The sequence below is a fragment of the Rhizobium sp. OAE497 genome (assembly GCF_040546565.1).
Lineage (GTDB): Bacteria > Pseudomonadota > Alphaproteobacteria > Rhizobiales > Rhizobiaceae > Rhizobium.
The window spans coordinates 116,738-227,383 of sequence record NZ_JBEPOA010000001.1 but is presented as its reverse complement, the minus strand read 5'-3'; the positions used below and the strand labels follow the sequence as shown (position 1 = coordinate 227,383).

Annotated in this window: 115 protein-coding genes, 2 tRNA genes, 1 pseudogene and 1 riboswitch (2 of these 119 only partly in view); of the genes and pseudogenes, 51 read left to right on the top strand and 67 right to left on the bottom strand. The window is 60.3% G+C overall.

What is annotated here, in order from left to right; all coding sequences use genetic code 11:
- The 9 genes from pheS to infC form a co-directional block, all read right to left on the bottom strand.
- Positions 1–113 carry the start of a phenylalanine--tRNA ligase subunit alpha gene (gene pheS, locus ABIE40_RS01145; protein ID WP_199625969.1) on the bottom strand. Its footprint begins 970 nt before the window's first position, so 113 of the gene's 1,083 nt are visible here — the first part of the coding sequence; the start codon lies at positions 111–113; the stop codon falls past the left edge of the window.
- Between the two features lie 29 nt (positions 114–142).
- The gene (locus tag ABIE40_RS01140; RefSeq protein WP_354540946.1) at positions 143–961 is read right to left on the bottom strand and encodes a BUD32 family EKC/KEOPS complex subunit; all 819 of its coding nucleotides are present in this window, start codon (positions 959–961) and stop codon (positions 143–145) included.
- A 99-nt stretch (positions 962–1,060) separates the two neighbouring features.
- Positions 1,061–1,465, bottom strand: coding sequence for a 50S ribosomal protein L20 (rplT, locus tag ABIE40_RS01135; protein ID WP_112713953.1), 405 nt, complete (start codon positions 1,463–1,465; stop codon positions 1,061–1,063).
- Positions 1,466–1,505: 40 nt separating this feature from the next.
- Entirely contained in the window at positions 1,506–1,709 is a 204-nt protein-coding gene (gene rpmI, locus ABIE40_RS01130) for a 50S ribosomal protein L35 (RefSeq protein ID WP_056816455.1), read from the bottom strand.
- A gap of 197 nt (positions 1,710–1,906) precedes the next feature.
- Positions 1,907–3,298 (bottom strand): ATP-binding protein, encoded by a 1,392-nt coding sequence (locus ABIE40_RS01125; RefSeq protein WP_199625968.1) that lies wholly within the window; start codon positions 3,296–3,298, stop codon positions 1,907–1,909.
- Positions 3,295–3,960, bottom strand: a complete 666-nt coding sequence (locus tag ABIE40_RS01120) for a response regulator transcription factor (protein WP_199625967.1) — start codon at positions 3,958–3,960, stop codon at positions 3,295–3,297. Before ABIE40_RS01120 ends, ABIE40_RS01125 begins: the two co-directional genes overlap by 4 nt.
- A 3-nt stretch (positions 3,961–3,963) precedes the next feature.
- Positions 3,964–4,494 (bottom strand): PepSY domain-containing protein, encoded by a 531-nt coding sequence (locus tag ABIE40_RS01115; protein WP_199625966.1) that lies wholly within the window; start codon positions 4,492–4,494, stop codon positions 3,964–3,966.
- A 147-nt stretch (positions 4,495–4,641) separates the two neighbouring features.
- Positions 4,642–5,208 (bottom strand): hypothetical protein, encoded by a 567-nt coding sequence (locus tag ABIE40_RS01110; protein ID WP_199625965.1) that lies wholly within the window; start codon positions 5,206–5,208, stop codon positions 4,642–4,644.
- 154 nt (positions 5,209–5,362) lie between these two features.
- Complete coding sequence (infC, locus tag ABIE40_RS01105) at positions 5,363–5,899, bottom strand: translation initiation factor IF-3 (protein WP_112714396.1); 537 nt, start codon at positions 5,897–5,899, stop codon at positions 5,363–5,365.
- A 170-nt stretch (positions 5,900–6,069) separates the two neighbouring features.
- Here infC and ABIE40_RS01100 point away from each other — a divergent pair, with 170 nt between their 5' ends.
- Together ABIE40_RS01100 and ABIE40_RS01095 are read left to right on the top strand one after the other, a co-directional pair.
- Complete coding sequence (locus tag ABIE40_RS01100; RefSeq protein WP_199625964.1) at positions 6,070–6,873, top strand: alpha/beta hydrolase; 804 nt, start codon at positions 6,070–6,072, stop codon at positions 6,871–6,873.
- Between the two features lie 182 nt (positions 6,874–7,055).
- On the top strand, positions 7,056–7,655 hold the full coding sequence (locus ABIE40_RS01095) for a transglutaminase-like cysteine peptidase (protein WP_112713965.1): 600 nt from the start codon (positions 7,056–7,058) through the stop codon (positions 7,653–7,655).
- 65 nt (positions 7,656–7,720) lie between these two features.
- Here the strand turns inward: ABIE40_RS01095 and mbfA are convergent, their stop codons facing one another.
- Positions 7,721–8,704, bottom strand: coding sequence for an iron exporter MbfA (mbfA, locus tag ABIE40_RS01090; protein ID WP_112713967.1), 984 nt, complete (start codon positions 8,702–8,704; stop codon positions 7,721–7,723).
- A gap of 178 nt (positions 8,705–8,882) precedes the next feature.
- On the opposite strand from mbfA, the gene ABIE40_RS01085 reads away from it, so the two are divergent.
- Complete coding sequence (locus ABIE40_RS01085) at positions 8,883–9,350, top strand: group III truncated hemoglobin (protein ID WP_112713969.1); 468 nt, start codon at positions 8,883–8,885, stop codon at positions 9,348–9,350.
- On the opposite strand, the gene ABIE40_RS01080 is transcribed toward ABIE40_RS01085, so the two are convergent.
- The 5 genes from ABIE40_RS01080 to ABIE40_RS01060 all read right to left on the bottom strand — a co-directional run bounded on the left by ABIE40_RS01080 (position 9,351) and on the right by ABIE40_RS01060 (position 13,102).
- Complete coding sequence (locus ABIE40_RS01080; protein ID WP_130279304.1) at positions 9,351–10,244, bottom strand: EamA family transporter; 894 nt, start codon at positions 10,242–10,244, stop codon at positions 9,351–9,353.
- Positions 10,245–10,335: 91 nt separating this feature from the next.
- Positions 10,336–10,890, bottom strand: a complete 555-nt coding sequence (recX, locus tag ABIE40_RS01075) for a recombination regulator RecX (protein WP_199625963.1) — start codon at positions 10,888–10,890, stop codon at positions 10,336–10,338.
- Positions 10,891–10,895: 5 nt separating this feature from the next.
- Positions 10,896–11,921: a histone deacetylase family protein gene (locus ABIE40_RS01070; protein ID WP_199625962.1), complete on the bottom strand. Its 1,026-nt coding sequence runs from the start codon at positions 11,919–11,921 to the stop codon at positions 10,896–10,898.
- 72 nt (positions 11,922–11,993) lie between these two features.
- Positions 11,994–12,515, bottom strand: a complete 522-nt coding sequence (locus tag ABIE40_RS01065; RefSeq protein WP_199625961.1) for a GNAT family N-acetyltransferase — start codon at positions 12,513–12,515, stop codon at positions 11,994–11,996.
- Positions 12,516–12,532: 17 nt separating this feature from the next.
- A complete protein-coding gene (locus ABIE40_RS01060; protein ID WP_199625960.1) occupies positions 12,533–13,102 on the bottom strand; it encodes a helix-turn-helix domain-containing protein in 570 nt (189 codons plus the stop codon).
- Between the two features lie 129 nt (positions 13,103–13,231).
- Between ABIE40_RS01060 and lepA the strand changes: the two genes are divergently transcribed.
- Positions 13,232–15,064, top strand: coding sequence for a translation elongation factor 4 (gene lepA / locus ABIE40_RS01055; RefSeq protein WP_112713981.1), 1,833 nt, complete (start codon positions 13,232–13,234; stop codon positions 15,062–15,064).
- A 134-nt stretch (positions 15,065–15,198) separates the two neighbouring features.
- The gene (locus ABIE40_RS01050) at positions 15,199–15,387 is read left to right on the top strand and encodes a type II toxin-antitoxin system CcdA family antitoxin (protein WP_199625959.1); all 189 of its coding nucleotides are present in this window, start codon (positions 15,199–15,201) and stop codon (positions 15,385–15,387) included.
- Here ABIE40_RS01050 and ABIE40_RS01045 read toward each other — a convergent pair.
- Genes ABIE40_RS01045 through ABIE40_RS01035 form a run of 3 tightly spaced genes read right to left on the bottom strand, consistent with a single transcriptional unit; the run spans position 15,384 to position 17,193 of the window.
- Entirely contained in the window at positions 15,384–15,842 is a 459-nt protein-coding gene (locus ABIE40_RS01045) for a GFA family protein (RefSeq protein WP_199625958.1), read from the bottom strand. The genes ABIE40_RS01050 and ABIE40_RS01045 overlap by 4 nt on opposite strands.
- Entirely contained in the window at positions 15,839–16,444 is a 606-nt protein-coding gene (locus ABIE40_RS01040; protein WP_199625957.1) for a sugar O-acetyltransferase, read from the bottom strand. Before ABIE40_RS01040 ends, ABIE40_RS01045 begins: the two co-directional genes overlap by 4 nt.
- A gap of 2 nt (positions 16,445–16,446) precedes the next feature.
- The gene (locus ABIE40_RS01035) at positions 16,447–17,193 is read right to left on the bottom strand and encodes a type 1 glutamine amidotransferase (protein ID WP_199625956.1); all 747 of its coding nucleotides are present in this window, start codon (positions 17,191–17,193) and stop codon (positions 16,447–16,449) included.
- Between the two features lie 119 nt (positions 17,194–17,312).
- Here ABIE40_RS01035 and ABIE40_RS01030 point away from each other — a divergent pair, with 119 nt between their 5' ends.
- Positions 17,313–17,606 (top strand): Rdx family protein, encoded by a 294-nt coding sequence (locus ABIE40_RS01030; protein WP_112713991.1) that lies wholly within the window; start codon positions 17,313–17,315, stop codon positions 17,604–17,606.
- 3 nt (positions 17,607–17,609) lie between these two features.
- Here the strand turns inward: ABIE40_RS01030 and ABIE40_RS01025 are convergent, their stop codons facing one another.
- Entirely contained in the window at positions 17,610–18,032 is a 423-nt protein-coding gene (locus ABIE40_RS01025) for a BA14K family protein (RefSeq protein WP_199625955.1), read from the bottom strand.
- A 193-nt stretch (positions 18,033–18,225) separates the two neighbouring features.
- Between ABIE40_RS01025 and ABIE40_RS01020 the strand changes: the two genes are divergently transcribed.
- Positions 18,226–18,312, top strand: a tRNA-Leu gene (locus ABIE40_RS01020).
- 66 nt (positions 18,313–18,378) lie between these two features.
- On the opposite strand, the gene ABIE40_RS01015 is transcribed toward ABIE40_RS01020, so the two are convergent.
- Together ABIE40_RS01015 and ABIE40_RS01010 are read right to left on the bottom strand one after the other, a co-directional pair.
- Complete coding sequence (locus tag ABIE40_RS01015) at positions 18,379–19,014, bottom strand: NrsF family protein (protein ID WP_199625954.1); 636 nt, start codon at positions 19,012–19,014, stop codon at positions 18,379–18,381.
- The gene (locus ABIE40_RS01010; RefSeq protein ID WP_199625953.1) at positions 19,001–19,567 is read right to left on the bottom strand and encodes a sigma-70 family RNA polymerase sigma factor; all 567 of its coding nucleotides are present in this window, start codon (positions 19,565–19,567) and stop codon (positions 19,001–19,003) included. The genes ABIE40_RS01015 and ABIE40_RS01010 overlap by 14 nt, the downstream gene beginning before the upstream one ends.
- A gap of 227 nt (positions 19,568–19,794) precedes the next feature.
- Here ABIE40_RS01010 and ABIE40_RS01005 point away from each other — a divergent pair, with 227 nt between their 5' ends.
- The 5 genes and pseudogenes from ABIE40_RS01005 (at position 19,795) to ABIE40_RS00985 (ending at position 22,572) form a co-directional block, all read left to right on the top strand.
- Positions 19,795–20,064 (top strand): BufA1 family periplasmic bufferin-type metallophore, encoded by a 270-nt coding sequence (locus ABIE40_RS01005; RefSeq protein ID WP_112713999.1) that lies wholly within the window; start codon positions 19,795–19,797, stop codon positions 20,062–20,064.
- Between the two features lie 44 nt (positions 20,065–20,108).
- Positions 20,109–20,384 (top strand): annotated as a pseudogene (locus ABIE40_RS01000) (BufA1 family periplasmic bufferin-type metallophore); the annotation flags it as partial.
- A gap of 76 nt (positions 20,385–20,460) precedes the next feature.
- Positions 20,461–21,315, top strand: a complete 855-nt coding sequence (gene bufB / locus ABIE40_RS00995) for an MNIO family bufferin maturase (protein WP_199625952.1) — start codon at positions 20,461–20,463, stop codon at positions 21,313–21,315.
- An 8-nt stretch (positions 21,316–21,323) separates the two neighbouring features.
- Positions 21,324–22,097: an HvfC/BufC family peptide modification chaperone gene (locus ABIE40_RS00990; RefSeq protein WP_199625951.1), complete on the top strand. Its 774-nt coding sequence runs from the start codon at positions 21,324–21,326 to the stop codon at positions 22,095–22,097.
- Positions 22,090–22,572: a DoxX family protein gene (locus ABIE40_RS00985; RefSeq protein ID WP_199625950.1), complete on the top strand. Its 483-nt coding sequence runs from the start codon at positions 22,090–22,092 to the stop codon at positions 22,570–22,572. The genes ABIE40_RS00990 and ABIE40_RS00985 overlap by 8 nt, the downstream gene beginning before the upstream one ends.
- Here the strand turns inward: ABIE40_RS00985 and ABIE40_RS00980 are convergent, their stop codons facing one another.
- Together ABIE40_RS00980 and ABIE40_RS00975 are read right to left on the bottom strand one after the other, a co-directional pair.
- Positions 22,573–22,905: a hypothetical protein gene (locus tag ABIE40_RS00980; RefSeq protein ID WP_199625949.1), complete on the bottom strand. Its 333-nt coding sequence runs from the start codon at positions 22,903–22,905 to the stop codon at positions 22,573–22,575.
- 65 nt (positions 22,906–22,970) lie between these two features.
- On the bottom strand, positions 22,971–24,575 hold the full coding sequence (locus ABIE40_RS00975) for a GumC family protein (protein WP_199625948.1): 1,605 nt from the start codon (positions 24,573–24,575) through the stop codon (positions 22,971–22,973).
- A 126-nt stretch (positions 24,576–24,701) separates the two neighbouring features.
- On the opposite strand from ABIE40_RS00975, the gene ABIE40_RS00970 reads away from it, so the two are divergent.
- From ABIE40_RS00970 to ABIE40_RS00925, 10 genes are all read left to right on the top strand, one after another.
- On the top strand, positions 24,702–25,760 hold the full coding sequence (locus tag ABIE40_RS00970) for a glycoside hydrolase family 5 protein (RefSeq protein WP_354540945.1): 1,059 nt from the start codon (positions 24,702–24,704) through the stop codon (positions 25,758–25,760).
- Between the two features lie 5 nt (positions 25,761–25,765).
- Positions 25,766–27,013 (top strand): hypothetical protein, encoded by a 1,248-nt coding sequence (locus ABIE40_RS00965; protein ID WP_199625946.1) that lies wholly within the window; start codon positions 25,766–25,768, stop codon positions 27,011–27,013.
- Between the two features lie 211 nt (positions 27,014–27,224).
- Complete coding sequence (gene purU, locus ABIE40_RS00960; RefSeq protein ID WP_130279324.1) at positions 27,225–28,109, top strand: formyltetrahydrofolate deformylase; 885 nt, start codon at positions 27,225–27,227, stop codon at positions 28,107–28,109.
- Between the two features lie 95 nt (positions 28,110–28,204).
- Complete coding sequence (locus ABIE40_RS00955; protein WP_199625945.1) at positions 28,205–31,132, top strand: aminotransferase; 2,928 nt, start codon at positions 28,205–28,207, stop codon at positions 31,130–31,132.
- 521 nt (positions 31,133–31,653) lie between these two features.
- Positions 31,654–31,848 (top strand): hypothetical protein, encoded by a 195-nt coding sequence (locus tag ABIE40_RS00950; protein ID WP_130279326.1) that lies wholly within the window; start codon positions 31,654–31,656, stop codon positions 31,846–31,848.
- A gap of 125 nt (positions 31,849–31,973) precedes the next feature.
- The gene (locus ABIE40_RS00945) at positions 31,974–32,942 is read left to right on the top strand and encodes a P1 family peptidase (protein WP_199625944.1); all 969 of its coding nucleotides are present in this window, start codon (positions 31,974–31,976) and stop codon (positions 32,940–32,942) included.
- Between the two features lie 56 nt (positions 32,943–32,998).
- Entirely contained in the window at positions 32,999–33,901 is a 903-nt protein-coding gene (locus ABIE40_RS00940) for a LysR substrate-binding domain-containing protein (protein WP_199625943.1), read from the top strand.
- Positions 33,902–34,004: 103 nt separating this feature from the next.
- Positions 34,005–35,519: an ABC transporter substrate-binding protein gene (locus ABIE40_RS00935; RefSeq protein WP_199625942.1), complete on the top strand. Its 1,515-nt coding sequence runs from the start codon at positions 34,005–34,007 to the stop codon at positions 35,517–35,519.
- 268 nt (positions 35,520–35,787) lie between these two features.
- Complete coding sequence (locus ABIE40_RS00930) at positions 35,788–36,738, top strand: ABC transporter permease (protein WP_199625941.1); 951 nt, start codon at positions 35,788–35,790, stop codon at positions 36,736–36,738.
- Entirely contained in the window at positions 36,738–37,589 is an 852-nt protein-coding gene (locus ABIE40_RS00925) for an ABC transporter permease (protein WP_199625940.1), read from the top strand. The genes ABIE40_RS00930 and ABIE40_RS00925 overlap by 1 nt, the downstream gene beginning before the upstream one ends.
- 3 nt (positions 37,590–37,592) lie before the next feature.
- Here ABIE40_RS00925 and ABIE40_RS00920 read toward each other — a convergent pair whose 3' ends face one another.
- The 3 genes from ABIE40_RS00920 to ABIE40_RS00910 form a co-directional block, all read right to left on the bottom strand.
- Positions 37,593–38,447, bottom strand: coding sequence for a C40 family peptidase (locus ABIE40_RS00920; RefSeq protein ID WP_199625939.1), 855 nt, complete (start codon positions 38,445–38,447; stop codon positions 37,593–37,595).
- A gap of 21 nt (positions 38,448–38,468) precedes the next feature.
- Entirely contained in the window at positions 38,469–38,819 is a 351-nt protein-coding gene (locus ABIE40_RS00915) for a MarR family transcriptional regulator (protein ID WP_199625938.1), read from the bottom strand.
- Between the two features lie 114 nt (positions 38,820–38,933).
- Entirely contained in the window at positions 38,934–40,322 is a 1,389-nt protein-coding gene (locus ABIE40_RS00910; protein WP_199625937.1) for a leucyl aminopeptidase family protein, read from the bottom strand.
- A 139-nt stretch (positions 40,323–40,461) separates the two neighbouring features.
- Between ABIE40_RS00910 and ABIE40_RS00905 the strand changes: the two genes are divergently transcribed.
- Complete coding sequence (locus ABIE40_RS00905) at positions 40,462–41,286, top strand: tetratricopeptide repeat protein (RefSeq protein ID WP_199625936.1); 825 nt, start codon at positions 40,462–40,464, stop codon at positions 41,284–41,286.
- A 12-nt stretch (positions 41,287–41,298) separates the two neighbouring features.
- Here the strand turns inward: ABIE40_RS00905 and ABIE40_RS00900 are convergent, their stop codons facing one another.
- The 10 genes from ABIE40_RS00900 to ABIE40_RS00855 form a co-directional block, all read right to left on the bottom strand.
- A complete protein-coding gene (locus ABIE40_RS00900; RefSeq protein ID WP_199625935.1) occupies positions 41,299–41,931 on the bottom strand; it encodes a LysE family translocator in 633 nt (210 codons plus the stop codon).
- A gap of 17 nt (positions 41,932–41,948) precedes the next feature.
- A riboswitch (ZMP/ZTP riboswitch) is annotated at positions 41,949–42,027 on the bottom strand.
- Between the two features lie 35 nt (positions 42,028–42,062).
- On the bottom strand, positions 42,063–43,049 hold the full coding sequence (locus ABIE40_RS00895) for a type II secretion system F family protein (RefSeq protein WP_199625934.1): 987 nt from the start codon (positions 43,047–43,049) through the stop codon (positions 42,063–42,065).
- 17 nt (positions 43,050–43,066) lie between these two features.
- Positions 43,067–44,074 (bottom strand): type II secretion system F family protein, encoded by a 1,008-nt coding sequence (locus ABIE40_RS00890; RefSeq protein WP_199626731.1) that lies wholly within the window; start codon positions 44,072–44,074, stop codon positions 43,067–43,069.
- Positions 44,074–45,552, bottom strand: a complete 1,479-nt coding sequence (locus tag ABIE40_RS00885; protein WP_199625933.1) for a TadA family conjugal transfer-associated ATPase — start codon at positions 45,550–45,552, stop codon at positions 44,074–44,076. Before ABIE40_RS00885 ends, ABIE40_RS00890 begins: the two co-directional genes overlap by 1 nt.
- 24 nt (positions 45,553–45,576) lie before the next feature.
- Positions 45,577–46,857 carry a CpaE/TadZ family protein gene (locus ABIE40_RS00880; protein WP_199625932.1) on the bottom strand — a complete coding sequence of 427 codons (1,281 nt, stop codon included), beginning with the start codon at positions 46,855–46,857 and terminating at the stop codon, positions 45,577–45,579.
- A 15-nt stretch (positions 46,858–46,872) separates the two neighbouring features.
- A complete protein-coding gene (locus ABIE40_RS00875) occupies positions 46,873–47,589 on the bottom strand; it encodes a CpaD family pilus assembly protein (RefSeq protein ID WP_199626729.1) in 717 nt (238 codons plus the stop codon).
- A 26-nt stretch (positions 47,590–47,615) separates the two neighbouring features.
- Positions 47,616–49,121 (bottom strand): type II and III secretion system protein family protein, encoded by a 1,506-nt coding sequence (locus ABIE40_RS00870; RefSeq protein ID WP_199625931.1) that lies wholly within the window; start codon positions 49,119–49,121, stop codon positions 47,616–47,618.
- 10 nt (positions 49,122–49,131) lie between these two features.
- On the bottom strand, positions 49,132–49,944 hold the full coding sequence (cpaB, locus tag ABIE40_RS00865) for a Flp pilus assembly protein CpaB (RefSeq protein ID WP_112714052.1): 813 nt from the start codon (positions 49,942–49,944) through the stop codon (positions 49,132–49,134).
- A gap of 110 nt (positions 49,945–50,054) precedes the next feature.
- Positions 50,055–50,567 carry an A24 family peptidase gene (locus ABIE40_RS00860; protein ID WP_199625930.1) on the bottom strand — a complete coding sequence of 171 codons (513 nt, stop codon included), beginning with the start codon at positions 50,565–50,567 and terminating at the stop codon, positions 50,055–50,057.
- A 77-nt stretch (positions 50,568–50,644) separates the two neighbouring features.
- Complete coding sequence (locus ABIE40_RS00855) at positions 50,645–50,836, bottom strand: Flp family type IVb pilin (protein WP_199625929.1); 192 nt, start codon at positions 50,834–50,836, stop codon at positions 50,645–50,647.
- Positions 50,837–51,237: 401 nt separating this feature from the next.
- Here ABIE40_RS00855 and ABIE40_RS00850 point away from each other — a divergent pair, with 401 nt between their 5' ends.
- From ABIE40_RS00850 to ABIE40_RS00820, 7 genes are all read left to right on the top strand, one after another.
- The gene (locus ABIE40_RS00850; RefSeq protein ID WP_199625928.1) at positions 51,238–51,651 is read left to right on the top strand and encodes a pilus assembly protein N-terminal domain-containing protein; all 414 of its coding nucleotides are present in this window, start codon (positions 51,238–51,240) and stop codon (positions 51,649–51,651) included.
- Positions 51,652–51,725: 74 nt separating this feature from the next.
- Positions 51,726–52,367, top strand: a complete 642-nt coding sequence (locus ABIE40_RS00845) for a TadE/TadG family type IV pilus assembly protein (protein ID WP_199625927.1) — start codon at positions 51,726–51,728, stop codon at positions 52,365–52,367.
- The gene (locus tag ABIE40_RS00840) at positions 52,367–52,948 is read left to right on the top strand and encodes a TadE/TadG family type IV pilus assembly protein (RefSeq protein WP_199625926.1); all 582 of its coding nucleotides are present in this window, start codon (positions 52,367–52,369) and stop codon (positions 52,946–52,948) included. Before ABIE40_RS00845 ends, ABIE40_RS00840 begins: the two co-directional genes overlap by 1 nt.
- 88 nt (positions 52,949–53,036) lie before the next feature.
- On the top strand, positions 53,037–54,257 hold the full coding sequence (locus tag ABIE40_RS00835) for a phosphopentomutase (protein WP_199626727.1): 1,221 nt from the start codon (positions 53,037–53,039) through the stop codon (positions 54,255–54,257).
- Complete coding sequence (locus ABIE40_RS00830) at positions 54,254–55,222, top strand: adenosine deaminase (protein WP_199625925.1); 969 nt, start codon at positions 54,254–54,256, stop codon at positions 55,220–55,222. Before ABIE40_RS00835 ends, ABIE40_RS00830 begins: the two co-directional genes overlap by 4 nt.
- A gap of 109 nt (positions 55,223–55,331) precedes the next feature.
- Entirely contained in the window at positions 55,332–55,961 is a 630-nt protein-coding gene (upp, locus tag ABIE40_RS00825) for a uracil phosphoribosyltransferase (protein ID WP_112714402.1), read from the top strand.
- Between the two features lie 126 nt (positions 55,962–56,087).
- Positions 56,088–56,660, top strand: coding sequence for a TIGR02281 family clan AA aspartic protease (locus ABIE40_RS00820; protein ID WP_112714064.1), 573 nt, complete (start codon positions 56,088–56,090; stop codon positions 56,658–56,660).
- 2 nt (positions 56,661–56,662) lie between these two features.
- On the opposite strand, the gene deoA is transcribed toward ABIE40_RS00820, so the two are convergent.
- From deoA to ABIE40_RS00775, 9 genes are all read right to left on the bottom strand, one after another.
- Positions 56,663–57,970: a thymidine phosphorylase gene (gene deoA / locus ABIE40_RS00815; RefSeq protein ID WP_199625924.1), complete on the bottom strand. Its 1,308-nt coding sequence runs from the start codon at positions 57,968–57,970 to the stop codon at positions 56,663–56,665.
- Between the two features lie 2 nt (positions 57,971–57,972).
- The gene (gene deoC, locus ABIE40_RS00810) at positions 57,973–58,749 is read right to left on the bottom strand and encodes a deoxyribose-phosphate aldolase (RefSeq protein ID WP_199625923.1); all 777 of its coding nucleotides are present in this window, start codon (positions 58,747–58,749) and stop codon (positions 57,973–57,975) included.
- Positions 58,742–59,551 carry a purine-nucleoside phosphorylase gene (locus ABIE40_RS00805; RefSeq protein WP_199625922.1) on the bottom strand — a complete coding sequence of 270 codons (810 nt, stop codon included), beginning with the start codon at positions 59,549–59,551 and terminating at the stop codon, positions 58,742–58,744. Before ABIE40_RS00805 ends, deoC begins: the two co-directional genes overlap by 8 nt.
- The gene (locus ABIE40_RS00800; RefSeq protein ID WP_037130908.1) at positions 59,548–59,937 is read right to left on the bottom strand and encodes a cytidine deaminase; all 390 of its coding nucleotides are present in this window, start codon (positions 59,935–59,937) and stop codon (positions 59,548–59,550) included. Before ABIE40_RS00800 ends, ABIE40_RS00805 begins: the two co-directional genes overlap by 4 nt.
- 3 nt (positions 59,938–59,940) lie before the next feature.
- Positions 59,941–60,912 (bottom strand): ABC transporter permease, encoded by a 972-nt coding sequence (locus ABIE40_RS00795; RefSeq protein ID WP_199625921.1) that lies wholly within the window; start codon positions 60,910–60,912, stop codon positions 59,941–59,943.
- Positions 60,913–60,921: 9 nt separating this feature from the next.
- Positions 60,922–62,025, bottom strand: a complete 1,104-nt coding sequence (locus tag ABIE40_RS00790) for an ABC transporter permease (protein ID WP_112714074.1) — start codon at positions 62,023–62,025, stop codon at positions 60,922–60,924.
- Positions 62,026–62,032: 7 nt separating this feature from the next.
- Complete coding sequence (locus ABIE40_RS00785) at positions 62,033–63,544, bottom strand: ABC transporter ATP-binding protein (RefSeq protein ID WP_112714076.1); 1,512 nt, start codon at positions 63,542–63,544, stop codon at positions 62,033–62,035.
- Between the two features lie 71 nt (positions 63,545–63,615).
- Entirely contained in the window at positions 63,616–64,608 is a 993-nt protein-coding gene (locus tag ABIE40_RS00780; protein WP_130279344.1) for a BMP family lipoprotein, read from the bottom strand.
- 236 nt (positions 64,609–64,844) lie between these two features.
- Complete coding sequence (locus ABIE40_RS00775; RefSeq protein ID WP_112714080.1) at positions 64,845–65,162, bottom strand: hypothetical protein; 318 nt, start codon at positions 65,160–65,162, stop codon at positions 64,845–64,847.
- Between the two features lie 226 nt (positions 65,163–65,388).
- On the opposite strand from ABIE40_RS00775, the gene ABIE40_RS00770 reads away from it, so the two are divergent.
- Positions 65,389–65,478: transfer RNA gene (locus ABIE40_RS00770), tRNA-Ser, on the top strand.
- Positions 65,479–65,651: 173 nt separating this feature from the next.
- Here the strand turns inward: ABIE40_RS00770 and ABIE40_RS00765 are convergent.
- From ABIE40_RS00765 to ABIE40_RS00750, 4 genes are all read right to left on the bottom strand, one after another.
- Positions 65,652–65,936, bottom strand: a complete 285-nt coding sequence (locus ABIE40_RS00765) for a pyocin activator PrtN family protein (protein WP_199625920.1) — start codon at positions 65,934–65,936, stop codon at positions 65,652–65,654.
- Positions 65,933–66,181: a hypothetical protein gene (locus tag ABIE40_RS00760; protein ID WP_199625919.1), complete on the bottom strand. Its 249-nt coding sequence runs from the start codon at positions 66,179–66,181 to the stop codon at positions 65,933–65,935. The genes ABIE40_RS00765 and ABIE40_RS00760 overlap by 4 nt, the downstream gene beginning before the upstream one ends.
- Positions 66,182–66,687: 506 nt before the next feature.
- The gene (locus ABIE40_RS00755; RefSeq protein ID WP_199625918.1) at positions 66,688–67,191 is read right to left on the bottom strand and encodes a virion core protein, T7 gp14 family; all 504 of its coding nucleotides are present in this window, start codon (positions 67,189–67,191) and stop codon (positions 66,688–66,690) included.
- Entirely contained in the window at positions 67,184–67,648 is a 465-nt protein-coding gene (locus ABIE40_RS00750) for a hypothetical protein (protein WP_199625917.1), read from the bottom strand. The genes ABIE40_RS00755 and ABIE40_RS00750 overlap by 8 nt, the downstream gene beginning before the upstream one ends.
- Positions 67,649–68,548: 900 nt before the next feature.
- Here ABIE40_RS00750 and ABIE40_RS00745 point away from each other — a divergent pair.
- Positions 68,549–69,673: a porin gene (locus tag ABIE40_RS00745; RefSeq protein ID WP_199630047.1), complete on the top strand. Its 1,125-nt coding sequence runs from the start codon at positions 68,549–68,551 to the stop codon at positions 69,671–69,673.
- Between the two features lie 106 nt (positions 69,674–69,779).
- Here the strand turns inward: ABIE40_RS00745 and ABIE40_RS00740 are convergent, their stop codons facing one another.
- The 3 genes from ABIE40_RS00740 to ABIE40_RS00730 all read right to left on the bottom strand — a co-directional run bounded on the left by ABIE40_RS00740 (position 69,780) and on the right by ABIE40_RS00730 (position 73,719).
- A complete protein-coding gene (locus ABIE40_RS00740) occupies positions 69,780–70,667 on the bottom strand; it encodes an alpha/beta fold hydrolase (protein WP_199630046.1) in 888 nt (295 codons plus the stop codon).
- A 314-nt stretch (positions 70,668–70,981) separates the two neighbouring features.
- Positions 70,982–72,658: a hypothetical protein gene (locus ABIE40_RS00735; protein WP_199629810.1), complete on the bottom strand. Its 1,677-nt coding sequence runs from the start codon at positions 72,656–72,658 to the stop codon at positions 70,982–70,984.
- Between the two features lie 503 nt (positions 72,659–73,161).
- Positions 73,162–73,719, bottom strand: coding sequence for a terminase small subunit (locus ABIE40_RS00730; RefSeq protein WP_199629811.1), 558 nt, complete (start codon positions 73,717–73,719; stop codon positions 73,162–73,164).
- Positions 73,720–74,286: 567 nt separating this feature from the next.
- Here ABIE40_RS00730 and ABIE40_RS00725 point away from each other — a divergent pair.
- From ABIE40_RS00725 to ABIE40_RS00695, 7 genes are read left to right on the top strand one after another with little or no spacing between them, the layout of a single operon-like run.
- Positions 74,287–75,906: a DNA cytosine methyltransferase gene (locus ABIE40_RS00725; protein WP_199629812.1), complete on the top strand. Its 1,620-nt coding sequence runs from the start codon at positions 74,287–74,289 to the stop codon at positions 75,904–75,906.
- Entirely contained in the window at positions 75,906–76,322 is a 417-nt protein-coding gene (locus tag ABIE40_RS00720; protein ID WP_199629813.1) for a very short patch repair endonuclease, read from the top strand. Before ABIE40_RS00725 ends, ABIE40_RS00720 begins: the two co-directional genes overlap by 1 nt.
- A gap of 1 nt (position 76,323) precedes the next feature.
- Entirely contained in the window at positions 76,324–77,802 is a 1,479-nt protein-coding gene (locus ABIE40_RS00715; RefSeq protein ID WP_199629814.1) for an ATP-binding protein, read from the top strand.
- On the top strand, positions 77,799–80,492 hold the full coding sequence (locus ABIE40_RS00710) for a Z1 domain-containing protein (protein WP_199629815.1): 2,694 nt from the start codon (positions 77,799–77,801) through the stop codon (positions 80,490–80,492). The genes ABIE40_RS00715 and ABIE40_RS00710 overlap by 4 nt, the downstream gene beginning before the upstream one ends.
- Positions 80,489–81,448: a PD-(D/E)XK motif protein gene (locus ABIE40_RS00705; RefSeq protein ID WP_199629816.1), complete on the top strand. Its 960-nt coding sequence runs from the start codon at positions 80,489–80,491 to the stop codon at positions 81,446–81,448. Before ABIE40_RS00710 ends, ABIE40_RS00705 begins: the two co-directional genes overlap by 4 nt.
- Positions 81,445–83,520, top strand: coding sequence for an AIPR family protein (locus ABIE40_RS00700; RefSeq protein ID WP_354540944.1), 2,076 nt, complete (start codon positions 81,445–81,447; stop codon positions 83,518–83,520). The genes ABIE40_RS00705 and ABIE40_RS00700 overlap by 4 nt, the downstream gene beginning before the upstream one ends.
- Positions 83,521–83,577: 57 nt before the next feature.
- Positions 83,578–83,838 (top strand): hypothetical protein, encoded by a 261-nt coding sequence (locus ABIE40_RS00695; protein WP_199629817.1) that lies wholly within the window; start codon positions 83,578–83,580, stop codon positions 83,836–83,838.
- Between the two features lie 400 nt (positions 83,839–84,238).
- On the opposite strand, the gene ABIE40_RS00690 is transcribed toward ABIE40_RS00695, so the two are convergent.
- From ABIE40_RS00690 to ABIE40_RS00670, 5 genes are all read right to left on the bottom strand, one after another.
- A complete protein-coding gene (locus tag ABIE40_RS00690) occupies positions 84,239–85,720 on the bottom strand; it encodes a DUF5906 domain-containing protein (RefSeq protein ID WP_199629818.1) in 1,482 nt (493 codons plus the stop codon).
- A 157-nt stretch (positions 85,721–85,877) separates the two neighbouring features.
- Entirely contained in the window at positions 85,878–86,549 is a 672-nt protein-coding gene (locus tag ABIE40_RS00685) for a hypothetical protein (RefSeq protein WP_199629819.1), read from the bottom strand.
- Between the two features lie 238 nt (positions 86,550–86,787).
- A complete protein-coding gene (locus ABIE40_RS00680) occupies positions 86,788–86,964 on the bottom strand; it encodes a helix-turn-helix transcriptional regulator (RefSeq protein WP_199629820.1) in 177 nt (58 codons plus the stop codon).
- A 254-nt stretch (positions 86,965–87,218) separates the two neighbouring features.
- A complete protein-coding gene (locus ABIE40_RS00675; protein ID WP_199629821.1) occupies positions 87,219–87,512 on the bottom strand; it encodes a helix-turn-helix transcriptional regulator in 294 nt (97 codons plus the stop codon).
- A 60-nt stretch (positions 87,513–87,572) separates the two neighbouring features.
- Complete coding sequence (locus tag ABIE40_RS00670) at positions 87,573–88,775, bottom strand: tyrosine-type recombinase/integrase (protein ID WP_199629822.1); 1,203 nt, start codon at positions 88,773–88,775, stop codon at positions 87,573–87,575.
- 348 nt (positions 88,776–89,123) lie between these two features.
- On the opposite strand from ABIE40_RS00670, the gene ABIE40_RS00665 reads away from it, so the two are divergent.
- On the top strand, positions 89,124–89,849 hold the full coding sequence (locus ABIE40_RS00665; protein ID WP_199629823.1) for a hypothetical protein: 726 nt from the start codon (positions 89,124–89,126) through the stop codon (positions 89,847–89,849).
- Here ABIE40_RS00665 and ABIE40_RS00660 read toward each other — a convergent pair whose 3' ends face one another.
- Both ABIE40_RS00660 and ABIE40_RS00655 read right to left on the bottom strand, forming a co-directional pair.
- Positions 89,850–91,091: a DUF763 domain-containing protein gene (locus ABIE40_RS00660; protein WP_199629824.1), complete on the bottom strand. Its 1,242-nt coding sequence runs from the start codon at positions 91,089–91,091 to the stop codon at positions 89,850–89,852.
- 105 nt (positions 91,092–91,196) lie between these two features.
- Positions 91,197–92,237 carry a glutamine synthetase beta-grasp domain-containing protein gene (locus ABIE40_RS00655; RefSeq protein WP_112714086.1) on the bottom strand — a complete coding sequence of 347 codons (1,041 nt, stop codon included), beginning with the start codon at positions 92,235–92,237 and terminating at the stop codon, positions 91,197–91,199.
- A gap of 391 nt (positions 92,238–92,628) precedes the next feature.
- Here ABIE40_RS00655 and ABIE40_RS00650 point away from each other — a divergent pair, with 391 nt between their 5' ends.
- A complete protein-coding gene (locus tag ABIE40_RS00650; protein WP_112714088.1) occupies positions 92,629–92,823 on the top strand; it encodes a DUF2735 domain-containing protein in 195 nt (64 codons plus the stop codon).
- Positions 92,824–92,828: 5 nt separating this feature from the next.
- Here the strand turns inward: ABIE40_RS00650 and pncB are convergent, their stop codons facing one another.
- The 7 genes from pncB to ABIE40_RS00615 form a co-directional block, all read right to left on the bottom strand.
- Positions 92,829–94,133 carry a nicotinate phosphoribosyltransferase gene (pncB, locus tag ABIE40_RS00645; RefSeq protein ID WP_112714090.1) on the bottom strand — a complete coding sequence of 435 codons (1,305 nt, stop codon included), beginning with the start codon at positions 94,131–94,133 and terminating at the stop codon, positions 92,829–92,831.
- Between the two features lie 157 nt (positions 94,134–94,290).
- Positions 94,291–94,656, bottom strand: a complete 366-nt coding sequence (locus ABIE40_RS00640) for a flagellar basal body-associated FliL family protein (RefSeq protein ID WP_130279346.1) — start codon at positions 94,654–94,656, stop codon at positions 94,291–94,293.
- Between the two features lie 95 nt (positions 94,657–94,751).
- Complete coding sequence (locus tag ABIE40_RS00635) at positions 94,752–95,711, bottom strand: 2-hydroxyacid dehydrogenase (RefSeq protein WP_199629825.1); 960 nt, start codon at positions 95,709–95,711, stop codon at positions 94,752–94,754.
- An 8-nt stretch (positions 95,712–95,719) separates the two neighbouring features.
- Entirely contained in the window at positions 95,720–97,357 is a 1,638-nt protein-coding gene (locus tag ABIE40_RS00630; RefSeq protein WP_199629826.1) for an ABC transporter ATP-binding protein, read from the bottom strand.
- Positions 97,354–98,502 carry an ABC transporter permease gene (locus ABIE40_RS00625; RefSeq protein WP_199629827.1) on the bottom strand — a complete coding sequence of 383 codons (1,149 nt, stop codon included), beginning with the start codon at positions 98,500–98,502 and terminating at the stop codon, positions 97,354–97,356. The genes ABIE40_RS00630 and ABIE40_RS00625 overlap by 4 nt, the downstream gene beginning before the upstream one ends.
- Positions 98,502–99,590, bottom strand: a complete 1,089-nt coding sequence (locus tag ABIE40_RS00620; RefSeq protein WP_130279349.1) for a microcin C ABC transporter permease YejB — start codon at positions 99,588–99,590, stop codon at positions 98,502–98,504. Before ABIE40_RS00620 ends, ABIE40_RS00625 begins: the two co-directional genes overlap by 1 nt.
- Positions 99,591–99,741: 151 nt before the next feature.
- Positions 99,742–101,577 (bottom strand): extracellular solute-binding protein, encoded by a 1,836-nt coding sequence (locus ABIE40_RS00615; protein ID WP_199629828.1) that lies wholly within the window; start codon positions 101,575–101,577, stop codon positions 99,742–99,744.
- A 118-nt stretch (positions 101,578–101,695) separates the two neighbouring features.
- On the opposite strand from ABIE40_RS00615, the gene ABIE40_RS00610 reads away from it, so the two are divergent.
- The 7 genes from ABIE40_RS00610 (at position 101,696) to ABIE40_RS00580 (ending at position 108,321) form a co-directional block, all read left to right on the top strand.
- Positions 101,696–102,268 (top strand): hydrolase, encoded by a 573-nt coding sequence (locus tag ABIE40_RS00610; RefSeq protein ID WP_199629829.1) that lies wholly within the window; start codon positions 101,696–101,698, stop codon positions 102,266–102,268.
- Between the two features lie 107 nt (positions 102,269–102,375).
- Positions 102,376–103,443, top strand: a complete 1,068-nt coding sequence (mepA, locus tag ABIE40_RS00605) for a penicillin-insensitive murein endopeptidase (RefSeq protein WP_199629830.1) — start codon at positions 102,376–102,378, stop codon at positions 103,441–103,443.
- 84 nt (positions 103,444–103,527) lie between these two features.
- A complete protein-coding gene (locus ABIE40_RS00600) occupies positions 103,528–103,908 on the top strand; it encodes a methylglyoxal synthase (RefSeq protein WP_112385066.1) in 381 nt (126 codons plus the stop codon).
- Between the two features lie 18 nt (positions 103,909–103,926).
- Positions 103,927–104,946: a glucokinase gene (locus ABIE40_RS00595; protein ID WP_199629831.1), complete on the top strand. Its 1,020-nt coding sequence runs from the start codon at positions 103,927–103,929 to the stop codon at positions 104,944–104,946.
- A 93-nt stretch (positions 104,947–105,039) separates the two neighbouring features.
- A complete protein-coding gene (locus tag ABIE40_RS00590; protein WP_199629832.1) occupies positions 105,040–106,821 on the top strand; it encodes an ABC transporter ATP-binding protein in 1,782 nt (593 codons plus the stop codon).
- Between the two features lie 18 nt (positions 106,822–106,839).
- A complete protein-coding gene (dapB, locus tag ABIE40_RS00585; protein WP_199629833.1) occupies positions 106,840–107,664 on the top strand; it encodes a 4-hydroxy-tetrahydrodipicolinate reductase in 825 nt (274 codons plus the stop codon).
- 21 nt (positions 107,665–107,685) lie between these two features.
- Complete coding sequence (locus ABIE40_RS00580) at positions 107,686–108,321, top strand: 2,3-bisphosphoglycerate-dependent phosphoglycerate mutase (RefSeq protein ID WP_199629834.1); 636 nt, start codon at positions 107,686–107,688, stop codon at positions 108,319–108,321.
- Between the two features lie 45 nt (positions 108,322–108,366).
- On the opposite strand, the gene phnF is transcribed toward ABIE40_RS00580, so the two are convergent.
- Positions 108,367–109,104: a phosphonate metabolism transcriptional regulator PhnF gene (gene phnF / locus ABIE40_RS00575; RefSeq protein ID WP_199629835.1), complete on the bottom strand. Its 738-nt coding sequence runs from the start codon at positions 109,102–109,104 to the stop codon at positions 108,367–108,369.
- A 100-nt stretch (positions 109,105–109,204) separates the two neighbouring features.
- On the opposite strand from phnF, the gene phnG reads away from it, so the two are divergent.
- The 3 genes in view from phnG to ABIE40_RS00560 are tightly spaced (at most 3 nt apart) and all read left to right on the top strand, a layout consistent with a single transcriptional unit that may run on beyond the window.
- On the top strand, positions 109,205–109,669 hold the full coding sequence (phnG, locus tag ABIE40_RS00570) for a phosphonate C-P lyase system protein PhnG (protein WP_199629836.1): 465 nt from the start codon (positions 109,205–109,207) through the stop codon (positions 109,667–109,669).
- Positions 109,669–110,277: a phosphonate C-P lyase system protein PhnH gene (phnH, locus tag ABIE40_RS00565; protein ID WP_199629837.1), complete on the top strand. Its 609-nt coding sequence runs from the start codon at positions 109,669–109,671 to the stop codon at positions 110,275–110,277. The genes phnG and phnH overlap by 1 nt, the downstream gene beginning before the upstream one ends.
- Positions 110,278–110,280: 3 nt before the next feature.
- Positions 110,281–110,646, top strand: partial view of a carbon-phosphorus lyase complex subunit gene (locus tag ABIE40_RS00560; protein WP_199629838.1) — the 5' portion only. Its footprint extends 741 nt past the window's final position; only the first 366 of its 1,107 coding nucleotides appear in the window; it begins with the start codon at positions 110,281–110,283; its stop codon lies beyond the right edge, outside the window.

Below are 110,646 nucleotides of genomic sequence, written 5' to 3'. Positions count from 1 at the left end.
ACGGAGCCCTTCTTGCCGAGCGCTGCAACGCGCACCGCTTCGATAGCAGGCTCGTCCGCGGCGGTGGCGACATCGGCCAGGAGTTGCTTTTCCAGAGTTTCGAGTTCGGTCATCTTTTCCTGCCTTGCGGGCGTCAATTGCTTCAGGAAGCGTGTTTCAAATAGCTGGTTGCCATGATGAACTGCCGCAGATCACTACCCATGTGAACGCGGCCAATCAACCGGGCTAACCATAAAAAGGCGCCCAGAAATCCAGTGAGTTTGCGCAACTCGGCAACGGCGGCGGCCGGAGCAGCAGCGGACCATGCCTCGAAGGCCCGATCATGGGTCTCCTTGCCGAGACGGGCGCGGCTGGCGAGCTGCAGAAAGAGCAACCAGATGTCGCGCGCCTGCGCCGTTGCGAGCGGCATGACGGTATCCGGCTCTTCCTCGAAATCGAGAAAACCGATGCGGCCATCCTTTATGAACATGTCGCGCGGGAATGGGCGGCCGTGACAGAGACCCTTCTGATGCAGGCGGCCAAGCTCCTCAGCACAAAGAACGAGAATCTGGTCGTGGGCTTCGGCCTCCTCGCGACCGAGCTGCCTTAGCTGCTGGCCGACAGTCAGGCCGACATCGCCGAGAACCACAGCCGAACCGGACGCATAGATGAGCGGCGCGGTCGGGACGTCGCTGGCTGCAAACTGCGCGCCGCGGCGCACCTCGCGCTCGGCCATCGCCTCGTCGGGAAGCGCAGGGGACGGGCGCAGGAACGGCGCACCGATCAGGTTGGCGATCATCCGCTGCAGCACGATCCAGCGCGAGGAGCGCTCCGTACCGTAGCGCTTGATCCAGACGGCGCCCTGCGAGAGTGGAACACGCTCGACCCTCGTCGAGCCAGACAGCAGGGCAGCGAGCAGAACTGGAATGTCCTCCTTACTCAGGCCGCTTCCGGCTTTCAGATTGTCGATGGCATCTGCCACGTTCCCGTGACTCCCGCTGTCAAAACCACAAATAAAAACCCGCGCCAGCTAGCCAGCGCGGGTTTGAAAACATCGAAACTGAGGTTCGATAGCGCCGGCTTACTTGACCGTCGCTTCAAACTCGTTCGTGGTACCGGCTTCCTTGAGGTACTCGAGGGCCTTTTTGGAGGCCTTGACGAGCGCGCCGAATGCTTCCGGCTCATGGATTGCCATGTCGGAGAGAACCTTACGGTCAACTTCGATGCCAGCCTTGTTCAGGCCGTCGATGAAGCGGCCGTAGGTCAGGCCGAATTCGCGGACAGCAGCGTTGATACGCTGGATCCAGAGCGCACGGAAGTTGCGCTTGTTGACCTTGCGGTCGCGGTAAGCGTACTGCTTGGCGCGATCAACGGCAGCCTTTGCGGTACGGATGGTGTTCTTGCGGCGGCCGTAAAAGCCCTTTGCTGCCTTCAGAACCTTCTTGTGCTTGGCATGGGCGGTAACGCCTCTTTTTACACGTGCCATTTCATGATCTCCTTAAATCTAAAGCGTTCGCGGAATAGTCTTAGAGACCGTTCGGCAGGTAGTTCTTCACGACCTTGCGGCCATCGGGTTCAGCCAGAACCATCGTGCCACGTGCATCGCGAATGAACTTGTTGCTACGCTTGATCATGCCATGGCGCTTGCCAGCAGCGGCAGCCTTGACCTTGCCAGTTGCGGTGATCTTGAACCGCTTCTTGGCAGCAGACTTCGTCTTCATCTTGGGCATTTTGCTACTCCGTTTCTGTCCTCCCTGCGTGTTTCAAAGAAACCCTCAAGCGATGCCCGGAAACCGGCCGTCGCAACAAGGTGCGGGAGCGTTTGTTGTTGATCTGCGGCACTGGTGACGAAACCTGTCCGCAAGCATTCGAAACTGCCACGGCATGCCCTGCCGGTCAGTTCGGACGCGCGCTTATACCCGCAGTGTCATGAAAGTGCAACGGGGCGGCCTGCGGAATCTTGCGCTTCGGTTGCTGGGGCCAAATTCTTCGGCGCAGGCAGGGCTAGCGCCACTTCCAAGCCGCCGAGATCAGACTGGGACAGGACGATCTTGCCGCCGTAGGCTTCGGCGATATCGCCCGATATGGCAAGGCCGAGGCCCGAGCCGGCATGGGCGTCATCGACGCTGACGCCGCGCTTCAGCATCATCGCATAGTTTTCGGGTGCGGCACCAGGGCCATCGTCGCCGACGCGGAGGATGATCGCTTCGCCCTCCTTTGCCGCGGAAACATCGATGCGCGAGCGGGCGAAGCGGACGGCATTGTCGAGAATATTGCCCATCGCCTCAGCCACATCCGCGGGGTCTGCCTCGATCGTCAGAGTGGGATCGATATCGACTTTCCAGCCGATCCCCTTACCGTCGGTAACCGGTGAAAGAACACTGACAAGCTTTCCTGAAATGCCGAGAAGCGAAGTCGTCGCCATCCGCTCGACGCCCATGCGCGCTGCTTGCAGCTGGCGGTCGGCGCGCTGGCGGACGAGCTCGATCTGCTGCAGGGCCGTGTCCCTCTTATCCTCGGGCAGGCTTTCCACGAGATGCGACAGCACCGTCAGTGGCGTCTTCAATCCATGCGCCAGGTCACTTGCCCGGGAGCGGGCGCGCTCCACGGCGGTTTCGCGTTCGGCAAGTAGCAGATTGATTTCGTTGACGAGCGGGCGGACCTCGCTCGGCCCCTCGGCGCCGATATGGGCGCTGCGGCCGGCGCGGATATTTGCGACTTCATTGCGCAGCCGCACCAGCGGCTTCAGGCCCATCAGACCTTGCAGGAAAGCGGCTGCGAGCAGCAGCAGACCGGTCGCGGCCAACATCAGCTGAAGCGGACGGTGATAATTCGAGAGCGAGCTCTCCATCTCGTCTTTCGAGAAGGCGGTATAGATGGTGAAGCTCTTGCGGGCATCGCCCTCGCCCACCGACATCGCCTTCACCGTCACCAGGATCGTCGCGCCATCCGGTCCCTCGGCTTCGTGGAAGCCGCAATAGAGATCCTTCGAAAGGCTGGCCTTGGTCAGTTCTTCGTCCCAGAGCGATCGCGATCTCAAGGGCGACGCACCGGGATCATCGGGCGTTATCTGCCAGTAGCGACCACCCGCCGGCGTCTGAAAGCGCGGATCGGAGGGCTCGCTCACCAATGAGAGCGCGCCGTTTTCGATCGCAAGGCGGGCGCCGAGCGCATCGGAAACCGCGGCCATCTCATTGGCATACTGGTCGGCCAGATAATCCTCGAAGAGATGGCCGAGCACGAACCAGACCAGCGCAAGGGCAACCGCTATGGCGACCAAGGCTCCGGCAGCGAGACGGAAACGCAGCGACTTCGTCATCGTGCTTTTCCCGGCAGGACGTAGCCGAAGCCGCGGCGCGTCTCTATGGCGTTGCTATCGGTCTTCTTGCGCAGCCGCGCCACCATCGCCTCCACGGCATTCTTGGCGGCATCGTCGTCGCGGCCCTGGACCTGGCTGGCGAGCTCGGCAGGGGTGAGCACGGCGCCCGGCCGGTCGATGAACAGCGAGACCATGCGATATTCGAGGGGGCTGAGATCAAGCTCGCGGCCATCGAAGGTGACGCGCCGGGCCAGTTCATCAAGCGTGAAGCGGTCCGCGGATTTGACCCGGGATTGCACGCGGCCGGCACGCCGCAACAGGGCGCGGAGACGCGCAAGCAGCTCCTCGCTGCGGAAAGGCTTGGGCAGATAATCGTCGGCTCCGGCATCGAAACCATCGACGCGCTCCATCCAGGAACCGCGAGCCGTCAGCACGAGAACCGGCGTTTCCACGCCATTCGCCCGCCAGCGCTTGAGGATCGACAGACCATCCATGCCGGGCAGACCGAGATCGAGCACGATCGCTGCATAGTCACCGGTTTCGCCCTGCTCCCATATTTCGGGGCCAGAGTCCAGCGTCTCGACGAGGTAACCCTCGCGGCCAAAGGTTTCAGCAAGATGGACAGCGATATTGGTGTCGTCTTCGGCAAGCAGGATTTTCATCGGTCACTTGTCCCCGATCACTTCGCCGCTGCGTGCATCGACGCGCAGCGTTCGGATAGTGCCTTTGCCGTCTCGAAGCTTCAGCTGGTAGACATCGCTGAACAGTGAGCGGCTGAGGCTGACATCGATGACGCGGCCATAGCGGCGGGCGTCGATCTTCTGCAGCAGCGACTTGAGGGGCAGGATGCGGCCCTCGCGAACGGCGTCGCGGGCGCGGTCATAATCGGACCGGCCAGAGCCGGAGCTGCCGCCACTACCGCTGCTTCCGCTGCCGCCGTGATCATCTCCGCCGCCGTCGTCATCGCCCCCGCCATGGCCGCTGTGATCATCGCCGCCATCATGACCGGAGCTGCCGGAGCCTGAATTCGAGCCCGAGCCGGAAGAGCCGCTCGATCCGCTGCTGCCAGAGCTGCCGCTGCCCGAACTGTCACTGCCGCCATCTTTCGCGGCTACCTCATAGGCAGGCGCAGAGGCCGCCAGGAGGACGGCGGCCGACAGCAAGAGAGCGGTCAATCTGCGGCGGGTGAAATACATTCTTGGTCCGGACCTCATGTACGGCTGATAAACTGAACGCTTCGCCCCTCCCGCACAAGGGCGCTTGTCGCCATCTGCAAACGGCTGATGCTCCGCCGGCAAGCGGCGGAGCATCGATCTTCCGGGGCGGGCGGAAGAACCAGGCATTTACGGCGTTGCCGCGGGCCTGATGGAGACATCCGTGATCGGGCCGGGATTGCGGATGGCATCGGAGCGATGCGGTTTCACTTCGACGGTCTGAACGCCGTGTTCGTTTTCGACCTCGACTTCCAGCCGGCGTCCCAGCTGGTCAACGGCGATCAGCGAGCCATTCAGCAGGCCCTGAAGGCTGGTTGCTGAGACGGAAAGGGTGACGCGGGGACGATCGCTGCGATCATTGTCGCGGCCACGACGGCCGTTGTCATCGGTGCCGGCGGCAGCCGACCGGCCGCCATGGCGGTCGCCACCATTGTCGTCGTCGCCGGAGTCATCGCTGCCACGGCCATGGCCGCTATTGCCGCCGCTGCTGTCGTGGCTGCTGCCGCCATGATCGTCTCCGCCGGAATCGTCGCCGCCGCCGCGGCCGGAACTGCCGCTGCCGCCATCATGGCCGCCGCGGGCGTAGGCGGCGGACGAGAGGAGCGAAGATCCGGCAGGCTGCAAGGCAGGCAAAGCAGCGGCCAGTGCCAGCGCCGCGGCTGACACCATCATGATCTTTTGAAGACGAAGGGCCATGATCGTTTCCTTTCCATCCGTGTTTCGATGGAAGGAGAATGGCATTGCGACGCTGACAGGGCGCTGAGCGCTTCTGTCAGCGTTCTGTCAGAAAGCCCCAAAAACACAAAAGCCGCCCTTGCGGACGGCTTCGATGCATCCTGATGGACCGCGCTCACTTGGGCGCGAGCACCATCATCATCTGGCGGCCTTCGAGCTTGGGCTCGGCTTCGACCTTGGCGAATTCGGTCGTGTCGGCCTTTACCTGCTGAAGCAGCTTCATGCCGAGTTCCTGGTGAGCCATCTCGCGGCCACGGAACTTCAGGGTCACCTTGACCTTGTCGCCTTCTTCGAAGAAGCGGCCCATCGCCTTCATCTTCACCTCATAGTCATGGGTGTCGATGTTCGGGCGCATCTTGATTTCTTTGACTTCGACGATCTTCTGCTTCTTGCGCGCCTCGGCGGCCTTCTTCTGGTTCGCGTATTTCAGCTTGCCCAGATCGAGGATCTTGCACACAGGCGGTTCGGCATTGGGGGAAATTTCCACCAGGTCGAGACCGGCTTCTTCAGCCATCTTCAGGGCCTGATCGGTGGGCACGATGCCCAGGTTCTGTCCTTCTGCGTCAATCAGCTGAACACGGGGTATGCGAATTTCCCGGTTCGAGCGCGGCCCTTCCTTAACGGGCGCGTCGGCTTTAAAGGGTCTGCGAATGGTCGTACTCTCCTCGAGTTGTTGAATGTTGCAGCTCGTACTCCCACGGGGGCACAAACGGGGTCTCGTTATCGCTGCAACGGAGTCAGTAGCACGCTTTAGCGGAAAAATCACCTGCTGTCAGCCTGTCAAGAATCTGTTTTATAGGCTCAAACGATAGGAGTTCCGCCATGTCCGAGATGCAAAACGCCCCCGACCCGCAGTTTCTCTCCGTCGGCGACGGCGATGCGAGCCGCCAGATTGCGTTCATCCTGCGTGAAGCAAGCCGCGCCGAAGGTGCTCCGACGCTCGTCTGGCTCTCCGGCTACCGTTCCGACATGAGCGGCACGAAGGCGATCGAACTCGACCGCCTGGCGGCCGAAATGGGCCTGGCCTGCCTGCGTCTCGACTATTCGGGGCACGGGCTTTCCGGCGGCGAATTCCGGGACGGCACGATCTCGCGCTGGCTTGAGGAGGCGCTGGCCGTCATCCATCATGCCAATCCGAAACGCATCATTGTCGTCGGTTCGTCGATGGGCGGCTGGATCGCCCTGCGGCTGGCGCAGGAACTCGGCAAGCATGCCAATGGACCGAAGCTCGACGGCATGGTGCTGATCGCCCCCGCCCCCGACTTCACCTCCGATCTGATCGAGCCGCACCTGACGAAGAAGGAACGGGCTTCGCTGGAAGAGCGTGGCTATTTCGAAGAAAAGTCGGAATACAGCCCCGAGCCCAATATCTATACGCGGGCGCTGATCGACGACGGGCGCGCCAACCAGGTGCTGACGGGGATCATCGAGACGGGATGCCCGGTGCATATCCTGCAGGGCATGAAGGACCCGGATGTGCCCTATGCGCATGCGATGAAACTGATCGAGCACCTGCCGTCCGACGACGTGGTGCTGACCTTCGTGCGCGATGGCGATCACCGCCTTTCGCGGCCGCAGGATATCGAGCGGATGCTCGCTGCAGTGACGGCGCTCGTCCGTCAATAGGTCCGTTCGAACGTTCTAATAGTATCTCCGGTTGAGAGAGCGCCGCGCAAGCCCGCCTTCTGTGGCATTTTAACCATGTCCGAGAGTTGTAATTCCCTACCAAGAAGTAACGATTGACTCCTGAGCCCCCTCCCCGTTAACTCTTTGTTAATAAATACAAGGGCGATGCAGGGAATACGGGCGTGCGTATCAAGGGTTACCTCGTGGCCATGATGGCCATGCTAGCGATGTCTTCGGCCGCCTTGCCGGCTTCGACTTCCAACCTGTCCATGGTGACGGGTGGAGCGACATCGCAGCCGATCGGTCATTACGATTTCTGTCAGATTCATCGCGACGAATGCGGCCCCAACCGCAATACGGCGACCATGCAGATGACGCCCGACCAGTGGACGCTGGTGCGCTCCGTCAACACGACCGTCAACACCACGATCAAGCCGATGACCGACAAGGAAATCTACGGCAAGGACGAGGTCTGGGCCTATCCGACGACAGCCGGCGACTGCGAAGACTATGCGCTGCTGAAGCGCCGCATCCTGATCCAGCGCGGCTTCTCGCCGGCAAACCTTCTGATGACTGTCGTGCGCAAGCCTGACGGCGAAGGCCATGCTGTGCTGACGTTGCGCACCACCGAAGGCGACTTCATCCTCGACAACCTGGCGACCAATGTGAAGCCGTGGTTCGACACCAACTATTCCTTCATCAAGCGCCAGTCGAGCTACAATGCCGGGCGCTGGGTCACCATCGAGAACGGCCGCGACGTTCTCGTCGGCGCCCTGCAGTAAGCAGACCGATTTCAGCAAAAAGGCCGGCATTTGCCGGCCTTTTTTCGTTTCACGGTTTAGTTCGTTCAGCCGTTGCCGATCAGGATGCCGGCGCCGAGCACGAGGCCGCCACCGACGACGACCTGGAAAGCGGCCCTCAGGAACGGCGTTTCCATATACTTGTTCTGGATGAAGGCGATTGCCCAGAGTTCGAAGAAGACGACGACGGCAGCGGTGATGGTCGCGGTCCAGAAATGCGGGATCAGATAAGGCAGCGCGTGGCCGAGACCGCCGAGCGCCGTCATGATGCCGCAGGCCAGGCCGCGCTTGATCGGCGAGCCGCGGCCGGAAATCTTGCCGTCGTCATGCGCCGCTTCGGTAAAGCCCATCGAGATACCGGCGCCGACGGAGGCCGAGAGACCGACCAGGAAGGTCTGCCAGGTATCCTGCGTCGCGAAGGCGGCTGCGAAGATTGGCGCCAGCGTCGAGACCGAGCCGTCCATCAGGCCGGCAAGACCGGGCTGCACATAGGTCAGCACGAACTGGCGGCGGGCACCCTCGTTTTCCTCTTCCTTGACGCTGTCGGGCGTGTGCTTGTCGCCGAGCATACGGGCGATGTCTTCGTGGCCCTGTTCGGCCAGCGCCAGATCGCCGAGAAGCTGGCGCGTCGAGGCATCCGATGTCTGCTTTGCCGCCTCGACGTAGAAGCGGTAGGCCTGCTCTTCCATCGCCTCGGTTTCCTGGCGCATGGCATCAAGTGTCAGGTTCTTGCGCAGCCAGTCGGGCTTGCGATCGTAGAAGCCCTGGACGTGCTCGCGGCGGATCAGCGGGATACGCTCGCCGAAACGCTGGCGGTGGATCTCGATCAACGACTTGCGATGGGTGCTCTCGACCTCGGCCATATCCTCGAAAACCTTGGCGCTGGCGGGAAATTGATCCTTCAACTGGTCGGCATAGGCGAGATAGATGCGGGCATCGTCTTCTTCCGAGGCGATGGCGAGGGCCAGAATTTCCTGTTCCGACAATGATTTAAAAGAACGCTTCTGCGATCTGAAAAGGCGCGCCAGCATGGCAATGCTCCATAACTTAGAATTATTCTAAATCTAAAGTGCTACGACCCACCGGTCAAGGCTGGAGGGGCGGGATTTGACAGATTGCCGCAACCGGGCCTTCCCTGCTTTAGTCTCGCGGTTGCAACGCCTATATGAAGGGCGCCGCAGATGCGGCAGAGCCGGGGTGGTTTCTGAGATGAGCAATGAATTGCAGGGCCGCGCTGCACATGTCGCGGCAATCCGCGAGCGCGCGGAAGCGGATATGAAGGCGATCGGTATCGACGAGGCCTTCGTCAGCAAGCTGGTCGATACGTTCTATGGCCGTGTTCTGGAGCATCCGGAACTCGGGCCGGTGTTCGACGCGCGGCTTTCCGGCCGCTGGCCGGAGCATATGGAAAAGATGAAGAGCTTCTGGTCCTCGGTCGCCTTCCGCAGCGGCGCTTACGGCGGAAAGCCTGTACAGGCGCATGTGGGCGTCGCCAACCTGACGCCGGAGCTCTTTCCGAAATGGCTGGCGCTGTTTTCCGCGACGCTCGACGATATCGCTCCGAACCCGGAGGCGAAGGCCTGGTTCATGGCGACGGCCGAGCGCATCGCGCGCAGCTTGACGCTGTCGCTGTTCTACAATCCGGCGATCGACGATCCGAGCCTGAAACGGGCCTGATCAGCTCTTGGCCGACATGAAGGTGGCGCCGGCACTTGCGGCAACGACGAGCGCCGTTCCCATCATCTGCAGCAGCGTCATCGGCTGCATCAGGATGATAAAGCCTGCCAAGGCGCCAATCGCCGGCTCAAGGCTCATCAGAATGCCGAAGGACGCCGTGGGCATGCGCCGCAGCGCGATCATTTCAAGCGTATAGGGCAGCAGCGGCACGAGGATGGCGAGGCCTGCCATCTCGATCAACCCGAAGCCGTCGAGCTTTGGCACGGCACCCATGAAACCGAACGGCGTTGCGACGACGGCGGCAACAAGGAGAGACATCGACAGTCCCTCCAGCCCCTTAAAGGCGGCGCCGACCTTTTTCGTCAGCAGGATATAGATCGCCCAGCCCGTTCCGGCCCCGGCGGCGAAGAGGACGCCGGGCAGGTTGCCCACCCAGCCCTCGCCGTCATAAGCCAGAAACAGAACGCCCGCGGCCGCAATGACCGGCCAGATCAGGCGGCGCGTCAGCCCGTAGCCGAAGGTTGCCACCGAGAGAGGCCCCAGAAAATCGATCGCCACGGCAAGGCCGAGCGGGATGCGCTGGATCGAGGCGAAAAAGGATATGGTCATCAGCGCCGTCGTCGTGCCGAGGACGAGCGCACTGATCCACTGTTCGCGGCTATATCTGAGAACCGGCGGACGGACGACCAGCGCGAGGATCAACGCCGCAAAGACGAGACGCAGCCAAGACGCACCGGCCGGGCCGTAGGCGGCGATTGCGGGCGCGGAAAGGGCTGCACCGAACTGGATCGACGACATGGAGAGCAGGCACATCAAAGCGCCCGATGCGACGCTTCCCGATGACGGAGCCGCCTCGCCGCCATTCACCACCGTATTGTCAGGCTGTGCGCCCATGATCCCTCTCCCGATTTGCGCCCTGCTTACGGCGATGGGGCGCGCGGAGCAAATTCAAACTTCTGATGGAAAGGGTCAGCGGACTTGATGGCTAGAGGTGGCGCCGTTCGTCCAGTGCTTCTTCGGCCTCTTCCCGCTGCATGGCGAAGATCCGCTTGCCCAGTTCGAAGCTGAAGCCGGCGCGGGCGAAGGCCGAGAGTTCCTTCGTCTGGCGCTTCTCGTCGAGCTCGCATTTGCGGAATGGCCCGAAGGCGCGTTTGCGGGCGAGAACCAGCGCTGCGTAGAAATCGTCGGCTTCGGCTACGGCCGCCGCCACCGTCGCCTTGGCGACGCCCTTCTGCGACAGTTTCTGGGCGATGGCGCGCTTCGACTTGCCGCTGCGCATGCCCGAGCGCGTTCCGATCTCGGCATAGGCGGTGTCGTCGATCGCCTTGTTGTCATAAGCGAACTTCACGGCGGAATCGGCGAGCGCCTTGACCTGCGCCTCGCTGATATCCTCGAACTTCTCTCGCGCCTTTCGGGCGATCGCGTCATAGAGCTGCTTTTCCGTATGCATGCGCCGTTCGAGCCGATAGATCGCCGAATTGCGCGCCCATGAAAACATGCGCGGCGTCGGAATATCGGATGCTGGCGTTTCCTCGTCCAAGCCGGCTAAGCCTCCAGGCCCTTCAGGACATTGGCGACGTTGAGGCCGATCTCGGGCACGCCATAGCCACCTTCCATGCAGGTCAGCACCGGAAGACCGGATGCGGCGATCATCGCGCCCATGCGGGTGAAATCATCGGAATTCAGCTTGAAGAAGGAAATCGGATCGCGCTCGAACGTATCGACACCGAGCGACACGACGATCGCCTCGGCGCCGAAAGCCTTGATGCGGGCGAGCGAATCCGAAAGAGCTGCCGCCCATTCGCTCCAGCCCGTTCCGCGCGGCAGCGGATAATTGGCATTGCTGCCCTCTCCGGCACCCTCGCCGGTTTCATCGGCATAGCCCCAGAAATACGGGAAGGCATCGGCCGGCTCGCCATGCAGCGAGGCGAAGAAGATGTCGCCGCGGCGGTAGGTGATATCCTGCGTGCCATTGCCATGATGGAAATCGACATCGAGGATCGCCACCTTCTTCGCGCCGAGATCAAGCAGGCGTTGAGCCGCGACCGCGGCGTTGTTGATGAAGCAATAGCCGCCGAAGAGATCGATACCGGCATGATGGCCGGGCGGGCGGCAGAGCGAAAAGGCAAAACGGTTTCCAGCATTCAGCCAGTCGGCGCCGGTGACCGCACATTGCATCGAGGCGACAGCCGCCTGGTATGTGCCGTCGGTAATGGCCGTTTCCGCAGCATTGGCATAATAGCCGAGCAGCGCGTCGATATCGTTGGGGATGCGGAGCGTGGAACGGCGAACCGGAAAGGATGTCGGGATCGCCTCGCCTGCTGCGCCCGTCGCCTTCCACATATCCCAGGCCCTCGACAGGAACTCGAGATAGCCGCGATCATGCACCTTCATCGCCGTTTCGAGACCATGGCGCTCCGGTGCCACGACATCGTTGAAGTCCGCGTCCTTCACGGCATCGAGAATCCACTCGGCGCGAAACGGCCCTTCGAAGGGCGTGACCAGCTGGCCGTTATGCAGTTCGGTCTTCGCATCGCGCAGCTTGTGATCTTCGGAATAGATGACGCGCATGGCGCACGCTCCTTTGTCTGACTGTCCGGATAAGGCGCGGCAAGGCGCCGATTCGTCAATGGCTTGAAAGGGTCAGGCGGCAAGCCGCTTGTAAAACAGCGTCGTGGCGCAGTAACCGCCATCAGGCCAGAGTGCGTAATCAGGAATGACGCCGGCGCGTTCCCAGCCGAGGCGGGGATAAATGGCTTCGGCATCGCTGCCGGTGGCGGTGTCGAGCACCAGCAGGTGCTTGCCGTGGCGGGCCGCTTCCTGTTCGATCGCCTCCATCAAGAGCCGCGCAATGCCCTTGCCGCGGGCGGAGCGGTGGACGAGCAGCTTCTTCAGGTCGCCGCGATGCGGTTGGTTGGGCATGGAGGCGAAGCCGACCTGGACGGTGCCGACCACGCGGCCGTCGATTTCAGCGATGGCGAGGAGATTGGCTCCGGCCTCGACGGACTCCACAACGCCCTGCCAATAGGGCAGCGCATCGGCCGCGCTATAGGGCTGCATGAAGCCGACGGAGGCACCACCTTCGACGCAATCGGCGAGCACCTCGCAGAGATCGGGAATGGCAGCGCGGGCCTCAGTGGCGTTCAAGATGCGGATGGCGGGCATGGTATTCTCCTGAGACATCATCGCGTGCTGCGGCTGAGCACGACGCAATAGCGGGCGGGCTTGCTGGTGGGATTGTGGAAGACGTGACCCTCGCCGACAGGCATGAAGAGGCAATCGCCAGCGAAGAGGTGGTGAACCTTCTCGCCCGCCGTCATCTCCATTTCGCCTTCGAACACCCAGATATGCTGGGTCATACCGTGGCTTGCAGCATGCGGCGGAAAGCTGACGCGGGCGCCGGGCGGAAACTCGACATCGACGATATCGACCTCCGAAGCGGTGCCGGGCGGCGAGACCGAGCGCCTGACATAACCGGTCTCAGGATCGCGCCAGACCTGCTGCTCGTGGCGGCGGGCGAGAGGCGAGGCATCGTCGTCCTGCCCGGCGAAGAAGGTCGAGAGCGACAGGCCAAGCGCAGCGCAGACACGCGCCAGCAGCGATGCAGTCGGGCTCGCCTCGGCGCGCTCGATGCGCGAGATCATCGCCCGGCTGACGCCGGAGCTGGTGGCGAGATCATCCAGCGTCAGCCCCTTTTCCAGCCGGAGCTTTCGGATCCTGACGCCGATGGCGGCTTCGAGTTCGTCTTCCATAAGATCCCCAAATTTCTACTATAAGAGAAATACAGGATCCTATGATGGAATCAAGAGGCATTCTGCGCCGCAACTTATCCTAAACAAAGTCCTGCTTTTCCCCTATGCGGCAGGGGAAGGCGCTGCTATATGGCGCCCATGAGCACCAATTCGACGACTCCGCTTTCCCATATCCGCAATTTCTCGATCGTGGCCCATATCGACCACGGCAAATCGACGCTTGCCGACCGCCTGATCCAGACGACGGGCGGACTTGCCGAGCGCGAGATGTCCGAGCAGGTTCTGGACAACATGGATATCGAGCGCGAGCGCGGCATCACCATCAAGGCCCAGACCGTGCGTCTGCACTACAAGGCCAAGGATGGCGAGACCTATATCCTGAACCTGATCGACACCCCCGGCCACGTCGACTTCGCCTATGAAGTCTCGCGCTCGCTGTCGGCCTGCGAAGGCTCGCTGCTCGTCGTCGACGCGTCGCAGGGCGTCGAAGCCCAGACGCTCGCCAACGTCTACCAGGCGATCGATAACAACCACGAGCTCGTCACCGTGCTCAACAAGATCGACCTTCCGGCGGCCGAGCCCGACCGCATCAAGGAACAGATCGAGGAAGTGATCGGCATCGACGCTTCGGAAGCCGTGCTGATTTCGGCCAAGACCGGCCTCGGCATTCCCGACGTTCTCGAAGCCATCGTCCAGAAGCTGCCGGCGCCGAAGAGCCCCGGAGGCGAGAAGGCGCCGCTGAAGGCGCTGCTGGTCGACAGCTGGTACGACACCTATCTCGGCGTCATGGTTCTCGTGCGCGTTATCGACGGCGTCCTGACCAAGGGCCAGACGATCCGCATGATGGGCACGGATGCCAAGTATCAGGTGGAACGCATCGGCGTGCTGACGCCGAAGATGGTCAATGTCGACAGCCTCGGCCCCGGCGAGATCGGCTTCATCACCGCCTCGATCAAGGAAGTGGCCGATACCCGCGTCGGCGACACGATCACCGAAGACAAGCGCCCGACCGCCGAAGCCCTGCCGGGCTTCAAGCCGGCCCAGCCGGTCGTCTTCTGCGGCCTTTTCCCGGTCGATGCGGCCGACTTCGAAGACCTGCGCGCAGCGATGGGCAAGCTTCGCCTCAACGACGCATCATTCTCCTTCGAAATGGAATCGTCCGCCGCTCTCGGCTTCGGTTTCCGCTGCGGCTTCCTCGGCCTGCTGCATCTCGAAATCATCCAAGAGCGCCTGGAGCGCGAATTCGATCTCGACCTGATCGCTACCGCACCGTCGGTCGTCTACAAGCTGACGATGACGGATGGTTCGGAGCGCGAGCTGCATAACCCGGCCGATATGCCCGACGTGGTGAAGATCGCGGAAATCCAGGAGCCGTGGATCAAGGCGACGATCATGACGCCTGACGATTATCTCGGCGGCATCCTGAAACTCTGCCAGGACCGCCGCGGCATCCAGACCGAGCTGACCTATGTCGGCACGCGCGCCATGGTGACCTACGAGCTGCCGCTCAACGAAGTCGTCTTCGACTTTTACGACCGCCTGAAGTCGATCTCCAAGGGCTACGCCTCGTTCGACTATCACCTCGAAGGCTACCGCGAAGGCAACCTCGTCAAGCTGTCGATCCTCGTCAACGGCGAGCCGGTCGATGCGCTTTCCATGCTCGTTCACCGCACCTCCGCCGAAAAGCGCGGCCGCGACATGTGCGAGCGGCTGAAGGACCTGATCCCGAAGCATATGTTCAAGATCCCGATCCAGGCCGCGATCGGCGGCAACGTCATTGCCCGCGAGACGATCTCGGCGCTGCGCAAGGACGTGACGGCCAAGTGCTACGGCGGCGACGCCACCCGCAAGCGCAAACTTCTGGAAAAGCAGAAGGAAGGCAAGAAGCGCATGCGCCAGTTCGGCAAGGTCGAAATCCCGCAGGAAGCGTTTATCGCAGCGCTCAAGATGGGCGACGAGTAATCAGCCGCTTTGGCTGGATGTGACAGGGGAGGCTCGCGCCTCCCTTTTTATTTCGCCACGTTGTGCTCGGTCAGCGATTGCGTCATAAATTCGTGGTCAGGCTAGATTGCGCCATTCTCTTTTCGAGTTGTGCCATGGCTACAGATAAGCACCCGGAAACGGACGGAGTAGCAATCCCAAGCCGCCCGACAAGCGATAATGCAACGCTTCCTCGTGAAGAACGAGAGCGGCTCTGGCTCACCGAAAATGCAGAGGCGATCGCGGAAGAGAATGCGTACGTCGAGACGTATGGACTGCCGCTGGCGCGCTACCGCACGTTCTAGATTTCCTGCGCCATATATTCCTTCACCAGCCCCTCATAGGCATCCATCTCAGGCAGCGCCGGATAGCTATGCCTGGCGCCAGTCTCGGCGAAGGCAAGCTTCTCGCTCGTCCAGGTCTCGATGAACGGGGTGAACCAGCCGAGATCGTCAAGCATGGTCGGGCGGACGTTGACGAACCAGTCCATGCCTTCGGGCTTGGTGAACATCCAGGTCATGCAGTTCGGGCAGAAATAGTGGTGGGCCTCCGGGCCGTGCAGGCCGCCGATGACGGGTTCGCCCTTGGTCACCTCGAAGCCTTCCGCAGGGATGGCGGCGCTCAGCGAATAGGCGCTCGATGACATTTTCTGGCAGCCTGTGCAGTGGCAGGCCATGGTCAGCAGCGGCTTGGCGCTGATCTTCAGCCGTACCTGGCCGCAACGGCAACCGCCCTCCCAGGGTAACGCGTTCTCGCTCATCCTATCCTCCTGTTATCTTCCTGATCTAGGCCGGCAAAGCGGCGCTTCCAGCGCCACCTGACCGGCCGGGCCGGGTTTCCGACGACGGTTGCGCCTGCCGCAACATCTTTCGTCACGACGGAGCCCGCACCGACAATGGCGCCGTCGCCGATCGTGACGCCGCCCAAAATGATCGCGCCGCCGCCGATCCAGACATCGCGGCCGATCGTCACCGGACGGGCGATCTCGATGCCCTGGCTGCGCAATTCGGCATCCCTGTGATGGTCGGCGCAATAGATCTGCACGCCGGGGCCAAGCATCGAGCGATCGCCGATGCTGACACGGCCGGAATCGAGAATGGTGCAGCCGGCATTGAGATAGACGCGCTCGCCTAGGCCGAGATTGATGCCATAGGAGCAGTGGAACGGCGCTTCGATGAAGGTGCTGGCGGCGACCTCGCGGAAGAGCGCCCTGAGTGCAGGCGCCATCATGCCGCGCTCATCCGGCGGCATCGTGTTGTGCTGATGCACGGCGCGCCGGGTCTTGACGCGCAGAGCATCGAGCTCGGCATCGAGGCAGCAATACCATTCGCCCGCCGCCATCTTTTCGGCTTCGCTCGCCATGCTCAGGCGCTCAGGCGGCTATCGGCAGCATCCTGCGCCTCAACAGACGGCCTGATCGTGCGCACGAAGGCGCGGGCGAGCGCCAGGCCGGCACGATCGGCATCGGCAGAATATCTGGCCGATGTCTGCGGGAAACGCTCATGCCAGCCGGGCTCGAGCACCTCGGCTAACTCGCGAAACTCGACATTCCAGCGATCGACAACCGACGAATCCGCCTCGAAATGAAACTGGGCGCCGTAGACGGCCCTGCCGATCCGGAAGCACTGGTTCGGGACCGCTTCCGTCGATGCCAGCCGCACGGAACCGGCGGGCAGCGTGAACGTGTCGGAATGCCACTCGAAAATCGGAAAAGCGTCTCCGAGATCCTCGAACAGGGGATCGGCCCGGCCTTCGCCGGTCACGTCGACAGGCTTCCAGCCGAATTCGCGGGTGCCGTTCAGGATGTTTTCTCCGCCATAGCCGCGCGCCAGAACCTGGCTGCCGAGGCAGATGCCGAGAACGGATTTTTCAGCGTCGCCGTAGCTTCGCATCAGGGCGGCAAGCGCCGGCAGGTAGGGATAGTCCGCGTCATCGACGGCGCTCTGTTCGCCGCCGAGCACGACGAGCGCATCATAGGCTTCCGGGCCGGCCGGCAGGGCGCCATCGCTCCACGGGCGGTACCAGTCGATCGCAGCGCCAGCCTCGGCAAGGGCAGTGCCCAGCGCGCCGATATGGGTGTTCGGCATGTTCTCGACGACGGCGACCCGCATCATTCTCTCCTCGATTCCATGGCCGAGTGTGACCATGCGGCGACCGGCTATGCAAGCGGCAAGATTGCGCGCTTCTGACGAAACTCCTAAACCGGAGCAAAGGCGAAAGGAAACTCCCCATGACCGAAAAGGCCCGCGTCACCATTCTCTACTGCACCCAGTGCAACTGGCTGCTGCGCGCCGGCTGGATGGCGCAGGAGCTGCTGCAGACCTTTACCGATAGCCTCGGCGAAGTGGCACTCATTCCCGGCACCGGCGGCAATTTCGAGATCCGCGTCAACGGCGACCTGATCTGGGAGCGCAAGCGCGACGGCGGGTTTCCGGGACCGAAGGAACTGAAGCAGCGCGTGCGCGACATCATCGAGCCCGGCCGCGATCTCGGCCATACCGACCGCGCCTCGCTGGAAAGCTGAGGTTCAGTCGAAGGGCGAATTGCAGGTGCGGTAGATGCCCTGATAGGTGACGAAGCGATCGGTTCTCGGATTATAGGTCCGGTACTGATTGCGGCACCACTCGACATGCATGCGCGGATCCTTGGCGGCGGGGCGCAAGGTGCGAATCGGCGGCGGATCATAGGTGAGCTGCGGACGCGCCTGCGTCCTCGGCTGATAATAGGTCGGCCCCCTCGCCGTCGGCGGCCGGTAATTCGGCTGCACATAGGCCGGGCGGTGCCATTGCCGCGGCCCGAAGCCGAAGCAGCCGCGATAATCGCAATAGGTCGACTGCGTATTGACGACCGGGCCTCGCCCCGACAGCTGACCGAATGCCGGCTCTGCCTTGGCAGCAAGCGGCATGAGGAGGGCGATGGCGGCGATCACGGCACTGCGCAAAGCGGACATGGATGATTCCTTTCCCATCACTTTTATATAGGCAACACGCGCTCCAAGAAAATCCAGGTGCCGAAAAACTGGCAATCAGTTCGCCGTGAATGCGGTTCTGCGGGGATCGTCACAATCTTTTTTGCCGACTGTCAGGAAAACTTCAAAAAGCCAGTTGACAGTCGGAGGCCACCCCCGTACATGGCTCTCCGTCGCCCAGATGGCGGAATTGGTAGACGCGCCAGCTTCAGGTGCTGGTACCCGAAAGGGTGTGGAGGTTCGAGTCCTCTTCTGGGCACCATTCCCATTGAAAATTAGCAGCTTAAGCCGGTACCAACGGCTTTTTCAGTCTGCTATTTTCTCCTCCTCACCACCGCAGATATCGTGATCCAATGATAGCGCCGAGTGCCGTTACGGCGGCGGTGGCGGTCGTGTACCAGGCCGCCAGGAAAAGCGGGCTGTCGTCGGGGCAATGCCAGGCGTAGAGCGCTGCGGCAAGGCCGGCCGAGGCGAGACCTGCGACGGCGCCGCCGAGGGTGGGGTTCTCAGGTGCGGCATTCTTCAGCGCCCATAGAAAGCCTGCGAGCGGGGCCAGTGACAATACCGGGATGAAGAAGACGCAGAAGGCGGCGTTGCGGCCAAGCAGCGCTGCGCGCCAGGCGTCTTCCGGAATGGCCGTCAGTTCCGTTGCGACGCCGGCGATCACCAGTGCCAGCGGCAGCAGCAGAGCCAGGGACGCAAGCTTCAAGGGAACGCCGGGGCGGCCGATGCGGAAGACGAGGCCGCAGGCGGTGACTGCGAGCGTCAGCGTGGTGACGATCTTGAAGAGCACGCGGGCGGTTTCGATTGCCGTTCCCATGTCGCGGCGGATGCCGATGGTGGAGAGCAGCAGAACCGCCGAGATGACGACGCCCGCCACGAGCGCGCGGCTGAGCAGCGGACCGAGGCGGGATCGCACCGGCGCATCGGCGGCAAGCATGCTGATCAGGTCATCCGTCTTCACGCGTCTCACTCCGGTATAGGGCCGCCAGCGCCTTCAGCGCCCGGTGCAGGGAAACACGCACCGCACCCTCTGTCATCTTCAGCCTCTCGGCCGTCTCGCGGATGCCCGCCCCCTCGATCGAAATCGAGCGGACGATATCGCGCTGCGGGTCTTTCAGCCGCTCCAGCATATGTTCGGCATCGAGCCGGTCGAGATTGCCCGCCTGCTCTTCCGCCTCAAGCGTTGCCATCACGTCGTCGATCGGCACGTCGATATGGCGGCCGCGGCGGCGCAGGCTGTCGATCAGCTTGTTGCGCACGATCGTCGACAGCCACGGGCCGATCGGGCGTGCCGGATCCCACGTGCCGCGCTTCAGATGCACTGCAAGCAGGACTTCCTGCACAACATCTTCCGCCTCGCTCGCCGGCGCGCCGAACTGATCGCAGCGGCGGCGCGCCATGGCGCGCAGGTGCGGTGTCACGGCGGAAAGGAAGCGATGATAGGCCTGCGTATCGCCATCCATGGCGCTGCGCATCCAGCCTGCCCATTCCTCTTCACGCGCCGAATGTTTCACCCGACATAATCCTCTACGGAGGGCCACACGTTTTTGTTACCGCCCGGGCAGAAATATTTCAGACAGGCCTCACACGCCTTTGTTTTCAGGCTTTTCGCTTGCCATCGCGTAAACGGCAAGGGCGCGTCCCGTAAAAAAATCGTGGGAGCCGTGTAACAACGGCTGCCACGCCTCCGTAGCCCTCAGTGCAAGCCAATCACGGCTCGCCATTCTACGGAGATGAAACAATGAAGAACAGCATCGTTACGCTCGCACTGGCAGGCTCCATCGCTTCGGCGCTCGCAACCATCGCAGCCCCCGCTGCCTCGGCCGCCGACAACAAGGAGAAGTGCTACGGCGTTGCCCTCAAGGGGCAGAACGATTGCGCCGCCGGCAAGCACGATTGCGCCGGCAAGTCGACCGTCAGCTACGACAAGATGTCCTTCAAGCTGGTCCCGGCCGGCACCTGCACGTCGATGAAGACGCCGAAGGGCCACGGCATGCTGACGCCGGCCTGATCGGCCCCACCGCCCCCAGAAACCAAGAGATACCGGAGAAGACCATGACCAAACTCCCCGCCACCGTCTTTGCAGCCTCGGTCGCCACCGCGCTGACGCTGATCGGCAGCGTCCAGACCGCCTCGGCCCAGGATGCCGCCAAGGAGAAGTGCTACGGCATCGCGCTCAAGGGGCAGAACGATTGCGCTGCCGGCCCCGGCACGACCTGCGCCGGCACGGCGAAGATCGACTACCAGAAGAACGCCTGGAAGCTCGTTCCGGCCGGAACCTGCACGTCGATGAAGACGCCCGATGGCACCGGCTCGCTGACGCAGGGCCCCGGCTCCGGCCTGATCCGATTGCAGACAGCAGGCGGCGCCGAAACGGCGCCGCCCACCCAACTTCAGGAGAGACAGGATGAAACCCTCCGCATTGCCCAGCCGTCCCGGCATCGGTTTCAAGCCCGAACATTTCGCCAGCATCATCGCAGCACCCCAGCCCCTCGGCTTCTTCGAAGTGCATGCCGAGAACTATATGGGCGCAGGCGGTCCGCCGCATGCGCAGCTCGGCAAGCTGCGCGAGGACTATGCATTGTCGATCCATGGCGTCGGCCTGTCGATCGGCTCGATGCAGCCGCTCGATCAGGAGCATCTGCAGCGGCTGAAGACCGTCTGCGATCGTTATGAGCCGGAGAGCTTTTCAGAGCATCTTGCCTGGTCGACGCATGACACGGTATTCCTCAACGACCTCCTGCCCCTGCCCTACACATCCGAAACGCTTTCGCGCGTTGCGGATCATATCGACCAGGTGCAGGACACGCTGAAGCGGCAGATGCTGCTCGAGAATCCGGCGACCTATGTTCTGTTCGAGGAGAGCACGCTCGAAGAGACCGAATTTCTGGCGGAGATCGTCAGGCAGACCGGATGCGGGCTGCTGCTCGACGTCAACAACGTCTTCGTCGCGTCCACCAATCACAACATGAACCCGCGCGACTATCTCTCCCGCTTCCCGGTGCAATGGGTGCGCGAGATCCATCTCAGCGGTCATTCGGAAACGACGGATGACGAAGGTGCGCCACTGTTGATCGATTCGCACGACACGCCGGTCAAGGACCCGGTGTGGGCGCTCTACGAAGAACTGATTGCCCGGACAGGGCCGATCGCCAGCCTGATCGAATGGGACAACGACGTGCCGGAATGGCCGGTCCTGCGCTCCGAAGCTGAGGCCGCGGGAGCGATCCTCGATCGCGCCGCGCGGCTGCGGGCGGCCTGAGGCGTGTCATGGCTACCATCACACAAGAGCAATTCGCGGCGGCGCTGCGGGACAGTTCGCTGCCGGTTCCCGAAGGGATCGCCGCCTGGAATGCGGCACGCCCGCTGCGGCGGTTCGGCGTCTATCGCAACAATGTCGTCTCGGGGCTGATCGGCGCCGTCGCATCCCGCTTTCCGGTTGCCGAGAAGATCGTCGGTGAAGAGTTCTTCGCCGGCATGGCCTACGAGTTTATCTGTCAGCATCCGCCGCGCTCGCCGCTACTGCTTTCCTATGGCGACGGCTTCGCCGATTTCGTCGAAGCTTTCGAGCCGGCACGGGAAATCGCCTATCTCGCCGATGTCATCCGGCTGGAGGCGGCGCGCGGCATGGCCTATCACGCGGCAGATGCGGCACCGCTCGCCGCCGATCGTCTGGCGCTGTTCGAAGAAGGGCAGCTTGCGTCACTGGTGTTCACGCCGCACCCGTCCGCATCGATCCTCCGCTCCGTCCATCCAACGGTGACCATATGGGCGATGAATGCCGGCGAGATGGCCTTTGCGCCGATCGACGACTGGCACGGCGAGGGCGCGCTCGTCGTCAGGCCGCAGATGATCGTCGAGGTACACCGGCTGCCACCCGGGGGTGCTGCATTTCTCGAAGCATTGTTCAGCGGCTCGACGCTTGCTGCCGCCGCGGGCGCGGCCTTTGCGGCGGCGCCGGATTTCGACCTTTCCGCCAATCTTGCCGGAGCGCTGCAAGCCGGCGCCTTTTCGGACCTTTTGACAGGAGATGACCATGAATGAGGATATGACGCTTGCCACGCCCTCGGGCCGCGGCCTTGCCTATCGGGTCCACAGCCTGATGACGGCTTTCGGGATGATCCCGCACGATCTGATCGCGACGGTCGCCCGGCTTTCGATTGCCGCAGTGTTCTGGCAGTCGGGGCAGACGAAGGTGGATGGCTGGCAGGTCACCGACAATGCCGTCTATCTGTTCCAGACCGAGTACAAGCTGCCCTTCGTCGATCCGTGGCTGGCGGCGCATCTGGCGGCCTTTGCCGAGCACTTCTTTCCGCTCTTGCTGGTCATCGGTCTCGCCAGCCGGCTTTCTGCGCTGGCGCTGCTCGGCATGACGCTGGTGATCGAGATCTTCGTCTATCCGGATGCATGGCCCACCCATGGCACATGGGCTGTCTGCTTTCTGGTAATCATCGCCGGCGGGCCGGGGCGGCTTTCACTCGATCATCTGATTGCGCGCTATTTTGCACGCAGCGCCTGATCAGCGCACCGGCTGATAGTGGCCACGCAGGGGAACCTGCGTGCCCTGGCTGATCTGGCCATCGCGATCGCAGACATAGACGATCGTCGGCATGCCGCCGGAACGGAAGATCCAGTCACCGTCGCGACGCACATGGCCGGTCTCGGTGTGGCAGGCATATTGCTCTTCGTCCTTCTTGTCAGGCTGCGCCTTGACGCCGGGAAGATCGGTATAGGGATAGAGCGGCTGAACATCGGCCTTGCCCGCGCGCGCCCAATCGGTCGCCGAGGCCTGCAGCGGCAGAATGGCCGCAAAGGCGAAGGCGGCAATCACGATCGACGGCAGGATGCGCATGTTCATTTCTCCCGGCATTGAGCCATGGAACCTGTCTTCTGATGTAGGATGAAGACGGGGCCGCATCAAGCGCGGCGGAAATATCCGCGGATGACAGGATGGGCGAAGAGTGCCGCCAGGATGGCAAGTGCTGCACCCAGCGCGAAACCGCCGAAAAGCCCGCCGATCAGGCCCGCGATCATCAGCGTCTTCTTGCCGGGACCATCCGGCTTTACCGGCGGCTCCGCCTGCGAGATCACGCGAATATTACTCTGCGGCAGGTTCTGTTCTTCGGCCGTCTGGCTGGAGCGCTTCAGCAGCGTCTCGTAGATGTTGCGAACGGCGGTCGCCTTGCGCTGCAGCTCGTTGAGCTCGACCTGCTTGTCGGAAGCTGTCGCCTGCAGCGCTTTCTGGATATTCAGTTCCTTGGAGACGGCGTCTTCCGCCTTCTTCGCCTGGTCGTACTCGGTCTTCGCCGAGGTCACCATGCGCTGCAGTTCGCCCTTGATCTCGTCCTGGATGCTCTGCAGCGAGGAGCGGGCGGCCTGGAGGCGCGGATGACGGGCACCCATCTGACTTTCTAGGCTGCCGACGATGGCCGCCTGCGTCGCATACTGCTGGCGCAGGCTGGCGAGAGCCGAATTGACGGAGGAAGCGCCGCTGTCGTTCGGGCCGCTGGCGACGATCGCTTCGAAGCTCATGTTCTGGGCGGCATCGGCGCGGGCCTTAGCCTGGATCGTCTTGTCCTGTGCCGTCACGAGCAGCGTATTGAGGGAGGCGAGGCGCTGGTCGGAGATCAGCTTGCCGTCGGTCTCCGACATGTCGTTGTCGGCGCGGAAGGTCTCGACCGCCTGTTCCGCATCCTGCACCTGCTTGCGCAGGTCGGTCAGGCGGGTGTCGAGCGTTGCGGTGGTGTTCTCGTAAAGACCGGTCGAGGCGCTGCTTTCCTCCTGCATGAAGGAGGCGACGACCTGGTTGGCCAGTCTGGCGGACTTTTCGGGGTCGTGGGTCACGGCTGTCAGCGACACGACATAGGTGCCGGTCTGGCGGGCGATGGTCAGCGACTTCTGCAGCGCGGTGATGACGGCCGCGTCATCGGTACGGCCGCCGTTGAAATCCGGGTCCTGATTGAGCTTCAGCGTATCGGCGACGCGCTTCAGGACGTTGCCGGAGGTCAGGATCTGCACCTGGCTGTCGATCATCGAGGAGATCATCTCCGGCGAGATCGTCGATTGCTGGGCGGCCGGATCAGCCAGGCCGATCTGCCGCGGATCGAAATAGAGGCTCGTCGTCGCCGTGAATTTCTGCGGCAGCATCGGCAGGACCGCCGCGCCGGCAACCGCGCCGAGGACGGCCAGACCGGCGATCATCAGCTTGCGGTTCCAGATCGCGAAGATCGCCGAGCGCACGTCAAGCAGCGGCTCGTCGGCTGTGATGACAGCAACTGGTGCGGCTTCGACCCGAGGGGCTGCGGCAACCGGTTCGGTCACGGGCGGCAGCGGCGGTGGGGCAGCGGGCTCTTCGTGGCGGATCTGCGGTTCGGGAGCGGGTGGTGGTGGCGGTGCCTTGGCAAAGTCGGACGGGCGCAGGACGGGGGAACGCGGGCGCGCGGCCTCAGGCGCGGTCTGCGCAGGCTCGTAGCTTCGCCAGCCCGGCAAGCGGCTTACCCTGTTCCTGTCGAATTGGCTCATCAGCGCTCTCGTCACCCGCCGGCAGAGTGCAGCGAGGGTAGGCGAATTTTAGAAATCCTTAGCTAACGGACCGTTAAGATGGAGGCACCGATATTAGCCGCCGCTGCTGAAACCACGGGAAAGCAATTGAGAGCCTCATCCTCCAAATGGCGCCGCCTGCTGACGATCGCCGCGACACTGCTGCCCTTGCAGGCGCATGCGGCCGGCGCTGCGGGACCCTGCCTTCGCGGCATCAACCTTTCCGGCGCCGAGTTCGGCGAGCCGGGCGGCACCGTCTTCAAGGACTATGCCTATCCTTCCGAGGAGACGATTGCCTATTTCCAGAAGAAGGGCATGAATACCGTTCGCCTGCCCTTCCAATGGGAACGGCTGCAGCCGGAGCTCGGGCAATCGCTGAACGAGGACGAGTTGCAGCGGCTGAAGGATACGGTCGCCCTGCTGCGCAAACACAAGATGACGATCATCCTCGATCCGCATAACTACGCCTATTACAAGAAGGTGCAGATCGGCACGGCGCCGGTGACGACGCTTGCCTTTGCGGATTTCTGGACGCGGCTTGCGGCCGAGTTCTCGGACCAGCCGGATGTCGTCTTTGGCCTGATGAACGAACCGCACGATATCTCGGCCAAGAAATGGCTGGAGGCGGCCAATACCGCGATCCGCGGCATCCGTGCCGTCGGCGCCAACAACTATATCCTCGTACCCGGCACGCGCTGGACCGGCGCGCATTCCTGGCAGAGCGGCGATGACGACGCCAACGGCACGGTCATGCTCGGCATCAAGGATGCCCGCAAGAATTTCGGCTACGAGGTTCACCAATATTTCGACAGCGATTACTCCGGCACCAAGGACGAATGCTCTGGCAACGACAAGGCCAAGCAGGCGATCCTCGATATGTCGGACTGGGCGCGGAAGAACGATACCAAGCTGCTGCTCGGCGAATTCGGCGTGTCGCAGGCACCCGAATGCGTCGCGGGCCTGAAAGACGTGCTCGGCGCGATGCAGGACAATGGCGACGTCTGGCTGGGCTGGACCTATTGGGTTGCCGGAGACTGGTGGCCGGAGACTGAACCGCTGAACGTCCAGCCGCATGACGGCAAGGACCGCAAGCAGCTGGCCGCGCTACAGGCCGCCGCCAAGGCACCGGCGCCCGACAAGACCGCCTGCCGGCTGATGGCGGAGTGACCGCTATGAGCGAGGCTGGCATTGCACCGAAGGAGCCGATCCAGTGGGGCATTCTTGCCGCTGGCGTGCTTGCGGTGACCTACAATGCCATTCTCGCCTTCATCAATCACAACATCATGCCGCTCTCGCCCGCCTATGTGGTGATGAGCGAAATGCTGATCCTCGCCTACAGCTTCGCCTTCATCCTGCGCAAAGGCATATTCGAAGAGGACCTTGCGCCGCTCGGCTATCTGCTGGCGACGATCCTGCTGACGGTCTACGTCATGGTGATCAACCGGTCCGGCTATATCGACCATCTGCGCAACATCCTGATCGTCTTCGCCTTCGTCGTCATGGGGCGCTGGACGAACGAACGGACCTTGAAGCTCGTGTTCAAGATCTGCTGCATCGCCGTGCTTTCGGTGCTGATCTGCGAGATCGTTTCGGTCACCGCCTATGTGGCCCTGTTCCATCCGGCCGAATATTTCGAGAATACGCGCGGCGTGCCGCGGGCGACCTATAGCGACCTAGGCCTGTTCCGCGGCGCGCTCGGCTTTCCTGACCGCTTCTCCTTCGGGATCATCGACCACCGTTCCTCCTCGATCTTCCTCGAACAGGTGTCGCTGGCGAATTTCTGCGGCGTGATGGTGATCTATCTCGTCAGTTTCTCCAACCGCTTGAGGCTTGGCGACCGGTTGATCTTCATCGCGACGGTTGTGCTGATCCTGCTCACCAACGACACGCGCACGATGCTGATCTTCAGCATCGTCTGCCTCGGCGGCTATGTCATCTATCCCTGGCTGCCGAAGATCCTCGATTTCCTGATGATGCCGGGGATCATCGCCATCGGCTTCATCATCCACGCCTTCAAGCCGAATGCCCACGACGACGATTTCGTCGGCCGTATCAGTGGTACGATCCGTAGCATCAACGCGATGGATATCCCGGCGACGCTCGGTCTCGAGCTCGAAAAGGGGCTGGGCTATGTCGATAGCGGCTATGTCTTCATCACCTACAGCGCGACGATCTTCGGTCTGATCCTGTTCTGGCTATTCGTGTCTTTCTTCCCGGCCGGCCAGACGCCTAACCAGAAGCGGCTCTGCCACTCGCTGTCACTCTTCATGTTCTTGAACCTGATGATCGGCTCGACCGCGATCTTCTCGATGAAGACGGCCGGGCTTGCCTGGCTGCTCGTCGGCTTCCTGAAGGTCAATGAGGGAAAGCAGCGCGCTGCATCTCCTATTTCCGTTCCGGTGGCTGCCGCAGCCCGGTAGCTGCGCGGCGGGGATATGCGACGGCGCAGGCGGAACGGACTTTCCCTAAGGCTAGCGTCATTTATATGAGCATCGACAGGATGCGGGGCCTTGCAAGCGCTTGATGGCTTCCCTTGCAAAATGTTGCACGAATGAAAGAGCCGCGGCCTGTTCGGCGGGCGGCGTTTGATCTAAGCAGCCTGCCGGCAAAGCCGTGAGAGGGAAGACGGACATGACCAATTATGTTTTGACTGTAACGTGCAAATCAACGCGCGGGATCGTGGCGGCAATTTCCAACTATCTTGCCGAGCAGGGCTGCAACATCGTCGACTCCAGCCAGTTCGACGACCTCGACACGGGCAAGTTCTTCACCCGCGTCAGCTTCATCTCAGAGGAGGGCGTGAAGCTGCCGGCACTCGTCGAAGGCTTCAAGCCGATCGCCGAGAAATTCGAGATGGACGCCGAGATCCATGACGGCCAGAGCCGCATGAAGGTGCTGCTGATGGTGTCGCGCTTCGGCCATTGTCTGAACGACCTGCTCTACCGCTGGAAGATCGGCGCGCTGCCGATCGACATCGTTGGCGTCGTCTCCAACCATTTCGAATACCAGAAGGTCGTCGTGAACCACGACATCCCCTTCCACCACATCAAGGTGACGAAGGAAAACAAGCCGCAGGCGGAAGGCCAGCTTCTCGATCTCGTCGAGCAGACCGGCACCGAGCTCATCGTGCTCGCCCGCTACATGCAGGTTCTCTCGGATGCGATGTGCCGGAAGATGTCTGGCAAGATCATCAACATTCACCACTCGTTCCTGCCGAGCTTCAAGGGCGCCAACCCCTACAAGCAGGCCTACGAGCGCGGCGTGAAGCTGATCGGCGCGACGGCGCATTACGTCACTGCCGATCTCGACGAAGGCCCGATCATCGAGCAGGACACCGCCCGCATCACCCACGCGCAGTCGGCAGACGACTATGTCTCGATCGGCCGCGATGTCGAAAGCCAGGTTCTGGCACGGGCGATCCACGCCCATATTCACCACCGCGTCTTCCTGAACGGCAACCGTACGGTGGTGTTCCCGGCGAGCCCGGGCTCCTATGCATCCGAACGTATGGGCTGATTGCGCCCGAAAGGCGTGTTGCCATACGCTTGCCCATAGCATGCATTCGATTATCTGCTTAGTGTGAATAATCGAATCATGCCCTGGGGGATGCGATGACCGATGAAGCGCTCACCGATCGTATGGAACTGCCGCGACCGGACGTGACACCGGAAGAAGCCTTAAGCATCCTGGAAACCCACTATGGCTTGTCGGGCACGATCAGCGAGCTCGGCAGTCAGCAGGATCGCAATTACCGGCTCGATACCGGCAACGGCCGCTTCGTCCTGAAGATCTGCCACATGGCCTACGAGACACTCGAGCTCGAGGCGCAGAACGCGGCGATCCACCATCTCAATACGATCGAAGGCGCGCCGCGCGTTCCGCATCTGCTGACGTCGACCGATGGGCAGGCGATCGTCGCCGTCACCGTACGCGACCAGACCTATCAGGTGCGTGTTCTCGAATATCTCGAAGGCGAAAGCCTGACGCATCGCAAGCATCTGCCGAAAAGCACGGTGGCAGCACTTGGCGCGCTCTGCGCCCGGCTGGCAAAGGCGCTGGCCGACTTCGAACATCCGGGCCTCGAGCGCAGCCTGCAATGGGACCTGCGCCGCGCCGGCCCCGTCGCCGTTCAACTGCTGTCGGCGATCACCGATAGTGCCGCCCGCGACCGTATAGCCAAGACGATGGTGCTGGCCGTGCGCCGCATCCAGCCACTTGCCTCGTCGCTTCGCGTTCAGGCCGTGCATCACGACGTCACCGACGACAATGTCGTCAGCCTGCCGGACGCGCATGGGCGGCTGACCCCGGATGGCGTCATCGATTTCGGCGACATCATCCGCGGCTGGCTGGTCGGCGATCTCGCGGTCACCTGTGCCTCGCTGCTGCATCATGCCGATGGCGATCCGCTCTATATCCTGCCGGCGATCAAGGCCTATCAGGAGACCTATCCGCTGACACCGGAAGAGCTGAAGGCGCTGTGGCCGCTGATCGTCGCCCGCGCCGTGATCCTGGTTGCTAGCGGCGAGCAGCAGATTTCGATCGATCCTGAGAACGATTACGCGCGCAACAATCTGGAGCATGAGCGCATCATCTTCGACACCGCGATGTCCGTGCCCTTCGAGCTCATGGAAGCGGCGATCCAGAAGATCGGCGGCATCGAGCAACCGCTACCGCAGAATTCGGGCTGGCAGGCGCTATTGCCCGAGATCAATACAGCCGACATCGCCTATCTCGATCTCGGCGTTCAGAGCCGCCATTTCGCCGGCGGCAACTGGCTGAATTCCGAGATGGACTGGCGCCTGCTTGCCCGCGTCGCCAATGACAGCGGCGTTGCCGCAACACGCTACGGCGAATACCGGCTGTCGCGCGCCAGCACGCTGAGCGCCAAGCCGCATTCGACCTTCGCTCTGCATAGCGACATCTGCCTTTCCGGCGGCAATCCAGTCGCCGCGCCTTTTGCCGGCCGCATCGATTTCAGGAACCATCATCTGGTGCTGATCGGCGACGGCATCAGCCTGCATCTCGACGGTATCGAACCATCGGTCGAGGATGGCACTGAGGTCGAGGCGGGCCAGACGATCGGCACGGTTTCCGGCGACAGCAATTCGCTCGGCGGGCTGCGAATCCAGCTTTGCACCATCAACGGCCTGGAGCCGCCGCTCTTTGCGACGGCACACGATGCCGACGCATGGTCGGCGATCTGCCCCTCGCCCTCGCTCCTGCTTGGCGACAACTGCAATGCCCCAAGGCCCGATACGGCGGCGCTGCTGACGCGGCGCAAGGCGCATTTCGCCAAGCCGCAGAAGAACTACTATGACGCTCCGCCGCAGATGGAACGCGGCTGGAAGGAGCATATGTACGATGTCGAGGGCCGCGCCTATCTCGACATGGTCAACAATGTCAGCATCCTCGGCCACGGCCATACCCAACTTGCCGATGCGATCGCCGACCAGTGGCTGAAGCTCAACACCAATTCGCGTTTCCATTATGGGGCGCTGGCCGAGTTTTCCGAACGGCTGGCGGCACTCGCCCCTGAGGGCCTCGACCGGGTGTTTCTGGTCAATAGCGGTTCCGAGGCCAATGACCTCGCACTGCGGCTGGCCTGGGCGCATAGCGGCGCTCACAACATGCTTTGCCTGCTTGAAGGCTATCATGGCTGGTCGGTGGCGAGCGACGCCGTCTCCACCTCGATCGCCGACAATCCGCAGGCGCTCTCGACCCGCCCAGCCTGGGTGCACCCTCTCTCGGCGCCGAACACCTATCGCGGCGAATTCCGCGGCTCCGAAAGCGCCAGCGACTATCTGGCCGGTGCCATTCCCGTACTGCAGGCGATCGACAATAGCGGCCAGGGACTGGCCGGCGTGATCGCCGAGCCGGTCTATGGCAATGCCGGCGGCATTCCGCTGCCGGACGGCTATCTGGCCGGTCTCTATGCCGAAGTGCGCGCCCGCGGCGGCGTCTGCATCGCCGACGAAGTGCAGGTCGGCTATGGCCGGCTCGGCCATCATTTCTGGGGCTTCGAGCAGCAGGGCGTCGTGCCGGATATCATCACCATCGCCAAGAGCATGGGCAACGGCCACCCGCTCGGCGCCGTCATCACCAGCCAGGCGATTGCCGATTCGCTGGAACGCGAGGGCTATTTCTTCTCGTCATCCGGCGGCAGCCCGGTCAGCTGCGTTGCCGGCATGACGGTGCTCGATATCCTGCGGGAGGAAAACCTGCAGGAGAACGCTCGCCAGGTCGGCGACCACCTGAAGGGACGGCTGGCAGCGCTGATCGAAAAATTCCCGATTGCCGGGGCGGTTCACGGCATGGGCCTCTATCTCGGCCTCGAATTCGTGCGCGACAGAACGACGCTGGAGCCGGCCACCGGCGAGACGGCGGCGATCTGCGAGCGGCTGCTCGATCTCGGTGTGCTCATGCAGCCGACAGGCGATCACCTCAACGTGTTGAAGATCAAACCGCCGCTCTGCCTGACGATCGAGAGTGCCGACTTCTTCGCAGACATGCTGGAAAAGGTGCTTTCCGAGGGCTGGTGAGGCATCACTCGCGCCATTAACGAATTGGGTGATTTCGCGGCCTACCGCTTTTTAATGAATTGCCCCATTGCCGGAATCAGGCACGCTTCCTATGTCTGCTGCGGTGATCGAAACGAGTTCTCGACCGTCACGCGAATTGCACAAAGTCTTGATATGTTCTTTCTGCAAGTTTGGGTAAGATGGAATGAAATTTTTCCGATCGCCGATATTTTGACACGTTTCGGAATATGTTTCTGACTGATTATCGCCTATTCTCTACTACATTAGTAGATTAATAGAGATAGTTATCGCCGGTCCCGGCTCTACGGGACCACCACGAGTGCAACGCCAACGCAAGGAACGAGACATGATTGAAATCGATATTCTCGCCTATCTCCTTGGGCGCTCTGTGCTCGGCAATGACCGTCCGGGCGCCCTCTCCCGCCCGAACTGTCGAATGTGACGTTCGTCCCCCCTCTCAACGGTACAAGACAAGTCAATTCGCCATCGCTCGCGCAGTCCGCGCGGCAGGAGTTCTACGCATGAAAAAGCAAGTTATCGAATATGCAGGCGTTCCCGTCGGGATCGTCATTCCGGATGAAGACCGGCTGAAGTTCATCGCCGTGAAGTTTCACGTTCACGACCTCGATGAGCAGCGTTTCCGTTCTCCCGACGAGGTGAGGGTCGCTATCCACGACCTGATGACCCGCCGCCATCCGAAGCCGCTTCATGCCTGATTGCAGGCACAGGCTTTCCCGCTTCATTTCAACCGAAGTTTTCTGACCGGCCCCCATCATCATCGGGGCCGGTCTTGTTTTTTTGCCTGTCGTTGCGCTCCTAATCGCCGCCAAAGGGGACCGACTTGCTCAATCTCATCACCGATATCGAAGGCCTCTCCGTTGGCCACGCCACCGACCTGACGCTCGGATCGGGCGTTACCGCCATCATTTTCGACCAGCCGGCGATTGCCTCGGGCACCGTTCTCGGCGGTGCGCCGGGCGGGCGCGATACCGCCTTGCTCGACCCATCGATGACGGTCGAAAAGGTCGATGCCTTCGTTCTCTCCGGCGGTTCGGCTTTCGGTCTCGATGCCGCAGGCGGCGTCCAGTCCTGGTTGCGCGAAGCCGGACGTGGCTTTGCGGTCGGCGATGTGCGCGTCCCGATCGTGCCGCAGGCGATCCTCTTCGACCTCCTGAATGGCGGCGATAAGGACTGGGGGCTGCATGCGCCCTATCGCGATCTGGGCTATGCCGCCTGCGCTGATGCCTCGACTGGACGCTTTGAGGTGGGAACGGTCGGCGCCGGAACCGGTGCGACGACAGCGACCTTCAAGGGTGGCCTCGGCTCGGCGAGCACAGTCGGCAGCGGCGGCCACAGGATCGGGGCGATCGTCGCGGTCAACGCGCTGGGTTCGGCGACGATCGGCGACGGCCGGCATTTCTGGGCGGCACCCTTCGAGCAGGATAGTGAGTTCGGCGGGCTCGGCATGCCCGCAACGATCGATCACCGCATGCGCCTGAAGGGCATGAGCGCCCCGGCGACGACGATCGGCGCTGTGGTGACCGACGCGGTACTGACCAAGGCGCAGGCCCACCGGCTTTCGATTGCTGCCCATGATGGCCTGGCACGCGCGCTGCTCCCGGCCCATCTGCCGCTCGACGGTGATACCGTTCTTTCAGCCGCAACGGGCGCGAAGCCGATCGATGCGCCCGGCTTCATGGAACTCTGCCATCTCGCCGGTATCGTCATGGCCCGGGCGATCGCGCGCGGCGTCTACGAGGCAACCGCCCTGCCGCATGAAGGCGCGCAACGCGCGTGGCGGGACGGCTAGCCGGACCTTCGGCGATTGCCTAAAGAGAAGCGGCAGACGAGAGGCAGGAGAACCGCATGCAGATCCGGGCGCTGATGTATTTCGACGAGCTGGTGAGAACCAGTTCGATGCGGCAGGCGGCCGAGAACCTCAATGTCGCTCCGACTGCGGTCAGCCGCCAGATCGAAAATCTCGAAGACTATTTTGGCACGCCGCTCGTCGAGCGCAGTGCCCGCGGTGTGACGCTGACGGCTGCCGGAGAGCTGCTTGCGGCGCGCGCCGGGCGAACGCTGCGCGAGCTCGAACATGTGCAGCAGCTGATCGAGGATCTGAAGGGGCTGGAGCGTGGAAGGGTGACGATCTTTGCCAATGGCGCGATCGTGGCCAGCCTGCTCACCCCGGCGCTTGCCGAGTTCAGCAAGACCTATCCCAGCATCCGCTTCGAGGTGATGATCACCAGCGCGCGGCAGGCGGTGGAAGCCGTCAATTCGGCGCGCGCCGATATGGCGCTGACCCTGTTCGCGCCGCAGATGACCGAGGCCAAGGTGATCGCCCGCTCGGAGATCACCTATGGGGTGATCGCCTCCAGCCGCCACGCGCTCGCCGGACGCAAGGAAGTGACGCTTCGCGAATTGGCGCGGCACGCGCTGGCGCTGCCGGAAACGTCGTTCGGCTTCCGCCAGGCCTTCGACGCCGCAGCGGAGCGCCAGGGCCTGACTTTCGAACCGGCCTTTACCGTCAGCGCGCTGGAGATGCTGAAGGAACTCGTGCTCAGCGACATGGCCGCAACGCTGCTGCCGCGGCTTTCGGTGCGCCGCGAGCTCGAGGCTGGCACGCTGACCGCCATTCCGCTTGCCAGCGAAAGCACGATTCGCACGCATGCGGAGCTGTCGATCGCGCCCGACCGGCAATTGTCCTTCGCTGCCGCCAAGCTCAGCGGCTTCATCGAAGAGTTCATGCGCTCGAACGCCAGCCGCTAGCGTTCCGCCTTTCCAGACCTTGCGTTTCCCGCGTTTTTGGTGTGTATCGCTTTTTAGTACACAGAGAACACAAAACGTGTTCACCATATAAGACGGGATATACATGCTCCGCCTCATCCGTTCCGCCCGCCGCATGCAGTCCTTTGCTGCAGCCTGCGCCATCGCAGCCGCAACCGCTCTTCCCGCCCATGCCGCTCCCAAGACCACGCTCAATCTCGGCATGGCCGTCGAACCCACCGGTCTCGACCCGACTATCGCCGCGCCTGTGGCGATCGGCCAGGTGACCTGGCAGAATGTTTTCGAGGGTCTGGTCTCGATCGGCGAGGACGGCAAGGTGCAGCCGCAGCTGGCAAAGAGCTGGGAGGTCTCTGCTGACGGGCTGACCTATACGTTCAAGCTGCAGGATGGCGTGACTTTCCACGACGGTGAGACCTTCGATGCGACAGCGGCGAAATTCTCGCTGGAGCGGGCGCGCGGCAAGGACTCCGTCAATCCGCAAAAGCGCTTCTTCGCGTCGATCGCCTCGATCGATACGCCGGATGCCCGCACGCTCGTGCTGCATCTCTCGGAGCCGACCGGCAGTCTGCTCTACTGGCTCGGCTGGCCCGCTTCGGTCATGGTCGGCCCGAAATCCGCCGACAATGACAAGACCGTACCCGTCGGCACCGGACCCTTCAAATTCGTCAACTGGGCGAAGGGCGACAAGGTCGAGTTGGCGAGAAACGATGCCTACTGGAACAAGCAGGTCTCGGTGAAGCTCGACAAGGTAACCTTCCGCTTCATCGCCGACCCGCAGGCCCAGGCGGCAGCGCTGAAATCAGGCGATATCGACGCCATTCCGGAATTCGGCGCTCCTGAATTGATGAGCTCCTTCGACGGCGATACCCGCCTGACGACGGAGATCGGCAATACCGAACTCAAGGTGGTTGCCGGGATGAACAATGCCAGGAAGCCGTTCGACGACAAGCGGGTGCGTCAGGCGCTGATGATGGCGATCGACCGGCCGACGGTGATCGAAGGCGCATGGTCCGGCCTCGGGACGGCGATCGGCAGCCATTACACCCCGAACGATCCCGGCTATCAGGACATGACCGGCGTGCTCGCCTACAATCCTGAAAAGGCCAAGGCGCTGCTTGCCGAAGCCGGCTATCCGAACGGCTTCTCCTTCACCATCAAGGTGCCGCAGATGGCCTATGCACCGCGCAGCGCTCAGGTGATGCAGGCGATGTTTGCCGAGATCGGCGTGACGATGAATATCGAGCCGACCGAGTTTCCGGCGAAATGGGTGCAGGATGTGATGAAGGACCGCGCCTACGAGATGACCATCGTCGCCCATGCGGAACCGATGGACATCGATATCTATTCGCGCGATCCCTATTACTTCAACTACAACAATCCCGACTTCAACGCGCTGCTGAAGAAGGTGCAGCTGACGGCCGACCCGGCCGAGCAGAACAAGCTCTATGGCGAGGCTCAGAAAATCCTGGCGGAAGACGTACCCGCCCTCTATCTCTTCGTCATGCCCAAGCTCGGCGTCTGGGACAAGAAGCTGAAGGGGCTATGGAAGAACGAGCCGATCCCGTCGAACGTTTTGACGAATGTTTCGTGGGAGGAATGATCGGATGCTCGGCTGGAGGTAGGGTCATCAACCGGGATTGCCATAGCGTAGTGTCTGCGCACGCCCTTCACCCTCCCTCATTCCTGTGCTTGTCACAGGAATCCAGCGCGCCCCAGTCCTGGGGCGCTGAAGACTCCTCTCCCGGATTTCGATTCATTCACCGCGCAGACGCGCGGTGGCTGGATTCCTGTGACGAGCACAGGGATGAGGGAGAAACGTCGGGCCGCCGCGCGCCAACTCAAGCGGTATCGCACAAGGCGCGAGCTACATGATCGCCCTGCTCTCCCGCCGCATTGCCGGTCTGGTCGTCACCCTCCTCATCGTCTCCTTCCTGATCTTTGCAGTCATGGACCTGCTGCCCGGCGATCCAGCGTCGATCATGCTCGGCACCTCGGCGGCGCCCGATACGCTTGCGGCACTCCGCCATGATCTGGGTCTCGATCAGCCGCTGATCGTCCGCTACGGCCATTGGGTCGCCGGCGTTCTCCGCGGCGACCTCGGCCAGTCCTATACATACAGCGTGCCGGTCGCCGGGCTGATTGCCGAGCGGCTTGCCGTCACCCTGCCGCTTGCCATCTTCGCCATCCTGATCTCGATTGCCATTGCCCTGCCGCTCGGCACTTTCGCCGCCGCCCGCCGTGGTGGCATCGCCGATATCGCCGCCACGCTGTTCTCGCAAATGGGCATCGCAGTTCCGGGCTTCTGGGTGGCGCTGTTGATGATCATCCTGTTTTCGACGACGCTCGGGCTGATGCCGGCCGGCGGCTTTCCCGGTTGGGAAAATGGCATCGCCGCCGCACTACGGGCGCTCGTCATGCCCGCCTTCGCGCTCGCCCTGCCGCAGGCGGCGGTGCTGACGCGGGTGACGCGCTCGGCGGTGCTCGACGTGCTGCATGAGGATTTCACGCGGACCGCGCGGGCCAAGGGTCTTTCGGACAAGGGTGTGCTGTGGCGCCATGCTGTGCCGAATGCGCTGATCCCGATCCTGGCGGTGCTTGGCTTGCAGTTCACCTTTCTCGTCGCCGGCGCGGTGCTGGTCGAGAACGTCTTCAACCTCCCGGGGCTGGGGCGGCTAGCGCTGCAGGCGCTTGCGCAGCGGGATATCATCGTCATGCAGGACGTGGTGCTGTTCTTTGCGGCGCTCGTCATCATCATGAATTTCATCGTCGACATGTCCTATCTCGCCATCGATCCGCGGCTGCGGCGGGAGGGGGCGTGATGGCATTCTTTGTCGCGACGGGAGCGCAGCTCGGAGCCAACAGAATTAGCCGGCGAATTAGTCTGATCGCAGGAGCCGTGATCGTCGGCATCCTAGCAGCTATTGCCGTGCTCTCGCTGTTCTGGACGCCATTGCCGCCAGCGAAGATGCAGATCATTCACAAGCTGCAGCCGCCGCTTGCCTATGGGCTGCTCGGCACCGATCAATTCGGCCGCGACGTGCTGTCGATGCTGATGGTCGGGTGCTGGAACTCCCTGTCGATCGCGGTCACCGCAGTTGCCATTGGCGGAACGATCGGCTCGATCATCGGCATTTCCGCTGCAGCAATCCGCGGACCGTTCGAAGCGGTGCTGATGCGCGTCTGCGACGTGATATTCGCGCTGCCGCCGATCCTCTCGGCGATGATCCTCGGTGCCTTTCTCGGCCCCGGCCGGTTCACGGCCATCACCGCGATCGCCGTCTTCATGATCCCGGTCTTCGCACGCGTGACGCTGGCGACCTCATTACAGGCGTGGAGCCGCGACTATGTGCTTGCGGCACAGGCAATCGGCAACAGCCGCCTGACGATCTCGATCCGGCATGTGGCGCCGAATATCATGGGCCAGATCATCGTTCACGCCACGATCCAGCTGGGGCTGGCGATCCTGACTGAGGCAGGCCTGAGCTTTCTCGGTCTCGGCATGGCGCCGCCTGCGCCGACCTGGGGGAAGATGCTGGCCGATTCGCAGACCTTCATGGGCATCGCGCCATGGCTGGCGATACTGCCCGGCCTGGCGATCGCGCTTGCCGTTCTCGGGTTCAACATGCTGGGCGACGGACTGCGCGACTGGCTGGATCCGAGGCACCGCTAGAGATTAGAACGGGCGACGGTAGCCAGTCGGCATCTCGTAGAGCCAGCCGATACGCTTGACCGCTTCCTCGAAATTCTCGCGGGCGACGGTCATCGTGTGGCCGGTGGCATGGATGATGGTATCCGGGTCTTCCATGATCGCCACATGGCCCTTCCAGAACACCAGATCGCCGCGTCGAAGCTCCGAGCGGTCGATCGGCGTACCAAGAGCTGCCGCCTGCATATCCGTGTCGCGCGGCGTGCTGCGGCCGGTCATCAAGGCCGCGAGCTGAACGAGGCCGGAGCAATCGATCCCGAGCCCCGAGCGGCCACCCCAGAGATAGGGCGTATTCAGAAACTGCAGCGCGACCTCGACGTAGTCGGCGCCCTCACCCGCGCCGATCGGCTGCAGGTGCTTTTCGAAAATCGCCGTTCCATCGGCCAGCACATGGTAGTGATTGCCCCGCGCCTCGGCCTGACCGGTGACGCGAACACGGCTGCCCATCGACAGGATCGTCTGGTAGGGCTTTCGGAGCTCAGGCTCGGGATAGATGAAGGTGCGCTGGACATTGACGACATGCGTCGGCTCGGCATCAACCGTCGCCAGCATCGCCTCCGAGAGATAGCCGACATAACCGTCAGAGGCCGCCTTGACCCAGCACCAACCGTTCGAACGGTCGAAGACGGTGACGTCCTCGCCCATCAGCAATTCCGTATCGATGCCGCGTGCCAGATCCGGGACCGGGCGAAGCGGCGCGACGGGAACCGCGATCCGTGCCGGCATGCCCTCGACGAAGCGCTCGGCCTCGACCTTGCCCTTGAGGGAGGCCTCGGCGAGATCCGGTCTATAGGCGTTGAGGCGCCGGTCGAACATGGTCATGACAATCCTTTACTCTTGCCCTTATACCGGAAGCTTGCGGCCCTGCTCGCGCACGCGATCGCCCAGCTTCTCGAGATAAAGCGCGCCGCCGACGGTGCGCTTGATGATCACACTACGCCGATCCGCGTCATCGCGCACCCTGTCGACGAGGCCCATTTCACCCATCGTGTCGAGAGCGCGGGTAATGACGGGCTTAGTGACGCCCAGCGTGGCGGCGAGCCCGCGCACGGTATGCGGCGGCGGGACGAGATAGATATGCAGGAGAATCGCCATCTGGCGCAGTGTCAGGTCGCGATCGTCGTGGCGCACCTGATCGAGCGCCACGCCATGCCAGAGCCCCAATGCCTGGGATGCACTCAGTTCGATCGGCACGGCCTCTCCGGAAAATCGTTACGCTAACGTTCCTATTTTCGCAGGCTGCTGCCCTCATGCAAGAGGCGGCATGAACTGCCGCCTCTCAAGGTGAATAAAATTTTAACGATCGGCTCAGGCGCCTTGGCGGATATGGTGGTAGAGCGCGCGGATCGCCTGCGCTTCGCCACCACCCGGGGAATGTGCACGCTCGGAGGGTGCCCAGCCGTAGATGTCAAAATGCGCCCAGCTTTTCGCCTTGCTGACGAAGCGCTTCAGGAACAGGGCCGCGGTGATGGCACCAGCCATGCCGCCTGCCGGTGCATTGGTGATATCGGCGATCTTGGCGCGGATGTCCTTGTCGTAGCCCATATAGAGCGGCAGGCGCCACAGCGGATCGTCGGTCTCGAGGCTGGCTTCCGTCAGATCGTGAGCAAGGCCCTCGTCATCGGTGAAGAAAGGCGGCAGATCAGGACCCAGTGCAACGCGGGCGGCACCGGTCAGCGTTGCCATATCGATCAGGAGATCCGGGGATTCCTCGTCGGCATAGGTGAGCGCATCCGCCAGGATGAGACGGCCTTCGGCATCGGTATTGTCGATCTGAACGGTCAGGCCCTTGCGGCTCTTGTAAATGTCGCCCGGACGGAAGGCATTGGCCGAGATCGAGTTCTCGACAACGGGGATGATCACGCGCAGGTCGACCTTCAGCTTGGCATCCATGATCATCAGCGCCAGGCCCATGACGTTGGCCGCCCCACCCATGTCCTTCTTCATCAGCAGCATGGACGATGCCGGCTTGATGTCGAGGCCGCCGGTATCGAAGCAGACGCCCTTGCCGACAAGCGTAACCTTGCGATGACCCTTCTTGCCCCAACGCAGCTCGAGCAGACGCGGCGCATCGGCGCTGGCGCGGCCGACGGTATGGACCAGCGGGAAGTTCTGCTTGAGCAGGTCATCGCCGATGATGACGGACATCTCTGCCTTGTAGTGCTCGGCGAGACCGCGGAAGGCTCCTTCCAGCTGCTCGGGGCCCATATCGTTGGTCGGGGTATTGATCAGGTCGCGGGCGAGGAAGACGCCGGCAAGCTGACGCTTGATATCGGCAGCATCGGCATCGCGCGGGATCATCAGCGTTGCTGCGGCGGGCTTTTCGGAGCGGTAGCGATCGAAGCGGTAGCTGCCGAGACCAAAGCCTAGAGACAGGCGGTTTGCCGTCAGCGGTGCAGTTTCTATATGCCAGTCGCCGGCCGGCAGCGAGCGCGCCAGCTTGCCGGTGATGTAGGGCTGTTCTGACGGATTGGTGCCGAGGCCAAACAGCGCGCCACCAAGATGGCCTTCCGCGGTCGGGATCAAAAGCAGCGAGCCGCTTTCGGCGCGATAACCTGCCTTCTTTGCCCAGTCGAGGGCGATCGGATCGATCGTGCCGGTCTCGATATGCGCGGGGGTGACGGCGAAAATCGGAAGCGTCGAGCCGCCCTTGTTGTTGAAAGGGGTCGGTCTCTCAATAAATTGATAGGGGGCCATGATGTCCTTCGGCGGTATCGGAATCGTTTTTTAACGGTCTGTTAGGGTTAACAGACTATTGCTGGAGCGAAGATTGCGTCACACCTTTCCCTGTTCCGCTTAGAGGTCAGGCGCCTGTTTCTGAATTCAGGAAAGCGCCATGCCTCGTTCGGCTACCACTCCGTTCAAGAACCGTATCCTCCAGGGGGCCGCTTTGGCAATGATCGGCCTAGCGCTTGCCGGCTGCTCGACCACCAAGGACAAGATGACGACGGGGTCGATCCCGGCTTCGACGCGACCCGTGGAAAGCATGGACGTCAACGAAGTGCGCAGCGCCACCGAGCGCGCGGGCCAGATCTACGAGAAGAACCCGCGCGATCCCGTCAACGGCGTCTATTACGCGACGCTGCTGCGCTCGGCCGGCCGCGACGCGCAGGCGCTGGCCGTCATGCAGCAGGTGGCGATCTCCAATCCGAATGACCGAAATGTTCTTGCTGCCTACGGCAAGGCGCAGGCCGCTGCCGGACAGCTGCAGCAGGCGCTCGACACGATCGGCCGTGCTCAGACGCCTGATCGTCCGGACTGGAAGCTGGTTTCCGCCCAGGGCGCCATTCTCGACCAGATGGGCAAGCCGAGCGAGGCCCGCGCCCGCTACCGCGACGCGCTCGACATCATGCCGAACGAACCGTCCGTCCTCTCCAATCTCGGCATGTCCTATGTGCTGACCGGCGATCTTCGCACCGCGGAGACCTATCTGCGACAGGCGGCTGGCCAGCCGACCGCCGACAGCCGCGTCCGCCAGAACCTGGCGCTGGTCGTCGGCCTGCAGGGACGCTTCCCCGAGGCAGAGCAGATCGCCCGCCGCGAACTTTCGCAGCAGCAGGCAGACGCCAATGTCGCCTACCTACGCTCGATGCTGTCGCAGCAGAATTCTTGGCAGAAGCTCGCTTCCAAGGACGGCCAGCAGCCGAACAACACCAACTGACGCCAAGATAGACTAGCGCAGCATCATGCCGGAAACGATCAGCCTCAGCCCGAGGCCACCCATGACGAGCCCGGCTGCGCGATCGATCCAGGCTTTCGCGGCCAAATAGGCGCGGCGCGGGCGCTGCGACGAGAAAGCCAGCGCCACGACCGCGTACCATCCAGCCTCGATTGCAAAGATGCCGATCGGCAGGCCGATGATGACGCCAAGCGGAATGACCTTCGGCAGGAAGGCCGCAAAGATGCTGGCATAAACGATAATCGTCTTCGGATTGCTGAGCTGCGTCAGCAGCGCCGTTGTGAAGCTGCGGCGGATCGACGAGCGGTCGTCCATGGCATCACCAACCGTCAGCGGCTCTTTTGCGCCCCGCCAGATCCGGTAGGCGATGTAGACGAGATAGGCACCGCCGGCGACCTTCAGAACGATATAGAGCCAGGCGAATTGCGTCAGCAGCGCCGTCAACCCCGCAAGAGCAAGCACGCTGAAAGTGATGCCGCCGACGCCCATGCCGACCGCGGCGGCCAGCCCATCCAGGCGCGAGCGGGAAATGGCAATGCGCGATACGACCACGAAGCTTGGGCCGGGGCTCATGGCACCGACGAGCATGGCGGCAAAAATACTGAAAAGAATGGCAGCTGAAGACATAGGGGCTCCTTTGTGACCGAAGGTGCCCAGGCGAGCGGCGTAAAGCCCGCGCTCCCCGATGGTCATCCATCTCAATCGCCAGTCACGCGGAGCCTATGGCTAAACCCATTCGCCGAAGCCTTCAAGAGACTTCAGAAGCGATCGGCAACCTGGATACCGGCCGGCCCGAGAATGACGGCAACGAGCACCGGCAAGAAGAACAGGATCATCGGAACGGTGAGCTTCGGCGGCAGCGCGGCGGCCTTCTTCTCCGCCTCGTTCATACGCTCGTCACGGCCTTCCTGCGCCAGAACGCGGAGCGCCTGGGAGATAGGCGTACCGTAGCGGTCTGCCTGGATCAGCGCCTGGGTGACGGACTGGACGAGCGGGATCTGCGTGCGTGTGCCGAGGTTTTCGAGCGCTTGGCGACGGTCAGGCAGGAATGAGAGCTCAGCAGTGGTCAGGACCATTTCCTCAGCCAGCGGCGGTGACTGCTCGCCAAGCTCTTCCGAAACGCGGCGCATCGCAGCTTCGATGGAGATGCCCGATTCCACGCAAATCAGCATCAGGTCGAGCGCATCCGGCCAAGCACGCTTGATTGAATGCTGGCGCTTGCCCATGCGGTTCGAGATGAAGATGTTCGGGGCATAGAAGCCGAGATAGGCAGTGCCAATGACGGCGAGCAGACGGATCGGAAGCGGCTTCTCGATCAGGTGCCCGAGGCCGAAAACATAGAATGCGCCGGCTGCGAGAAACAGGAACGGCAGTAGGAAACGGGCAACGAGGAAGGTGTTGAGCGCGTTTTCGGACCGGTAGCCCGCCGCTCTCAGCTTGTTCATAGTGTTTTCATCGACAAGAGCTTCACGCAGATTGAAGCGCTCGACGATCTGGCGAACGGAGCGGTTGTTCTGGGCACGGAGCGAGGCTTTTCCTGCTCCGGCGTCAGCGTTCATGCGGGCGCGTTCGCGAGCACGAATCTGGTCACGCTCTGTCGAGACGGCTCGCATGCGCTTGTTCAAATCACCGCGTTCAAAGAACGGAACGGCTATCGTGTACAACGTGGCGAAAACGGCGATCGCCACGAACAACGCAACGAGCATGGCTGGATCGGTCAGTCGTGAAGCAAGATCCGAAGACATGGTTTGCGTCCTCTCCGTTAGATGTCAAAGCTGACCATGTTGCGCATGACAAAAATGCCGATGGACATCCAAACCGCCGAGAGCCCCATGATCAGATGACCACGCGGATCGGTAAAAAGGATCGTCATGTATTGCGGCGAGGTCAGATAGACCAACGTAGCGACGATGAACGGCAATGCGCCGATGATGCATGCCGAGGCCTTCGCTTCCATCGATAGCGCCTTGACCTTGGCCTTCATCTTTTTGCGGTCGCGCAGCACCTTGGAGAGGTTTCCGATCGCCTCGGACAGGTTACCACCGGCCTGAGACTGGATAGCGATGACGATGGCAAAGAAGCTGACTTCCTGAAGCGGCATATAGTTGGTCATGCGCATGCAGGCATCGGGAACGCTGAGGCCGACCTGCTGCGCCTCGACGACGCGTCGGAACTCCGACTTCACAGGGTCGCGGCCTTCGTTAGCAATCAGGCGAATTGCGTCGTTCAGGGGAAGACCCGACTTGATCGAGCGCACGATGACATCAAGCGCATTCGGAAATTCGTCGAGAAACTTGTTCTGCCGGCGCTTGATAAGGAACCCGAGAATCCAGCGCGGCAAACCCAAACCGCCAACAATCGGCAGCGCCAGAACGATCATAACGGGAGCGCCCGCGAGAAACGCCACCACCATCAGGAAGAGGCCTAGGATTGCACTGAACATGTAGAATTTTGCCGGGGTCATCGAAAAGCCTGCCTGTGTCAGCCGCGATTTCAATGACAGTTTTCGTTTCGAGCTTTCCTGCTGTCGCTTCTCGAGGTCCTTCAGATTGTCCTGCACCGATTTACGGCGCTTGGACATCTCCTGAACACGGTCGCGCGCCGCCTTGACGTTAGCGCGATCCGTCTCGGCGGAACTTACCCGGTTGACGCGGTTAGTCGCCTTCTTTTCCGTCTCCATCCTCGTGAACAGAACGCCGTAGCAAACTGCACCCGCAGCAACTGCAACGAAGAGAATGATACCGAGAACGACTGGATCAAGCCCGAACATCATGCCCCCTTCGACTTTGCTTCCATCTCATCGAGAGCAGCGGCCAGGCGCTTTTCTTCGTTATAGTAGCGGGCACGGTCCCAGAAATTCGGCTTGCCGATACCGGTCGACATATGGCGGCCGATCAGGCGGCCGGCGGCATCTTCGCCTTCAATCTCGTAGCGCATCAGGTCCTGGGTGATGATGACATCGCCTTCCATGCCGATCACCTCGGTGATCGCCGTAATGCGGCGCGAACCATCGCGGAGGCGAGCCGCCTGGACAATGACATCGATCGAACCGGCGATGATTTCGCGGACGGTCTTGGCGGGAAGGCTGAAGCCGCCCATGGCGATCATCGATTCGATACGGCTCAGGCATTCACGCGGTGAGTTCGAGTGGATCGTGCCCATCGAGCCGTCGTGGCCGGTGTTCATCGCCTGCAGAAGGTCGAAGACCTCGGGTCCGCGCACTTCGCCGACGATGATGCGTTCAGGGCGCATACGCAGGCAGTTCTTGACGAGATCGCGCATGGTGATCTCGCCTTCACCTTCGATGTTCGGCGGGCGCGTTTCGAGACGGACGACATGCGGCTGCTGCAGCTGCAGTTCGGCCGTATCTTCGCAAGTGATCACACGCTCGTCACGGTCGATGTAATTCGTCAGGCAGTTCAGCAGCGTCGTCTTACCGGAACCGGTACCGCCGGAGATGACGACGTTGCAGCGAACGCGGCCGATGATCTGCAGCAGCGTCGCGCCCTCGGGCGTGATCGCGCCGAAGCGGACCAGCTGGTCCAGGGTCAGCTTGTCCTTCTTGAACTTGCGAATGGTCAGGGCCGGCCCGTCGATCGCCAGCGGCGGGGCGATGACGTTGACACGCGAGCCGTCAGGAAGGCGGGCGTCGCAGATCGGGCTTGATTCATCGACGCGGCGGCCGACCTGGCTGACGATGCGCTGGCAGATCGACAGGAGCTGAGAGTTGTCACGGAAGCGGATTTCCGATTCCATCGTCTTGCCGCCGACTTCGATGAAGGTCTGGCCGGCGCCATTGACCATGATGTCGGCGATATCGTCGCGCGCCAGCAGCGGCTCAAGCGGACCATAACCGAGAACGTCGTTGCAGATGTCTTCGAGCAGTTCTTCCTGCTCGGAAATCGACATCGCGAAGTTCTTGATTGTGATGATGTCGTTGACGATATCGCGGATTTCTTCGCGCGCGCTCTCGGCATCGAGCTTGGCAAGCTGCGACAGGTCGATCGTGTCGATGAGCGCGGAAAAGACCTGCGCCTTGGTGTCGTAATATTCTTCGGTGCGAACCGGGCGCCGGCGCTGCGGCGTCTGCATCGGCGGCGGCGCCACCTGCTGGCGTGCATTCTCCCGGGCTGGCTCGACGAGAACCTGCGGTGAGGTGGATGCCGGTGCGGCAGCGGCAACCGGCGGCGGTGGCGCTGCTACGCCGCCAGCCTTTCCGAAACCATCATTTCCGCGTTTTCCGAACATGCCAATTCCAATCTACGCTTTACGTTACTTGCCGCGCTTCAGAAGTCCGAGAAGGCCGCCGCGCTTTGCCTTCTTCACGGCGACACGGCCGGTGACGATATGCGAAAGCTGCGAGAAGGTTTCCGCTGTCGGCGACTTGGGATCCATTTCGGAGATCATCCGGCCGCTATTCGCCGCATTGCCGAAGAGGTTGATATCGAACGGAATGATCGCGATCGGATCGGTCTCCAGCGGCTCGCAGAAGTCGCCGGGAGCAATTTCCGGACGCTTCGGCATGCCAACCTGGTTAAGGATCAGATGCGGCGCCTTGTCGTTCGGACGCAGCTTGCGCAACGCGTCGAGCATGTTCTTGGTGTTGCGCAGGTTAGCCAGATCGGGCGCGGCGCAGATCACAACCTCGTCTGCCGCGCTGAGCACCGAGCGCGTCCATTCCGACCAAACATGCGGAACATCGAGAACCGTGACCGGGGCACTCCGCTGCAACACGTCGAGAACCGGCTGGAATGCGTGACCGTCAAAATCATAGGCGCGATCGAGGAGCGACGGCGCCGCCAGCATCGACAGATGCTCTGAGCACTTCGTCAGCAGGCGATCTAGAAATACTTCGTCCAAGCGCTCCGGCGCGTAGACGGCTTCGGCGATACCCTGCGTCGGATCCTGGTCGAAATCGATGTTAGCCGTGCCATAGGGAAGGTCGAGATCGGCGAGGATCGTTTCTGTCGAGAACAGGCTGGAGATGCCGAAGGCGCAGTTGTGGGCGATGGTCGAGGCACCGACGCCGCCCTTGGCGCCGATGAAAGCAATGCTGCGGCCAAGCGGCTCGGCATCCGGATCGACGAAGATCTGCGCCATGGCCATCATGACATCGGGCATGGAGACCGGCTGCACCATATATTCGGAGATGCCGTTGCGGATCAGTTCTCGGTAAAGCGCGATATCGTTATAGTAGCCGACGATGACGACCTTGGTCGAGGGATCGCAGACGCTGGCAAGCGGCGCCAGCTCGGCGAGCAGGTTTGCAGCGCTCGCCTTGGTCTCGAGAATGATGAGGTTCGGCGTCGGCGTCGTCTGGAACATGTTGGCGGCAGCGGCGATGCCACCGCTGGTGATGCGCAGGCTGACCTTGGAAACGCGGCGATCGTTGCCGCAGCGTTCCATCACTTCCTGCAGCCCTTCGCTTTCGCAGAAGGCGTGAACCGAAATACGCGGCAGAGGCCGCATATTCTCGAGATCGGCCATGCGAACGGCTTCTTCGGCGTTGCGAAGCTCGGTCGTGTTCTTGATCTCGTATTCGACTGCGCTCATCGTTCGGTTCCGTTATTAGAAGCCAGAGTCATTGGTTTGCTCGAGCGTCGTCCGGTAGGTTCGATACTCAGTGATCGCGTCGTTGCGGCGCGCTGCATCGATCGGCGTCATGCCGCGCGGCGCAATGAAGTCTTCGGGATTGGCAACCTGCGCCGCCAGGTTGTTTTGATAGGCGCAGCCGAAATTGTAGTAGTTCTGATTGTCGAAGCCGCCGCCGATATCCTTCGGCCACTGGCCGCATTGGGTCGTTACGGCGGTCGTACCCGTGAAGGTCAGGCGGATGGGTGCCGCATCTCCGCCACCTGCCGCGGCATAGGAGGCGTAGACAATCTTGGAGGTCGAGATGCCGCGCGAAGCAAGCTCGGCGCGGACCTGGCCCCGCAGCTGGCTAACCGCCGAGGCGTTGGCGGAGCCCTGCGGCGACATCAGGTAAACCGGGCCGGACGCGCGCGAGATGTACATCGTTGCGAAGCCGCGAATGAGATCCTTTTGAGCGATTGTCAGCCGGCGATCCGTGGTGGCAACAGGGATATCGACAGCCTGCTCAGCCTCGGTCACGACGATCGGGTGGCGCTGGCGGTAATCGTCGGGAATGCCGCCAGTCGTCAGATTGTCGCGCGGCGCGGCGCAACCCGTCAGAGCGGCTGCAGCCAACAGACCGGCCATAGCCAGCAATTTCGGAGCGCTTGTCTTCATCTGTGTCATACCGGCTACCGCCTGATTGGACTTCATCATGATCGTTTCCAGCTGCGCCGTTCTCATTTGTAGATAAACCCGATGGAGCCATGGAACTGCGCGTCGGCGACCGGCGCCTCGCGGCTGCCGTAGACCTTGTTCACACGGTTCATGAAGAAGGCCTGGCCGTCGTTCTCCGGGCTGAAATTATCGTCCGGACGGTTGAGCTGGTTGCGAGCAACCGGGCGCACCAGATAGGGCGTCGCAATGATCACCAGTTCGGTCTCATCGCGCTCGACCGTGCGCTGACGGAAGAGCGTGCCGAGCAGCGGAATCTTGTTGACCCCCGGCGTGCCGTTGGAGGTCTGGGAAACGTTGTCGCGGATCAAGCCGGCAAGGGCGATCGAGCCGCCGGACGGAAGTTCCACCGAGGTTTCGGCCGAGCGGCGCTGATAGGTCGGCGCAGAACCCGTCGCCGACGGAGCGGGCTCGGAAACATTGGTCTTGATCTCGAGACTGATGCGTCCCGACGAGAGAACCACCGGTTTGAAGCCGAGATTGATACCGTAATTGTAGGGAACGACAGTGACGTTACCGTCATTGTCGGTCGTAGAATACAGAACCTGACCACCGGAATTGAAGGTCGCGGCCTGCCCAGAGATTGCGGTCAATGTCGGCTCGGCGAGCGTTCTGACGACCTTGGCCTGCTCAAGTGCATTCAGGTAGGTCGAGATATCGTATTTCCCGATCGACGACTTGAAGAGCGCTGCGAGACCACCACCGGCGACGGACGCGGCGCCATCGACGGCCGGTGCTCCGAGCTGCGCAACCGTCAGGCCCGATGAGCCGGAAACAAGATTGTCAAAGCCGATCTGCTTGAGGATTTCGCGGCGAACCTCAGCGATCGTCACCTTCAGCGTTACCTGATCCTCGCCCTGGATCTGCAGCAGGTTGACCACCTGCGACTGCTGGCGGGCTTCGGCAAAGAGAGCCACATCGCCCTGCTGTGCAGTGCTGGATGCGGTCTCCGTGCGGGTCGTCGCTTCGCCACCCTTCAGGAAGGCGCCAGCCAGGTCAGCTGCCTGCGACGCATCCTGGGGCGTACGCACGGTGCCGGTCAGCACGATGTTGTCGGAAACGATCTCCACATTGATGTTCGAGTCCGGAATGAAGCGCTTCAGATTTGCTTCGAGACCGGAAACGTCGCGCTCGATTTCGATATCGAGGCTGACGACTTCCTGACCGTCAGCACCAAAGATGAAGATGTTCGTCTGGCCGACCTTCTTGCCGAAAAGATAGATGCGGCGCGACGTGCGCGTCACTGCGTCGGCCATCGACGGATCGGAAACGAGGATATCATGCGCATCCTCAGGCAAATCGACGACGACCGCCTTGTTGAGGCCGAGCTTGAGGCGGCGATGGGCACCAGGACCGCTTTGCGAGATGCGGACAATGCCGTCGGCATCGGCAAATGCTTTGTTTGCCCCGAAGAAGGGAGCCATGAAATCCGGCACGAGGCCGGTGATCGCAACCGTGAGCGACATGACAGTGGTGAGCAGAAGCTTGGTGCGCCGTGCGGTCTTGGTCATCTCGATGTCCTCATTCTGCCTTCGGCGCAGCGCTATCGGTCACGATCGATCCCGACTTGATGACCTGAACCAGTGCATTTCCGTTGTCGCCGCTGAGCAGATAGTCCGCCGCGGTGGTATCCTGCTCCTGCGCATCGGCGACCGAACGCAGCGTCAGCGAAAGCCTGTCGGCCATCTGCTGCGCGACAATCAGGACTTTGGATTGGTCGGGGGTCAGCTCCAGCGTCGCGGTCGTGCCGACCACCGCTTTCGAGCCGTCTTCCTTCTCCTGGATCTGTTGGTCGATCGCCAGGACGCGAACGTTGTTCAGCACGTTTTCGGTTATGAACTTGTCGGTGCCCTGCCCCTTGCGAACCATGATGACGTCGACGCGATCATTCGGCAGGATGAAGCCGCCAGCGCCTGTTGCGACCGAAATCTCGGTGGCGACGGCGCGCTTTCCGGCGGGAAGCAAAGCTGAAAGGATGCGGCTATTCGAATCCGCCACCTTTTCAGGGCGTATCGGTTCGCCCTCGAAGATCGGCAAACGGACGACCGCACCCTGCAATTCCTTCAGGGCATCCGGCTTTTCCGTCTCGGTGATAAAGCCCTGGACGACGCCGTCCTGAGGCCAAGGCATCCAATGAACCGTCTTTTCGTCGATTCGCGATCCGACAGCGAGATTGGCGCTGGAGACAAGGACGTTGACCGTCGGTTCCTTTTCGACAACCGACTGTACCTGAGTAACGACGCCACCGCGTCCAGCAAGCTGCATTGCCAGCAGGCCGGCCAGGCCGGCGGCGACAACGGCCACTGAAAGTATAAGAAGACGGGCGGGTTTCATCGATCATTCCTCGGGACGATGCATATTCGTCTCGCAGAATGCTCTTGAATTGGTGTAATTATAGTTAACGGAAGCCTTACATTTTAAGTTAACGAGCGTTTAAAACGCCGCTATTTCAGGGCTTCCAGTGTGGAAATGAAGATCGGCGAGGATGGGAATGCGATAAATCCGCCGATAGCGATCGCAATACCATATGGAATCTTTTTGGCCAGGATAAGAGAATTCGGGATCGGAATACCGATCGCCAAGATCGTGTTCGACTGCGTCCGGATAAGCAGAATCGCGAAGGTTAACAGTCCGCCGAAAAGGCCGACCGCGGCGACGAACAACAGAAGCGACTGATTCATGCCGAACCAGAGCGCGCAGGCCGAAAGAAGCTTCGCGTCTCCCCCGCCCATGACATTCGCAGCAAAGAGCGCGAAACAGGCGAGAAACACGCAAAGCCCGGCGAGCCCATGCGACATCAACAGGGGCATATCAACGGCGACAAAGGGAGCGATAAGAAGGAAGGACGCGGACAGGATGATGGGGATCCGGTTCGGAATCGTCATTGACAGCAGGTCTGTCAGGGCGGCTACAGCCAGGCAGAGCGGGAAGATCAGGAATACAACTGCAGCAACCACTCTTTATCCTCCGCCAGAAAGCACGAAGGCTCGCGCACTGCTGCGGCGAGCCTTCGGATAAATCATTCGCGCGCCGATTAACGGTTGTTTGCCGTCGTCGAAGCAGAGCTCATCTTGTTCGAGAGCGTGTTGAAGGTCGTGCTCAGCGAGTTGCCGAGGCTGGATGCGCCAGCGATCAGGGCAACGGAGATCAGCGCGGCGATCAGGCCGTATTCGATTGCGGTCGCACCCGATTCGTCTTTCAGAAAACGGCTAACAAGCTTGGTCATGTGTAACTCCTAACTCCAGTTGATGTTCAGCACTCCGCCAACTGTTCGCCGTTGATCGGATGTGCCCCAACCTAGCGAGGCGCTGTTTCAATCGACTTAAGGAAGAGGGTTACCAAGTTGCTAATGCTAAAGTAGAGGCCGCCATGGTAAGCGATATCTTAGTACCTATATTACTATTTTACCTATATACGTGCGCCTCCTCGCCAGTAGCGGCCTAAGCGTGTCCTTTTTTACTACATCAACCATATCAAAACGACACACTCCTCCCGCTTCGGCAGCCATCTCGCTCCATTCTGGGAAGATTCGCCTTTCAATCTGCCGAATCCCGGGACTCTTAAAACTTCGTTCACCAATTTTTTCCATGCTGTTTGAAAATTCTGCGTAACCGAAGAGAGAGCCCAATGTCGTCACGCGGCAAGACCATATTCGTCGCCTGCATTGCTGCATTGCCCTGGCTAATCTCCCCAATGTCGGCATCTGCAGAAGAAGATTTGCTGCGCGTGTACATGGATCACGCGCGCGTTCTTAAACTAGACCGCGCCGTGAGCAAGGTTATTGTCGGCAACGCCAAGGTTGCAGATGCAACCGTAGCGGACGCCAAGACCATTGTGTTGACCGGCCGCAGCTTCGGCACGACCAATATCGTTCTTCTCGATGCCGACGGAAACGCGATCCTGGATCAAACCGTCCTCGTCTCGATCGACGAAGGCAATACGGTGCGCGTTTTCCGTCAAACCGATCGATCGGTTCTCTCCTGCTCACCCAACTGCGAGCAGCATAGCCAACAGGCAGAGGCAACCGGTACGGGCGGCTGAAGGCTCCAATTTTCCGTTAAATTATTGCTCCGCTCTGAAACGGAAAATCAACGAACGCGCCCTAGGATTGGCGCATGACGATTTCGCCCCAAGATACCGGCGCCGAACAGGACCATAGCGCATCCCAGCTCGTCAAAACGAAGCCGGGTACCTGGTCAGCATTCCGGCGTTCGCGCGACGGATCCGCGGCGATGGAATTTGCGATGCTCGCGATTCCCTACTTCATGGTGATCTTTGCGATCATCGAGACCTTCGTCGCCTTCGCGGCAGAAGAGCTTGTCTCGAATGGTGTCGATACGATCAGCCGCCAGATGCGTACCGGACAAATCACGTTCAATCTCGGACGAACGACCGATGTAGCCGACGTCAAAGCTTTCAGGCAGCGCTTCTGCAATGAAGTTTCGATCCTGATCCAATGCTCAGCCACCGAAGTCGCCACTCCCGACAAGCTCTGGCTGGATGTGCGAACGGTCACCAACTTTTCGGATATTCCGACAACCATTCCGATGAATGCCACCGGACTCGATACGACGGCCATGCAGTATAATCCCGGTGGTTCGGGCACGAAGAACATGGTGCGAGCCTATTACAAATGGCAGGTCATCACCGATCTGGTGCGCCCGTATATCACGCCATACCGGACCACGACGGGGGCCCGACTGACCGAGTATCTTATCGTCGCGACATCCGCATTCCAGAACGAGCAGTATCCGTGATGCGGCGTATTTCACTCCTCAAGCGCAGCGCGATATTCAAGCGGTTTATTGGTGACCGCAGCGGTGTGGGTGCGATCGAATTTGCAATCCTCTTCCCGATCCTCGTTATGCTCTATATCGGAGCGTTCGAGATTACGGTCGGTTTGAGCATCAGCAAGCGAGCGGCGCGTGCGGCGGGCTCCGTCGCAGATATCGTGACGCAACAGCAAAGCGTGACCAAAAGTTCGCTGCAGCAGATCAGCGTCGTGGCGAACGGCATCTTCGTTCCGGTCAACACCACGAACATGCAGATCAAGCTCACCGGTATCACGATGGACGCCAGCGCCAACGCCAAGGTGCTGTGGTCTTGGCAGAACAGTTCAACGACTGCTCCATACACGGCAGGTTCGACTGTGACCGGCGTTCCTGCTGACATGCAAAAGGCAAGTAGCTTCCTCGTCCGCGCGGAACTTAGTATACCTTACCAACTACTTGCGTTCGGCCCTGCATTCATGCCCGGCAATATGCAAACGCTGACAATCAGCCGGACCTATTATTACCGCCAGCGCCAGAACGACAATATCCCCTGCGGCGACTGCTGAGCCCTGCCCTGTAATTTGCCAAGCAAGCACGGGCGTTATATGCCTGAGCGCCATCGCGGCGTGATGCCGCACAGCAATTGGTCTGATGATGGCACGTGCATTTCTTTTTGTACTCGATTCCTTCGGTGTGGGCGGAAGCCCGGATGCTTCCAGCTATGGCGACGAGGGCGCAGATACGCTTGGGCATATCGCCGAGTTCTGCGCTGCCGGCGCTGCCGATCGCGCCGGGCTGCGGTCCGGACCGCTCCTGCTTCCGAATATGACGGCTCTCGGGTTGCTGCAGGCGGCGAAGGCGGCGACCGGGCGGTTTCCGGCGGGGATGCCGATGCCGGAGAAGGTCTACGGCATTCATGGATGCGCGAGCGAAGTGTCCCGCGGCAAGGATACGCCATCCGGGCATTGGGAGATCGCCGGTACGCCTGTCACCTTCGATTGGGGCTACTTCCCGACCGAGGGCGACGCCTTTCCGCCGCAGCTGGTCGAGGCGCTCTGCTCGGCAGCCGACGTGCCCGGCATTCTCGGCAATTGCCATGCTTCGGGAACCGAGGTGATCGCCCGCTTCGGCGCGGAACATATCCGCACGGGCAAGCCGATCTGCTACACGTCGGCGGATTCCGTCTTCCAGGTGGCTGCCCACGAGAAGCATTTCGGGCTTGAGCGGCTGCTTGGTTTCTGCCGCATCGCCCGGGCGCTGCTCGACAGCTACAATATCGGCCGTGTCATCGCCCGGCCCTTTATCGGCGAGACGGCCTCGACCTTCGAACGGACCGGCAACCGGCGCGACTTCTCAGTACCGCCGCCGGAGCCGACGCTGCTCGACCGGCTGGTCACCGCCGAACGCAAGGTGCACGCCATCGGAAAGATCGGCGATATCTTCGCCCATCAGGGCGTTTCGCGGGTGATCAAGGCGAACGGCAACGAGGCGCTGATGGATGCGTCGCTGGCCGCCATGGACGAAGCGCAGGACGGCGAGCTGGTATTCACGAATTTCGTCGATTTCGACATGATCTATGGCCACCGCCGCGATGTTCCCGGCTATGCCGCCGCGCTCGAAGCCTTCGATGCGCGCCTTCCCGACGTGCATCGCAAGCTGGCGCCCGGCGATCTGGTAATCCTGACCGCTGATCACGGCTGCGATCCGACCTGGCGCGGCACCGACCACACGCGCGAACGCGTTCCGATCCTCGCCTATGGACCCGGGCTGCGCTCGCGCGATATCGGGATCCGCAGAACATATGCCGATATCGGCGAAACGGTAGCCCGGCATCTCGGCATTGCCGCCGGGCCGCATGGGAGAAGCTTTTTATGACATCGCATTTGAAGAAGGTTGAGCTGCACTGCCACCTGGAGGGCGCGGCCCCGCCGGCGCTGACGCTGGAACAGGCACGCAAGTACAATATCGACATCACGCCTTATCTCAGGGATGGCGCCTATGTCTGGCATGATTTTGCAAGCTTCCTGGAGTGCTACGACAAGGTTTCCGAGGTCTACAAGACCGAGGAAGACTATGCGCTGCTGACGGAAACCTATCTCGCCGAGCTCTCCGGCATCGGCACGATCTATAGCGAGCTCATCGTCTCTCCCGATCATGGCAAGCGTATCGACCTCGGCGCCGATGCCTATATCGAGGGCGTCTGCGAAGGCATTCGCCGCGCCAAGGCCAAGAGCGGTATCGAGGCGCGGCTGATCGTCACCGGCGAACGTCACTTCGGCCCGGAAAGCGTGATCGGCGCTGCCGAATATGCCGCGAAGGCGCAAAACCCGCTGATCACCGGTTTCAACCTTGCCGGTGAAGAACGAATGGGCCGCGTGGCGGATTATGCCCGGGCCTTCGATATCGCCCGTGACGCCGGTCTCGGGCTGACGATCCATGCCGGCGAGGTCTGCGGCGCCTTCAGCGTCGAGGATGCGCTGAACGACGTGCGCCCGGCCCGCATCGGCCATGGTGTCAGGGCAATCGAAAGCACCGATCTCGTCAAGCGGCTGGCCGATCTCGGCACCGTGCTGGAAGTCTGCCCGGGCTCGAATATCGCGTTGAAGGTTTTCCCGGATTTCGCCTCGCATCCGCTGCGCAAGCTGAAGGAAGCCGGCGTGCGCGTGACGATCAGCTCGGACGATCCGCCGTTCTTCCATACCTCGCTGAAACGGGAATACGAGCTGGCCGCCGATGCCTTCGGCTTCAGTGACGCGGAGATCGACGATCTGACCCGCACGGGCATCGAGGCGGCCTTCGTCGACGAGGACACGCGCCGGGCGCTGCTCGCGAAGCTCTGACGCCTGCCGACACTGGGGATGATGCTGTGAAAATCGCCTGCACTCTTGCAGTCCGGGCGATTTAGATGGAAGAAACGTCGGATAACAATAATCAAAGGAAGGCTTGGCCATGGAAGGCGTAACCGTCATCGATCATCCGCTCGTCCAGCACAAACTGACGATCATGCGGCGCAAGGAGACATCGACGGGCAGCTTCCGCCGGTTGCTGCGCGAAATCTCGACGCTGCTCTGCTACGAGGTCACCCGCGATCTCGAGCTGACGATGGAGACCATCGAAACGCCGCTGCAGACGATCGAGTCTCCGGTCCTTGAAGGCAAGAAGCTGGTTTTCGCCTCGATCCTGCGCGCTGGCAACGGCCTGCTCGAAGGCATGCTCGATCTCGTGCCCTCGGCCCGCGTTTCGCATATCGGCGTCTATCGCGATCACGAGACGCTGCAGCCGGTCGAGTATTTCTTCAAGGCGCCCGAAGATATTTCCGAGCGTCTGATCATCGTCGTCGATCCGATGCTGGCCACGGGTAATTCGGCGATCGCGGCAATCGACAAGCTGAAAGAGCGCGGTGCGCGCAATATCCGCTTCCTCTGCCTGCTTGCGGCACCGGAAGGCCTGAAGAATTTCCGTGCGGAACATCCCGATGTGCCGGTCTTTACCGCGTCGATCGACAGCCATCTGAACGAGCAGGGCTACATCATGCCCGGCCTCGGCGATGCCGGCGACCGCATGTACGGGACGAAGTAACGTCAATTTCCGATTTACCAAATCGGTGCACAAACATGGCCCGGATCCGCGATCCGGGCCATTTGCGTTTCGGCGTTAGCAACTTGTCAGCAATTATGGCGTAGCAGCTTGAGAATGAGGCCTCGCATGATGCGCGGTTTATGCAGGAAGGATTTCTGTTTCATGCTCATGCGTACAGTCATTTTCGCGAGCATTGCCGCGGCTCTGGCGACCCAGGTGCCCTCGCTGTTTCTGGCGATGAGCCCGCAGCCGGCCGATACCCCCGTTTCCGCAAATTACGTTTCCGCCGCGCCCGACCAGGCTGCAGCGCCCTCGCCCATCGCAGGCAGCGGCAGCATGCGCCTGCAGGCCGACGCCCAGGGCCATTTCAACGGCGACTTCAAGATCAACGGCAAGCCTGTTCAGGGCATGATCGACACGGGCGCGACCTATGTGGCGCTCAACGAAAGCCTTGCCCGCCGTCTCGGCTATGGCGGCAATCAGCTCGACTTCCGCTATGCCGTCAACACCGCGAACGGCCAGACCAAGGCCGCCCATGTCACGCTCGATCGCATGGAGATCGGCGGCATCCGGGTTCAGGGCGTCGAAGCCTTCGTTCTCCGTGATGATGCCCTGTCGCAGACGCTTGTCGGCATGAGCTTCCTGAAGAAGCTCGACTCCTATTCCGTCGCCGACGGCGCGCTCAGCCTCAAGCAGTAAGATCAGACGCGGCCAGATATGACCGGCGGCAGCTTCGGCTTGTCGCCGGATATCTTGTAATTCGCGATTATCGCAGCCGCGGCCCGCTCTGCCGCCGCATCGTCGGCGGCGTGGACGAAGGCGATCGGCTGGCCCTTTTCCACCTGCGTGCCGAGCGGCAGCAGGCCGGAGAAGCCGACGCGATGGTCGATCCTGTCGGATGGATGCCGCCGCCCGCCGCCGAGATCGATGACGGCCATGCCGGCCTCTCTCGCATCACAGCTTGCCAGCCAGCCGCCCTCCTGCGCCAACACCGGCTTCTGCACCGGCGCGGCCCTCAGATATCTGGCGGGGCTTTCGACGAAATCCGCGGGGCCGCCAAGCATAGATACCATCCGTGCGAAGGTTTCCATCGCGTGGCCTGAGGAGAGCGCCTGGCGGGCGCTTACTTCACCATCGGCAAGCGAGGCGGCCACGCCGCTCCCGACCAGCATCTCCGCAGCAAAGGCCAACACGATTGCTTCCAGCCGTGTACCGGCCTTGTTGCCGGACAGAAAATCGAGGCAGTTCCAGATTTCGACCGCATTACCAGCAGCGTCCGCCAGCGGCTCGTTCATATCGGTCAGCAGTGCCGAGGTCTTTACGCCGGCGCCATTGGCAACCTCGACCAGCGAGCTTGCCAGCGTCTTCGCTTCATCGGCATCCGTCAAGAAGGCGCCACTGCCGGTCTTCACGTCGAGGATCAGCGTTTGCAATCCGGCAGCGAGCTTCTTCGACAGAATCGAGGCCGTGATCAGCGGGACGGAGTCCACGGTCGCGGTCACATCGCGCACGGCGTAGAGCTTGCCATCGGCAGGGGCTAGCGCACCCGTCTGGCCGATGATGGCGCAGCCGGCTTCCTTCACCACCTTGCGGAACAGGGCGGCATCCGGGGTGATCAGATAGCCTGGTATGGATTCCAGCTTATCCAGCGTGCCGCCGGTATGACCGAGCCCGCGGCCCGAGATCATCGGCACGGCAAGGCCACAGGCCGCCGCGATCGGGGCCAGCATCAGTGAGACGTTGTCGCCAACGCCGCCGGTCGAATGCTTGTCGGCAATGGGGCGGTCGATGCCTTCCCAAGTCAGCATATCGCCGGAATTCGCCATGGCCAGCGTCAGCGCCACCGTCTCGGCCCGGGTCATCCCCTTGAACCAGACGGCCATGGCAAAGGCGCCGATCTGCCCCTCGGACAGATGCCCCTTTGCCAGCGCCGTGACGAAGGCTTCGATCTCTCCGGAAGAGAGCGTCTCGCCGTTTCGCTTTCGCCGGATGATCTCCTGCGGGATCATGCTCAGTAGCTCGAGGCCTTGGCGGGCGCGGGCTGCGTGCCGCTGAGGACCGCCAGGATATCGTCCAGGACGCCGGAGGCACCGAAGCGGAAGGTCGAGGGCATCGGCCAATCCGGGGTCATGATGGTTTCGGCCAGGCTGAGATAAAGCCCGGCATCCGCAACGGAGCTGATGCCGCCAGCCGGTTTGAAGCCGACCTTTCGGCCGCTCTGGCGGATGGCGCGGATCATGATATCGGCCGCCTCTAGCGTGGCGTTGACCGCAACCTTGCCGGTCGAGGTCTTGATGAAATCGGCACCGGCTTCGATCGCCAGCTCTGAGGCACGGCGGATAAGCGTGGGATCCTTGATCTCGCCGGTTTCGAGGATGACTTTCAGCAGCGTGCCGCTGCCGCATTCGGCACGGATGGCGGAAACCATGTCGGTGACAGCCTTCTCGTTGCCAGCCAGGAATTTGCGATAGGGAATGACCAGGTCGATCTCGTCTGCGCCGTCGGCGATCGCTTCGCGGGCTTCGGCGGCGACATCGGCGATTTCCATATCGCCCGACGGGAAGTTGACGACAGTTGCGATCCTGACCTTGTGGCCCTTGCCAAGGACAGTGCGGGCGCGGGCGACGAAACGCGGCCAGATGCAGATTGCGGCGCTGTTTCCGAAGGGCGTCTGGGCCCGTTCGCAGAGCGCATCGATCTGCGCTTCGGTGCAATCGTCCTTGAGGTTCGTCAGATCGAGCAGGGAGAGCGCGACTGCCGCCGTCTCCTTGTGCGTGTGATTAGTCATTGTTGCTTCCTCCACCCGCGACCATTTCCTTGAGGATGGCTGCGAGACGCGCGCCGCCAACGGGCGCCATGTCTTTCGTTTCGTCGTGGCTGAGTTCGGCACCGGTCATGCCGGCCCCATAATTGGTGATTACCGAGGCTGCTGCAACCCTGAGGCCCAACATTCGGGCAATGATCACTTCCGGCACCGTCGACATGCCGACGGCATCAGCGCCGAGAATGCGGGCCATGCGGATCTCGGCCGGCGTTTCGAAGCTCGGGCCGGAGAACCACATATAGACGCCATGCGATAGCTTGATGCCGAGCTTCTCGGCAGCCTTGCGCATCGCGACCGTGAGCTCAGCATCGTAGGCATTAGTCATGCCCACGAAGCGGCGATCGCTTTCCTCGCCGATCAGCGGGTTGATGCCGGAATAGTTTATGTGATCGGTGATCTGCATCACCGAACCCGGCGGCATTTCCTCGCGCAAGGATCCAGCCGAATTGGTCAGAAACAGCGACTGGACGCCGAGGCCCTTGAGAACCTCGATCGGCAGGCGCATGGCATTGGCATCGCCCTTTTCGTAGAAGTGCACGCGGCCCGAGAGCATGATGACGGGTACGCCGCCGAGACGGCCGGCAACGACCTCGCCCGCATGGCCGGATACGGCGCTCACGGGAAAGCCGGGCAGATCCTTGTAGGCAACGCGAACCGGGTTCTCCAGCTCGCCGACGAGCGAGCCGAGGCCGGACCCGAGAATGATCCCGTGGCGCGGCACGAGCCCGCCGAGCTTTCCGACGAGCAGGTCGATCGCCGCGTTCATCCGAGTTCGGTCTCGAAGCTGAACGGCAGAAGCTCTTCCATGGTCATGGTCTTCTTCACGCCCACCTCGTCACAGAGATAGATCTTGGTGTCCTTCGAGGCGAATTCCGAGATCTTCTGGCGGCAGCCGCCACAGGGCGGGCAGAGCGGCAGCTTCTCGGCAATGACGGCCATCTCGACGATCTTCTTGGCGCCGCCCATGATCATGGCGCTGATTGCCGTCGGTTCGGCGCACCAGCCCTGCGGGAAGGAGAGGTTCTCGATATTGGCGCCGGTATAGACCTTGCCATCCTCGGCGCGGATGGCCGCGCCGACGGGGAATTTCGAATAGGGCGCGTGGGCGAAAGCCATGGCGCCGCGGGCGGCCTCGAACAGGTCGTGGGACATGGATCAACGTTCCTTCGTATAGGGCACGCCGCCGGCCTTCGGCGGGATTGCTACGCCGATGAAACCGGCCAGCAGCACGCAGGTGAGGACGTAAGGCAGCGCCTGGAAGATCTGCACCGGCACTTCGCCGATCAGCGGCACCTGCTTGCCCTGCATGAAGTTTGCCAGCGCATCGAGGAAACCGAACAGCAGGCAGGCGAACATGACGGGCACCGGCTTCCACTTGGCGAAAACGAGCGCAGCGAGCGCGATATAGCCCTTGCCTGCAGACATGTCCTTGATGAAGGCCGCCGACTGGGCGATCGCCAGATAGGTGCCGGAGAAACCGCAGAGGATGCCGGCGCACATGACGGCGCGGTAGCGCAGCCATGTGACTGAGATGCCTGCGGTATCGACCGCACCCGGATTTTCACCGACGGCGCGCAGGCGAAGACCGAAGCGCGTGCGGTAGAGGATCCACCAGGAGAGCGGCACCGCCACGAAAGCGAGATAGGTCAGGATGTTGTTGCCTGAAATCACATTCGCATAGAGCGGACCGATGACGGGAACTTCGCGCAGCGCATCGGCGCCCGGCAGGATGATCGGCGAGAAGCGTGCCTCGCCTGCCAGTTGCGGCGTGCGCCCGCCTTGGCCGAACCACGCCTGGCCGAGCACGATGGTGATACCGGCAATGAAGAAGTTGATGGCGACGCCCGAGATGATCTGGTTGCCGCGATTGGTGATCGAGGCAAAGCCATGGACCAGGCTGAGCGCCACCGAGCAGAGGATGCCCGCAACGAGGCCGAGCCAGGCGGAATCGGTGACATAGGCGACGCAGGCGGCGGCAAAGGCCGAGCCCAGCATCTTGCCCTCAAGGCCGATATCGAAGACGCCTGCACGTTCGGAGAACAAGCCGGCAAGCGCGGTGAAGATCAGCGGTATCGACAGACGGATCGTCGAGCTGAGAACGCTGATGAAGATGTCATAATAATCCATCGCTCGCCCTCACTTGCCCGTTAGCCGCTGATAGATGTGAACCATCGCCGGGCGGAACATGTATTCAAGAGCACCGGCAAAGAGGATGACGAGACCCTGGATGACCAGGATCATCTCACGGGTGATGTTCGGCATCTCGAAGGAAATCCAGTCGCCGCCCTGATAGAGAACGCCGAAGAGGATTGCCGCGAAGATGATGCCGAGCGGATGATTGCGGCCCATCAGCGAGACGGCGATGCCGACGAAGCCGGCGCCACCGACGAATTCGACCTGCAGGCGGGCAGACGCACCCATGACCGGGTTCAGCGCCATCATGCCGGCCAGTGCGCCCGAGAGCAGCATGGCGATCATGACCGTGCGGGCATAGGGGATGCCGGCGTAGGCGGCAGCCGTCGGGCTGACGCCGAGCGTGCGCATTTCAAAGCCGAGCTTGGTGCGCCAGATCAGCAGCCAGACGAGCCAGGCGACGACGAGCGCGATGATGAAGGAGACGTTGAACGGCGCAGCACCGAGCTTGCCGCCGAATATCTCCATGATCCATCCGAGCTTCGGCAGCTGGCCGCCATCGAGGAAGGTGCGCGTTTCCGGCGCCATCTTGCCCGGCACGATCAGCACATGCACCAGGAGATACACCATCAGCGCCGCGCCGATATAGTTGAACATGATCGTCGTGATGACGATGTGGCTGCCGCGCTTGGCCTGCAGATAGGCCGGGACGAAGGCCCAGGCAGCGCCGAAGATGCCGGCGCCGAGGACGGCGATCGGCATCGTCACATACCAGGGTACGTAATTGTCGAGCGCCAATGCCACCAGCGCGCAGCCGAGACCGCCGAGATAGGCCTGACCTTCCGAGCCGATATTGAAGAGGCCCGCATGGATGGCGACGGCGACCGAGAGGCCGGTGAAGATGAAGCTCGTGGCGTAAAACAGCGTGAAGCCGATGCCTTCGCCGCTGCCGAAAGCGCCTTCGATCAGCAGGGAGAGCGCATCAAGCGGGCTCTCGCCGATCAGCCAGACGACGAAGCCGGAGATCAGGAAAGCGACGAGAAGGTTCAGGAACGGGATGAGGCCGTAATTGATCCATCGCGGTAGGGGTACGGAAGCAGTGCTCATTCAGGCCTCACGCGGCAATGCCGGCCATCATCAGGCCGAGGGTCTGTTCACCGGCATCGGGCGTCTTCTCGCCGACGACATGGCCGGCAAACATGACAAGGATACGGTCGGAAAGGGCACGGATTTCGTCGAGTTCGACGGAGACGAGCAGGATCGCCTTGCCCGCATCGCGCATCTCGATGATCCGGCGGTGAATGAATTCGATGGCGCCGATATCGACGCCACGGGTCGGCTGACCGATGATGAGAGCCGACGGATCACGCTCGATCTCACGGGCGACGACGATCTTCTGCTGGTTGCCACCGGAGAAGTTCGCAGTCTTCAGGCGCGGGTTCGGCGGGCGAATATCGTATTTCTCGATCTTCTCCATGGCATCCTTGCGGATGGCATCGAGATCGAGCAGCGGGCCTTTGCTATAGGCCGGCTTGCGGTGATAGCCGAGGACCGAGTTCTCGTATTCCTCGAATTTCAGGACCAGACCCATGTGATGACGGTCCTCGGGAATATGAGCGAGACCGAGTTCGCGCAGGCGCGCGGGATCGGCCTTGTCGATCGGCTGGCCGTCGAGCAGGATTTCGCCGGATGCCGGCTTGCGGATGCCGGCGATGGCTTCGAGCAGTTCCGACTGGCCGTTACCTGCAACGCCGGCAATGCCGACGATCTCACCGCCCCGGACATCGAAGGAGACGTTGTCGACCATGGTGACACCGCGGTTGTCCTTCACCGTCAGGTTCTTGACCGACAGGATGACTTTGCCCGGATTGGATTCACCCTTCTGGACGCGCAGCAGAACGCGGCGGCCGACCATAAGCTCGGCGAGCTCTTCGACCGTCGTCTCGGCCGTCTTGCGGGTCGCCACCATTTCGCCGCGGCGCATGACCGATACCGTATCGGTGATCGCCATGATCTCGCGCAGCTTGTGGGTGATGAGGATGACGGTCTTGCCCTGGTCGCGCAGGACCTTGAGGATGCGGAACAGGTGATCGGCTTCGGCCGGGGTCAGAACGCCCGTCGGCTCGTCGAGGATGAGAATCTCGGCGCCACGATACATGGCCTTCAGGATTTCGACGCGCTGCTGCAAGCCGACCGGAAGCTGCTCGATCAGCGCGTCAGGATTGACCTCAAGGCCGTATTCCTTTTCCAGCCGCTTCAGCTCGGCGCGAGCAGAAGCTACGCCCTTGGCGAGCAGCGCGCCGCCTTCGGCGCCGAGCATGATATTCTCAAGCACCGTGAAATTGTCGACCAGCATGAAGTGCTGGTGCACCATGCCGATACCGGCGGCAATCGCCGTCTGGCTGTCGCGGATCGAGATCGGCGTGCCATTGACGCGGATTTCTCCGGCGTCGGCGTGATAAAAACCGTAGATGATCGACATCAAAGTCGACTTACCGGCACCGTTTTCTCCGATGATGCCATGGATCGAGCCCTTGGCGACGGTAAGGTTGATGTCCTTGTTTGCGTGGACGGCACCGAATTTCTTATCGATGCCCACGAGTTCGATTGCGGGCGTGTCTGTCACAGCAGGCTCCAAATAAGAAAAGGGCGTATGGCGGTGAAATCAACACGCCATACGCCCATCTCAATCGCGGATCACTTCGGGCAAGCGTTGTCCGACGTGTAGTCGTGAACCTTGATGGTTCCTGCGATGATGTCAGCCTTTGCCTTGTCGACAGCAGCCTGCATTTCCGGCGTGATCAGCGACTTGTTGTTTTCGTCGATCGCAGCGGCAACGCCGTCTTCCTTGACGCCGAGAGCCTGAACGCCACCGGTGAACTTGTCGTTCTTGGTGTCGGAATAGGCGTTGTAAACGGCGAGGTCGACGCGCTTGACCATCGAGGTCAGGACCGAGCCCGGATGCAGGTAGTTCTGGTTGGAGTCGACGCCGATCGACAGCTTCTTGTTGTCGGCAGCCGTCTGGAGAACGCCGAGACCGGTTGCGCCAGCTGCCGCGTAAACGACGTCAGCGCCCTGGTCGATCTGGTTCTTGGTGAGCTCACCGCCGCGAACCGGGTCGTTCCAGGCAGCACCGGTCGTGCCGGTCATGTTCTGAAACACTTCAACGTCTGCCTTGACCGAGCGAGCGCCCTGCTCATAGCCGCATTCGAACTTGCGGATCAGCGGAATGTCCATGCCGCCAACGAAGCCGACCTTGCCGGTCTTCGATGCCATGCCGGCGAGAACTCCAACGAGGAAGGAGCCTTCTTCTTCCTTGTAGACGACCGAACGGACATTCGGCTTGTCCACGACGGCGTCAACGATGATGAACTTGGTGTCCGGGAATTCAGCAGCAACCTTTTCGACCGCCGAGGTCCAGGCGAAGGAGACGGCAACAACCGGGTTGAAGCCGCGGCTTGCGAAGTTGCGGATAGCCTGCTCGCCCTGCGTATCGCCGGTCGGCTCGAAATCGCGATAAGCGATACCGGTTTCCTTCTTGAACTTTTCAGCGCCATTGTAGGCAGCTTCGTTGAAGGACTTATCGAACTTTCCGCCGGTGCCGTAAACGAGAGCCGGCTTGATGTCAGCGGCGAGCGCCGTCGTGGACATCGCGGCCACGGCCAGGAGAGAAAGGAGGGTTTTTTTCATGAGTTGCAGCCCTGTTGTTGCTATTTGTTAGGGGTCCTCCCGCAAGCCTTCTGCGAGGCATGTCTGCGGAACCACCGGCCTCCCCCCGGAGGCCTGGCTTCGCGCATCCTTGCATGGCTGAATGAAAATTTCACGAGAAATTTTTCGGGTGGTAAAAATTTGCCGGGGATGCCGAAAATCAGTTCAATCAGGCTGATTTCTGCGCAAAAGCCACTGCGAAACCGCTTTTTCGCTGATCAGGCCGTGAAGCGGCCTGCAACCGGGGGCTTCTTATATCCGACCATCCAGAGCAGCAACGCAAGCACCAGAAACACGCCAAAAGCGGGCTGCAGCATCAGCCACTGGAAGATGAAAGCGTAGAAGCGCGGGTGGATATAATAAGCGGTTGCGGACTGCAGCGCCAAAAGCGAGGCGGGACTGACATCCTGCCAGGCATCGCCCATCGGCGTCATCACCACGGCGGAGGCCGCAACGGACTGGATGGAATCGATGGTCCCCGCGATCACCGCAACGGCAAGCGCGACAAGACTACTCAAACGCAACAAGAAACGCATAAAACCCTCCGGCGCACCCGATGCCGAAAACCCCGGCCAGCCACGCCATTTTCCGCCCTCAGGGCCACGATAAGTCCGTGTCCTGGAAAGCGCAATGCATGACGCGGGCGGAGTTTTATCCGAAGAAGTCAAAAATCTGTTAGATTTAGGTTGATCCTCGAAAATTCATCGGTATATATCGCGCCGTTCCAACGATTTGCGTCCACTGACGCCAATCAAAAAAGCAGGACAGGTGGCCGAGTGGTTTAAGGCGCACGCCTGGAACGCGTGTGTACGTGAAAGCGTACCGTGGGTTCGAATCCCACCTTGTCCGCCATATCTTCTCTCTTAACTCCCTGTTTTGAGAGCAAACTTCTTCGAAGTGCGAATTTCGATCCTAGCGGCGATCCCAGCAGAGCCGGTTTGTTGCGGCTGTTGCAACGACTATCAGACCTCAGGATAAGAAGCCCAGCAATGGGAGCCAAGGTTCTGCGCGACGTTTCAGGCGGACTATGCGCGGCCTCTATTTTTGTATCGGCTGTGCAATTGGTCGCACTCTTTTTGCGCGATCGCTCTTCGTAGGTCGATGTAGGCGGCCAAATCTTGAATGTGAACACCCATTGCTGTCTTCTGGCTGTTCTCGATCCGCGTCATCACGATATCGATATCGCCCGCGTTGACTTTGCGGGCGAACTGCTGCGGCGTTAGGTGGCTAAAATAGTCACGACATACAGCGTCCAATGGGACGATCGCCGCGCCGTTGTACTGCGCCATTAGCAAAAACACTGTGTTCATTGGCAGGTCTCGGCTGGGTATGTGCCATCGAGCCAAGCTTCGGCTTTTAAGAAAACCCTAATGCTGCCGCCGTGTTGCGATAGTATATCGCGAGCCATCCGGCAGGCCTCTGCGCTTGCGGTCTCGATAAGGGCTGTTTCGGTGGCTAAATCTATGCTGGCTGGCATCGCCGCAATTACCGCTCTCGCCTTAAAAATTTCACGGCCAAGTGAAGTCTCCAGAGAAACTATATCATCTTCGTCCATTTATATCCTCGTCATCATTGAACACTCCGAATGATACCGAGCTTTTATCTGAAATTATTAGGAAGCGGGAGCCTATATTATCGCAATTTTAAGAATTTAATGAGCAACACACCTGCAATTTACGCCGATATCGCACCGTCTGTTGTGATTTATACATTCGCATCTTACCAACGGCGGATACTGCGTACAGAAAGAGAGCAAGGAGCAGCAAGCGGGCGCGGTTGGAGAAGCCGCTCAGTCGGTCAAAAATGTCGACAGCAAGATGCTTAATGCCGTCGCAGGGTGGCTAGAAACAGCGCACCCGTATTGCTTTCGCAACCTAGCCGCCTTAGCTTGAATATGTCACCGTCGGTTACCGGCAGTGGGCAACTCCGGAGACGTTTTGGACGTATCGACGGCGCTGGCTTATTGCTGGCATCGGTCGCCGGGGCTCTGCCTCCCTTCGTTGTTTAGCGCTCGCCTTCTAAACGGTCCGTGGCAACTAGCGTTACGCGATTGAGCTAAAGTCACCATCTCATGTCTTTAGGGCTGAAGGCCTTGCCTGCGCCGCCGAGGATTGTTCCCACGGCGCCGAGATATCCGCCCTCTGCATCGTAGGACGACTTGGCCCGATCCATGATTGCTTCGTTCTGGAAATTGGTTGCTTGTACCTTGTCGTTGTACGCGGCCCGGTACGCGTTAGTGCGGATATTGAGCGCGTCAAGCTCTCCGATCTTGGCGGTGTCAACTAGCGTATCCAGCGGAGAGCCGAAATTCAGATCAACGCCGTTGGCGGCCATCGCTGCTTTCTGCTTGCCCTCAAGCTGCGCCGTTTCCAGGCGCTTGCGCTGCTCTTCCTGCTGGCCTGCGGTGATATCGTCACGCGCTTTCTTGTCGGCAAGCGTGGCGTTCATGTCCGCGACCTGGGCATTGTACTTGTCGGCGGCAGATTCGGCGCTGGCTTGCTGGACCTGTCCAGCGGCACCGATCACTGTTGAGCCGATCGCAAGCGCTAGGCTTAGATCACACATTGGCCGCCCTTGATTGGAACATGCGAAACTCTTGGCCGCCATGCGTGACAGGGAAACGGGACGTAAGACCCAGCCATTCGAGCCAGCGAATGGAGAGAGTGTTGCGAGCGTCAACAAAGCCTATGAGCGTGTCATAGGAACTTATTAGCTGCTCTCTGAAGCTTATCGACTGGCGAAGAAGCGGCCGGAAATTCCATTCAACTGCATCCGTTCCTAGTAGCCACGGAGCGCCGATAGATGCCGGGCCACCGACATCGCCCACGCCGAACATGGCAGCGGGTTTCCCCTTGATGAGCACCGTCCATGCCGCAGTTGAATTGCACAGTGCGAAGTCTAGGGCCTGGGAGGGCAACCGACGCGACGCGGCGAATGCTTCGGCGGCATCAGCTTTGCGCATACGCGCGGCGATATCGCCAATGTGCGAACGCTTCGCTGGTTCAATCTTAACTGTTGTCATTAGTCGTACTCCAATTTCTGCGCTGCACGGGCTGCATTCTGATTAGCCGTTGATCGGTTCAAGCGGTATGATCGCGCGATAGACCAAGTCGACCGGTTCGGGCGCGACGGCATCGAGGGACAAAGCAGGCGCTAGGATCAGGCGAGGAGCGCGGACAGGAGGCGGCGAGAACATCTGGCAGTCCAAGAAGCCCTGCAGGATAGAGGCGAAGGCTCAACCATCCGCCATCGCGAGTCATTGATAGTAAGCCCGACTGTGCGAAGGCGACGGCGTTGGGAAGGCTGGAAATACTGGTCATGGGTCAGAGATACCGGCGAACAGTTGTCGCCGTGGAATCTTCTGAAAGGTTTTTTAGAAAACTATGGTTTTGCGTAGGGATGATGGGATCGGCGCTAGTATCACGGTAGGCCCTATGCCATATCAGCCAGTTAGATCAATCCAGAACTTTTGGCGAAGGGGTGTTCCATCGCACCGGCTCAGCGCTGTGGATCGGGCAGTATGCGACTAACGATCTCGTACCGCGCATGTGGCCCCATCTGCTTTTCCGTGCTCACCGGGTTTTCTCCGCTCGCTTCACAGCAGGCCGTCAGAGCTCATGGGCGGCATCGACTGCTCCCCTACCCGGCGCACCTGTCAAACGCTCTCGGGAAGCCAGCGTCGCGTGGCCGCGCCTCATGCGGAACGCCCGGCAGTAGATTGTGGAACCCGAGGGCTAACCATCCATCGACCTATGATTACCGCAGCGAGTTCACGCGTGACGGACGCCGTCTTGTATTTTCAACCTCGGAAGCGAGGGCGGTTGATCGTCCGACTTCTTGAAACATGGGGATGGGGCAGGGAACGCTGCTCTAACGGCGAAAAATCCCAGACCCGATCGAAACTTTGAATTGGAGGTCACCAATGACAATCAAGAGCCTTCTTCTCGGCTCCGCTGCTGCTCTGGCAGTAGTATCTGGCGCACAGGCTGCCGACGCAATCGTCGCAGCTGAGCCGGAAGCAGTAGAATACGTTCGCGTTTGCGACGCATACGGCACTGGCTACTTCTACATCCCGGGCACCGAAACCTGCCTCAAGATCGAAGGTTACGTTCGTTTTGACGTAAACTTCGCTTTCGGCGATTTCGCTGACAACGGTGGTGATGAAGACTGGGACGTTCGTACCCGCGGTCAGGTTCAGTTCACGGCTAAGAGCGACACCGAATACGGCCCGCTCACCGGCGTAATCGTTTACCAGGCTAACTACCGTCCGGCAGGCGTTCTCGGTGGCGCTCAGAACGAAACCGTTCTCGACACCGCTTACATCGATATCGCTGGTCTGCGCGTTGGTAAGCTCTTCAACTGGTGGGACGACGACTTCTCGGGTGAATTCGACGTAACGAACTCTGGCACGACGTCTTTCAACTCCATCCGTTATCAGTATGAGTCTGGCGACTTCTACGCTGGTGTCGCACTGGAAGAAATCCAGCCGGCTAGCGGCTACTCGCCGTTCGCTCCGCTGTCTGCCGCTGGCGTTCCGGACATCGACTGGCTGGAAGGTGGCAACAACCTCGGTATCGACGCTGCTGTTGGCGGCACGGTCGGTGGCTTCACCTACCAGTTGCTCGGCGGTTACGACATGGACGCTGAGAACGGTGCGATCCGTGCGAAGGTTGGCTTCGACGTAGGTCCGGGCACGATCGGCCTGGCAGCGATCTGGTCTTCTGGCCCGAGCGCCTACTTCATCCAGGGTGAATGGGCTGTTGCTGCTCAGTACGCCATCAAGGCGACCGACAAGCTGACCATCACCCCCGGCGTTCAGTACACCGCCAACATCATTCCGGAATTCTACGCCAACGGTGGCGACGGCTGGGATGACGGTCATGAGTGGCGCGCTGGCGTAACGCTTGACTACCAGATCGTAGAGAACCTCTCCACGAAGCTGGCAGTTACCTACGTTAGCCAGGATTACGGTGACGTCGGTTCTGCTGTCGGCGTCGACGATGCTGATGGCGTTGAAGGCTTCTTCCGCCTGCAGCGTGCATTCTAATCTGATCTGACTTCGGTCTCATCAGGAAGGCCCGGCTCTCTGAGCCGGGCTTTTTGTATTGCAGGTATTGCTGCGGACTTAGTTCGTTAGAAAGGGCGCTGTTCGTCTATCTGCAGGCATTGACGAACTGCACGACGCGCTCGCCAACCCCATCGACATGCAGCAACGGCGCATGCCCTTGCCCCGCCGCGATCAGCCCTTGGCTGTTTGGATGCCGCTTCACCATCTCCCCGACCGTTTTCTCCGACAGCAGCGTCGAGTTCTCACCCCTGACGACCAGCAGCGGCACCAGTCTCATCGCTTCGAACTGTGCCCACATATCCGGCAACGGCTTGCTGAGATCCGCCGCAACCATCGCTTCCGCAATCGCCGGATCGAAATCGCTGACGATCCGGTCGCCATCGCGGCGGTAGAGCGCTTCCGCCATCTCCCGCCAGTCATCGGCGCCGAGCGCCGGAAACGCCTTGCCGTGTAGCTCCCGCAGGATGGCCGCCGCATCGTCCCAATCACGGGGCGCTCTGGCATGGCCGAGATAGTTCTGGATATGCCGCAACCCTTCGACCTCCAGCACCGGCCCGACATCGTTCAGCACCACACCCGCCAATAGCTCCGGCTTCATCACGGCGATCAGATGCAGAATCAGCCCGCCGCGGGAGGTGCCGATGAAGACGGCGCGGTGGATGCCGAGCGTCTCGCAGAGGGCGAGCACATCCTGCGCCTCGACGGCGATGCTGTAGTTCGCCTTGTTATGATCCCAATCCGATTGTCCGCGGCCGCGATAATCCAAGGCGATGACGCGGCGAGGCGATTGCGGATGGCTCGAAAGCATCATCGCCAGCTGGTGGAAGTCGCGGGCATTGCGCGTCAGGCCGGGCAGGCAGATGACGGGGAGGCTGTCCCGATGCGCGCTGCCATAGTCCCGGGCATGCAGCGTGAGGCCGTCGGCCGTGCTGATCGCCTGCGCTGCGAAGCCGCTCTTGAAATCCGTCGTCATCGCCATCTCCCTGTTGCCAGGGAGGTTAGCGCCGGTGCCTCATTCTGCAAGCGGTCTCAGGAGGAGCGGCCGCCGACCAGGTCGCGCACGATGTCGGGCGTCTCGCCCAACCTGGCCTTGTACACTTCAAAATTCTCAATCACCCGCTGCACATAATTGCGCGTCTCGGGGTGTAAACCTCGTAATTCGGCGCCGGAAACCCAGCGTCAGTTCGCATTTCCGCGGCAGGAGGTTTGCCGTGACCTCCCGACTGGCGTGACATCTCCGGAAACCTTCCTTAGATGCCAATCAACTCCATGAACCGGTGCTCCGGCTCACCCGCTATCGAGCCGGTGGGCCCGACGGGTCGGCGAACGTCCGCCGACGGACTGCGCGCCTGCTGCGCCGCCGCTATCGATCCGATCGATGCTCCCTCCAGGCTTCCCGGTACATGCCTTCCTTTCCTCACGGGTAGCGGTCGGGTGCCACTGGGATACCTTGCCCGGATAGGACCCAGGCAGGAGGGAGCGTTGTTCGGATTTTATCATCGCACGACGGGCGATGACCACCGCCGCCGCGTGATGGATGCTGAGGCCATATCTTCGGGCGAACCGCTGATGGCCGGAACGAGAAGAATTGTGGGAAGCCACCTGGAAGAGGCGCACGCCGTTCCGCGCCGCCGCAGAAAGCATGGCTTCCCGAAACTTGGCGTAGGGTAGCCGGTAGAGTGCGCGCATGTAAGCCGGGCCACGCCAATGCTCCGCAACGACGCGTCTGTAAGAGAAATCGAGCTGTTCGATTACGACCGGCAACCGCGCGGCTTTGGCCTCTGCAATCAGCCTGGCCGCAGATTTTTTTATCAGGTCCGTCGACTGATTGGCGGACATGCCACGCGTAGACGCGGGGGCGGAAAACGTTCGTCCCGGGTTGCCGGCCGCATCGATGAAGACGGCCGCAGCGTGGCTGGCATTGAAGTCAACGCCAATCGCCCCCGCCCGCGGCAGCGTTTGCACTTCGGGAATATCCTGCCGGAATGACGCTATCAGCCGCCATGAGGTTGTGTCCTTCATGAAGGTGATCGTGATTGGTCGATGCCCAGCAAGGGCCTGCTCAAGGTCACGTTGACCATGCTGGAAGCGGAGCCCCCGGAATCTTACAATATACTGTCGCGAGTTCTTGACCGTGCAGCACACTTCGGCGAGCTCGCGAAGGGCGTACGGCAAGCGCAGTTCGAGATCGAAGGTGCCGTCCGCGTGCGGTTTCAGACGCGCGAATGGATTCCCGCTCTCGCGGAAGCTGTCGCCTTCAAGCGTGAAACGTCCTTCACGGAGCTCGCGCCATCTGGTCGCCCCGCCAATCGCACCTGGCCTGAGAAAACACGCCCTGAATGCCTTGCGCGTGCCGAAGCAGAGGGACGGCCTCTCAAGCTTGGCGCGCTCTCTGGCGATGCGGTGTCTCAACCGCTGCTCTTTGCGCTGGCCATAATGCAGTCCTCGCAGCAGCTTGCGTCTTCTAACGCGCATGCGGGCCAGCAGTCGGCGTTTGCGGTACGAACCATCCAGCAGGGTCTTTAACGGACGGATACGCAGCGCCACATGCCTGGCGTTCCCAAGCGCGCGCTTTAGACCTTGAATTTTAAGGGTCAGCTCGACGTCTTCTGCGACGAGTTTCGCGATTGCCGAAGCCTGTTTCTGAAGAGCCTGCTTCATTCGGCCTAAAGAGCGGCGCGTTATCGCGAGCCGCAGCTCCCATTCCCGAATATGGCGGAGCCCGATCCCCCGCAACGACTGCAGCCGAGCGAGAAGCTGGCGATAGACCATGTCAAGGTGCGTCGCCGAGATGCCGAAGTCGGGATAAAGCGTGGTATGAATATCGCCTTTCCACTGGCGACCGGCTTGCAGCAGGGCAAAAATCTTACGCTCGGCACGCGTCATGATAGCCGCGTACCGTTCCAGAACCGGCTGATCTCCCTGAATGCGCGTCTGAAAAGAGCGGAACATCATTGAAAACAAGGTTGGACTGCCCCTAGGATGCCGGGAAAAACCTAAAGGACCGTTGCAGCGGGCGCCATGCCCGATACCCCGAAGGTGTTTTGACGAAGTTTAGGTCAGGCAGAACCCATCAGTGCTTGCTGAGGCACATCCGGATGTTATGTCTCCGTCAATGGGAGATACACGGTTTCCAACCGCACTGCAGATCGTGATTACTGTCGCCACCAACTAGGCGGCAGGTATCCGCACGCCGAACATAGCAGCGGGGCGCCACCTTGATGAGCGCCGTCCATGCCGCAGTTGAATTGCACAGTGCGAAGTCTAGGCTTCGGCGGCATCAGCTTTTCGCATACGCGCGCCGTCGATCGGTTCAAGCGGTATGATCGGGCGATAGACCAAGTCGACCTGTTCGGGCGCGACGACATCGAGGGACCAGACTGGCGCCGAGATCGGCGGGCAATGCGAACACGAGGCGGCGAGCACGTCGGGAAGCTGGAAGAGCCCAGCAGGATAAAGGCGAGGGCTCAGCCATCGGCTTTGCCCTCCTCGTCCGCCGCCAATCGCTTATGAGCGCGATCGAGCCTATCGGCTAGGGCAGACAGTCCTCTGACCTCTACAGTATCCTGAAACGCATTAACGTTGATGTGTTTGCCGATCAGCTCAAGCCGCTTGAGGCGGTCAGACAGACGGAGCTTGCGCACAATGCCGACTTGCTTGCGCTCTTCGCCCTTGCCACCAAAAAGCTCCTCAACATCGAAGCCCGAAACGAGGCCCTGCCGCCAGATCAGCGGCCATTCCTCGACGGGCAGCAGGGAGCCGTCGTCATTGTAGAGGTCGGCTAGATCGGCCTCCACTTCTTCGGCCAGCCGCGTTAGAACCCAATCGGCATCAATGCCGGTCCGATGCGAACGGGCGACTTTGGCCGCGTCGACCGCCGCGGCTATTTCTGGATTGGCAAGCATCTGCGATGCTTGGTCCTTGGCGGAATGACGGGAGAAGCCAGCGCGGATAGCTGCTTTGGTTCCGTTTAAGTCCTTAAGGTATTCGTCAACAAAGCGCTCTTGGCGTGGTGTCATGGTCATTGTTCTGCAGTGCCATCTACGACGCGCGTAACTGCCCGCCCATCGCAGTTTATTGATAGTAAGCCGGGGACGGCGACGACGTTGGTAAGGCGGGAAACACTGGTCATGCGACAGGGATACCGGCGAACAGTTGTCGCCGTGAAATCTCCTGAAAGATTTTCCTGACAAAGTATGTTTTTGCGTAGGGATACTGAGATTGGCGCTAGGATCAGGATCGGTCCGCCGCCATATTAGGCACTTAAATCAACTGATTATGCGGATTTTTGGCGGAGGGGTGTTCCGTCATACTGGCTTCGCGCCTGCTCTTCGGATAGCGCCTAAGCTGCCAATCTAAGGCGACCTATGCTGGGCAATCGGCCGAAGACTTAGCCGTCTGCCGGGTCGCTGTTGGTTGTTACTCGCTTGGTCCATAAATAACACGCATAGATTTAGTTGCGTCGGTAGGCAAAGTAGCTAAGATGAGCGCTTAATCGACCATGACAGGCATTGACCATGTCGACAAAGACATGCAGCAAGACTTGGTGCGTGTTGGATTTCGCACGTTGGAATTCTGAAAGCGAACGATAAATGCGAGCACTGCGGGAAGTAGAATTAGATAGTGAGAAGCCGGTCAAGGTCTTTCCGCGTACGAGTGCTCCCCCGAAGATTGATGATTCCTATCCTGTCGTCGATCTTTTCGCCGGTCCCGGCGGGCTTGGAGAAGGCTTTGCCTCGTCAAGAGATGACCACGGCAGCGCGCAGTTTCGAAGCGTTGTGTCGATTGAGCGGGATGAGTTCTCACACCAGACCCTTCTTCTACGCCACTTTATGCGCCACTTCCCGGAGGGTCAGGCTCCGGAAGAGTATTACCATTTCCTTGCAAAGCGCATAACTATCAACGACCTGTTTGCGGCATACCCGGATGCCTACGCTCACGCCAGCGCCAGTGCTCTGCGCATTTCTCTCGGACCGGAATCGCATGCTGAAGTAAAAAGCCTGATTACCGAACGACTGGCCGGTTCCGACAGATGGGCTCTTGTTGGTGGCCCCCCTTGTCAGGCCTATTCGCTCGTGGGGCGTTCCAGGATGATGAGCCGTCCAGGCTTTGAGCAGGATGAACGCCACACCCTTTATCTCGAATATCTCCGCATCATTGCAGACCACCGACCACCTATCTTCGTTATGGAGAATGTGAAAGGACTTCTTTCGGCGACCATTGAGGGTGTATCGGCCATAAGCAGGATCGTCCGTGATCTGCAACAGCCCGGCAACGGAATAAGGGGGGCGCCTAGCGACCTCACCTATAAGCTGTATTCTCTATCTGAAGAGGAGATGGCCGATACTGGAGTGGACCCACGTCTTTTCGTGGTTAGGGCTGAAGATCACGGGATACCGCAGGCCCGGCACCGTATGTTCATCGTCGGCATACGTGGCGACCTTAAAGTGCGGCCAGGAATTCTCCAGAAGCTTGCCAGCCCGACTGTGCAGGAAACCATTGGCTCACTGCCTGCTATCCGCAGCGGACTTTCCAAAGCGCCAGACAGTTTCGCGGCATGGCAGGCGGAGCTTCAGAATATTTCCAGAGTAAACATTCGGCGTCAGCTCGATGGTGCCGATTATGCGAGTGATCTGGCAGAGCTTCTCAGTCACGAAAACGTCATCGCGCTGCGATCGCCGAAAAACAGCTCTTCTGGCAGGTATCCGAATCGCAGGTCTACACATCCCATCCTCAGCAATCTTTACGATGACCGACTGAATGTTCTCACCCTGCATGAGTCGCGAAGCCATATGGCATCGGATCTCAGACGCTATTTGTACGCCGCAACTTTTGCGCAAACGACGGGCCGTTCACCTAAGCTCTCAGACTTTCCCGAGGCGCTGCTACCCGACCATCAGAATGTTGAACTGGGACGGACTGGCAAAATGTTTTCCGATCGGTTCCGCGTACAGCTTGCAGATCATGTCTCAACAACGGTTACCTCTCATATTTCGAAAGACGGGCATTATTTCATCCACTACGACCCGCTGCAGTGCCGCAGCCTCACTGTTCGGGAGGCTGCCCGGCTTCAAACTTTTCCTGACAATTATTTCTTCTCGGGCCCGCGTACAGCGCAGTACCACCAAGTCGGGAATGCCGTCCCCCCCCAACTCGCAAAACAGATTGCCAGCATTGTCGCAGAGGTCTTGGCATCCATCCGGGGCCGATGATGGCGGACACGATTTCAGCAGAACGCAGAAGCTGGAATATGTCGCGAATCACGGGTCGCAATACGAAGCCTGAGCTTCTTTTGCGCTCACTTCTTCACAGAGCAGGTTTCCGTTTCCGACTTCATGCTAAAGACCTTCCGGGCAAACCGGATATCATTCTTCCGAAGTACCAGGTTGCCATTTTTGTCCATGGTTGTTTCTGGCATCGCCACGCTGGCTGCCGGAACGCGACAATGCCTTCAACCCGCCCCGAATTCTGGGCTGCCAAATTTGAAGGCAATGTTCAAAGAGACGCACGAAACGCTGCTTTCTTAGAAGATGCCGGATGGACCGTAATCACAGTTTGGGAATGCGACCTGCGTTCTGATCCGGAGACTGTCGTAAGCCGCCTTGCAGAAACGATCAGGAGAGGCTGAAATGGCCAGACCACATCATCTTCCGCCAAGTGCAGCCTCCCTGTCCGCGTCGTTAAGAGACCTTGGCTACTCGCTGGAGACAGCGATTGCCGACCTTATCGACAATAGCATATCAGCAGACGCCACCGACATTCAGATATTTTGCGACATGAGCCGGACCTCCCCGGCATTGGTAATCGTGGACAATGGTAAAGGCATGAACGAGGACGAAGTTATCCTTGCGATGCGGCACGGTTCAACCGATCCAAAGAAAAAGCGCGGTCACAAAGATCTCGGGAGGTTCGGCCTCGGGCTTAAGACGGCATCGTTCTCGCAGTGCCGAAGACTAACGGTATCAAGCAGTCAGGGCGGCGTGCGGGCGGCTGCAGAATGGGACCTTGCAACGGTTGAAGATGATGATGACTGGTTCGTGTCCATCCTTGATCAGCATGAAACAAGTGCTCTGCCTTTCATCGAAACATTGGGTGATACCGGGACCATTGTTGTCTGGCGCGATCTGGACCGGCTGTTCGAAGATGAAATCGGCGGCAAACGTGATGAGATCGTCAACGAGAAGCTTTCCGCTGTCGAACGTCACCTGTCCCTTGTCTTTCACCGGTTTCTCTCGGGAGATGTGAAGGGTCGGAAAAAAATTGCAATCCGGATTAACGGGCACTCAGTCACAGCCTTTGATCCATTCTGCCGCAAAAACGAAGCAACGCAGATGCTCCCTGCAGAAACCGTGTGGGTGGATGACGAGGCGGTTGTCATGCAACCCTTCATTCTGCCACATCACAGCCGTCTGACTGCCTCCGAATACGACTACTATCAGGACCGAAGCGATTTCATCTCCAACCAGGGCGCATACATCTATCGCAATGGCCGCCTGATGGCCTGGGGCGACTGGTTCCGGCTTGTACCGAAAGGGGAAGCCACAAAACTCGCGCGCGTCCAGATCGATTTTCCAAACAGTATGGATGAGGGCTGGACCATCGATATCAAGAAGTCGCGCGCCCGGCCCCCGCACGCGGTGCGCGAAAGACTTCGACAGATCATTGCGAAGATCACAGCCCGGAGCGTGATTGTTCATCGCGGGCGGGGTCAGAAGCTATTTCAGGAAACTCAGGCCCCTCTGTGGGAGCGATACGCCGACCATGTTGGTATTCGCTTTGCTTTGAACATGCACCACCCTCTGATCCAGGCGCTCAACGCCCGCTTGCCACCGGAAGATACCCGTGCGCTGGGGGTACTATTGGAATCTATCGGCGCGTCTCTGCCGGTAGAAATGATCTATTCCGATTATTCGACCAGTCCGCGAGAGGTCGTTCAGGCACCCGCTGCAGAAACTGAAATCATTGAGAGACTTAAAGCTCTGCGAAGCGCGCTTTACGGTCCCGGACAGGGCGATCCTAAGGCATTCCTTCAAATTGTACGGTCAACAAGGCTGTTCGACAAAGAGATGGAGACAGTAGAGATATTCACGAGGGAGGCATTTGCATGATTGGTGACAGCAGCGCGCAGGAGAAGAATTTCAGAAACGGGCTGGTTGCTGCGCTTTCCAACCGTGAGGAGATACCCTCATTTGAAGATGCACAGGTCCTAGCTGCGCAGATGGCACCACTTTTCAATTTCAAGGGCGACCTTCAGGACGTGGTCAACGAAGCACTGACCTCGGTCGTCACCAAGATGGGTGCGGGTGTTTCCCTCATAGACCCAAACACTACGCATGATGATCAATGGGCGAGAAAGCGTGAGGATATAAAATGGACATACTCAAACGCGTATGAAGGATTCCTCCAGGAAGACGGCTGGGCTGACCCAATGGTCCAGTCCCTCAGCGACGTCACAGGAAAAATTCTCGGGCTTCTTCAGAACCCGAAGGAGGAAGGCAGCTGGGATCGGCGCGGTCTGGTTATTGGACACGTTCAATCCGGAAAAACGGCTAACTACACCGGCCTGATAGCAAAGGCAGCGGACGCTGGATACAGGTTCATTATCGTTATAGCGGGCATTCACAACAACCTGCGCAAACAGACGCAGGAACGGATCGATGAAGCGTTCATCGGTCGGAACAGTGATCCGGATGACCGTAAAAATATCGGTGTTGGGCTCAACAAGGAGTACCCACACCCTGCGACGCTGACAACCGTAAATGGGGACTTCAATAAGCAGACGGCCTCTCAGGGATGGAAGCTAGCTGATGTAAACAAGCCCGTCATCCTTATTATAAAGAAAAACGTCTCAACGCTCACCTCTCTGTACAAATGGTTGCGCGAACTCAATGCAACGGGAGATGGGCTGATTCTCGACGTCCCCATGCTTATGATCGATGACGAGGCAGATAACGCTTCCGTCAACACAAACAAGGAGGACGTAAACCCTACGAAAACCAACGCCGAAATTAGAAATATTCTGAATCTGTTCGCCAAATCCTGTTATGTCGGTTACACGGCAACGCCTTTTGCAAATATATTCATCGACCCGGACGCATACGACGAAAAAGTTCGTGAGGAGCTTTTTCCGAAAGACTTCATCTACTGCCTTGATGCGCCATCAACATACTTTGGGGCGGAGAAAGTGTTCCTCAATGAGGAAACGAGCGATACCGTCGTCAAGACGATCACTGATTGCGAAGACCTCCTGCCGTTCTCTCACAAAAGAGAGGATAAGGTCTCGGAACTCCCGCCAAGCCTCTACCGCGCCTTGAACCAGTTCATTGTCGCGCGCGCAATTCGTAATCTCCGGGGGCAGCGCAAGAAACACTGCTCCATGATGATCAATGTATCCCGTTTTGTTCCGATCCAGAAGGCAGTCCGCGACTTCATCAGCCTCCGGGAACGGAAAATACGAGAAGCCGTGAAATCAAACTATATGATGCCGGAATCGGTGTCATGCCAAAATCTTTATATGCAAGAATTGAGGGCGGCATTCGACGAGGAATATTCCGCGATCGGTTGTACGTGGGAAGAGGTCAAAGCCGAGCTGAACAGTGTCTTTGATCACCTTCATCTTTACGTGGTCAACAGCAAAAGCGAAGATGATCTTGATTTCGGCAAATACGAAAAAGAGGGCGTAGGTCTCACAGCTATTGCTGTGGGTGGATTGAGCCTGTCGCGCGGTCTTACGATTGAAGGGCTTACCGTCAGCTACATGTACCGCAATACCAAGATGTACGACACGCTTATGCAGATGGGCCGCTGGTTCGGATATCGGCCGAACTTCGAGGACCTTTGCCGTGTCTATCTTTCTCAGGACTCCATCAACTGGTATGCCCACATTGCTCATTCGTCTGGTGAGCTGATCAGCCAAGTGTACCGCATGCGCCAGCTGAAGAAGAGCCCGAAAGATTTTGGTCTTTATGTACGGAAACACCCCGACAGCCTTCTCATCACGGCCAGAAATAAGATGCGCACTGGGACAGAAGTTATCCTTGAGCAAACTCTTTCCGGATGTCTTCGGGAGGCATACACGGTCTTGACCGATCAGACTGCCAATAAGAGGAATTACGAGCTGATCGAAGAATATTGGAAGCGTAATTTTGACGGGGAACTCGAAAACACCGGACGAAAAGGCTGGATTGCGCGCGATGTGCCACTGAAGACGATTGAAGAATTCGTTCTCCGCTTCGAGACCCATGAAGACTGGCAGCAGGATAAGGAGTTCATCGTTGAATACTTGCACTCTGTTGCGAAGCATTATCCCAGAGGCGATGTGCTTCTTATATCACCTAAGGATGGTGAAGGTGGCGACAAAGAATACCATCTCAGGCATCAGCTGCGCGCGCAAAGTAAAGGGCAGCCTGACAAGGGCGGTTGGCATCTGAATAAAAACCGCGTGGCTTCCCGCGGAGATGAAAGTCTGGGATTAAGTGACACGCAGATAGAGGCTGCGAAAGCGGCCGCCAGAGAGCAGGCAGAGGAGACCGGGGGGTCCGGTGAGCCGTCGGACACACATTACCGCTCGGAACGAAACAAGCCTCTTCTCATGATACATAGCCTCCGGGCTCATCTCCCAAAGGACGGCTCCAATCCAGGCCCTGTGATTTCTCATCCCGTTGCCACCTATGGTGTGAGCTTTCCGTTTGACGGGCACGGCACGACAATCGTCGTTGTTGCCAACAAAGTCTGGATAGAAAAAAATCGACGGGACTTGGTCGATGACGATTTGGGTGACGGGGATGAAATCGAATGAGCGAAGCCTCACCTTGGGATCAAATTACGGTACCTGCAACAGACTATAACGTACTGAGACTTGCCGCCCGCATGGCGGTCGCCTGCTTCTGGGCTAAGGATGCTTCGGGACACTGCCTCTTCATTATGGAGCTGGATGGTGATCACTCCGTCGAATTCCGGAAAAATCAGGTCCCAGTAAAGGGGCTTGAAGTCGACCTGCGCACTGAGAAAGGTGGGCAACGCCTCGTCCTCACCTTGGAAAAACAGGCTGATCGGGATTTGTTCGAGGCCCTGTGCCGCACGCTGGCAAGAGCGCTTGAGAACGCGAGCAATGCGGTAAGTTCCCTTGCCATCGCGCTGTCTCACCTGCGTCGTTGGAAGACGTTCATGTCGGGCCGCTCGCAGCATCTCTCAGCCGAGGACGTTCGCGGGTTATTCGCGGAACTGACATTTCTGATCGAGCTGATCCATGTAGCGGGAGCCTCCCGTGGCATCGATGCGTGGAAAGGCCCGGAAAAATCACATCAAGACTTTATACATGGCAACACGGCGGTCGAGATCAAATCTCTGTCGGGAACCGAGAGAAGCACCGTCAGAATATCGTCGGAAGACCAGTTGGAGTCTCTCAATGACAACCTCTTTCTCAGGATATACAGGCTGAGCGGGCTGCCTGATTCATCTGCCGCACGATCACTTAACGTCCTTGTTGAAGCAGTCCACGACCTTCTCGACAGCGCTCAGGCGGTCGAAGGTTTCGACGCCAAACTGTCATCGCATGGTTATGCTCCGCTGCCTGAATATGATGATCCTCGGTTCGTCGTCTCGGAAATCCGGACATACCAGGTCGAAGATGGGTTCCCAAAGCTAGTCCGTTCGGAAATACCGGAGGGTGTAGGGCGTGTCAGCTATGACATCAGACTGGAGAGCATAGAAAGCTATCTCTGCGATTCTGAAAGTGTTTTCGGGGGAGAATGATGGAGCAGACTGCGGAGGAGTTTTTTCACGATTTCAGGCAGGAGATGCTGGCGGATGCCGAGGCAGGAAGTACTTATCAGCTTGAAGCGTTCATGGATGCGGCTTCTGACGAACTGGTCGAGACAGGATTTATAGACGGGTTCGAGCATTGCCCTTTTCGTTCTCCCAATGGCAGACTGAGGGTCGACGGGTACTGGTTCAACGATGAGGGTGCTCTGGATATATTTGTGGCAGATTTCGACTGCCGCCGATCACTTGAGTCGCTGACACGTACAGATGTCGACCATATCTTTAAGCGTTCAGTGAAATTCTTCGAGTCCAGTCTTGAAGGCTCGCTTAAACCTGATGTGACAACGCCGGAATATGGGCTTGTCCATCAAATAGCGGATCGCAAATCCATCCTTCGTCAGGTTAACTTTTACCTTGTTTCAGAACGGATTTTGAGCGATCGCGTTCAGGCTCTTCCGGATAACAAAGTTGGCAGCATTCGCGCGACTTATCATATTTGGGATATCGCGCGGTTTCAGCGTCAGCGGACGTCGCGCGGACACAAGGAACCTCTCAATATCGATTTTATCAAGTTGTTTGGCGATGGCATAAACTGCCTACCTGCTAACCTAGGCGATGGATCGTATCAGTCGTTTCTGATTGTCATGCCCGCGCCTATACTGGCGAAATTGTACGATCTATATAGCGCGCGCCTGCTTGAGCAGAACGTGCGGACCTTCCTGCAGGCTCGTGCCCAAGTAAACAAAGGCATAAGGAACACCATACTCACTGAACCACAGATGTTCTTTGCTTATAACAACGGTGTTACGGCTACGGCACAAGGAGTGGAGACGCGGATCAAAGACGGGCACCTGCAGATCGTCGGGATGACCGACCTTCAGATTGTCAACGGCGGTCAGACTACGGCGTCTTTGTTTCACACCCAGCGTAAGGACAAAGCTGATCTTTCAGGGGTCTTCGTTCAAATGAAGCTGTCCGTCATCGATAGCGAGCGGAGTGAGCTCGTAGTCCCTAAAATTTCGGAGTATGCCAACACTCAGAACCGGGTCAACGCAGCAGATTTTTTCTCGAATACCGGCTTTCACATCCGCATGGCAGACTTTTCCCGCCGTATCTGGGCACCAGCTGCGCACGGCAGTCAACGCGAAACGAAGTGGTTCTATGAGCGCGCTCGCGGTCAGTATATCGACGCTCAGGCAAAGCTAACACCCGGAGAACAGAAGCGCTTCAAGGTCGAGTATCCGAAACCACAAATGTTTACTAAGACCGACTTGGCAAAGTTTGAAAATGTGTTTGATGACCACCCTAAATGGGTAAACCTCGGCGGCCAGAAAAATTTCGTTAAATACGCTCAACGCATCGGCAAAGAGTGGGAAAAATCATCTGACGGCTTCAACGAGCTTTACTACAGGAGGGCAATTGCGCGAGGGATATTGTTCCGTGCAGCTGAAAAGATTGTTTCAAGTCAGCCTTGGTACAACGGTGGATATCGCGCAAACATAGTCGCCTATACCCTCGCTATGCTAGGTGAAATGGCGAAGCAGCGTGAAGGATCGATCGACTTCCAAAGAATCTGGAATAATCAAGCAGTAGACGACCGGATGACTCGGGCGCTCGAAATCATCGCCCGTGCCGTCCATGACGATATTATTCATCCCCCGCAAGGAATTTCCAATGTATCGGAATGGGCGAAAAAAGATGGCTGCTGGACAAGGCTACTCGGAAAGATCGAAGAAATCGCTACCATGTTGCCAGAAGAATTCTGGTCCGACCTTGCAACCCAAGATGACGCAAAATTCGAGGTTAAAACTGCCAAGCAGGTTCAAAAGATTGATAACGGTATCGCAGCTCAAGCAAAGATCATGTCCATCTCATCGACCGAATGGCTAAAAATCAGCAAGGCGCTTTCAGCGAAAAAAATCCTAAATCCAAAAGAGGTAGGCGTTCTCAACATCGCTGTTAAGATTCCAAAAAAGATACCGACCGAGAAGCAATGCATCGTTCTGCTGGAAGTTATCGAAAAAGCGCACAAAGAAGGAATAACAGTTGGAGAGCCCGCATAAGTTTTAAGTAAAATATTTTCTCAACATCAGTGTACAGCTTGAACGGAAGTATTATCTATGGATTATTTAGCAAGCCCTTACCTAAAGGCGCAGACGGCAATCGCCTCCCTGAAGGCAGCAGTTTATGAAACGCTCGCATTGGCTAATGGAAACGGACTGAGAAACGTTGATATTGGGAAAGCACTTGGAATTTACATGGGCCATGTTGATCACGAAGGGCATATCTCGCGAACGATTTTGGCTCTGATGGAATCCGAAGGCACCGTTCAACAAGACAAAACCAGCAAAACCTGGACCTTAGCCCGGCATGGTGACTGACCGTCTCCGCTGAGCCATCCAAATTGCATGCGTCTCAGCATTTCCCGGCAGTATGGAGAGCAGCGGACCAGTACGCTTAGGATTGCTTAGCTCTCCTGAAAGGCTAGTCCGGGCTGGTCCAAGTACCCTTGAGGCAGACAGACCAAGAAAATCATTCATTTACAATAACTTATCTTAATGGTCCAAGCGGTCCAAGAGAAAGTAAAAGTCCTGTATAAAAATAGCGTTGGTCCAGGCATAAAAAATCCCCCTGAAACACGAGGTGTGAAGCACGCTCCACCCGGACCAGGGCGGTTTTCCCTTTGAGAGTCATAAACTTAATCCGGCCCGAACCGGTCCACTGGTACGGGTTACCTCGGACCAGAAAACAAAACACCCGCCGCGAGGGCGAGCGTCTTGGTCAGGCTTCGCGTTGCTGGAATAAATCTGGCATATTCCGAGACGTGGCGAATGCGATCCGGGCCGCCTTGAGGCCGGGAAGCTTAAAGATCGGCGCCCGGTATCCTTCATCATCGCGGGCGGCTTTCGAAGACATGGCCCCAGATAGTTCCATGAACCGCTTACAGAACAGCGCGAAAGTGAAGTGATTGCGCACGCCGCTCTTTCGGCATTTCTCCTCGTAGGCTTCAAAAAGCTGGTCTTTCCGAACGGTGCTTTCATCCATCGAAATGCCGCCGTATCCGGCGCCAGAGAGCAGATCGTAAACGAACCGCTCGAATGGATCAAAGCTAAGCGCCTTTTGCTCCTGCAAGCCGCTCGTCTGCGGAACGTTACGGAGGTTTAGGCCGCCAGAGTTCCAATCGAGAAGCACGCGCAATAGCGCCTCATATCCTCCGTTCCGAAGCTCATCAACGATCGCGGAAAAATATTCAGTGTCCTGCATGCGGGTGTCGCTGACATCCAGCACGAAATAGCGGCGCTCATCAGCCGAAGCCGGGACCGCCCAATCGTTGTTTGTGATCATTGCAATACGGCAGAGCGATGGCAACTCGATTGCATCAACGCCCTTCGCCTCGACCGTGATCCGGTCGGAGGTGATCAGGTCTTTTAACGCGCCTTCTGCGCCCTTGTCCCCCGCCCAATAGGTCTCTTCGGAAATCACGAAAAGCTTGTCTGCAAGGTGCCTGTTGAAATTGCCTGTTAGCTGCTTGCCGTGCGCGATCTTGATAGAGTGATGCCCGAAGAGGTGAGCGAGCGCGTCAACGAACATTGATTTGCCCGTTCCCTTTTTCCCGCGAAGCACCAAGGCAACTCCCTTCTTCTTGCCGGGGTCTTGCACCATATCGGCCGCCCACGCCATCAGATAGCGCGCGTGTTCTCTATTGCCGTTGCAGAGATTGTCGCGAACGTGGTCGAGAAGCTTTCGGCAACGCGTCTTCGCCTCCTCAATCGTGCCGTTCAGAGGCTCGACTGCGAAGCCTTGCCATAGATTGAAATAGGTATTCGGCGCATTCATGCCCGGCGAAAAGGTGATGCCTTCGTACTGGCGACGATCCGGCGACTTGAACCAGATAGACGCGATCGCCTTAAATGTGGCTGACGTACTGCCGTCCTTCTCCTGCTTCTGGATCAGCACTGGGGGCTCATTCTCCATCCAAGTTCTAAAGGCGTTCACGCTCATTGCCTGAACGTCACGGCCGTTTCGCTCGTCTTTGCCCTCACGCATGATCACAAGGCCCCCGCCCTGAATGACCAGAGCGTATGTTCTATTGATTTTCTCGATCCGGCGCGCGAGTTCTGCGCGGCTGTCCTCGATCGTCACGGGAGCTTCAGAAGCGAACCGGCCATCGATAGGGGGCGAGCTATCGACTAGATCATTGTCCGGATCCGCCTTATAGTATGTGGCGCTGGTTCCGTGGTCGCTGTAATTAAAGTCGGTCATTGCCTTTCTTTCTCGCGGCCGTCTTTCGCTTGCGCCCCCGATGACGCCGCGCCAGAGCAACCGTGCTCAATGTGAGGCGCCTAGGTTCTTGCCGTTGCCCTGGCGCCTTTTCCTTGGGCAATTGGCCCTGTTTTTGAAATGTGCGTGAAACTTCTTGCTAGGCAGCTATTTGCATCTGGCGGGGCCGGGTCGCACCCAGCACATCAATGACACGCGCGATCAGTTTGACCGACACGTTTTTGTAGCCCTTAGACCGAAGCCAGAGCTTTGCGCTCTTGTGATCCTCACGCGTGACGGGCCTGGGGGTCCAGCCAGCGCCAGCGGTCGGCGGCGGACGGAGACGCATAACGCGGCCGACCCGGCCGTCGAACGCGAACGCCTGCGTGTTCGATACGACGTCCTCAAGCTCTCTCGCCCACGGCATAGACATGTCCAATTCGTCTTGTGGCATCCTGCCGCCAGACTTCGGCAGCTTTCCATTGCGTTGCAAGATAGCCCGGCGCTTCAATTCTGCGCTAAGGCCCAGCCGATCGACAATCACGCGCTGAAGTCGACGTGTCTCAGCGCAGTAACGTGGCGTGGCGCCGTCATCGTATAGAAACAACCATGACCCGGGCCACCGCTCTTGCCGCGTCGGATCGACAAGCTGGACGCCAGCTTTGCTGAGCTCGCATATCGGGCGATATTCTCGATCGAAGATGATCGCGGAGCCGTCTTGCAGCACGCTGAAACCGTAGGGCAGCACCCGCCAGCCCGTTTCCCGCATATCTGCGCCTTCCCATTTCGCGGCGTCCGTCTCGAAATTACCCGGCAGGTAGGTTAGCAGCATGGAGTCAGCCTGTGCATGCGTCCAACCGTGGCGCATAACAGCGTAATGGCACCTCCAAGAGGGAGGGTTCTGCTCGCCATTTTTCCATTGGTCAAATGTGTAAAGAGGACAACGTTGCACTTGGTTTACTTTCGTTGAGTCTCGCACTTGCCCCGATACAAGCACTAGCGTAAAAGTCGCTCACTTTCGTTTGAGAAACGCCCGGTGTGTGGTTGCGCCGGGCGTTTCTTTTTGCGCGTCATGCTGCCGCCCGAAGGCCTTCAACAAAGGCTTCAACGTCCGCAACGCGGAAGCGTAGGGCACCGCCGATCTTGATTGGCTTCAGGTCGCCAGTCCTGATCAGCTCGAACACCTTGGACTTTCCGATCCCCAAGGTGTCTTGAAGCTCGAAACGATCGATAAGTAGTTTTGTCATGTGGGTCTCGCTCGTGGTCTGTTTTGGTCTGCCAAGGTCTAATCGCCTGTTCGCGCGTCGCTGTCATCCGCTGAAAATTACGCATTTAAAAACTAAATTTACGCATAGGTCTTGCTACGACCGTTTCCCTATCTCGGCATTGGGTCGTCCTCGTTTGGCGGGTTAATCCGGCGATCCGGCCCGCACCGCTGCGGACCGGATCAAACTAACAAGCAAACAGTTGTTGTCACCAAATAAGCCTGGGAGGCGCGCCGTCACTCGGTCGAGTCTGCTCTTTGCTGCCGGGAATCAGCGAACGCACGCTGGGATACGCAATCTTGTCCCACTTCAAGCTGATCAGCATCAAGCATGAAGGCAGCAGCGACGCGCGTATCAATATTGGCATCAGCAGAAAGAAAGCGATCAATATCTTCGGAGCGCCAGAGGATTCGGCGGCCGATCCTGACGGGCTTTGGGAATTTTCCCGCCTTTTGCCAGCGCCAGATTGAGACCTCAGAGACCGGCACGCGCTTGCGCACCGCGTCGATGTTCAGGAGTTTGCCATTCATAGGAAAGCCTTCCGGTTTGGTTTGCCGGAAGACTAAGGGGGAAAGGTTGCCTGCTTGAAGTTACGCGAGATTACAAAAGCTCGCCCAAGCCTGCATTAGCTCCCGGCGCTTTTCGAGGGCGTCGCCGCGACGATAGGCGCGTTCCGTCTCATCGCCTACGATGTGGGCTAGCGCGGCTTCTGCGACCTCGCGCGGGAAGGTCGAGACCTCTCCGCACCAATCGCGGAAGGAAGAGCGGAAGCCGTGAACGGTAACGTCGCTCTTCATTCGGCGCAGCGTCATATCCATCGCCATATTTGAGAGCGGCTTATCTTTTTTCGCTCCAGGGAAAACGAACTGTCCCGGCAGAGAGCCGAGTTTCTGCATTTCCGTGAGGATCGAAATGGCGGCGTCTGATAGCGCCACGCGATGTGTCCGGCCTGCCTTCATTCGATCGGCCGGGATCGTCCAAACCTTTGCGACCATGTCGATTTCCGCCCATTTCGCGCCGAACGTTTCGCCAGATCGAGCGGCGGTTAGAATGGTGAACTCAAGCGCCCGAGCCGATACCGCGACGCGACCCCGTAGCGCCGTCATAAAGGACGGAACTTCAGTATATGGCATGGCCGCATGATTGCCGCGTGTCAGCTTGTGACGTTTCGGCAAAAGCAACGCTAGGTGACCGCGCCACACGGCTGGGTTTTCCCCCGATCGGAAGCCCTTGGCCTTTGCTGCGTCAAGCACGTATTCAATGCGGCCACGGATGCGTGAGGCGGTTTCAGATTTGGTTGCCCAGATCGGTCGGAGTATCTTCAGAACGTCGTCAGTGTCGATTTCGTTGACGGCCTTCTTTCGGATGGGCTTGCAATAGGTGTCGCCCAGCGTCATGCGCCACTGAGCTAGATGCTTTTCGTTCCTGAAACCGGGCGCCATTTGGTCGATAAGTTCGTCAGCAAAAACGCCGAACTCTGGCACCGTGACGACGGCTCGACGGGCGGCCATTGGGTCAACGCCTTCAGCGATGGCGGCGCGCGCGTCGGTCGCTTTCTGCCGTGCGTCACCAAGGCTGACAAAATCCACCTTCACCCCCTTCGGAACATTGACCGGCGCGTAGGCGCCAAGCCCCATTTCCTTTTGCTTGCCGTGCCAACGGTACATGAACACCCATTGACGGCGACCGTCAGGAAGCACCTTCAGATAAAGGCCGCCGCCGTCACTGTGGCGGCCCGGGTCTTTAATTGCCTCGACTGTCTTTGCCGAGAATTTATTAATCGGTCTTGCCACTTCACTTGCCTGTCGGTTTCGAATTGATCCTAGCAATGATCCTAGCAATTCGGCCGGTCTGGCGCAATCTGGCTTGCACCATCGCGAACCGTATGCTTCTTAAAATGTTTGTTTTCAAGCAACTAGAAAGACCGCACGGACCCTAGCGAACCGTGCAAGACTTTAGTTAGGCGGACACCTTGTCCGCCATTTTTCTTTTTTCCCGACATTGCCATGCATTGCGGTTGCCGCACTGCACGACGGATTGCCTGTCGAGCCGCAGATTTTCTAGAATTTGCGCTGGCTCATTAGCACCTTATTCAACCAATGAGGGCATATTCCCTGCGTTGCGGTAGGGAACTCAACTTCATGACTATATTCGGCGAGTCCAAGCTGGGACGGATTGGCTATGCAATCCTGCTGGTCCTCATGTTCTGCTTCGATTTCGCCAAAGACCCGATCGAGCGCTTCATCATGGCTCAGCATGACCAAGCCGCACGCGAGCTCATGGCGCCTCGGCCGGTTAGCGATACTGCGGTTGGTGCGAAACGACCGGCCGGCAACGGCAAGAACATGCCGCTGATGTTTCCAGGGCAGGAGAAAGCTCTGAACGACCTCGTTGCTTCCGGCCGCAAGCCGACGCCGGAGGACATGGAGAAACTGCGAGCCGCTACGGCTGCCGGCGCGATGAGCATGATTCTGGGCGGCGGCGCCTCGGTCGATCGCCGAGCGGCGGACCTTGCGGCACGCCGGTCAATGTTCGAAACGCTTCACTTCATTTCGGTGATCGCGATGACGGCCCTAACCGTCATCGGTCTCCTTTACATGGTATCGAGCAGGATTCGGCACATCGGCTGGCCGCAATATGTGATGCTGGTGCCACTTGCGCCCGTCTTCATCCCGAAATTCGTGGCGATCCCGCTTCCCGACATTGCGATCCAAGGGATCGCGATATTCTTCTACGCCGTGCTCCTGGTTCTGGCGTTTATTCCGGGAGACGGCCCGCGCCCTTCCGACCGCTACCCGATGGGAGCCAGAGCGCCTGCACCTGCCAAGCGCAAGCCGGGGCAGTTCGGCAGGCTCGGCACGGAATAACTACCGCTCCTCCCCCTCCCAGCCGAACACGCTGCGACCGCCCCATTCCGGCGAATTCCTGAATTCGCCGGCAACGATCTCCTTGAGATCGGGGCCTGTGACATAGCGCTCCAGCTGGCGGGACTGGTCGTCGAGGCGCTTGAGCGCCTCAAGCTCTTCCTCGCGCCCGAGGCGACCCTTCTGGACCGCCGACTTCATCACCTTGATGGTTTCGTCGTAAACCTTCAGCGGCACGGGGAATGGATGGCGGTCCTTGCCGCCGTGGGCGATCGAGAAACGGGCGGGGTCGGAGAAGCGGTAGGGCGCGCCGTGGACGACCTCGGCGACCATGGCGAGCGCTTGCACCGTGCGGGCGCCGACACCGGGGACGAGGAGAAGCTGCTCGAAATCTTCAGGGCCACGATCCGCCGCGGCCGCCAGATTGCCGTGCAGACGCTTCATGTTGACGTCCTTTTCGCGGACATCGTGATGGGCGGGCATGATCAGGTGCGGCAGGAGCATCTGGTCGGGCAGCGGCGCAGGCTTTCTCGTGTCAAGCGCCAGTGCTGCGGCTTCGCGGACGATGCGGTCGGGGCCGAGCGTTGCGAGGAGATCGAGCTGTCCGGCGCGGGAGCGCTCGGCACGTCTGTCGGCGAGGTTGACGATGTTGCCCTGCGTGCGGCCTTCGATCGCCGCATGCGGCGAGTTCACGAAGCTCTCCAGGCCCTCGGACAGCCAGTGATAGCGGCGGGCCTGCCTGTTGTCGCCGTTCATGCCTTGCTGAACCACCACCCATTTGCCGTCGTCGGTGACGATGAAGCCGTGGAGGTAGAGGTCGAAGCCATCCTGGAGGGCGGCGCTATCAACCTTGGCGACGAGGCGGCTTGCCTGCGCCAGCGCAATGCCGTCGATGCCGACGCGGTTGCCGATCGCGGCCAGCTCGTCCGGGGTGCGCCGCGACTGGGCGCCGCGGCCGCCGCAGACATGCAGGCCGAGCTCGCCCGAGAGCGGCGTCAGCCCGCGCTTCAGCGCGCCGAGAACACTGGTGGTGATGCCCGAGGAATGCCAGTCCATGCCCATGACGGCGCCGAAGGACTGGAACCAGAAAGGGTGTGCGAGACGGCGCAGAAATTCGTCGCGGCCGTAGTGATGCACGATCGCTTCGGTGACGAGTGCACCAAGCTTCGTCATCCGGTCGCCCAGCCATTTGGGAACCCTGCCGCCATGCAGGGGAAGATCGGCGCTGCCTGCTCTTTGAGCCATGGACGCAATTATAGCTGCGTCGCGCAGCCGAAGGAATCCGGTGCATCAAAAAGAAAACGCCGGCTGCAAGCAGCCGGCGCCCTTGGGAGGAAAACCCTTTTAGCCTCAGGCAGCAGCCGAAGCCGAACCCGACAGCGGAACTTCCGAGATCGTCTTCAGAACCTGGGAAGCGATCTGGTAGGGGTCGCCCTGAGAGTTCGGGCGGCGATCTTCCAGGTAGCCCTTGTAGTCGTTCTTGACGAAGGAGTGCGGAACGCGGATCGAAGCACCACGGTCAGCAACGCCGTAGGAGAACTTGTTCCACGGAGCCGTTTCGTGCTTGCCAGTGAGGCGCTTGTCGTTGTCCGGACCGTAGACAGCGATGTGAGCGTCGAGGTTCTTTTCGAACTGCGCCATCAGGGCTTCGAAATAAGCCTTGCCGCCAACTTCGCGCATGTACTTGGTCGAGAAGTTGCAGTGCATACCCGAGCCGTTCCAGTCGGTGTCGCCGAGCGGCTTGCAGTGATATTCGATGTCGATGCCGTACTTTTCAGTCAGGCGCTGCAGCAGGTAGCGTGCCATCCAGATCTGGTCGGCGGCCTTCTTGGAGCCCTTGCCGAAAATCTGGAATTCCCACTGACCCTTGGCCACTTCGGCATTGATGCCTTCGTGGTTAATGCCGGCAGCGAGGCACTGGTCGAGATGCTCTTCGACGATTTCGCGGGCAACCGGGCCAACGTTGGACGAGCCGACGCCGCAGTAATACGGACCCTGCGGAGCCGGGTAGCCCTGCTCCGGGAAGCCGAGCGGACGGCCGTTTTCGTAGAAGAAGTATTCCTGCTCGAAGCCGAACCATGCATCTTCGTCGTCGAGAATGGTCGCACGGCTGTTGGAAGCGTGCGGGGTAACGCCATCAGGCATCATAACTTCGCACATGACGAGAACGCCGTTCGTGCGAGCCGGATCCGGATAAACTGCAACCGGCTTCAAGACGCAATCAGAGCTGCGGCCCTCGGCCTGCATCGTGGACGAACCATCGAAGCCCCAGAGCGGGAGCTGCTCGAGCGTCGGAAACGCGTCGAATTCCTTGATCTGCGTCTTGCCGCGCAGGTTCGGTACAGGAGTGTACCCATCGAGCCAGATGTACTCGAGCTTATACTTTGTCATTGGCCAGTCTCTCAAACGTGTGCGTGTCACAAATCCTGAGGGTGCGTTTCACCAGCGGATGCACACTAACAAGCACGTAGCGTGCCAGTTCGAAATCCGCCCTTCAGGGTGCGTCAAAACGCGCAGGCAGGGCGCCGGCGAGACCGGACGTTAACTTTCAATGAAAGCGGGGGGTTAGGCGGGAACTGGCAGGCGATGGCTGCGTTTTTCTTTCAAAGGTCCAAACGCCTGAAAAAGATGCAGGAGCCACAGAAGTTTTCACACATTTTATCAACTGCTTACGAAGCCCACAATAATTGCCTATATTTTGAGCCATTTGCGCAAATCATGGGCAATCTGTTATTATCACTGCCCGGATGACCGGTACGCATAGATAATGGAAGGCGATAGGATGCCGACAAGTTTTCAAGGCGAATCCGCAAAGATCTACCAGTTCCCCGTCAAGTTCCGCCGTCCCGGCGAGCGCTTTGGCGCGAAGGATCCGCTCGCGATCGATCCCAACATCTGCGATGCGGCTTTCGACAGCTGGTATCACCAGGATGCGATCCGCGAAGAGGAAGAAGACAAGCGCAAGCCGCACGCCTGATCACATCAGACGAACACTTCCTGATCGACGCGATCTTCCGCGCCGAAGAATTTCAGATAGCGCTCGACTTCGGCCGGCTCACCTGTAGCCTTTTGCGGATTGTCTGAGAGCTTGACTGCAGGGCGGCCATTGGCGTCGCTGACCTTGCAGACGACGGAGATCGGGTTCAGCCCGGAGATTTCGGTCGGTGCGCAACCGGCGAAATCATTCGTCAAGTTGGTTCCCCAGCCGAAGCTCATGCGGACCCGTCCCTCGAAATGCTTGTAGGTGTCGATGATCGCGTCGACATCCAGCCCATCCGAGAAGATCAGAAGCTTCTGGCGCGGATCGCGGCCCATCTTCTTCCACCACTCGATGATCTTCTCACCGCCCTCGACCGGCGGCGCGCTGTCCGGACGGAAGCCGGTCCAGTCGGCAACCCATTCCGGCGCGTCGCGCAGGAAGGCCGTGGTGCCGAAGGCATCCGGCAGGACGATCAGCAGGTTGCCACCATAGAGGCGGTTCCAGTCGCGCAGAACCTTGTAGGGTGCCTTGGCAAGGTCGTCATCGGTCTGCGCTAGCGCTGCGGCGACCATCGGCAGTTCGTGGGCATTGGTGCCGACGGCTTCCAGATCGGAGTCCATGGCGAGCAGAACATTGCTGGTGCCGGTAAAAGCCGGGCCGATACCTTCCTTCAGCGCCTCGACGCACCAGCGCTGCCACAGGAAGCTGTGACGGCGGCGCGTGCCGAAATCGGAAATCCTGAGACCCGGGAGTTCCTTCAATCGCTCGACCTTGGTCCACATCCGGGCCTTGGCACGGGCATAGAGAACATCGAGCGTGAAGGGACCGAGCGCCTTCATCGCCGAGCGCGAGCGCAGCTCATTGATGATGGCCAGCGCCGGGATTTCCCACATCGTCGTCTCCTTCCAGGAGCCGTGGAAATCCAGAACGTATTGGCCATCCTTCTTGGAGAGCTCGTATTCGGGCAGCTGGAAATGCGAGAACCAGGCGAGGAATTCAGGCTCGAAAATCTGGGCGCGACCATAGAAGCTGTTACCGGCGAGCCAGATCATCTCCTTCTTGGAGAGACGCAGCGTGCGTGCGTGATCCAGCTGTTCGCGCAACTCGCCCTCGTCGATCTCTTCGGCGAGGAGTACCCGCTTCGTGCGGTTGATCAGCGTGAAAGTTGCGTTGACGTCGGGATAGAGCTTCCAGATCATCTGCAGCATCAGAAGCTTGTAGAAGTCCGTATCGATCAGGCTGCGGACGATCGGGTCCAGCTTCCAGGCGTGATTGTAAACGCGTCTTGCGATATCGGTCTTGGCCATGCTCCACCCCATGCATACCGGCCGGGTGCGCGGCACATGACGGCCGGTCCTGTGCGTCTTCTTATCGAAAAATCATACGGTAAAGTCCAGTGCAAATACAAAGCCCTGCCGCGGGAAGCGGCAGGGCCTTTGATAATCGCCTAGACCCAATACCCCATTACTGCGCAGAGGGCGCTGCCGGTGTCGCCGGGGTCGCAGGCTGGGCGTTGCCAGCGGGAGCCGAATTGTTCGGCGTTTCGGTCGGTACGCCATTGCCATTCTGCAGCGACGGGGCTGCCGGCGGCGCCGGCTGCTCAGACTGCAATTCCTGGCCGGGCTGCTGCGGCGCAACTTCGTTGGCCTCACGCTTGCCCCAGATCTCGACCGGGATCCAGACAATGAAGGCGAGCACGAGGGCGACGATCAGAACCGTCAGAATACGCTTGCCGGTCCGGCCCTGCTTGGCCTTGACCGGGGAAATCTGCTCTTCCTCATGCAGCTTGCCATCGGATTTTTCCCAGCGGGTTTCCATCTGATGCGCCATGCCTGTCTCCTTCCGATTTCTGGGCAGCCGCGATGCGGTCTGCTGCAGAGCCTACGGAAGAACAACGAAAAGAGGCTGCGAAGGTTCCCGGCCGGTCAGTAACCGGCGGTGCGATCGACCAGGAACTGCAGGGGCTCGCCGCGCTCGAAGCGGGCGATCTGCTGCTCGACATGGCGGAAGAGCGCATTTTCTTCCGAGATCGCCGCGTCATGGGGGGTGATGAAAACGCTGTCGAGACCCCAGAGCGGATCGTTGGCCGGCAACGGCTCCACCTCGAAGACGTCGAGCGAGGCGCCGCCCAGAATGCCACCCTCGATCGCCGAAACGATATCGGCCTGAACCTGGCTCTTGCCGCGCCCGGCATTGATGAAGACGGGCTTGCCGAGGGCGCCGCCCTGGCGGAGCTTGCCGAACAGGCCGGCATTGTAGAAGCCCGTCGTCTCCGGCGTCAGCGGCAGCAGGCCAACGAGGATATCGGTCTTCGACAGGAAGAGATCGAGGCCTGCAGCATCGAAAGTCTCGACGCCCTCGAGTTCCTTCTTCGTGCGCGACCAGCCGATAACGTTGAAACCCATGACCTTGAGCTTGCGGACGGCGTCCTGGCCGAGCACGCCGAGGCCCATGACGCCGACGGTGAGTTCAGCCGCTTCCGGAGGCGCCATCTTGCCCCAGATGCGATCGCGCTGGTGCTGGTCGTGGCCGCGCTGATCGCGCAGGTGCATGAGGCACTGCATGACCACCCATTCGCTCATCCGCACTGTCAGGCTGCGGTCGACGAAGCGGACGATCGGCACATCGGGCAGGCCCGGCAGCGTCATGATGCTATCGACGCCGGCGCCGCCGGAAAAGATGATCTTCAGGTTCGGTGCGCGGTCGAAAAGATCGGCGTCCGGCTTCCAGAGCAGCGCGTATTCGCAGGCGCTGAGATCCCTGCCCTTGGTCTCGGGATCGGCGAGATTGATGCTGCCGCGATCCGCAAAGGCGGTCTTCAGGATGCGGGCGATGCCCTCGGGGTTGAACTTCAGATCGACGAGAACGGGCGGTCTTGCGGACATGGTCTTCTTTACTGCTGCACGGCAGGCGTCGGCACTGCCTCGATGTTGAATGCGGCGGCCATCAGCGCCTTGGTGTAATCGTCCTTCGGCGCACTGAAGATCTCGGCCGATGGCCCCTGCTCCACCACCTTGCCGAAGCGCATGACGATGACATCGTTGGCGAGCGCTTTGACGACCTTCAGGTCATGGCTGATGAAGAGATAGGCGAGATCATGCTTCTTCTGCAGATCGCGAAGGAGATCGACGACCTGCGCCTGGACGCTCATGTCGAGCGCCGAGGTCGGCTCGTCGAGCATGACGAAGCGCGGCTTCAGCACCATGGCGCGGGCGATCGCAATGCGCTGCCGCTGACCGCCGGAAAATTCATGCGGGTAGCGCCAGCGGGTCAGCGGATCGAGACCGACTTCCTCCAGCGCCCAGCAGACGCGCTGGTCACGCTCCTCGTGCGTGAGCGAGCGCTCATGTACCTTCAGGCCCTCAGCGATGATATCGCCGACCGACATGCGCGGGCTGAGCGATCCATAGGGATCCTGGAAGACCACCTGCAACTGGTTGCGCAGCGGCCGCATCTGGGTGAAAGAATAGCTCGCTATATCCTTGCCGACGAAGCTGATACGGCCCTTCGACGAGATCAGCCGCGTCAGCGCCAGTCCGAGCGTCGTCTTGCCGGAGCCGGATTCGCCAACGACGCCGAGCGTCTGGCCGGCGCGCAGCGACAGATCGATGCCGTCGACCGCCTTTACGTGATCGACGACCTGGCGCATCAGCCCGGCCTTGATCGGGAACCAGACGCGGACATCGTTGCCTTCGATGACGACAGGCTTCGAGGGATCGGCGAGCGGCGGCTCTCCGCGCGGTTCGGAAGCCAGCAGGTGTCGGGTATAATCGTGCTGAGGGCGGGTGAAGACTTCTTCCACCGTGCCGGTTTCGACGATCTTGCCCTTGGTCATGACGCAGACGCGATCGGCAAATTTGCGGACGATGCCGAGATCGTGGGTGATGAAGAGCATGGACATGCCATGCTCGCCTTTCAGCTGGCGCAGAAGCTCGAGGATCTGCGCCTGGACGGTGACATCAAGCGCCGTCGTCGGCTCGTCGGCGATCAGCAGTTCCGGGCGATTGGCGAGCGCCATGGCGATCATCACGCGCTGACGCTGGCCGCCGGAGAGCTCGTGCGGATAGGCCTTCAGCCGCTTCTCCGGCTCGCGGATGCCGACCTGATTGAGTAGTTCGAGCACACGCTTTCGCGCGGCGGCACCGGTTACGCCCTGATGGAGATCGAGGATTTCGGCAATCTGCTTCTCGATCGAGTGGAGCGGATTGAGCGAGGTCATCGGCTCCTGGAAGATCATCGTGATGTCGTTGCCGCGCACCTGGCGCAGCTCCTTGTCCGATGCCTTCAGGAGATCCTTGCCCTTGAACAGGATCTGGCCCGTCGGGTGGTTCGCCGAGGGATAGGGAAGCAGCCGCAGGATGGAGTTTGCCGAGACGGACTTGCCGGAGCCGGACTCACCGACCAGCGCGACGACTTCGCCCTTGCGGATGTCGAAGGAAATGCGATCCACAGCCAGCGATGTTTCGCCGCCCTGATGAAAGGCGACGGACAAATCCTTGACCGAGAGGAGGGTTTCAGGGCTCTCGCTCATTGGAAGGTCTTTCTTGGATCGAAGGCATCGCGCACGGCCTCGCCGATGAAGATCAGCAGCGAGAGCATGATCGACATGGAAAAGAAGGCGGTGAGCCCGAGCCACGGCGCCTGCAGATTGGATTTGCCCTGCGCGATCATCTCACCCAGCGACGGCGAGCCTGGCGGCATACCGAAGCCGAGGAAGTCCAGCGAGGTCAGCGTGGTGATCGAGCCCGAGAGAATGAAGGGCAGGAAGGTCAGCGTCGCGACCATGGCGTTCGGCAGCAGATGGCGCCACATGATGGTTCGGTTGTTGACGCCGAGCGCGCGGGCGGCGCGGACATATTCGAAGTTTCTGGCACGCAGGAATTCGGCGCGCACGACACCGACGAAGCCGACCCAGGAGAACAAGAGCATGATGCCGAGCAGCACGAAGAAGCCCGGCGGCAGGATCGCGGCGATGATCAGCAGGATGTAGAGAACCGGCATCGATGACCAGATCTCGATAAAGCGTTGCAACAGCAGATCGGTCCAGCCGCCGAAATAGCCCTGGACCGCGCCCGCCGTCACCCCGACGACTGCCGAGCAGATCGTCAGTGCCAGGCCGAAGAGCACGGAGATACGGAAGCCATAGATGACGCGGGCCAGCACATCGCGTGCCTGATCATCCGTGCCCAGCCAATTCAGATTGCCATAGTTGCAATTCGGATCGTTGACGCCCTGCGGGTAGCCGGAGCAGCGTTCCTCGGAGCTCATCAGCCAGAAAGGCGGCGTCGGCGCCGAGCGCGGAATGTTCGAATTGACCGACCGGTAGGAGTAATGGATCGGCGGCCAGATCATCCAGCCATTGGCATTGATTTCGTCGGAGATGACATCAGAGCGATAGTCCGTCTCCGCCAGGAAGCCGCCGAATTTCTCTTCCGGGTAATCGATAACGACGGGGAAGAGGATCTCGCCCTTGTAGGACGCGATGATCGGCTTGTCGTTGGCGATCAGTTCGGCAAACAGGGTCAGCACGAAGAGGACCATGAACAGCCAGAACGACCAGTAGCCGCGCCGGTTCGCCTTGAAATTCCGCCAACGGCGGACGTTTGTCGGCGACAGCAGGCCCCTGCGCGGCGGCTTGACGGGCGTCGCCGTCGCAGGATTTGCAGCGGTATCCATCAGACGTCCCTCCGCTCGAAGTCGATGCGGGGATCGATCCAGGTGTAGATCAGGTCCGAGATCAGGCTGACGAAGAGGCCGAGCAGCGAGAAGATATAGAGCGTCGCGAAGACGATCGGGTAATCGCGGTTGACGACCGAGAGATAGCCGAGGCGGCCGAGGCCATCGAGCGAGAAGATGTTCTCGATCAGCAGCGAACCCGTGAAGAAGGCCGAAATGAAGGCGCCGGGGAAGCCGGCGATGATGATCAGCATGGCGTTGCGGAATACGTGACCATAGAGCACCTGGCGTTCATTCAGGCCTTTTGCGCGCGCCGTCGTCACATACTGCTTCTTGATCTCCTCGATGAAGGAGTTCTTCGTCAGCAGCGTCGTCGTGGCAAAAGCGGCGAGCGAGAGCGAGATCAGCGGCAGCGTCAGATGCCAGAAATAGTCGAGCGGCTTCTGCCACCAGGCGAGCTGGTCGAAATTATCCGAGACCAGGCCGCGCAGCGGGAACCAGTCATAGAAGGAGCCGCCGGCGAAGAGAACGATCAGCAGGATACCGAACAGGAAGCTCGGAACTGCATAGCCGACAATGATCACGCCCGATGTCCAAACATCGAAGGTCGAGCCGTCCTTGACCGCCTTGCGGATGCCGAGCGGAATCGAGATCACGTAGGAGAAGATCATGATCCAGACGCCGAGCGAAATCGAGACCGGCAGCTTATCCTTGATCAGGTCGAGAACCGAGGTGTTGCGGAAGAAGCTCTCGCCGAAATCGAAGCGGATGTAGTTCCACATCATCTCGCCGAAGCGAGTGAGCGGCGGCTTGTCGAAGCCGAACTGCTTTTCGAGCTTGGCGATCAATTCCGGGTCGAGGCCCTGGGCGCCGCGATATTTCGAGCCTTCATCACCGCCTTGTCCCAGCAGATCTCCACCACCGCCGGAAAGGCGCTGGTCGGCGCTGTCGGCCTGACCGGTCAGCTGGGCGATCACCTGCTCGACCGGGCCGCCGGGCGCAAACTGGATGACGGTGAAGGAGATCGCCATGATGCCGACGATCGTCGGTATCATCAGAAGCAGGCGGCGAAGGATATAAGCTCCCATCAGCGCGCGGCCTTCCAGGTCTTGAATTTCGCCGGGATGCGCATCCTGTCAGAAGTCTTCAACCGTCGAGCCTTTCGCCGGTTAACCCGGCTTCTTCATGGTGATTCGAATGGACCATTTGGACCCCAGCGGCCCTGCCAATGCAAGTCCGCTATTTCGCGTCCTTCGACCACCAGACCTCGGGGAAGCCGATGGAATATTCGGGATAAGCGGCCGGATGCGTGAGCTTGTCCCAATAGGCGATCCAATAGGTTTTTCGGTAGAACAGCGGAATGACGTAGTGATTGGCCAATAGCACGCGATCCATCGCCTTGATCGCGGCGACCTGCTCGTCGCGGTTGGGCGCAAAGATGATCATCTTCACCAGCGCATCGACTGCCGGGTTAGCGATGCCGGCATAGTTGCGCGAGCCCTGCTGATTGACAGAACCAGAACCCCAGTAGTCTGCCTGCTCGTTACCGGGGTTCATGGTTTCACCCCAGACATTCCAGATCATGTCATAATCGAAGCTGCGCGCCCGGTTTGTATATTGCGAGGCATCAACGGTGCGGACCCGCGCATCGATACCGATCTTTTTCAGGTTATTGGCATAGGGCACGGCCCAGCGTTCCAATATCGGACTGGCAAGCAGTATTTCGAAACTCATCGGCTGACCCGTCGCGGAGCTCACCATCCGGTTGCCCTTGATTTCCCAACCGGCCTCTTTTAGCAGAGCAATCGCTTTGCGGAGATTGTCCCGGCTCTTTTGCGGATCGCCACCGACCGGGTTGGTATAGGGCGTCGTGAATATCTCCGGCGGCACCTTGTCCTTGAGACCCTGCAAAAGCTCCAGTTCACGGCCTTCGGGAAGGCCGGAAGAAGCGAGATCGGTATTCCAGAAATAGCTGTCGACGCGCGTGTAGCTGCCAAAAGCCACCGTGCGATTGATCTCTTCGAAATCGAAGCCGTAGTTCAGCGCTTCACGTACGCGCTCATCCTTGAAGAGGTCACGCCGCATGTTTGGCACCAGGGCCTGCATGATCCCTGCCGCGCGAAGCGGATTGGGGACGTCTTCCTTCTTGACCCGGCCATCCTTCACCGCGGGAAAGTCGTATCCCGTGGCCCAGCGGCTGGCCTGTGTTTCCTGCCAGTAATCGGTATTGCCGGCACGAAACGCTTCGAACTCGACGTCGCGGTCGCCGAAGTATGTGTAGAGAATATTGCGAAAATTGTTCTGGCCGACGTTTACGGGAACGTCCTTGCCCCAGTAGTCGTCACGCAGTTCGTAGCGGACGGTCGCGCCGGCGGAGAAGGCGGCAATTTTGTACGGTCCCGACCCCATAACAGGCTCAAGCGTCGTCTTGGAAATGTCGCGTGGCTTTCCGTCGGCGCCCGTGGCTTCCCACCAGTGCTTCGGCAGGACAATAACCTGGCCGAGAATGTTCGGCAGTTCCTTGTTGTTCTTCTCGTCGAAGGTGAATTTCACGTCGCGCTCGCCGACTTTTTCGGCCTTCACAACGTGCTTGTAATAGTTCGACAGAAGCGGATTGAGCTCTTTCGACTTGTCGAAGCTGAAGATCACATCATCCGGGGTGACCGGCTGGCCGTCGGCCCATTTGGCCTCGGCGCGGAGCCGGAAGGTGGCGCTTGACACGTCGGCGGGATAGGAAACCCCTTCGGCCAGCAAGCCGTAGGATGAAAGCACTTCGTCGTCGGCTGACTTGAGCAGCGTCTCGAAGACAAGGCTCAATCCAACCGCGGCATCTCCCTTCGAGAGCAACGGATTGAACGTATCAAAAGTGCCTGTGGTCGAGAGCTTGGCATCGCCGCCCTTCGGCGCATCCGGATTGACGTAGTCGAAGTGCTTGAAGCCGGGCTGGTACTTGAGTTCGCCGATGGACGACGTGCCGATCTGGAAGGTCTGCTCCTGGGCTTTGACGGGCAAGGCCAGTGCGCTCAGTGCCACGAGAGCAACAACCAGACTTTTCTTCGACCCCACAAATGCCATTCGCCAACCCCTATTGTTTCGGTTTCGGCGAGAATAAGGAAAATGGCGGCGAAAAACAGGAGAGAGTTTGGTTTTTGCCGTTCTCGCGAAATTTTGACTAGTCGTTCGGAGCCCTCTCATGTCCCTTTACGATCCCAAGACCACCGCGCTTATCTCTATCGACCTGCAGGCCTTTATCACCAGCCGGCCGGTTGCGCCTCATAGCGCTCAGCAGGTCATTGAAAACACGGCAGCGATTGCCAGGCAGCTGAAATCACAGGGCGGAACGGTCATTCTGGTGACCGTCGGTTTCTCTGCGGACTACGCTGACGCCGTCAACCATCCAGCCGACGAACCGGCGAGCTTCCCGAAGGGCGGATTGCCCGCCGCCGCGCTTGAGGCGCCGCCGGAGATCGCGGTACTGACCGTCGATGCCCATGTCGTCAAGCGCCAGTGGAGCGCCTTCTACGGCACCGATCTAGACCTTCAGCTTCGCCGCCGCGGTATCAAGACCGTCATCCTCGCCGGGATCGCGACCAATTTCGGCGTCGAGTCGACCATTCGCGATGCCTATGCGCATAACTACGCGGTCATTGCCGCCGAAGACGCGATGACGAGCTTCACGGCGGAGATGCACGGATTTTCGTGCGAGAAGATCCTGCCGCGGCTGTCGCGGGTCAGAAAGACTGCCGATATCCTCGCCAATCTCTGAGCGGAGGCGAAAGCACCTAGGCGCGAGCACCATGAAAACATCGATTCACCCGAATTGCTTTTCACGGTAAATTCCACCGCAAATCACTGGCAATTTCGGGAATTCGCATGACGCTCCGCCTCGCTTCTTCCAAGATTTTCGGCAAACTCGCCTTGGCGGGTGCGCTGGGCGTCGGCCTCGTCTCGGCCGATGCGGGCGCGCAGCAGAAGCAGCCGAGCCCGGGAAGCGCCAAGGCGATCTTCGGCTCGGTATCGCTTCCGTCAGAGGGGCCCGCACAGCCGATCGGCTTCTATGCCAAGGGCTGCATGTCGGGCGCCGTGGCGCTTCCCGCCGACGGGCCGACCTGGCAGGCGATGCGGCTTTCGCGCAATCGCCGCTGGGGTAATCCGGCAATGATCTCGCTGCTCGAGCGCTTTTCGCGCGACGCGCAGCAACAGATCGGCTGGCCGGGACTGCTGGTCGGCGATATCGCGCAGCCGCGCGGTGGTCCGATGTTCAATGGTCACGCCTCGCATCAGGTCGGCCTGGATGCCGATATTTGGTTCACCCCAATGCCATCCCAGCGGATGGATGCCGAGCAACGGGAAGCCCTGCCTTTCACGACCATGCTGCAGAAGGGCAAATTCCTGACCGTCGACCCGAAGATCTGGACGCAATCGCGCGCCGAACTTCTGATGCTTGCCGCGAGCTATCCGCAGGTCGAGCGCATCTTCGTCAATCCGGCGATCAAGAAGAAGATGTGCGACACCTGGACCGGCGACCGCACCAATCTCGGCAAGCTTCGTCCGGAATATGGCCACGACTCGCATTTTCACATCCGCATCAAGTGCCCGCCGGGCGCCACTGCCTGCAAGCCGCAGGCGCCCGTTGCCGCCGGTGACGGCTGCGACAAATCGCTGGCGTGGTGGTTCACCAAGGAACCTTGGGCGAAGCCCGCACCGCCGAAGCCGAATGCGCCGCCGCCGAAGCCGCCGCGCGAGGGCATGGTCTCCGATCTGCCAAAAGCCTGCGCTGCCATTTTGGCCGCCCCGTCCGTCTCCTCGGTTGCCGAAGCAACCTATGGCGGCGGCTCGGCAGCGAGCGCTCTGACGGCGGTACCGGCAGCGGCTCCCGCCGTTTCCGACCAGGGCCTTCCCGCCATTGGCCCGGTTCCTGACGACAAGCCGATGCAATGATTACCGTGAGGCTTGTGTTTCAAATCACCGGCTTGGTATAGAAGCGGCCAAATCGATTGAAACCCGGGATGGAGGTCCTTTCTCATGGCCGGCGGCAAGTGCCTTGCATTGATTGCTCATGACCAGAAGAAGGACGACATGGCGGAATTTGCCCGCCGCAACCGCGACCTTCTCGCCAAGTGGAAGATCGTCGCGACCGGCACGACCGGCGGCCGCGTTCTCGACGCCGTCCCCGACCTCGATGTCACCCGTCTGAAAAGCGGCCCTCTCGGCGGCGACCAGCAGATCGGCGCGCTGATCTCGACCGGTGAAATCGGCGCCCTGATCTTCTTCGTCGACCCGCTGACCCCGATGCCGCACGATGTCGACGTCAAGGCGCTGATGCGGCTCGCGATCGTCTACGATATCCCGATGGCGCTCAACGAAGCGACCGCGGACAAACTCATCCCAACCCTGAAAGCTTGAACGGAAGAGGCCCGATCCATGCTTGATGCCAGCGATGCCCATATGCCCTTCCCGATCCTGATCGGCGATATCGGCGGCACGAATGCGCGCTTCTCCATTCTCGCCGACGCCACAGCCGAGGCGGTGAATTTTCCGAATGTCCGGACGGCCGATTTCGAGACGATCGACGATGCCATCAAGGCAGGCGTTTTCGCCAAGACGGCCCTACGCCCGCGTTCGGCCATTCTGGCCGTTGCAGGCCCGATCAACGGCGATGAGATCCCGCTGACGAACTGCGACTGGGTCGTTCGCCCGCATACGATGATTTCCGGCCTCAGCATCGAGGACGTTCTCGTCGTCAACGATTTCGAGGCGCAGGCGCTGGCGATTTCTGCACTTGGCTCCAATGACCGCGAGCAAATCGGCCCCGCCTCGGGCGACTTGATGGCTTCGCGCGCCGTTCTCGGACCGGGCACCGGGCTCGGCGTCGGCGGTCTCGTTCATGCCCGCGGTAGCTGGATCCCGGTTCCGGGTGAAGGCGGCCATGTCGATCTCGGACCGCGCTCCAAGCGTGACCTGGAGATTTTCCCCTATATCGAGACGATCGAGGGCCGCGTTTCTGCCGAACAGATCCTCTGCGGCCGCGGCATCATCCATCTCTACCGTGCGATCTGCACCGCCGACGGGCTGGACGTGAAGTACAGCGATCCGGCCGACGTCACGTCCCATGCGCTCGCGGGCACAGACAATGTGGCCGAGGAGACGATCTCACTGTTTGCGACCTATCTTGGCCGGCTCGCCGGCGACATCGCCATGCTCTTCATGGCCAAGGGCGGCGTCTATCTCTCCGGGGGTATCTCGCAGAAGATCTTGCCGGCGCTGCGCAAGCCGGAATTCCGCGCCGCTTTCGAGGACAAAGCGCCGCACTCGCACTGGCTGCGCGCCATCCCGACCTATGTCGTGACGCATCCGCTGGCAGCCCTTGCCGGGCTTTCCTTCTACGCCCGCGCCCCGGAAACCTTCGGCGTATCGACGGATGGGAGACGCTGGCGCGCTTAGGCCCTGTCTAGCCAAGCCGCCGCCAAATCTTTATAGAGCCCCGCGAGTGCGCGGTTTTGCGCGCATAGTATCCGACACGGGAAGCGCAATTTTTTGGAAAAGTCCGCAAACAAGAGCGTCAGTAGCGATACAGTCACCGGCGTGCTGAAGCGCATCATCGCCGAGAACGGCCGTGACCACATTATGGGCTATGCGTTCGCGATCGCCTGTCTTGTCATCGTCGCGCTTTCGACGGCTTATACTGCGTGGATCATGCGCACGATCATCGATGAGGCCTTCGCCAACCGGCGCGGCGACATCGTCTGGGTCATCTGCCTGTCGATTTTTCTGGCCTTTGTCGCCCGCGGCTTTGCCAGCTATGGGCAAGCCGTGGCCCTTTCCAAGGTGGGCAACAATATCGTCGCGCGCTATCAGAAGCGTATTTATGCGCATCTGATGACGCTTTCCGTCGGCTTCTACAACGATACGCGTTCTGCACAGATCGCCGCTCAGGTCAGCCAGAATGTCAGCGGCATCCGCGACGTCATGAACCTGACGATCACTTCGACGGCACGCGATCTGCTCTCCTTTGTCTCGCTGGTTGCAGTGATGATTTATCAGGATCCGCTGCTCAGTCTGATCATCTTCGTGATGGCGCCGCCGCTGATGCTCGGTCTTCGATATCTTTCCAAGCGCCTCCGCCAGGTGACGAAGGAAGCCATCCACCTCAACAGCCGCGCCTTTGGCGCGATGCAGGAGTCGATCCAGGGCATTTCCATCGTCAAGGCGTTCACGATGGAAAGCGAACTCGAAAAGCGAGTGAACAAGATCATCGACGTTGCCGAAAGCCGCTCCAACAAGATTGCCCGCCTCTCGGAACGCAATGCGCCGATGACAGAAAGCTTTGCCGGTCTGGCGGTCGCAGGCGTCCTTGCCTATGCGGCTTACCGGTCGATCTATCACAATGTCCCGCCGGGTGCTTTCTTCTCCTTCGTTACCGCACTGCTGCTCGCTTACGACCCGCTGCGCCGCCTGGCCAAGCTGCAGGTGCAGATGGAGCGTGCAGCCGTCAACGCGCGGATGATCTACGAACTGCTCGACATGGAACCGCGCCAGCGCGATCTGCCGGATGCCAAGCCGCTAGAGGCAACGGAAGCACGGATCGAGTTCCGGAATGTATCCTTCGCCTATGGCAATGAACCCGTCCTCAATGGTGTCAGCTTCGTCGCCGAAGGCGGGAAGACAACAGCGCTTGTCGGTCCATCGGGTGCTGGCAAGTCGACGATCATCAATCTCATTCCGCGCTTTTACGACCCCACGAGCGGCGAGATCATCATCGACGGGCAGGACGTGGCGCATGTGACGAAGCAGTCGCTGCGCGAGCAGCTCGCCTATGTCTCACAGCAGCCCTATCTGTTCGAAGGCTCGATCCGCGACAATATCCGCTACGGCCGTCCGGATGCGACGGATGCGGAGATCGAGGAAGCCGCCCGTCTCGCCTATGCGCATGATTTCATCATGGCACAGCCCGACGGTTACGATACTGCCGTCGGCGAGAATGGCGTGACCCTATCGGGCGGCCAGCGCCAGCGCCTGTCGATCGCCCGCGCACTCGTGCGCAACGCACCGATCCTGTTGCTCGACGAGGCGACATCGGCGCTCGATACGGAATCCGAAGCTGCCGTCCAGAAGGCACTCGACGAGGCGATGACGGGCCGCACCGTCGTCGTCATCGCACACCGCCTCTCCACCGTCGTTCGCGCCGACAAGATCGTCGTGATGCAGCAGGGTCGGGTCGTCGAGGAAGGCAATCACGAGACGCTTGCGAAGCTCGAGGACGGACTTTACGCTCGCCTGAACAATCTCCAGAGGCCGGCGGCCTCGAATACGATCTGATACGGGAATACTGAGGACATGAGCGACGCTGCTATGAAACTGGTTGTGGTTGGGGCAGCAGGGCGCATGGGCCAGACGCTGATCCGGCTGATCGATTCCATCGATGGCGTGACGCTGCATGCGGCGATCGAACGCGCCGGGTCGCCCTTCGTCGGGCGCGATGCGGGCGAGCTTGCCGGGCTTGGGCCGAATGGCGTGATCATCGGCGACGATCCGCTCGCCGCCTTCCTGCATGCCGAGGGTGTCCTCGACTTTACTTCGCCAACCGCCAGCGTCGAATTTGCTGGATTGGCAGCACAAGCGCGTATCGTCCATGTGGTCGGCACGACCGGATGCTCGGATGCCGACGATGCCAAGATCCAGGCGGCCGGGCGCCATGCGCGGATCGTCAAGTCGGGCAATATGAGCCTCGGCGTCAATCTTCTCAGCGTCTTCATCGAGCAGGCTGCCCGGGCGCTGTCGCCCGAGGACTGGGATATCGAAGTTCTCGAAATGCATCACAAGCGCAAGGTCGATGCGCCCTCGGGTACCGCGCTGCTGCTCGGCGAGGCCGCTGCCAAGGGCCGCAATGTGGACCTGAAGACGCAGTCGGTTCGCGTCCGCGATGGGCATACTGGTGCACGCGAAGCCGGCACCATCGGCTTTGCGACGCTTCGCGGCGGCTCGGTGATCGGCGAGCATTCGGTGCTCTTTGCCGGCGAAGGCGAGATCGTTTCGATGTCGCATAGCGCGGCGGATCGCTCGATCTTCGGCCGCGGCGCCGTCAAGGCAGCGCTCTGGGCGCGCGACAAGAAGCCGGGTTTCTATTCCATGCTCGATGTCCTCGGGCTCTCTTTACAATAATCCCTACGGAGGCAGACTTTTATGAGCGGCACACTCGTTCTCGTTCGGCATGGCCAGAGCGACTGGAACCTGAAGAACCTCTTCACCGGCTGGAAAGATCCTGATCTGACCGAGCTCGGCATCCAGGAAGCGACGGCCGGCGGCCAGGCGCTTGCCGATTATGGCATCAAGTTCGATGTCGCCTACACCTCGGCGCTGACCCGCGCGCAGCACACGCTGAAGCTCATCCTCGACAAGGTCGGCCAGCAGGGCCTGCAGACGATCAAGGATCAGGCGCTGAACGAGCGCGACTATGGCGACCTCTCCGGCCTCAACAAGGATGATGCCCGGGCCAAGTGGGGCGAGGAGCAGGTGCATATCTGGCGCCGCTCCTACGACGTCCCGCCTCCGGGCGGCGAAAGCCTGCGCGACACCGGCGCCCGCGTCTGGCCCTATTACCTGACGGAGATCCTGCCGCGTGTCCTGCGTGGCGAGAAGGTTCTCGTCGCGGCTCACGGCAACTCGCTGCGTTCGCTGGTCATGGTGCTCGACCGCCTGACCCGCGAGCAGGTTCTTGAGCTCAACCTCGCGACCGGCGTTCCGATGGTCTACAAGCTGAAGGCCGATTCCACCGTCGCCTCCAAGGAAGTGCTCGGCGACATGTCCGGCGCTCACTGAGCCGGATTCGCATCAATCAGAAAGCCGGGCCAAGTGCCCGGCTTTTTAGTTTTCGATGGTGAATTGTACTCGGTCTGCGGCGAAGCGGGTGATGGAATATTGCACGGGAACGCCGTCGAGATCGGTGTTCATCGCCTTGGTGATCAGCAGGATCGCACCCGGCGTCAGCTCCAGATCGGCAATGTCTCCGGCGTCCGCATGCGCGGCAGTGATCTCTGTCGTTGCTCGGACATAGTCCTGCAGGCCGAGCAGCGCGAAGGCCTTGGTGATCGATTCCGTCTTGCGGTAGGTCTCGGCGATATCGCCGAAGCGTGCAGCCGGAAACCAGCTCGTTGCCCGTGAGACCGGGCGCTTGTCAGCCTCCCGCGTCGTTTCCAGCCTGATGACCGCATCGCCGACGCGCATCTTCAGCCAGCGGGCGACCTCTGCGTCGGCGGACTCCTCGGCGGCCGCCAGCAGGAAGCCGCGCGTTTCCCTGGCCTGGCCGCTGATGCCCGCGGTGAAGCGCGTGCGCTTGCTGATCGGGAAATTCAACCGCTCCCGCCGTTCGATCAGCGTGCCGCGGCCCTGCACGGCGCGGACGATTCCCTCCTGAGCCAACGCCGCAAGGGCGCTTCGAACCGTATGCCGGTTGACGCCGAACTGTTCGGCGAGCGCCGTTTCCGGCGGCACCATGCCCGTTTCATCATAGGCGCCGCGGGTAATTGCCTCGCGGATGCGATCCGCTATCTGGCGCCATAGCGCCACCCCCGTCTGCCTTTGCACCTGCTTCAGCCCAGCCATTTCACCCCTGCCATGTCACACGCTTGTCATGCCCCCGATTTAAGCGTAGCTATATCTTGTATGGTTGTCTATATCAATAGACATTTCGAAGGATGTGGCGATGAAACCAGCAGAGAAAATCGAGGCAGCCGACGGCAGGAAGAGGGTGGTCGATCTTCTCGCCCGCTCCGAGCTTGCCGAACTGAATGACGCCTGGGAGGCGCTTGCGAACAAGCCGGAGGTTCAGGCCGTGCGCGGCCCCGAAACGGGTCTGGTGATGGTCCGCGGCCGTATCGGCGGTGGCGGCTCGGCCTTCAATCTCGGCGAAGTGACGGTCACGCGCGCAACGATCCGGCTCGCCAGCGGCACTGTCGGCCATGGTCAGTCGCTGGGCACCGATCGCAAGAAGGCGCGGCTTTGCGCGATCTTCGACGCTCTCTGGCAGGAAGAGCCAACCAAGGCATTCGTCGAGGAAAGACTGCTTCAGCCGATCGCCCAGCGCATTGCCGCCGCGACGCAGCAGAAGGCCGACGAGACGGCCGCAACCCGCGTCGACTTCTTCACCATGGTTCGCGGAGACGACTGATGGAACTCAGGAACGATACCTTGACCGGCGGCTTTGCCGAGCCGGTCTTCCAGGCTCAGAGCGTCTTCAAGGCGATGATGGATGCCATGGCCCGCCCGGGCTCGATCCAGACGCTGTCGCCCGATGCTGCCCCGCCTGCGCCCATGGGTGCCGCGGCCGGCGCCATCGCGCTGACGCTCTGCGATCATGACACGCCAGTATGGCTTTCGCCTGCGCTGAACAAATCTGCCGTACCGGGTTGGCTGAGCTTCCATACGGGCGCGACCGTCACCACCGAAAAGTCCGAGGCGCGTTTCGCATTTGTCGACAGCGGCATGGCGCTCTCCACTTTTGGCCTCTTCGCTCCGGGCACGCAGGAATATCCCGACCGCTCGACGACGGTTGTCATCGAGATTGCTGCGCTCGACGGCGGCAAGATGCTGGCGCTGATGGGACCGGGTATCAAGACCGTGACGGAAATCGCACCGGTGGGACTGCCGGAGACCTTCATCCGCCTCTGGAACGAGAACCGCGTCCTCTTCCCCCGCGGTGTCGACATCGTGCTTGCCGCAGGCAGCAGTTTCCTCTGCCTGCCGCGCACCACCAAGATTACCGCAACGGAGATGTGAGCCATGTATGTTGCAGTCAAAGGTGGCGAGGCCGCCATCGCCAATGCCCATCGCCTGCTCGCCGACCGCCGCCGCGGTGACCGTTCGCTTCCCGCAATCGGCATCGAGCAGATCGTCGCGCAGCTGGCGCTTGCCGTCGATCGCGTCATGGCCGAGGCGTCGCTCTACGACCGGACGCTTGCCGCGCTCGCAGTTCGCCAGTCGCGCGGTGACATGATCGAGGCGATCTTCCTGCTGCGTGCCTATCGCACGACGCTGCCGCGCTTCGGTTACTCGAAGCCGCTCGACACGAGCCGCATGACGATCGAGCGCCGTATCTCGGCGACCTACAAGGACCTTCCGGGCGGCCAGCTGCTCGGCCCGACCTTC

What these genes read in the sequence shown, in the direction of transcription:
- rplT (WP_112713953.1), bottom strand. Translation starts at nt 1,465, where the DNA reads ATGGCACGTGTAAAAAGAGGCGTTACCGCCCATGCCAAGCACAAGAAG.
- rpmI (WP_056816455.1), bottom strand. Translation starts at nt 1,709, where the DNA reads ATGCCCAAGATGAAGACGAAGTCTGCTGCCAAGAAGCGGTTCAAGATC.
- ABIE40_RS01125 (WP_199625968.1), bottom strand. Translation starts at nt 3,298, where the DNA reads ATGACGAAGTCGCTGCGTTTCCGTCTCGCTGCCGGAGCCTTGGTCGCC.
- ABIE40_RS01120 (WP_199625967.1), bottom strand. Translation starts at nt 3,960, where the DNA reads ATGAAAATCCTGCTTGCCGAAGACGACACCAATATCGCTGTCCATCTT.
- ABIE40_RS01115 (WP_199625966.1), bottom strand. Translation starts at nt 4,494, where the DNA reads ATGTATTTCACCCGCCGCAGATTGACCGCTCTCTTGCTGTCGGCCGCC.
- ABIE40_RS01110 (WP_199625965.1), bottom strand. Translation starts at nt 5,208, where the DNA reads ATGGCCCTTCGTCTTCAAAAGATCATGATGGTGTCAGCCGCGGCGCTG.
- ABIE40_RS01100 (WP_199625964.1), top strand. Translation starts at nt 6,070, where the DNA reads ATGTCCGAGATGCAAAACGCCCCCGACCCGCAGTTTCTCTCCGTCGGC.
- mbfA (WP_112713967.1), bottom strand. Translation starts at nt 8,704, where the DNA reads ATGCTGGCGCGCCTTTTCAGATCGCAGAAGCGTTCTTTTAAATCATTG.
- ABIE40_RS01085 (WP_112713969.1), top strand. Translation starts at nt 8,883, where the DNA reads ATGAGCAATGAATTGCAGGGCCGCGCTGCACATGTCGCGGCAATCCGC.
- ABIE40_RS01080 (WP_130279304.1), bottom strand. Translation starts at nt 10,244, where the DNA reads ATGGGCGCACAGCCTGACAATACGGTGGTGAATGGCGGCGAGGCGGCT.
- ABIE40_RS01070 (WP_199625962.1), bottom strand. Translation starts at nt 11,921, where the DNA reads ATGCGCGTCATCTATTCCGAAGATCACAAGCTGCGCGATGCGAAGACC.
- ABIE40_RS01065 (WP_199625961.1), bottom strand. Translation starts at nt 12,515, where the DNA reads ATGCCCGCCATCCGCATCTTGAACGCCACTGAGGCCCGCGCTGCCATT.
- ABIE40_RS01060 (WP_199625960.1), bottom strand. Translation starts at nt 13,102, where the DNA reads ATGGAAGACGAACTCGAAGCCGCCATCGGCGTCAGGATCCGAAAGCTC.
- lepA (WP_112713981.1), top strand. Translation starts at nt 13,232, where the DNA reads ATGGCGCCCATGAGCACCAATTCGACGACTCCGCTTTCCCATATCCGC.
- ABIE40_RS01050 (WP_199625959.1), top strand. Translation starts at nt 15,199, where the DNA reads ATGGCTACAGATAAGCACCCGGAAACGGACGGAGTAGCAATCCCAAGC.
- ABIE40_RS01045 (WP_199625958.1), bottom strand. Translation starts at nt 15,842, where the DNA reads ATGAGCGAGAACGCGTTACCCTGGGAGGGCGGTTGCCGTTGCGGCCAG.
- ABIE40_RS01040 (WP_199625957.1), bottom strand. Translation starts at nt 16,444, where the DNA reads ATGGCGAGCGAAGCCGAAAAGATGGCGGCGGGCGAATGGTATTGCTGC.
- ABIE40_RS01035 (WP_199625956.1), bottom strand. Translation starts at nt 17,193, where the DNA reads ATGCGGGTCGCCGTCGTCGAGAACATGCCGAACACCCATATCGGCGCG.
- ABIE40_RS01030 (WP_112713991.1), top strand. Translation starts at nt 17,313, where the DNA reads ATGACCGAAAAGGCCCGCGTCACCATTCTCTACTGCACCCAGTGCAAC.
- ABIE40_RS01025 (WP_199625955.1), bottom strand. Translation starts at nt 18,032, where the DNA reads ATGTCCGCTTTGCGCAGTGCCGTGATCGCCGCCATCGCCCTCCTCATG.
- ABIE40_RS01005 (WP_112713999.1), top strand. Translation starts at nt 19,795, where the DNA reads ATGAAGAACAGCATCGTTACGCTCGCACTGGCAGGCTCCATCGCTTCG.
- bufB (WP_199625952.1), top strand. Translation starts at nt 20,461, where the DNA reads ATGAAACCCTCCGCATTGCCCAGCCGTCCCGGCATCGGTTTCAAGCCC.
- ABIE40_RS00990 (WP_199625951.1), top strand. Translation starts at nt 21,324, where the DNA reads ATGGCTACCATCACACAAGAGCAATTCGCGGCGGCGCTGCGGGACAGT.
- ABIE40_RS00985 (WP_199625950.1), top strand. Translation starts at nt 22,090, where the DNA reads ATGAATGAGGATATGACGCTTGCCACGCCCTCGGGCCGCGGCCTTGCC.
- ABIE40_RS00980 (WP_199625949.1), bottom strand. Translation starts at nt 22,905, where the DNA reads ATGCGCATCCTGCCGTCGATCGTGATTGCCGCCTTCGCCTTTGCGGCC.
- ABIE40_RS00975 (WP_199625948.1), bottom strand. Translation starts at nt 24,575, where the DNA reads ATGAGCCAATTCGACAGGAACAGGGTAAGCCGCTTGCCGGGCTGGCGA.
- ABIE40_RS00965 (WP_199625946.1), top strand. Translation starts at nt 25,766, where the DNA reads ATGAGCGAGGCTGGCATTGCACCGAAGGAGCCGATCCAGTGGGGCATT.
- purU (WP_130279324.1), top strand. Translation starts at nt 27,225, where the DNA reads ATGACCAATTATGTTTTGACTGTAACGTGCAAATCAACGCGCGGGATC.
- ABIE40_RS00955 (WP_199625945.1), top strand. Translation starts at nt 28,205, where the DNA reads ATGACCGATGAAGCGCTCACCGATCGTATGGAACTGCCGCGACCGGAC.
- ABIE40_RS00950 (WP_130279326.1), top strand. Translation starts at nt 31,654, where the DNA reads ATGAAAAAGCAAGTTATCGAATATGCAGGCGTTCCCGTCGGGATCGTC.
- ABIE40_RS00940 (WP_199625943.1), top strand. Translation starts at nt 32,999, where the DNA reads ATGCAGATCCGGGCGCTGATGTATTTCGACGAGCTGGTGAGAACCAGT.
- ABIE40_RS00935 (WP_199625942.1), top strand. Translation starts at nt 34,005, where the DNA reads ATGCTCCGCCTCATCCGTTCCGCCCGCCGCATGCAGTCCTTTGCTGCA.
- ABIE40_RS00930 (WP_199625941.1), top strand. Translation starts at nt 35,788, where the DNA reads ATGATCGCCCTGCTCTCCCGCCGCATTGCCGGTCTGGTCGTCACCCTC.
- ABIE40_RS00925 (WP_199625940.1), top strand. Translation starts at nt 36,738, where the DNA reads ATGGCATTCTTTGTCGCGACGGGAGCGCAGCTCGGAGCCAACAGAATT.
- ABIE40_RS00920 (WP_199625939.1), bottom strand. Translation starts at nt 38,447, where the DNA reads ATGACCATGTTCGACCGGCGCCTCAACGCCTATAGACCGGATCTCGCC.
- ABIE40_RS00910 (WP_199625937.1), bottom strand. Translation starts at nt 40,322, where the DNA reads ATGGCCCCCTATCAATTTATTGAGAGACCGACCCCTTTCAACAACAAG.
- ABIE40_RS00905 (WP_199625936.1), top strand. Translation starts at nt 40,462, where the DNA reads ATGCCTCGTTCGGCTACCACTCCGTTCAAGAACCGTATCCTCCAGGGG.
- ABIE40_RS00900 (WP_199625935.1), bottom strand. Translation starts at nt 41,931, where the DNA reads ATGTCTTCAGCTGCCATTCTTTTCAGTATTTTTGCCGCCATGCTCGTC.
- ABIE40_RS00895 (WP_199625934.1), bottom strand. Translation starts at nt 43,049, where the DNA reads ATGTCTTCGGATCTTGCTTCACGACTGACCGATCCAGCCATGCTCGTT.
- ABIE40_RS00890 (WP_199626731.1), bottom strand. Translation starts at nt 44,074, where the DNA reads ATGTTCGGGCTTGATCCAGTCGTTCTCGGTATCATTCTCTTCGTTGCA.
- ABIE40_RS00885 (WP_199625933.1), bottom strand. Translation starts at nt 45,552, where the DNA reads ATGTTCGGAAAACGCGGAAATGATGGTTTCGGAAAGGCTGGCGGCGTA.
- ABIE40_RS00880 (WP_199625932.1), bottom strand. Translation starts at nt 46,857, where the DNA reads ATGAGCGCAGTCGAATACGAGATCAAGAACACGACCGAGCTTCGCAAC.
- ABIE40_RS00875 (WP_199626729.1), bottom strand. Translation starts at nt 47,589, where the DNA reads ATGAAGTCCAATCAGGCGGTAGCCGGTATGACACAGATGAAGACAAGC.
- ABIE40_RS00870 (WP_199625931.1), bottom strand. Translation starts at nt 49,121, where the DNA reads ATGACCAAGACCGCACGGCGCACCAAGCTTCTGCTCACCACTGTCATG.
- cpaB (WP_112714052.1), bottom strand. Translation starts at nt 49,944, where the DNA reads ATGAAACCCGCCCGTCTTCTTATACTTTCAGTGGCCGTTGTCGCCGCC.
- ABIE40_RS00855 (WP_199625929.1), bottom strand. Translation starts at nt 50,836, where the DNA reads ATGACCAAGCTTGTTAGCCGTTTTCTGAAAGACGAATCGGGTGCGACC.
- ABIE40_RS00850 (WP_199625928.1), top strand. Translation starts at nt 51,238, where the DNA reads ATGTCGTCACGCGGCAAGACCATATTCGTCGCCTGCATTGCTGCATTG.
- ABIE40_RS00845 (WP_199625927.1), top strand. Translation starts at nt 51,726, where the DNA reads ATGACGATTTCGCCCCAAGATACCGGCGCCGAACAGGACCATAGCGCA.
- ABIE40_RS00840 (WP_199625926.1), top strand. Translation starts at nt 52,367, where the DNA reads ATGCGGCGTATTTCACTCCTCAAGCGCAGCGCGATATTCAAGCGGTTT.
- ABIE40_RS00835 (WP_199626727.1), top strand. Translation starts at nt 53,037, where the DNA reads ATGGCACGTGCATTTCTTTTTGTACTCGATTCCTTCGGTGTGGGCGGA.
- ABIE40_RS00830 (WP_199625925.1), top strand. Translation starts at nt 54,254, where the DNA reads ATGACATCGCATTTGAAGAAGGTTGAGCTGCACTGCCACCTGGAGGGC.
- upp (WP_112714402.1), top strand. Translation starts at nt 55,332, where the DNA reads ATGGAAGGCGTAACCGTCATCGATCATCCGCTCGTCCAGCACAAACTG.
- ABIE40_RS00820 (WP_112714064.1), top strand. Translation starts at nt 56,088, where the DNA reads ATGATGCGCGGTTTATGCAGGAAGGATTTCTGTTTCATGCTCATGCGT.
- deoA (WP_199625924.1), bottom strand. Translation starts at nt 57,970, where the DNA reads ATGATCCCGCAGGAGATCATCCGGCGAAAGCGAAACGGCGAGACGCTC.
- deoC (WP_199625923.1), bottom strand. Translation starts at nt 58,749, where the DNA reads ATGACTAATCACACGCACAAGGAGACGGCGGCAGTCGCGCTCTCCCTG.
- ABIE40_RS00805 (WP_199625922.1), bottom strand. Translation starts at nt 59,551, where the DNA reads ATGAACGCGGCGATCGACCTGCTCGTCGGAAAGCTCGGCGGGCTCGTG.
- ABIE40_RS00800 (WP_037130908.1), bottom strand. Translation starts at nt 59,937, where the DNA reads ATGTCCCACGACCTGTTCGAGGCCGCCCGCGGCGCCATGGCTTTCGCC.
- ABIE40_RS00795 (WP_199625921.1), bottom strand. Translation starts at nt 60,912, where the DNA reads ATGGATTATTATGACATCTTCATCAGCGTTCTCAGCTCGACGATCCGT.
- ABIE40_RS00790 (WP_112714074.1), bottom strand. Translation starts at nt 62,025, where the DNA reads ATGAGCACTGCTTCCGTACCCCTACCGCGATGGATCAATTACGGCCTC.
- ABIE40_RS00780 (WP_130279344.1), bottom strand. Translation starts at nt 64,608, where the DNA reads ATGAAAAAAACCCTCCTTTCTCTCCTGGCCGTGGCCGCGATGTCCACG.
- ABIE40_RS00775 (WP_112714080.1), bottom strand. Translation starts at nt 65,162, where the DNA reads ATGCGTTTCTTGTTGCGTTTGAGTAGTCTTGTCGCGCTTGCCGTTGCG.
- ABIE40_RS00765 (WP_199625920.1), bottom strand. Translation starts at nt 65,936, where the DNA reads ATGAACACAGTGTTTTTGCTAATGGCGCAGTACAACGGCGCGGCGATC.
- ABIE40_RS00760 (WP_199625919.1), bottom strand. Translation starts at nt 66,181, where the DNA reads ATGGACGAAGATGATATAGTTTCTCTGGAGACTTCACTTGGCCGTGAA.
- ABIE40_RS00755 (WP_199625918.1), bottom strand. Translation starts at nt 67,191, where the DNA reads ATGTGTGATCTAAGCCTAGCGCTTGCGATCGGCTCAACAGTGATCGGT.
- ABIE40_RS00750 (WP_199625917.1), bottom strand. Translation starts at nt 67,648, where the DNA reads ATGACAACAGTTAAGATTGAACCAGCGAAGCGTTCGCACATTGGCGAT.
- ABIE40_RS00745 (WP_199630047.1), top strand. Translation starts at nt 68,549, where the DNA reads ATGACAATCAAGAGCCTTCTTCTCGGCTCCGCTGCTGCTCTGGCAGTA.
- ABIE40_RS00740 (WP_199630046.1), bottom strand. Translation starts at nt 70,667, where the DNA reads ATGACGACGGATTTCAAGAGCGGCTTCGCAGCGCAGGCGATCAGCACG.
- ABIE40_RS00730 (WP_199629811.1), bottom strand. Translation starts at nt 73,719, where the DNA reads ATGACCATGACACCACGCCAAGAGCGCTTTGTTGACGAATACCTTAAG.
- ABIE40_RS00725 (WP_199629812.1), top strand. Translation starts at nt 74,287, where the DNA reads ATGCGAGCACTGCGGGAAGTAGAATTAGATAGTGAGAAGCCGGTCAAG.
- ABIE40_RS00720 (WP_199629813.1), top strand. Translation starts at nt 75,906, where the DNA reads ATGGCGGACACGATTTCAGCAGAACGCAGAAGCTGGAATATGTCGCGA.
- ABIE40_RS00715 (WP_199629814.1), top strand. Translation starts at nt 76,324, where the DNA reads ATGGCCAGACCACATCATCTTCCGCCAAGTGCAGCCTCCCTGTCCGCG.
- ABIE40_RS00710 (WP_199629815.1), top strand. Translation starts at nt 77,799, where the DNA reads ATGATTGGTGACAGCAGCGCGCAGGAGAAGAATTTCAGAAACGGGCTG.
- ABIE40_RS00705 (WP_199629816.1), top strand. Translation starts at nt 80,489, where the DNA reads ATGAGCGAAGCCTCACCTTGGGATCAAATTACGGTACCTGCAACAGAC.
- ABIE40_RS00700 (WP_354540944.1), top strand. Translation starts at nt 81,445, where the DNA reads ATGATGGAGCAGACTGCGGAGGAGTTTTTTCACGATTTCAGGCAGGAG.
- ABIE40_RS00695 (WP_199629817.1), top strand. Translation starts at nt 83,578, where the DNA reads ATGGATTATTTAGCAAGCCCTTACCTAAAGGCGCAGACGGCAATCGCC.
- ABIE40_RS00690 (WP_199629818.1), bottom strand. Translation starts at nt 85,720, where the DNA reads ATGACCGACTTTAATTACAGCGACCACGGAACCAGCGCCACATACTAT.
- ABIE40_RS00685 (WP_199629819.1), bottom strand. Translation starts at nt 86,549, where the DNA reads ATGCTGCTAACCTACCTGCCGGGTAATTTCGAGACGGACGCCGCGAAA.
- ABIE40_RS00680 (WP_199629820.1), bottom strand. Translation starts at nt 86,964, where the DNA reads ATGACAAAACTACTTATCGATCGTTTCGAGCTTCAAGACACCTTGGGG.
- ABIE40_RS00675 (WP_199629821.1), bottom strand. Translation starts at nt 87,512, where the DNA reads ATGAATGGCAAACTCCTGAACATCGACGCGGTGCGCAAGCGCGTGCCG.
- ABIE40_RS00665 (WP_199629823.1), top strand. Translation starts at nt 89,124, where the DNA reads ATGACTATATTCGGCGAGTCCAAGCTGGGACGGATTGGCTATGCAATC.
- ABIE40_RS00660 (WP_199629824.1), bottom strand. Translation starts at nt 91,091, where the DNA reads ATGGCTCAAAGAGCAGGCAGCGCCGATCTTCCCCTGCATGGCGGCAGG.
- ABIE40_RS00655 (WP_112714086.1), bottom strand. Translation starts at nt 92,237, where the DNA reads ATGACAAAGTATAAGCTCGAGTACATCTGGCTCGATGGGTACACTCCT.
- ABIE40_RS00650 (WP_112714088.1), top strand. Translation starts at nt 92,629, where the DNA reads ATGCCGACAAGTTTTCAAGGCGAATCCGCAAAGATCTACCAGTTCCCC.
- pncB (WP_112714090.1), bottom strand. Translation starts at nt 94,133, where the DNA reads ATGGCCAAGACCGATATCGCAAGACGCGTTTACAATCACGCCTGGAAG.
- ABIE40_RS00640 (WP_130279346.1), bottom strand. Translation starts at nt 94,656, where the DNA reads ATGGCGCATCAGATGGAAACCCGCTGGGAAAAATCCGATGGCAAGCTG.
- ABIE40_RS00635 (WP_199629825.1), bottom strand. Translation starts at nt 95,711, where the DNA reads ATGTCCGCAAGACCGCCCGTTCTCGTCGATCTGAAGTTCAACCCCGAG.
- ABIE40_RS00630 (WP_199629826.1), bottom strand. Translation starts at nt 97,357, where the DNA reads ATGAGCGAGAGCCCTGAAACCCTCCTCTCGGTCAAGGATTTGTCCGTC.
- ABIE40_RS00625 (WP_199629827.1), bottom strand. Translation starts at nt 98,502, where the DNA reads ATGGATACCGCTGCAAATCCTGCGACGGCGACGCCCGTCAAGCCGCCG.
- ABIE40_RS00620 (WP_130279349.1), bottom strand. Translation starts at nt 99,590, where the DNA reads ATGGGAGCTTATATCCTTCGCCGCCTGCTTCTGATGATACCGACGATC.
- ABIE40_RS00615 (WP_199629828.1), bottom strand. Translation starts at nt 101,577, where the DNA reads ATGGCATTTGTGGGGTCGAAGAAAAGTCTGGTTGTTGCTCTCGTGGCA.
- ABIE40_RS00610 (WP_199629829.1), top strand. Translation starts at nt 101,696, where the DNA reads ATGTCCCTTTACGATCCCAAGACCACCGCGCTTATCTCTATCGACCTG.
- mepA (WP_199629830.1), top strand. Translation starts at nt 102,376, where the DNA reads ATGACGCTCCGCCTCGCTTCTTCCAAGATTTTCGGCAAACTCGCCTTG.
- ABIE40_RS00600 (WP_112385066.1), top strand. Translation starts at nt 103,528, where the DNA reads ATGGCCGGCGGCAAGTGCCTTGCATTGATTGCTCATGACCAGAAGAAG.
- ABIE40_RS00595 (WP_199629831.1), top strand. Translation starts at nt 103,927, where the DNA reads ATGCTTGATGCCAGCGATGCCCATATGCCCTTCCCGATCCTGATCGGC.
- dapB (WP_199629833.1), top strand. Translation starts at nt 106,840, where the DNA reads ATGAGCGACGCTGCTATGAAACTGGTTGTGGTTGGGGCAGCAGGGCGC.
- ABIE40_RS00580 (WP_199629834.1), top strand. Translation starts at nt 107,686, where the DNA reads ATGAGCGGCACACTCGTTCTCGTTCGGCATGGCCAGAGCGACTGGAAC.
- phnF (WP_199629835.1), bottom strand. Translation starts at nt 109,104, where the DNA reads ATGGCTGGGCTGAAGCAGGTGCAAAGGCAGACGGGGGTGGCGCTATGG.
- phnG (WP_199629836.1), top strand. Translation starts at nt 109,205, where the DNA reads ATGAAACCAGCAGAGAAAATCGAGGCAGCCGACGGCAGGAAGAGGGTG.
- phnH (WP_199629837.1), top strand. Translation starts at nt 109,669, where the DNA reads ATGGAACTCAGGAACGATACCTTGACCGGCGGCTTTGCCGAGCCGGTC.